The organism is Fibrobacter sp. UWR3 (genome assembly GCF_900143055.1).
Taxonomy (GTDB): Bacteria; Fibrobacterota; Fibrobacteria; order Fibrobacterales; family Fibrobacteraceae; genus Fibrobacter.
The window spans coordinates 57,672-173,014 of record NZ_FRCW01000007.1; the positions used below are offsets into that span (position 1 = coordinate 57,672).

The window sequence follows — 115,343 nt, forward strand, 5'->3', positions numbered from 1 at the left end:
AAAGAAGGCCGAAAGAATCATTATCCAGATTTTTATCGTAAAAAGTCTGATGATAAGGAGAGCATTGTTTTGGATGCCAAGTACAAGAAGTTGTGCATTGGTAAAGAAGATGGTGATATTGATAAAGAAGATGGCGAAATAGATGACAAAGATAATTCTATAGATGGCAAGCCCAAAATCTATCTACGGGGTCGCGATGTAATGCAGATGCTTGCTTATATGCATGCACTGGAAGCGAAAAAAGCTGTTTTGATTTCGCCATATGTGTTTAATGCTGAAAACAAAGAAAAATATGATATTTTAGAAAGGTCTTGGTCTACTGCGGGATATGGCAGTAGTATTTCTGTGATTGGCGTTCCTATTCCAGCTTATGATGAAAAAACTAGATGGGAAGAATTTAAAGAAATGATGCATCAAATCGAAAAGCAATTTATTATAAAGATTCAAGACATATTGAAAAAAACTGGAAATACATAATATTTTTCACGTCATCATTTGTCGCATACAAAATCTATATTGTAGTCATACAAACGCAAGCAAAGGAGTTGTACTATGTCTAGCGATAGAATTTGGTTCTTTTCTGAAGATGTCAATGTCTCGTGTTGCGAATGCGGGAAGGAGACTACTCTCAATCCGGATTTCGACGAGGTTGCGGGCGACTTGCGCCTGAATTTTGTCAAGGTTCGCTCCACGATTCCAGACAGCGGTACCTGCCCGCAGTGCGGCAACGAGATGGAAGTGGTTGTCACGTACTGGCGGCGCGAATTCTACTGCAAGAACAAGGACGGCAAGGAAGTCTGCCGGTATTTCAATCTTTGGCTCAAGGACGATTCGTCTGGGTGTTCCGTCGAGGGGCTGGAATCTCTGTACGAGACCTCTGCCTTGGACCATCCCGACGACCTCGCACTTGATAGCGATAGCGCTCGGGAACTTGTCGACCTGCTCTACAAAACGACCCGCGACGAGGCGTTGCTCGCTGTCGGAGAATCGCTGAAGAACGGGAACTCCGTGGAATCCGTGATTCCCGAACTCAAGCGGATTATCGACTCGCACGATGACGTGCTGAAAGATAAATACCTGTCGCAGTACCCGCTGTAAATAGCGCTAGATTAAGAGAAATCTTTAGCTGACCATATAATCCATGCGTCATCAGTTGTCGCATGGTGTTTGTATATTTATCCACAAAAACGGAGGTTTTTATGAGCGAAGAGAAGATGATGCCTATTGCGGATTTTGTGGAAGAGATGGTCGCGAAGGCGGACTGCACGAAGCGCCAGGATTGCCAGGGCTTTACTGGCTTTCGGGACATTGACAACTTGACAAACGGGATGAAGAAGGGGGGCTTGATCCTGCTGGCGGCGCGCCCCGGCGTTGGGAAATCTACGCTCGCGTCCAATATTGCGGGGAACATGGCGATTGATTGCCATAGGCGTGTCGCGTTCTTCTGCATGGAAATGGGCAATGAGCTTTTTGCGCAGAGCATAGTTTGTTCTCGTGCGCATGTGAAGGGCTCGGCCTTGCGGAACAACAAGATGACCTCCGCCGAGAAGGACCGGATCGCAGCAATCGCCCGAATTGTCAAGGACGCTCCGCTGTTTATCGACGAGCGCCGCGACTGGAATGTTGCGGAACTTGTAGATACGGTGCGCGAGATGAACAAGGAAAAGAAACTCGATCTCGTCATTGTCGACTATCTGCAGCTGGTGATATCGGACAAGGGAGAATCTCGCGAAGAAAAACTGGAGAATGTCGCTCGTGAGCTGAAGGTCCTTGCCAACGAGCTCCGCATCCCCATCATCGTCACCGCGATGCTCAGCCGCCACAACGAGAAGGGTGCCGGCCACCTGAAGCCGGAAGAACTGCGCGAGATCGGCCTTGCCGTGCAGCAGGCGGATTCTGTCTGGATTCTGGACCGGCGCTATATGCGGACGCACCGGGACGAAGACAAACGCCTGGCCGAACTCTATGTGGATAAAAAGATAATCCTTCTAAAATTTTTTTCCGAGTATTTGGAATTCTGCGACATGAACGAGGAAGAAAAGTCGGGATATTTCTATAGAGAGCCGGAAGACAAGAGCGACATGGGCTAAAATGCACACGCTTCCGCAAATCAGGGGTTGCATCGAGTCCGTTCGCAAGGAACTGGTCGTTTTCGAAAGCAAGCGTGCGATGCTGCGCAAGATTCATCTAGAACTAGTTTCATTTTGCTGGTTTGACGGAATGGAGATTGATCATGATGCGGTGCCGACGGACTGTCCGAACCTTGACAACATTGATAACGAAATCAATGCAACAATAATTGCGATCGACCTATATAGCCGAACAGTTGCCGCTATAGAAAGGTTGCGCGACTTAATTTCCGATGATTACGGAAAGATGTTTGCTGACACGGAAGATGAATTTGTATTCTTTGCAAAAAAAGAAAATGACCCTGATGAAAAGAACCGGGAGATACTGAATGGATTCCGGAAAATCAGAAATTTTTTCCCGCCAGTCGGCGGTGAGTGTGCCTTGTGGAAACGCTTTTGTGCCAGTGATAAAGAGATGCTGCACGATCTATTGTCGAAAGCGGATGAAGCGATTGCTCAAGGCAAAGGTCAGAAACTCCGGTGCATCCTGACCGAAATATTTAGCAGGCAGGCATCTGTGCTAAAAAGTCAAATCGTGGAACACCTATGTTTCCTGAAAACTGAACGTAACCGATTGATCCGCGAGTTGCCGAATATGAGCGGACGGGAATCTGCTGAAAAATGCGGCAAACCCTATTGGGTGGAGGTGGGCGGTTCTGAAAATTTGTTTGTAAAAAACAACGCTTTCCCCGTACCGATCCTTTGTGCGAAGGATTTTGTAGCTCAAGAAATAACTGAAATCGACGAAGACATATTTCATTACAAGCGACTTCTCGACGATACGAGCGAATCTCCCTCAATGAGAATTTTCGGATTCAGTTCTGAGGAAGAATTTGAAGGCATCGTGAAGCAATGGGATGTCTCCAACAAGCATTGCGACGAAATAGAGTGGGCAAGGTGGATTATATCGAAAATAGACGATTACATCCATTATGGTTTTTCCAACGAATTGCTCCCGCAGTGGAAAGAGGTCCTTGACAAGGCGGTTGACATCCTTGAAGAAAAGGACGAAAAGGCTCAGGATCTTCAAAAGGGTAAACGCCTGCTCGAATTGCCCGTTTTGGAACTGAGAAAAGTTTGATTTTTTAAACAAATAACACATTTCCCCAAAAAAATTTGACAAACGCTTTACATTTTCTCCTTGTTTTTCGATAATGATTATGCGTATATTAGCATATATGCATAAATAGGCGATAACACAATGCCATCGACAGGAGGTCTTTTATGGCGACAATTCACATCGACGACTCGAAACCTTTCCCGTGTTTCCCGGCGGAGCCGAACAACAAGCGCGAAACCTTTGCGGATTTCTGCAAGCGGCAGGAGACGGGACTCAACATCGTCAGCGACGAGATGGAACAGGAGAAAAGGGAGCAGGCGGAAATGCAGGAGCTCATGAAAAAGAGCTGCGAACGCAAGAAGGCGCTGTTCTACGACAACCTGGACTTGATTCTGCGGCATCGTGACGAAATCCGTGGAACCCCGCGGTACGCGAATATCGATGTGCAATACGCAATCAAGGGTGGCGGGCTTTATGTGGGACACCTGTCCGCTGTAAGGCATTTTAACTTCGCCGGCACCCTCGTCAGCATCGGCCTCAAGCTTTCCTCGCTCCTCGAAATCTGGGACAACGAACAGTTCAAGGTGGAATGCAAGTGCGGCGACACGGCGGTCATCCGCTCGTTTTCGGGTTCGCCCCTTTCGGGAGGATCGATGGCGACTGCGGTTTGCCCCAAGTGCAAGAAGGAAATTCACGTCAAGAACCGTAGCTTTGGCGGTTACTGTGGCCTGATGCATACAGGGCACGACAGGGATATCGAAAAGGTCGTGAAGAGTATTATCGCCAAGTGGACCCTCGCCGAGGTCGCATACGGAAAGAATGCCGCCGAAGGGAAAGACGCGAAATGGCGAAAAGCGGGTCGCGAATTGCATGACGACGGTGAACCCTGCAACCTTGAAACCATGATCAACGAACTGAAGCTGAAGGAATTCCAGCTTGCTTCACGATGATGAAATATAAGGAGGATAAAATGGAACAATGCAAAATCAAACCGTGGAATATCCGCAAATTGCACTTTGCAATCGACCAGTTGCAGGGTGCCGGGAAACGCAGGGACCGGAGGGAGATGCACCACGAGCTGGATGCCATGACGCACCTGCTCTGTGAATCGCACAAGATGACCTTGCCCGACTATGGCCAGGCGGGCGGAGCGCCTGTTTCGGGCAACGGGATGAACATGGCGATGTTTACCGTCAAGAAGGGAAAGTTCCCGCAAGAGATTGAAATGCAGGAGAATTTCTTCCCGTGCAGGCTTGTCGAAGGTGAACACGGCGATTGCCTTGTTTGTATTGTCGCCTCGGCGGAAATCGCCAAGACGTTGGCAGCGAGATTGGAGGTGGATGGCTACATCTTCATGGAACGCGCGGCCGCCCGTTCGCCTGAATTCTCGCAGTATTCCAAGACGACGGATGACACCGGCTATTACTATCTAGTCCAGGTGAATTCGAGCCTTCCGCTTCAGGAACCGTCGGCGGTATTCGATGCCATCGCCCAGATCGATGCGCTTGTGGATGGGCTGGACGAAAAAACGCGGAAAATGCTTTCTGAAGAGAACGTGGATGAATTTTTGGAATTCCGGAAACGTGCGTACTATATGCACAATGGCCTCGGAAAAAACGAAACCTACGAGGCAGCACTTGAGTGGCTCAAGGTACAGCAGTTCGCGTTGGTGGAGTTGCCTGAATCGGAAAAGAAGCTTACCCCGATGTTCAACCTTACCCGTTTTGAACTCTGCATGAACCATCTGGGGTACGCCGTAAAGAAGATTGCGGGGGATTGCCGTTACGTTGTATTCAATACGCCTAATTCGGCGACCTTCGAGCAGAACATGCAAACGGTTGCGGAACGCATGCACGCCGTAAAAATCCAGATGTCGCCGGAAGAAAGTCTGCCTTCGATTGCGGAAAGCCTCCGCGACGAGGTCCTCTGCTACGACAAGGAAAAATACTACAGCGTAGAAGCCCTGAACGAGAAGGAGTATTTCCCTATAAATGCGAGCGCTCCGAAGCGGTTGGGGAGCTTTATGCGGGCCGTGTACTATTGGGGCGCTGCCCTCAGCCCTGTCCTGGACTTGAAATGATTTTTTTGCGGCAATTAAAGAAAAACCGCAAAATATGCAAAAATAATTCCTAGAAGGATGTGAACGGTATTTTGCGCCGGCCTTCTATGACGAAAATGGAATTTTAACCATGAACGTCATTGATTTCTTGATGGAACCGAAGATTTGACTAAAATTGACGAAATTTGCATAAAATCAGCAATTTTACACTTTTTCGGTGGGGAAAGTGCGCTTTTATTGCACTAATTCGGTTGAAAAAGTGCGTCAAAGTGTTGACAATTCGGTCGGAAAAGTGTAGTTTTTGGACATGTTCAAGAGAAAAATCCTTAAAGAATTTGAAAATTGGAAGATCTCGGGGGGCAAAAAGAAGGCCCTGGTTGTCAAGGGAATGCGTCAAATCGGCAAGACATCCAGCGTCCTGGAATTCGCCCGCAGCAACTACGAGAGCGTCGTCTATATCAACTTTAAGGAAAATGAAAATGCGAAGAAGGTCTTCGACAACGACCTGAACGTGAGCAGGATTACCATAGACCTGTCAGCACTCTTTCCCAACGCTCATTTTGTCGAAAACAAGACTGTCATCATCTTCGATGAAATTCAGGAATGTGCAAACGCCCGCGCAAGCATCAAGCCTTTTATGGAAGACGGTCGCTACGATGTCATCTGTACTGGATCCCTGCTTGGTATTAAGGGGTACAACCGTAAAAAGGGAAAAGGCGTCCCGACTGGCTTTGAAAGAATAATTTATATGAAACCCATGGACTTCGAGGAATTTCTGTGGGCAAAGGGCATAGGCGAAAACGTCATCGCATACCTGAAGGACTGCTACGAGAAAAAAGAACCCGTAAGCGAGGCGACGCATAACGCCATGCTCCGCTATTTCAAGGAATACCTTTGCGTGGGTGGCCTCCCTTATGTCGTTTCTCGATTTGTCGAGACGAACGACATGAACGTTGTTTGGCAGGAACAGCAGGACATTCTTGAAGAATATAAGGACGATTTCGGCAAACACCTTGACGAGAATGAAAACGAGGAAATTGACCGCACGCTTCTTGGCCGCATCAATCGCGTCTTTGATTCAATTCCCGCCCAACTCGCGAAGGAAAACAACAAATTCGTTTATTCGCAACTAGAAAAGAAGGGTCGTTCCGAAAATTACCAAACCGCAATCCAATGGCTCTACGACTGCGGCATAATCAACATTTGCCACAACCTGACCAACATCGCAGAACCTCTTGACGGCTACAAAATCGAAAACACCTTTAAAATTTATGTGCAGGATTCCGGCCTGTTTGTCGCCATGCTGGAACGCGGCACCGCGGCCAAGATTCTAAGCGGCGATCTGGGATTCTATAAAGGTGCCATCTACGAGAACATCATCGCAGATTGTTTCTCTAAACAAGGTCGCAAACTATTCTACTTCCGCAAAGAATCCGGGCTAGAAATTGACTTTGTAGAAAATGTCGGCGGCGAACTCGCCATTATTGAAGTCAAGGCAACAACGGGACGCTCCAAGTCGGCAAAGACCGTTCTGAGTAACGACAACTACGCAGCCAAGGTTTGCTACAAGCTTTCCGAAAACAACATAGGTGTTGCGGGCAAGATGGTTACACTGCCATACTACATGGCAATGTTTTTGGAGTGAAAAATCGAAAGAAAATCCTTCGGCATCCTGTCGCAAAGCCAAACCTTGTTATTGCCGATATAGAACTGGATGCCCGCCTTTTGTGCTGCCTCGGTATCTATTTTCAAGATGACCGGATTGCCATCGCGGCGTTTACCAACACGAGTAGCAGTGTCAACATCAGCAGAAAGATGAACATATTGTCGTTGCATCGGCTTTAAGCCATCATGAAGAATCTGCGATAAAGCCTTGTGCGCTGTTCCATGGTATAGAACGGCAGGGGGAATCCCTGGTTCCTTCTTTATAATTTGAGGAACAGAGTGACCATAAAGTGCCCGAATTTTGTCCCCAACAATTTCGTGGCGTTTCTTTTCGGAAGTAGTGATAATTTGTTCTAAGTCTGCTTGCGTGACCTCGCATTCATACGTTCCGGATTCATTCAGGGCATGGAGTAACTGTGCTATCGGAACAAAACCCTGCTCGTCAAGTTCCAACTCGTATTCCCACGGAGCGTGCCGAAGTGCATAGGAAATTTCTTTGGAAAGGTCAACTAGATTCATTTTGCCAGCTCCACTTTTTCGAGTTCGTCAGCCATATACCTCTTTTTCAGCATCTTTCCGTTCTCGTCGGCTAGCATGTAATAATAATATTGGTCGTTATAGTGCCAGAGATACTGCTTGACAACAGCATAGAGATCCTTTTTTATCACCCTTACTTTTTCATTAGGTAAAAAAGATGGTGCCGGGCGCTCTTCTAAAACGCTTTTGAGGGTCGGAAGAATTCTAGAACTATTTCTGTAACACAATACCACAGAATCTTCTTTTTCTTCAATACATTGAAGGGTTTCCCAACCGCGAATAAACCACTGGTCGCGAGCGATGGGGTCAAGTATTCCGCTTCGGTCTTTAATCCAAAACCATTTGTTTAAGTAATCTGTCATTTGGATTTTCCTCCGATATAGTTCTTGTGAAACACGCCTTTAGGCAATCTAGCAAAAATCTCGGCAGCTTTTTCTAAAGATTTAGGATTGGGCTTAAAATGGCCGCTCCTGTCATCAAAAGAATAGATTTTTCCGCCACGAATATCTAGCATTCCTGCACATTGTACCTTGGGGTTCTTGCCTCCTATCAAGGTCGGGTGGGGCGTAGGCGCATCGCTGGAGTTTGTCCCGTTGCCGTTCCTTTTCCCGACAATGATTTTGTCGTTCATATCTATGGCGTATGTGAACAAACCATTGGTGTTTTTGTTGCCTATATAGTTTCCATGAATCAGGTCACGAATATCCTTTGCTGTTGGATTTTTAGGGTACACTCCATTCTGAACAATACCTCTTGAAACGTCGCTCTTGTGCATATCAGGCATTACGCCGTATGAAGGGGCGAACGGTTGAGAACTTCCTCTTGTTCCATGATAGCCCCCTTTATTTCCGCTACCCATATCACCCCCCTTTTTTTCTTGCAATCCAATTTGGATAGTTATGGAATTCCGCATATTTCAAATACGTTCCAAAGACTTTTTCTGGCATGGCTCCATGGACAAGAACAATCTTGGGCGTGAGCGCTCGTAGGCATGCATCAAGTCCGGCTTCAAAATGATATTTGTCTTCTTTTGTCTTTATGCATCCGTAGGTGCTGATGACGATAATACTGTCGTGAGGGATTCCTGCAAATGCAATCGGTTCAGGCAACACGTCTGTCGTGTAAGTGTCGCGGCTGCCCCAGCGAACAAGTGCAAAAACGTCTATGCCTTGAGTTTGCCAATAATGGCTGATTGCATTCTTCTTGTAAACGTTTGCTATTTGCACGGTTAAGGGAGCATCCCTGTAAAGTGAACAATCGGGCGAAATAACCACAGGAAACTTTTTGAGTTCTTTAGCATAGGCTTGGGGATTTCTCAGGACGTCGGCAAACATCGGGTCCATTTCGAAGAATCCGATACCCTCGCTATCCGTCGGAGCCTCGTTTCTGCGGCTAAACGGCGTAATTCCGCCAGGGATAAAGATTCTTTTGGGTTTGTCAATGACAGGAATCTCGAAAATGCCCTCAAAACGGGCGCTTTTTACTAGTTCAGGCTGAAAACCGTCATCAATAGCTGCTTTGGCTCTTTTGTTTTTAGACATATCTGTCTCCTTGTTAATTCTTCAGAGACAAATCTGCCTTTTGAGGTATAAAAATGCTTTTCGCAGCGCGAAAGGAAATTTTGCGAATTTCGCCATTTTTAATGTAAGTCATGCTGAAAAATGGCGTTTTTGGGTTATTTTCTTTTCGCCGTGCGAAAGAAATATTTTTAAGAGCAATTCGTAGACTAGGAATACGCCTAATACATATCCTTACCACTTATTGGTTCGAAATGATTTTGGATTAGAAACCGATTCGCTCTATCTATGTCAAAACGATAATTATTCCGAAGAATGAACATATACATCTGGTGACAAGGATCGTAATCGTCCAAGCAATAGTTCCCCGCCTTCAACAACTGCATTGAAGAAAGATAGGGAATGTCTAAACCTATACAAATAGCAATGATACTTTCCAAAGATGGCTTGTACCGGCAGTACTTATCTGATTTGATTTTCGTAAAAATCGTCGGGCTTAATTCTGTTTTTTCTTGAAAACGACTGGAATTCCATTTTTTTATTTGGAATAATTCTTGTAATCTATCTTTAAAATCCAATTTTTGAGTGCAAGAAAGATTTTTGAGATCAGCACATTCCTTCAACCACAGGTCTTGCAAGGCCTGCTCCTGGTCGGGTTTATGTATTGATTCCTTCTGCTGCATCTTATACTATTTTAGTCAGTTAAATTCCAAAAGGCTGAAAAAAGGCTCATCTTTTTTTGAATTATAAAATCGAATCTTTTAAACAAACATCCTTTAACCTGTCGAGCAATTTGCCCGACAAACTTGATTAAAAACACGATGTCATTTACCCTATGGTCTTATGTTTCGCTCCTTTGGCCCAAGGCCAGTTTATCTCCGCTCTACCTTGAAAGTAGCCCTTTTTCTTCACCATTCAAACTACACGTCTCGCTAATAAATTAGTTGCTTCAGCACCTGTAATAAAAATATTTTTACACTCTATTTCCAAATGCGTTTTGGTCTCATCTTTTCTGACACTGAATAATACAATCCGCTATTTCCGTCTATTTTCATTTTGTCGCAACTTCAGCATGCCTATGCTTTTTTATGAATAAAAAAGGCGTGGTGTCGAATGCACATACACTACTGAGGCTCTGGTAAACCTATCCACAATATGTGCAAACGACCCACGCCCAAATTGAGCGAAGATTCTTTTTCATTGTGGATATTCTTGATTCGCCTAAAGCAAACGACCAGATTTTCAGTAGTGGAATCAGAAATCTCTTCAGTCTATGTCAAAATCAAACTATTTGATGATGTTTAGTGTCCTCCAAAATATGGATTGATCTTAATCTTATTTCAAAAAACCATATGAATACACTTGGGGTTGAATTTTTTCAGATAGCGTTTTGTAAGCTTTTTCAAAGTGCTCAAAGTTAGTTGGAACAGTATTGCCAGATCCATTTTGAGCATTGAGAGCCTTGCATATTTGATACCACCCCACATCGGCACGATTCAATTTGAATTCGTCACGGATTTTGTGGTTGAACTGTTGCTTGAAATATTCTTGCCAAATTTTGCGACCTTCGTCAAGAACAGTTTGGGCTTCAACACTAAACGTTTTTCCTCTCATGTAACGAACCATAAAGTCGCTTTCGAAGCGACTGGACGCTCCAACCTCAGAGGCGGAGAAAGGAATAAAGTGATTGATTATATTCCACTTGCGGTTATTCCATTCAAGATTATTGGCGCTTGCGGTGAGATTTGAACCATTGAAGAGCATATAAATCAAGCAATCGTTCTTGAATTCTTCGGAAAGGTCTGCGTTGGGTTGAAGGAATTGATCTCTATCATTAATCCAAGTATGAGGAATTACTTTTCTTACAGTAAAAACAACAGATACCTGCCATAAATTATTTTCTGTAACATATATTCCATGTCCTCCATTAAACCCCGAAGAGAAAAGTGCTGTTCTAGTGGGAGCCTGTTGCATATCATTGCTGTTGCACCAAAAATACGCAATTGCATTATCACACCATTGTGTCCCGCGCAAATCTTTCGTTGCTGTTCCCGGTGTCACTGCATTTTTTAGAGGAATACACAATTCCTTGTTGGGCTTTAGACGTTTAATCCATTTGGTAAGATAAGTATCAACGGGAATATTATAAAATGACTTACTTCCAACAGCATTAACATTTTTGTCAAGAATCTCACAGCTTATTTCAGAGGGGAACTCTGTCGGCTTATTCATAGTTTTCCAAATCAAAAAGCCTATTGGAAATTCTCCTTTCAAACCCTCAAAGGACTTGCAATGAACAATAAATCCACCTAAATATTTCGCATTCCATTGAATTCTAAATTTTTCCATTGTTTGTGCATTTATGTGTTTCAATGTACTAAACATCGCCAATGTTGCATTAGGAATTTCTTTTGAAATCCTTGCTACGAACTGCGTGTATAATTCATTACTCGCCTTGCCGAATTCATCCATTCCTTTTCTAGCAAATTTTGTATCAGCAACGCCAATCTTACTAGCATCGGTACCCACGCCATTTACCGCATTATCAGAACTTGTCGCCTCTGCATACGGTGGATTTATCAGCACCAACAACTTTTTCTTACCTTCGTTCGCATCGTGGATCACATCGCGTAGGCTCTGCGGAATTTTATCTGTTAGGTTGTAATCAATTTTACCATCATTCGTAATATCATCGTTTAGGTAGTCGTACTGAAAACGTTCTGCTTCCACGCAGATCTTGGCAGATTTCATGATATTCACATCTTCTTCGTCAAGTGTGCTCATAAAAAGATGGCGGTGGTTGCTATGCTTGGCCTCGAGGTTTCCTACTCCACAGCACATATCCCACACATAGTAATTTTTCTGCCAGTTTGCACCAAGCGTTTTTTCAAGCAAGTCGTAAGCCTTGTCAACCACTGGCAGAGGAGTGTAGTATGCTCCCTTGAAAGTTCTCTCTTCAACAGGAATCAAGCTATCGCGACGTTCTAATAAGTACGTTCGGTGTTTTTCTTCTGGCGGCCTATGGTATATCGTCCAAAAGTGGCTATAACCATCTGTAGATCCCAACTCATAAAGTTTTCCGTTTAAACTAAATACAGGATTATTCCCCTTATGCAACAGCTCTGCAGAAAGATGTTGATGGGTGCTAACCGTGCCATCACTCATAATGTCAGCATAAAAGAATTCGGCGTAGTTCTCAGGGGATGCTCCGACAATTTCTTTCCCGACCATCTCAACCCATTTGTCAAACACCTGTTTCAAATTGTCGGGAGTAATCTGCGTGCGAATGATTTCGCCTTTATCAATGGCATTGCGGAAAGTGTCAATAAATTCTTGTTCGTGCGTTTCGATATTGAAGCTCACAAAATGCGTGCCAATGTACTGGCTCACCATATCGAGTGCATCGCGGGTGACATCGCTTGCCGACTTACCCCACATGCTTTTCATTTTTTTATTTTGCAGAAGTGGAAGTGCCACATCGGTTTTCATAATAGCCGCTTTCACGCTATCAACCACACAAAGAAATGGCGGAATATATTCTCCATCATCCAAGGCCTTGTGAATGTAAAAAAGCAACTGCGTAAACATTTCGTAGAGGGACTTCTTGGAGCCAAACTTGGCCTCGAACCAAACCTCGCGCGTCTGGATGTCGATGAGGTTACGTTGCACGCCTTTAAGGTGCAATGCCTTGATGTACTCGGCTTTCACGTCTTCTTCGGACGAGGCTTTCTGCAGTCTTTCGAACAGGCTCATTTTAACTCCTTGTATAAAAGTCCACTCGACTCTTACTCAGGAGCACAAAAACTTTAGCCAAAACAAAAAAAAGGCGTGGAGTCGCAGCGCTTACCGAACCTGCGGGCTACCACACCCTACCATACAATAAGCACAAACGACCCACGCCCAATATGGGCGTGAGCGTTCGTCTTACTCTCGTATGGATTGAAAGTGGTAGTTTCAGGTTCGAGAATAAGAGACGAATCTCAAAAATTCCGGTCGCTCCGCACCATTCGGTGAGAGCTATGTCAATCTCAAAATAGCATATATTTGCGACAAATATATCTGCATCCGCAATTTTTTGAAAAATTTCGCGTTTTTCTCTTGACGACAGTTTGTAATTAGTGTATATTTGTGCAGTAGTTCCTGTTTTTTCTTGCTTGTAAACAGAGGTGTATGATATGAATAAGCGAAATGCAGTCGTGCAAAAGAGCGGTTCGCCCGCACCCGAAAGGACACAATTTTCCCTGATAGACGAAGAGTTGCTGAAATTGCGTGTTTACGCGATTCGCGGGTTTGATATCAAAATTTTTGATATCAAATCGGGACGGAACAAGAAAACTGCCTTACGCCTTTACGGAACAAGGCATCAAGTAGCTTCATCCTATTCAATTTTTTAAGTATTTATTGACAAGTAATAAAAAGTAATATATATTTATTATGTACAATGTTTTAATGTCAAGAAGAGTCTCTAGGGCCGTTTCAACGATGCCAATAGCGCAACAAGAAAAACTTGCTTTGCTTGTTGATGACATTAAGCTGAATGGACCCGTTAGGACAAATTGGCCGAATTACGGGATTCTAGCAGGAACGTCGACTCACCATTGTCACCTTTCCCACAAATGGGTGGCATGTTGGATTGAAACAGAAAAAGGTATAACAGTTGAGGTAACATATGCTGGCAGTCGTGGAAGCGCCCCCTATGCAGAACACTGATGAACCCGTGTCGTTCAGAGTTTCGGGCAAGAACATCCCGAAGCCCGTCATCGCCTTTTTGGACGCTCTTTTTCCTGATTCCGTCCGTATCGATGAAGACGATGATGCGCTTGAGCCGGTGGAAGAATTGGGTTGGTACAAAAAAGCGAAGAAGAGGATGAACCCCGCAAAAGCGTTGAAAATAATGCGGGTAAATGCGGGGCTTACCCAGGCGCAATTGGCCAAAAAGGTTGGTCTCGCAAAACAGAATTACAATTCGCTTGAACGTGGCGCCAGACCCATTTCTATGCTCATGTCAAAGAAATTAGCCGATGCCCTCGGGACATCTTATTTGATGTTTTTCCGCGAAAATAAAAGCAAGTTATAGTCTGTCGTAATCCAGCTAATTTCATTCTCTCGTCGTTACAGGATATACGTGCCTGATTTCTTGCTTGTGCGGAGAGCGCCCTTTATACGTACTTTCGATTCGATATTCATCAAACGAATTGCGTTGGGGCAAACATTCCATTTCGGCGAGTTCAAGTAGCGCTTTAAGCCAAGTGGTTGCGCAAGTGCACGCGATGCCGTTCATTTCCCAGCGGATTAAAGGTGGATGGGCGGCGTCGGGACTTGAACCATTTCCCCAACTTGCATCATGTTTCCAGTATGTGAGTTTGCCGATTTGTTCCGTTAGCGTTTCTGGGATTTCCTCAAATACGATATACCCTTCACCAAATCTGCCGGGATGCCCTGAACAGCAATAACGAGTCCTGCAACCATCCATGCTGTTAAGCCGCATAATGGTATCCGCCAGTGCCGTATCAATGGCTCTGTAACCGTCCTTGTGCAGAAAATCAAGTTCCTGAACGTTTATCGGGGTTTCACTGATATAGCGACGCTTTTCAAAGTTTACGAAAGTTATATCAGACTGTAACATGTTGCGGATTTTCGGGCTCTCCATATCCCTAACGAATGTAATTTCTGTCTTTTTCATATTCGATTCCTGCTGAATATCTAAAAATATCTTTTATATGCGGCAAATATTGTCGTTTGTCGCTCTAGCGTTTTTTTTGGGGGGGGTGGCTTTATGCGTCATTAGTTGTCGCATTCTCAATCTATATTAAGAGTGTTAAAAAAAATGTCGCGGGGTGCTTTACGTTTTTGACTTTCGCGACGATATATAGGTGAGGATTGTATGAAGAAGAATTATTTTAAGGGTGTACTGGGCTCGCTCAAGGCCGGCCGCTATGACAAGAAGATTACACACGACTTCGTGACGCTCAAGAGTTACGAGTACTGGATCCGCATGATGCGCGCCTCCAAGAGCATGCCGGATGCGGATGACTGCATCGCGATTTTCACGAAGGAGGCCGCCTCGCGCGTGCTGAAGGACCTCTCGGAGCATTTCGAGAAGCTCAATGCCGAAGAGGACTGCATTACCGGTGCCGCCAAGAAGCGGTTCGTGAAGGAAGTGAACGGGAGTTACGCCGGAAAGAGGCTCCGCTGCGACGAAAGCAGCGAGGAGACGAGCGTTGCTTACCAGAGGCGCCAAATGGCGGTTGTGCGCTTTAACGATGTAATCGACAGGTCGTGTTCCGTCAAGGAGATTGCCGATTTCGTGCGCAACTACCTGTGCGGCGAGGGCATTTTCGACACCTCCTCGCAGAAGGTGTTTTACGAGAGCGTCGCCCGCGAGCTCGAGAAGGTTCTTGCGGAGAATTGCAGCGTGGACGACGGATATTTCCGCCGCCTGAACATTGTGCAGAACGCGTTCAACCTGAGCGACGCCGAGATGGAAATCGTGCTGTTCTCGTGGATTTTCTTCAACAAGGAGCAGTGCAGTTCGCTCCTGGACATGATTGGTTCACGCAGGTTCCGCGGGGCGGCGCTCCCGGATGTTTTCCCGCAGCTTTATCCGGATGTGGATTTCGAGAACCTGGTCTCGAACAAGGGGACTCTCAAGCAGATGGGTATCCTGGACGAAGACCTCGATATTTCCAAGCGAATCGGGATGTTCCTGGACGGGCATTCGGGCAATGACCTGGACAGCCTCTACTTCAGGGTTTACGAGGGCGGCTGCGTGCCGTACAAGAAACTCTGCCGCAAGGACCCGAAGGTGGAAATGGCTTTCGACATGATCAAGCACGCGAAGGTGGGCGAGGGTCTGAACATTTTCTTCTACGGGGTCGAGGGTACCGGCAAGACTGAACTCGCGAAGGCGATTGCGAAGGAACTCAAGCGCCCGCTGGTGCTCACCAACATCAGCACTGAGGGCGTGCATCGCGACAGCAAGGAAAACTCGGTGGTGCGTAGCCGCATGGGGAGTATCCTGTATGCCGCCACCAAGTACCAGAAGAAGAAGGCGATTCTCCTGGTGGATGAATCCGACGTGATTCTCAACTGCTGCGAGAAGGGAGCGCTGAACTTCTTCCTGGAACAGATCAAGATTCCGGTCATCTGGATTTCGAACAACATTGGCTATATCGAGAATAGCACGCTGCGCAGGTTCGACTATTCCGTGCGATTCGAACGCCCCGATGTCGAAAAGCGCGAACAGGTGTGGCAGTCCGTGGTGAGCGAACAGGGTGCAGGCGCGATTATCTCGGAAGAGGAACTGAAGCGCTTTGCTTCGGAGTTCCAGATTACGGCGGGCGGCATTACGCAGGCGATTGCGGGCACCAAGAAGTTGCTGGAGTCGGGCTGCAAGGTGGACCCGCTGGAGAGCATTCGCACCATCGCGGAGGCGCAGGCGAACCTGCTGAACCTCGACATGGAATACGCGAGCCGCGACAAGGAAAGCCGTGCGCCGCGCTACCTGCTCGATGCCATCAACACCGACGCGGACATGCCGAAAATCCTGAAGGTGATGAGCGCGTTTGACGCGAAATGGAAGGACATGCAGAAGGGCGACCGCGCCGATAGCCTGAACATGCTCCTGTACGGGGCGCCCGGTACCGGCAAGACGGAATTCGCGAAGCATATTGCCCGCACTCTCGACCGCAAGCTAATAATCAAGAAGGCGAGCGACCTGCTGAACTGCTACGTAGGCGAGACCGAGAAGGCAATCCGCAAGATGTTCAAGGAAGCGGAAGAGAAGAAGGCGATTCTATTCCTGGACGAGGCGGACAGCATGATTCGCGACCGCAGCGGAGCCGCCCGCAACTGGGAGGTGACGCAGGTGAACGAGATGCTCACGCAGATGGAGAACTTCAAGGGGATCTTCATCGCGGCGACGAACTTTGAGGGGGAACTCGATACGGCGTCCCGCAGGCGCTTTGCGCTGAAGGTGAAGTTCGGCTACCTGAAGCCCGAAGGCATCGAGGCCCTGTGGAAGGGATTCTTCCCGAAGGTCGAAATGCCCGAGGCGGCGCGTGGCCTGCGCATGCTCACTCCGGGCGACTTCAACGCTGCATACGCATCGCTCCGTTTTTACGACGAGAGCGAACTCACCGCGGAAGCAGTCCTCAATGCGCTCAAGTCGGAGCTTGCCTACAAGGATAGCCGCGAAGGACGCACGATGGGGCTGTAGTTAATCGGTGCAAAAAAAACGACTGTATTTGTCGCAAAAGAGAACTATTTTTCCCTAAATAGTTCTTTTTGTTTATATTTAGGGAGAGTATATCCAGGAGGCATTATGGCGGAGATGACCCGCGGCGAAAGAACTGTGCAGCTTTTTGCGAAGGTGATTTCGAACCCCGACAAGAAATTCACCGTGAGCGACCTGATGGCATCCTTCAACATTCCCGACGAGGAAAGGCGCAACGTGCAGCGCGACATGCGTTTTTTGTCGGAGATGGATGGCGGCCGCTACATCGCCTGCGAAACCGAGGGCCGCACGGCGGTCTACCGTTCTGCGCTCCACAACGCGGAACGCCTGCTGTTCCCGAACTTTGAGAACACCATGCTGCATTTCATATTCCTGAAGCGCATCGCGAATATATACCCTGCGACAAGCGAAATCATCACGCAGCTCCTGGAACGTATCGAGAAAAGCCTGCCTACCCGCGAGCAGAAATCGCTCCGGCAGCTCGGTGACGACCTGAATACGAAAATACTTTTCATGGGGACTCCGCCCGATATCGAGGAGGATGCGAGCGAAAAGATCCGCACCATCTTGCAGGCGATTCACGACCACCGCAAAATTGACGTGGTCTACCGCGATGGCGGCGATTCCGAGAAGCAGTCGACGCGCATCCCGCTGATGGTCATTATTTACGAGGACGAACTCTATGTGGGTTGCCAGTCCGAAAAGCATGCGGGCGACACGTATACGCTCAAGTTCAGGCGCATGAAGAGCGTGAAACTCTCGAAGCAGACGTTTGTCGAAGACCCGAAGATTGTGGACAAGTTGCGCCGGCAGGTGACATCGGGCGCGGCGTTTTTGAGCGGGCAGGAACCGAAACTCCAAGATATCGAAATCGAGTTCGAGAGCCGGGCTCGCCTCTACCTAGAAGAAAACCCGTTCAACCGCTCCATGAAAATCGGCAAGACGAAGGACGGGAAAATCAACGTGAGGCTCAAGGCCGAGGTAAACCAGCTCCTGTTCAACTGGGTCGTGTCTTTCTCGAACGTGGCGCACGTAAAAAAGCCTGCCGCATTGCGCAGCAGACTCAAGGAATTCGCGGAATACCTGACGGAAACCTACGGCTAGGGCAATACAAATATTTTAGCCGAGGAGGTTTGCATGAAAGAAATTATTCCTTTCAATCTTCAGCACTTGAAGCTGGTTGTTCACGAGTGTATCGAAGAAAAGGGCCCGAATTGCGACCTGAACTTTATAAATGTCTCGTACCTTGAGGATCTGAGCGGCGTTTTCTCGTATCCGAACCACAGGTTCAACGGGGATATTTCCAGGTGGAACGTCTCGCACGTGACGAACATGTCGAACTTGTTCTACGGTTCCGACTTTAACGGCGATATAAGCAAGTGGGACGTCTCGAATGTGGAGGACATGTCGGGCATGTTTGCCAGGTCCCGCTTTGAAGGCGATATTGCGTGCTGGGACGTTTCACATGTAGAAAGCATGTCCTCGATGTTTGCCGATTCCGTCTTTAACGGTGACATTTCGCAATGGGATGTGTCCAGTGTTTATAACATGTCGGTAATGTTCAGTGGTTCCAGGTTCAATGGCGATATAAGCAAGTGGAATGTGTCGAAGGTGAAGGACATGTATTCGATGTTCGCCTGTTCGCAGTTCAATGGCGACATCAGCCGCTGGGACGTGTCCGCCGTAACCCTCATGGCGCAGATGTTTGAATGCTCGGAATTCAACGGCGACATTTCGGGCTGGAAGATTGCTAAAGGCGCTGCATTGGACCACATGTTCGCACAATCCATGTTCCGTGGCGACATAAGTGGGTGGGGCCTTTCGGAGGCGAACTCCGTGATAGGAATGTTCGACGGCTCCGTCCTGGATTTGGCGGAGGAACGGCCCGAGTGGTACGAGAAACTTGATGGATCAAGGAGAGCCGCTGAGGTGGCGAATAACACAAAAATGGACCCGGACTTAAAAGAAAAACTTGACAAGTGCTTTTTTGGCGAGTAAAAGGAATAAACATGCCCAAACTTTTCACTAAATCTGCTTTTAACCATGCCGTAGAATGCCCGATGCGCGCATATTATTACCGTAACAGCAAGGATTATGCCTACCATTATGAAGGGCCGGATGGCATTGCCGAAGTCGGTGATCAGTTCGGCGCTCTTGCCTGTATTTACGAGGGCGTCCCTAGCGAGAATATCATTCAAAGGGGAGGGGCAAATCCGATTGAGGCGCAGGCGAAGTCGATTGCGGATACGCTTGAGCTTTTGAAGAAAGAAAATGTAGATATCGGTGAAGCGGCCTTTGCGACAGATAAGTTCCTTGTCTATGTGGACATCCTTCACAAGCGAGGCGACAAACTTAAAATAATTGAAGTCAAGTCCAAGTGCATTGGTGCAGATGAATCGCCATTTGGCAAAAATGGAAATATTCCTTCTGATTATCTTAAGAAAATTTTGGATGTGACCTTCCAGAAATATGTAATTCAGCAATTTATCAAGACTCATAGTGAATTCTCGCATCTCAAAGTGAGTGCCAGTCTGATGCTTGCAAATTCCGATGCTGTGAGCGACGTTGATTCACTAAGCTCCCTTTTGCAAATAAAATTCCTTGAAGGCGGTCATCGCGAAATAGAATGCGCTCCTGATATTCGCGAAAAATTGAAGGGAAAAGCACGTATTAACCGTATTATTGATGTCGATGAAGTCAGCGACAAGATTATCGCGGATGAAATCCCGAACATTGCAAAAAAATATTTTGACGGCTGTTTTGTAAAATTCGTTGAAAAAGTTGCGGATATGTATGTCAACAACCGCAAGGATTATTGCAATTGCCGCTTTAGTGATAAATGCTTCAAGTGCCCGTTCTATGTCAAGTATGAAAAGAGAGATGACGGAACCATAGCAAAATGCAAAGAAGATGAACAAAAGCAGAATGGCCGTGCCGAATGTTTCCAGAACCTGTTTGGGGTTGATATAGCCGGGAAGGCTCTAATTAATGAAACTAAAGGCGGAATCGGAAATGGCGGCTTGCCCACAAGTCTTAAGAATGGCGCTTGGCTTGAAAAAAAGAAATTCCTTCTGTCCGATATTGACGAAAACGAATACGTTCCTGCCGCAAATGCGACGCCCGAGGCCTTCCAAAAACGCACTGAATTATCGGATGATGACCTCCGCTACTTGCATGTGCACAGCACAAAGACGGGGTGTAACGAACCGACATTCCTGAAAGAGGCCGCAAAGAAAATCAAGTGGAAGTATCCGCTCCATTTTATTGATTTCGAAACATACTTGGGTGCTGTTCCGCTATTCAAGGGAAATCATCCCAATGAAGAAATTGCCTACCAGTTCTCGCACCATATCGCTTATGAAGATGGTACTTATAAGCATGCTGGGGAATATATTTCGCTTGAGCCTGGTAAATTCCCGAATTTTGAATTCATTCGTGAATTGAAACGTCAATTGGAAAAAGACGATGGCGATATTTTCCGCTATGCTGATCACGAAAATAACATTCTCAATGCAATTCGATTGCAGCTGATGGATTCGAATGAATCGGACAAAGAGGAACTGATACGGTTTATTGAGGGCATTTCACACCCGCCAAAAAATAGTGAGCACCCTTACGTACCAACGCGTCGGGATATGATAGACCTTAAGGTGCTTACCCAGAAATATTTTTATCATCCGAGCATGGGTTCATCAAATTCTATTAAGCAAGTGATGCCTGCTATTCTGCATAGCGATCCGTTTTTCCGTGAAAAGTACGGCGACGACATGGATCCCTATCACAATTTGCCTTCTCTAGAGGAATTTGCTGCCGGAGTTAACAAGGACGAATTCCCTGCCGACTTTGACGATTCGGATGTCTGGAATGCCGATAAGCAAATCAATAAAGGTGGAATTAGCAAGCTGGACTATGTGCTGCTGCAGGCGGGTCGCTTTAACAAGCTGCACACGGAAGCCATTCGCAGGGCGTCTCTTGAATACTGCAAACTGGACACGCTATCCATGGTCCGCATTTGGGAATATTTTAGGATTTCGACGAAGTAAAGCTGTTTTATTTTTTCGCTTCTTTTCGAAGTTCTTGCAGCCTTTTCTTGATTTTGGCTGCCTTGGGATGATTATTCTCCATAATATTCAAGATACGCAACTTTTTTCCAATGAGATTCTTTTCGATAGACAACAGTTTTTTCGTTGATTCTTCCGATTTTGTTTTATAGCCAGTATAGAAGAATTCAACTACCAATTTATCAATAAAATCATTGGTTTTGTCCTTGTCATATTGATCTTTTGCGATAACGCTGGACAAACTTTTTCGCAAAGTGGAAAGGAATCCATTCTCGACTCTCTTTTTTGTATGCTTGTCATTGACATGCCAGTTGAGCCGTTGTCTGAGGGATGTTCTAGCAATACCGACATATATACAATATAAATCGTCCTCTTTTTCTATATCATCTTTGACATTAGAAAAAGTCTCGCCTAATCCTTTTAGCAAATCATTCAATTCGCTCTTCTTAGCCCACCATTTGTAATATCCGGGTCGAGTTTCAATTTCAAGCAATTTAGGGGACCTACCTTGCTCCGTGGGTCTTAATTCTTTTGCCTTGATTTTCATATCATTTTCCTCCATTACGATACTCTTTTATGGGCTTATCCAAGTAGATTCCCCCACTATAGCATTTATACACACTGCAATTCAAATGTTCGCACAGGTTTTCATAATATTTTTTGCCGCCAAAAATTACAAAGTGCTCTTTTCTTAAATCGAATTTCTTTTTCAACGAATCAAGAACTTTGTCAGCCCATTTTTTTCGTTCTGATGCAGTTTTATTGCCGAGATAGCAATCGTAGTAGCAAATCCCTTTTTTTCTGTCCAATAAATGATGCTTAGCAGAAAGAATTAGCCAATCCTTGCAATGAGATTGTGCATATTCTTTTGATTGTCGAAAAATATTCCCTGCGTACAAATCTTCTGCAGCAAACTTTTTGCCCTTATCTTCAACAGCTTTTTTATTTTTTCTCTTGCTGCAGGCAATAAGTCCTATACTTTTTTTCATATTTAGCACCTCATTGATAAATCCTTGCCTATTGACAAGTGATTGCATTAGTAAAATATATCTTTTCATCCTTCTGTCAATACCTCTCTACTTTTTTATTCAAATATTTTTCACTTCAGTCAGCATTTGTCGCATACGGTGTGTATATTATAACCGTAAAAATGCAACAAGGAGCGACGTTATGCATAGCGATGGAATATTCTTCTGGTCTGAGGATGTGCAGGCCACGTGTTCCGAATGCGGGAAGGAATCAACGTTCAACGTGGATTTCGAGGACGCTTCGGGGGATGAACGCCTGAACTTCTTCAAAATTCGCACTTCGATTGCGGCAGAGGAAACCTGCCCGCATTGCGGGAACATCATTCAGTTCGACATCAGGTACTGGCAGCGGGAATTCTACGGCAAAAAGCCTGACGGCAGGCAGTTCTGCCGCGGCATTACCTTGTGGAAGACGGACTATACCGCGGGGGGATCCACAGACGCTCCGTTCAGGGAGTTTGAGGCGACGGCGGTAGACCACCTGGAAGAACTGCGGTTGAACTTCGCGGATGCCTTTGAACTCATCGACAACTTGCGCAAGGTCACCCAGGACGACGGCTTCGTTTCTGTCAGGAATGCCCTGAAGGAGAAGGAGGCGGTTTACGCGAAGATGCGCAAGGCGACAAAGGCCGATAAGGCCGCTCGCGACCAGTTCGAAATCGAGGCCATTGATTCGGTAATCCCCGAACTCAAGCGGCTCATTGACGCACACGAAGACGTTTTGAAAAAGTGTAGGTGATTATGGAAGACTACTATGTTGCGACAAGCAAAGAAGACCTGATGGAACTTCGGGATTTGCTGAAGAGGCTTATTAGAGAAGAGAAAACGAAGCCGAAATCAAGAAGCCAGGACCTGTTTGGAAGTTTTGATGATAACGAGTTCGAACTTTATGATGTTCAGAGAGACTTGAGAAAATATATTGATACCGTTGTAGCGAAGGACCGTCAACACCTTGAGCAGTTGATTGCGGAGACTATCGAGAAAGAAGGCCCCGAATGCGATCTGAATTTCATAGATGTGTCTAACATAACGGACATGAGTGGACTGTTTATGGATTCCGAATTTAGCGGGGATATCTGCCTATGGGATGTCTCGCATGTAACGAATATGAACAGTATGTTCCGCAATTCCAAGTTCATTAGCGGTATATACAAGTGGGATGTCTCTAATGTGGAAGACATGGGCGAAATGTTTGCGGAATCGCCATTTGATGGCTACATTGGCGCTTGGAAACCAACTAAAGTAAAGAACATGCGGCGGATGTTCTATAAGTCCTCATTTAACGGAGGTGTTTATGGCTGGCATGTTAATAATGTGGAGAATATGGAAGAGATGTTCGCCGAGTCGCGCTTTTTTGGTGACGTCAGCCATTGGGAAGTTTCTGACGAGTGCAACATAAATGGCATTTTTAGCGGCACGCGGCTAGAAGCGGTGTGGAATACGGATTCCGAGCAAAACGAGTTTATCCGGAACCTAGCTGAAAAGGTGAAAAAATGGCTGGACAAGGTCTATCGGGAACGGGCCGAGCGGTTCATACAAGAATGCCCGCTTTTATAAGCGGGCATCTTTGTTGTGTGAGGTGTGCTATGCAACTCGCGTGACGCCGGGGCCGGTTATCGTGCTGTGGCCCTTCTGGCTGGTACTGCGTTCCAGCATGATTTTCTGGCTGATGCTGTTCACCACCGATTCCACGTGGGTGATGATTCCGAGCATCTTTCCTTCGCGCTGCTGGCAGCGGAGGCAGTTCATGACGTCTTCTAGGGTCGCGTCGTCCAGGGTGCCGAAACCCTCGTCCATGAAGAGCGATTCCACGCGCACGTTGCGGCTTGCGAAGTCGGCAATCCCGAGGGCGAGCGAGAGGCTCACCAGGAACTTTTCGCCTCCGGAGAGGTTCGAGATACGGCGGTCGTTGCCGAATTCAGAATCGGCCACCTTGAAACCGAGGTTCCCTTCGGCGACAAGCCTGAAGCGGTCCTTGACAATCGCCAGGTGCTTGTTGGCAAGCTTCAGGAGCGACTTGAAGGTAAGCCCCTGCACGAAGGTGGCGAAGTCGCTGCCGTCCATTACACCGAACCATTCGCCCATCGCCTCCCAGCGAGAAAGTTCCGCCTTCTTCGCGTCGAGATCCTTCTGCAGAATCTGCAACTGGGCGACGTTTTCTGTATAGGCTTTCACGCGGGCGCGTGCCGCACCCGATGAGCCTTGCAGTTCGCCGAGTTCCTTTTCGACGGCGGCCTTCCCATCGGTAAGGGCCTGCAGGGGCGTCTCGTCGGAGCGTTCCGCCTTCAGTTTTTCGAGGGCCTCGGTTGCCGCCTGCTTCTTGCCGGTTGCGGTAGCGATGGCGCCGTCGATACGCTTCTTTTCGTTCTGCAACTTCGTGAATTCGGCTTCTTGCAGCAATGCGGCCTGGAAGGCGGCTTCGTCGGCGAAACCCTTCGCGGCGATTGCGTTCACGAATTTTTCGCTTGCGGTCTTGATATCGCCCGCGGTCTTTTCGAGGGAACCCTTGAGCGCCGTGATTTGCGTATTGAGTTCATTGTGCCTGTTTTCGATATTGCGGAACGCCTTGTCGGCAGCGTCGTACTTGTTGGCGGCTGCGGTCTTGCTGGCAGTCGCTTCCTTCGCGACGGCTTCCACGTCCTTGTCGCCGAACTTCTCGCTGCGGGAACTGCGGAGTTCATCCAGCTTGCGGGAGACATCATTGAGGTTTGCGGTTTCCTTTTCGAGATGGTCCTGTTCATGCTGGACCTTCTTGCCGTACAGTTCCACGTTGTTGCGGGCGATGGCAAGATCATTCGAAAGTTTATCAAACTTGGTCTTGTTTGCGGTGAACTGCTGCAGGCGCAATTTCAGGTCGGCAAGGGTGCTGTCCGCGTTTGCAAGGTCAAATTCAGCCCAGGGCTTCCAGAGTTCCGCCACCTTTTCGCTCGCCTCGTTTTTCTGGCTGTTCAGCGATTCGATGTTTTCGCTTGCCGCATTCCCGGCGGTCAACGCGCGGCTCTTGGCATTTTCGTACTGCCCGAGTTTCGCATCTGCGTCCTGCAACTTCGTGTTCAGTTCGCGAATCTTTTCGGCGGTGCTTGTCACGCTGGATTCATCGGCGACCGTTCCGTTCGAGTGTCCGCAGGCGGGATGTTCCGTAGAGCCGCAGACCGGGCACGCCTTGCCCTCTTCCAGGTGGTTCTGGATGACGTTGGCGAGCGCGAGCACGTCGTTCCGGAAAAGTTCGTTCTGCTGCTCGAGAAGTTCCTGCTTGAGCGCGTTTGCGTCATTGAGACCTTCTTCTGCCTTTTTCAAGTCATCTGCGAACGCCTTTTTCGCCTTCTCTTCGTCGGCGATTTTCTTGTCGAACCCGCGGATGCTTGCGACAAGCGTTTCGCTCTGCGGGATAATTCCTGCAAGTTCCGCGTCCTTCGCGTTCGCTTCCTGGGTCTGTGCGAGGGATTCGACCTGCGGTTCGAGCGACTTGATGGTATCCTGTGCCTTTTTCAGTTCCGCTTCTGCCTCGGAGAGAGACTGTGCGGCGGTGGCCTTGCGGTTTTCGGCTTCGGCCTTCACGCTTGTCGCGTTTTTCAAGTCCTGGTCGAGCTTGCGGATTTCGTTCCAGAGCGCTTCGTTTTCGGCGATAAACTGCTCGGTGGCCGTCTTCTCCTTTTCGGCGATGGCCTTGTTATCGCCCGCGGATTTTAGGTCGCTTGCCACCTGCGGGAGCTGCTTCTGGAAATTTTCGAGTTTCGCCTTGTCGTCTGCCTCGTGCTTGCGGAATCCCTGCAGTTCCGTATGCAGCGTCGCGCATTCGCGGGCCTTCTCGGCATCTGCGAGCCGCTTCTCGTTGCCGGCGAATTCGCTCTTGTCCTTGTTCGCTTTTGCAAGTTCGGTTTCTGCGCTTTCCAGGCTGCGGGTGCTTTCGTTCATCGAGTTGCGCCAGGCGATACGGGCTTCGAGATCCTTCTTCTTGTCCGTGAGGGCCTTTTCCTTGTTCGCGACTTCTGCAAGCAGGGCTTTGTCCTTCTCGATGTCCTCGGCCTTGGGCATGGTGTTGTTCAACGCATCGAATGCCGCCTGCGAAGTCTCCTTTGCCGCTTTCGCCTCGCGCCTGTGGTCACCCACCTTCTTTCCGATGCGGCGGTACTTTTCGGTGCCGTTCAGTTTTTCGAGGATGTCGGCGCGTTCCTTCTCTTCGCTGGTGAGGAACTTGCTGAATTCGCCCTGCGCGAGCATGATGGAACGGCAGAACTGCGAGTAGTCCAGCTGGATGATTTCGGCATTCGCCCTGGCCAGTTCGCTGTTCCTGCCGGTATTGCCCGCAAAGATCGGGTCTTGCGGATTCTCGATGCGCCAGATTTTGCCCTGCGCGTTTTGCAGGTTGCCATCGGCCTTGTCGCGGGCGCGGCGCTGGTTCCATTCCGATACATAGGTGCCCTTGCGGCAGCGGTACGTGACGCGGGCGAAACAGGTGCCCTTGTCCGATGTCATGACGGCGTTACCGTCGTTGCCGTTGTAGATTACTCCCTGGCGCGGGGTGGCGCCGTAGAGGGCGAGCGTGATGGCGTCAAGAATGCTCGTCTTGCCCATGCCCGTCTTTCCGCTGATGACGAAAAGGCTATGGTCCAGTTCGCTGTAGGAGGGGTCGGTAAAGTCGATGCACCACTTGCCGGCGAGACTGTTGATATTTTCGAATTCGACTTTCAGAATCTTCATGTATTAGGCCTCCTCGCTGCCGGTTTCGTTGTTGACTTCTTCGACTACCTGCCTGAAAAGCGGGAGGTAATCATCGAGGGTCTTCTGGATGCATTCGTCCATTTCGGGCGCACCCATCCTGCTCATTACGAGACGCTTGAAAACTTCCTCGTCGGTAAGGACGTCTACCGATTCGAGCGTATCGTCCGAGAAGGCGTCCGCCGCAAGGGTGTCGGCGCGTTTCACCTTCTTGCTCACGACCTCGAACGGGGCGCCTTCCAGCACGGATTCGAGCGCCTCGTTGATGCTCACGCCCGGAGCGTAGTCGTACACGACTTCCACCTTCAGGGGCTTTTCTGCGGGCGCATTTTTCAGCTGGTTCAGCTGCATGACGATATCCGCGACAGAGCCCGATACGCGCAGGAACTTGAAGTATTGCGGGGTCTCGATTTTCTGCACGTTGGGCGCTTCGCCCTTCTGCAGGTCGATTGCCAGGATATGGTGCGGGATGCTTGCCTCGTCAAACCCGAGCACGAACGGCGAGCCCGAGTACCGCACCTTCGGGTTGCGCGCCACCATGGTGGTGTAGTGGATATGCCCGAGGGCCACGTAGTCGAGGCCTTCCGGGAAAACGGAGACGGGGATAGTCCCGAGGTTACCGACGATATCGCGCATGCCGTGTTCCTTCGCGTCCCTGCCCTCGTCGTTTTCGGGGCGGCCTTCCAGCCTGGAGGCGTACAGGTGGCCCGTTGCCACGATGGGGATGTCGCGGCCGGCGCGCAATTTTTCGGCGGCCTCGTAAACGGCGCTGTAGAGCCCGCTGTATGTACTCTGGGCGAAATCCACCGCGTCTTCGGGCTTGAAACGGCGCAGTTCCGTTTCGCGTACATACGGGACTGCGGCGCTGATGCCCACGACGTTCCCGCTGGCATCCGTCAGTTCCTTCACGAGTTCTTCTACGGGGCGTTCCCCGAGGGAACCCACCATCTGGATATTGAGGGCTTCGAGCAGGTCGCGCGGGGCGTCGAGCAGTGCGCCCGAGTCGTGGTTCCCGCCGATGAGGACGATGTTCTTGCAGTTTGTTTCGAGCAGGGAGGCGAGGAACCGGAAATATTGCCTGCGCGCCTCGATGGGCGGGTTGGTGGTATCGAAGATGTCGCCTGCGATTACGAGGCACTGCGCCCCGAGTTCCACGATGCGTTCCCTGAGCCAGGCGAGGAACTGCTCGGTTTCTTTTTGGCGGTCGATGTCGTGCATCGAGTTGCCCAAATGCCAGTCGGCGGTGTGTATGAACTTCATGTTCTTCCTTTCCGGCACGGAGCCGGAGTTCTTTATCGCTTCAAATATAGTATCGCCAGAATGGCATAAAATGTCAAATAGGACTTGAAAAAAAATTTCCCCCGAAAAAGTCCACATTTGACAATCCCCAGTTGTTAGGGTATATTTATAATCAGGCCATGTAAAATAACATGGCGCAAGAAAGGGATTGGTTTATGAAAAAAAGGAATTTTGGAGTATCCGGTGCGGCTCTGGCGATGGCGGCGTTTGTCGCGGGCCTCGCGGGTATCGTTTCTCCCGCACATGCACAAACTAAGGTCGTTGTCGACCCTGGCAAAAAATACCAGGTTTTCGAGGGCTGGGGCACGAGTCTCTGCTGGTGGGCCGTAAAGGCGGGCGCCTGGAGCGAGGCTAACCGCAGCAAGCTTTTGGGTGCGATTGCCGACCCCGATACGGGCTTGGGCTATACGATTTTCCGCTACAATATCGGTGGCGGCGACCAGCCGGGCCATAATCACCTCACGAAGGGCGACGGCGGCGCGAACGTTCCTGGCTACAAGCCTACCGAAAAGGGAAGCTACGACTGGACGGCGGACCCTTACCAGCGCACGATTGCGATTGAACTTTCCAAGCGCGTGAAAAGCCCGATATTCGAGGCGTTCAGCAATTCGCCCCCGTGGTGGATGACCAAGAGCGGCTGCGTCTCGGGCTCTAGCGACGGCAGCGACAACCTCAAGGAAGACTATTTCGACGACTTCGCGGACTACCTCTCCGAAGTGGCGCTGCACTTCAAGAAGGAATGGGGAATCACGTTCCGCACGGTGGAACCGTTCAACGAGCCGAGTGCCGGCTGGTGGAAGGCGAACGGCGGTCAGGAAGGTTGCGGCTTCAAGAACAACCAGACGAAGATGATTGTGGAACTCGGCAAGGCGCTTCAGAAGAAGGGCCTGTTCCCCGAGACTTCGGTGAGTGCTGCCGACGAGACGAACATCGGCGATGCCCTGAACCAGTTCAACAAGTACAGCGGCGAAGCGCTTTCTTACATGTTCCAGGTGAACACGCACAGCTATTCCGGCGGCGATAACCGCGCCAAACTTTTCAATGCGGCGTTCGCGAAAGACAAGAAGGTGTGGCAGTCCGAGACGGGCCCGCTTCACAAGAGCGGCGACGAGAACATTGCGCTCTGGATGGCGGGCGTGATTCTTGCAGACCTGCGCGACATGAAGGCGAGCGCCTGGGTGGATTGGCAGATTGGCGACCCGGCCGAGAACTGGCGTAGCCTCGCGCTGAACCACAGCAAGCAGACTTTCAGCCCGAATGCACGTTACTACATGCACGCCGCATTCAGCCGTTACATTCGTCCGGGTTCGCGCATTATCGATAGCGACAACGGCAACACGCTCGCGGCGCTCTCGCCCGAGGGAGCGCTGGTGCTTATCGTGCGCAATAGCGGTTCTAGCGACGTGAAGTACAGCTTCGACCTGGGCGAGTTCGTGAAGATTGGCACGAGCGCGAAGGTGGTGCGATTTGAATTGCCGGGCAGCCTCACCAAGCAATCCGATATCGTGGTTTCGGGCAAGGCGCTTTCGATGACCGCGAAGTCCAACACGATTACCACGATGGTGATCGAAGGCGCCGAAGGTGGCGCATGCAAGCCGGATTCCATCATCCCGTATTCGAAAATCAACAATAACGAGGGCTGGTCCACCGCGACCGAAATCTCGCTTTCCAAGGGGGACTCGCTCTCGATTGGCCCGCACCCGTGGGAAGGCGGACGCTGGGTGTGGAGTGGCCCGAACAACTTTACCTCCACGAACCGTGAAATCCACATCAGCAAGATGGACGGCACCATGAGCGGCTACTACAAGGCGGTGCACACGAACGCATCGGGCTGCGAAGGCTCCGTGACCTTCAAGGTGGTGGTGGACGATCCGGCTCACCCCTTCGTGGAACCCGATACGAGCGTGAACGACACCAGCGTTACGGACACGTCGTCGCACGATTCCACGACTGCAATCGGATTGCGCGGCCTTGCGGGCGGGGCGCCTGCATGCCCGTTGCTCGGTGCCGGCGCTACGGTGCAGGTCTTTGACGTGCAGGGGCATTTCATTGGCAGTATGCGCGAGGAAAGGGTACGCGCGCTGAATGCGGGCGTGTACCTGCTCCGTGCCGGCAAGTCCGTGCGCAAGATCCGCGTGGAATAGCGGTATATACAGGCAACGGCAACCCCGTTGCCCGCGACAAACACTTGCCTTCCCGCATCTTCTAGTAACTAATAACTAACAACCAATGACTAATGACTAATAACTAATTACTATACTTTAGCGCATGTTTTTGGAGAACACTGCGCAAAGGGTTGTATTTGGGCTGATTGCGATTCTGCTTGCCGTCACTACGGGCAAGGACTGGCTCGACTTCTACGGTTGCGGCGCAGTGAACCAGTGCCTTGTCGATGCGGGCTCGCTCCAGCTGCTCACCAAGTTCTCGATGTCGTTCCTCCTTACGGTGATGGCGTTCCTCGTTTCGCGCGACTCGTTTTCCAAGCTCGATGCAAAGACGCTCCGCATGGCCTTTATCTTCTCGCTTCTCGCCGATTTCAGTTTCAGCATGGTCAAGTTCTTTGCACCGGACGAGCGCGCTCTCAGTAACATCCTCGGGATTGCGTTCTTCATCATGTTCCAGGTGGTGCTTATTCACAGGCATACGCGCAAGTCGGAAACAGATACAAAGCCCGGTAAGGTACACAAGTTCCTGCTGATTCCGGTGGCGGCCTTTACGGGAGCGCTTTTTGGTGGCAAAATCGTTGAGCCTACGCTCGACAACATTACGCTCGTGATTGTCGTCGTGTACGGCATCTTTGTCATCACGTCGCTAATCGTGGGTTTCCTTGCCCCGCGCAACGGTTACTTCCCGGCGGTAAACGCGCAGCTCATCCGCTGGGGCATGGTCACGTTCTTCTTCGGGGATGTCCTCGTGGGCCTCGCGCTGATTACGGGCGAAGACCACAGCGCCCTGCAGGCGGTTGCGGAAATTGCGAACAACTTTGTATGGTGGGTGTACGTTCCGGCCCAGCTCATGCTGATTCTGGGTACAAAAAAAGGCATCCGCCACGGTGGAACACTCGAAACTACTATTTCTGAAAGATAGCAGTGCCTTGGTGCTTCGTTTTTCACGTCGATGCGCGCCTAAACTAGACCACAAGAGCCACGAGCTGTTTATATCTTGTTAGATCGGGCGTTAATCCGTGCGATGCCTATGTTTTTAATATACCTTAATTTAGGGGCAGATGCAATAGGCTAATAGCCATATTTTGCATTTTGTTTGTCATGAAATTGTAAAAAGACTAATAACTGCTGACTTCCTGCCCTTCTTCGAGGAGTGCGGACATTTCCTTCATGGCGTTGTTCAGTTCGTCGCGTTCGACCTTTATCTCGTGGAGCATCTTGCGGTGCGCGAACAGCTGCTCGCACATTTCGAGAGCGAGCAGTGCCATGCGCTTGCCGGTTTCGAGGTTGTAACGCTCGTAACTGCTATACCGTTCGTCGATATAGTCAACGATTTCCTTGATATCCCCGTCGGGAAGGTCGGTCTTTATCGTCAGCCGTTCGCTTCCGACGTTTACGGTTACGGACCTGTGTGTATTGACTTCTACCATTATTTCATTCCTACGCCGAATGGATCGTCATCCATCAGCCATTTTAGCCGAAAAAACCGGGTTGCGAGCCTCCTGCGCTCGCGAAAAGGTCCGGTTCCTTCTCATTTGCGGGGTGTACTTCTATAATATCTTCTTCATCTTCTGCGGGAACGATATGCGATTCGGGCTCCGCAACCTGTTCGGGTTCTGCGACCGGTTCAGGTTCGGGCTGAGCAACTTCTTCTGCCGCGGGTTCCGCGACCTGCTCGGGGGCGGCCGGTTCGGGCTGTGCGGCGGGCTGCTCGTTGAATGCCACGTCCACGGGAATCTCGGTGCCGAGTTCGTTCTCGATGGTCGATACCATCTGCTTGAAGCGTTCCTGTGCCTCGCGGATTTCTTCGCCCTGCGCCTGGATGGTCTCGTTCAGGCTCGCCTTCTCGGTGTTGAGCACGTCAATCGCGTTGTCCTTCTCGGCGATGGCGTTGTCCCGTTCGGCAATCAGGTTGTCCTTCTCCGCGATGATGCGGTTCAGTTCCTCGATTTTCTGGTTCAGGATGCTCTCGTTCGCCTTGGATGCCATGCAGTCGTTCTGGAGGGCGTTCAGCTTCTCGTCCCTCTCGTTGATGCCGGCGTCGAGCCATGAAATCTTCTCGTTCGCGTTCTGCAGGTTGCCGTTCGTCTGGTCGAGCATGTTCTGCAGGTCGGTAATCTTGGCGTTCGCGCTGTCGAGTTCGCCACGGAGCCCGTCAATCTCGCCCTGTTTCTGGTTTATCGCCTCGTCCTGGGCGGCGGCCTGGTTGGCGCGGGCCTGGAGTGCTGCCTTGCAGTCGTTTATTTCGTTGTTGAGGCTCTCGAGGACCAGGTTCCTGTCCTGCATTTCGGCCTCTTTGGTTGCCAGGGTCTGCTTCAGGGTGGCGTTTTCTTGCCGCAGGTTGCGTACGGTTGTGAGGACGCCATCGACCTTTTGCGAGAGGAGATTGATGTTCTCTAGGTTCATTTATTGCTCCGTGATCAGGGGGTGTGAATCACCCATAAAAAGATATATAAAAAAATAAGCGGTAAAGTACGAAAAAAATCATAAAAATTATGGTAATGCGAGAAATGTCGGGGCGGAATAAATTTTACCTTGTAGGTCAGTGATTCCCGTTAGCGAACATATCGAGCGCAGGCTTGCCGAACTCCCCGCGTTGCCGGGCGTCTACATCATGCGTAACGCCCAGGGGAAGATTATCTACATCGGCAAGGCGAAGGTGCTCAAGAACCGCGTGAGGAGCTACTTCGACGGGAGCGAGCATAACGGCCACCGGGCCGCGACGCTCATGCTGCCCTATATACGCGACATCGAGTGGATTATTACCGAGAGCGAGTCCGAGGCGCTAATCCTGGAGGCGAACCTCATCCGCAAGCACACGCCCAAGTACAACGTGCTGCTGAAGGACGACAAGCATTTTCCCTACCTCGCGTTCTCGGTGAACGAGCCGTTCCCGAGGCTGTTCCTTTCCCGCGCGGTGCGCAAGGACGGCTGCCAGTACTACGGGCCCTACATGAATTCCCGCATGATAGGCCAGCTGCAGGACATTGCCGCCCGCCTGTTCAAGATTCGCGAGTGCAAGTTGAAGCTCCCGCTGGCAAAGCCCGCGAGGCCCTGCCTCAACTACCACATAGGGCGGTGTGGCGCCCCGTGCGCGGGGCTCGTGACGCAGGAGGAATACCACCAGGCGGTTCTCCAGACGCAGATGCTGTTGAACGGGAAACGCGACGACCTGATTGCCCAGTGGGAACGGGAAATGCAGGAGGCGAGCGACCGGCTGGATTTCGAGGCCGCGATGAAGAAGCGCGACGCCATCCAGGCCCTGAAGGCTACGGGCGTGCACCAGAAGACCGACGTGACGGATGCGCGCCTGTGCATGGACGTGCTGAGCCTCCGCCGGAACGGCACGATGGCGGCCGCAGTGATTTTCGAGTACAGGAACGGCGTGCTCTGCGGGCGCCGCCACTACCGCCTGGAATGCAAGCTGGAAGAGGACGAGACCGAGATTTTCCGGCAGATGCTATTGCAGTGGTACATGGACGTGGAGTTTATCCCGGGCGAAATCGCGACCGACGTTCCCCTCGGGGTGGGCGACGAGGGCGGCATTGCCGGAGACTCGCCGGATACGGAACCGCTCGCGCAGGCCCTTGCCGAGAAGGCGGGCCACAAGGTGGCAATCACGAACCCGCAACGTGGCGAGAAACTCGGGTTCCTGAAACTTGCGGGCGCGAACGCCGACATGATTCTGGTGGAGATGCGCGCCGAGGTGCAGAAGTACAGCGAAATCGACCAGAGCGTCTTTGAACTGCAGAAGGTGCTGGGCCTCAAGAAGACCCCCTTCCGTATCGAGTGCGTGGACATTTCGCACCTCTCGGGCACGAACACGGTGGCAAGTCTCGTCGCCTTCAAGAACGGCAAGCCCGACAAGAGCAACTACCGCAAGTTTATCATCAAGACGGTAACGGGTGTGGACGACTTCGCGAGCATGCGCGAGGTGATGACGCGACGCATCCGCAGGCTCGAAGACGAAGGTACGCCCATGCCCGACCTGTGGGTATGCGACGGCGGTAAGGGCCAGGTGGATGCCACCATGCAGATTCTGAAGGAACTCGGGCACGACAAGGACTTGCCGCTCATCGGGCTTGCGAAGCGCCTCGAAGAAATCGTGTTTCCCGACGACCGGAAGAGCATCGTGCTGCATCGCACGAGCCCCGCGTTGAAACTCCTGCAGAATGCCCGCGACGAGGCGCACCGCTTCGCCATCACGTACCAGCGGAGCAAGCGCAAGAAGGATTTGGAAGTGGAATGGCTCAAGATGCCCGGCGTGGGGCATGAGACCCGCGTGAAAATCCTTTCCCGCTACAAGAGTGCGGAGGCGTTCATGGCCGCGCCGCTCGAGGATATCGTTGACCTGCTGGGGAAGGTGCGCGGGAACAGCGTCCGCGAGCAGGTCGCAGAGTACTGTGCCAAGTTTATTGGACAACCGCTCGGCTCTGACGCAAATGAGGAACCGCCCGCGGACATGTAGACCCTCGGCGCAGTTTTTTCCCGGAACAATTTGCATGCAAAAAAAGGTCCGCTAAAAGCGGACCCTTAAACTGTCATCCCCGGCTTGACCGGGGATCTCCCTTACAGGTTTAGTTCTGCACGCAGCGCACGTTGTAGGCGCGTTCGTTACCGTCGCTTTTTTGTAGCTCGTGAAGGTCGCTATCGTTGTAGTTCTTGACGCGGAAGGAGTTGTTCTCACCCTCGGCCTGGATCCAGATGTAGCCCTGTTCGTTTTCCAGGCCGTACTCCGTAACTTTGCCGTCGGCAACCTTGAATCTTCCGCCCACGCTCCACCACTCGTGCGGAACTTCGCTATCGAGTGCGGTTACTTCGGCGACTGTCGGGAGGCGCCAGCCTTCGGGACAGGCTCGCTGGGCTGCGGCGTAGGTGTAGTAGCGCCCGTACTTGGCGCAGTAGTCTTCGCCACCCTCGGTAGAGCAGAAACTGTTGGCTGTTTCGAAGTTCAGGTTTTCCGCCATCCAGAGCTTGCCCGCGGCGTTCTGCAGCTTGTAGCTCTTGCCGTTGCGGTTATCCTTCAGCGTGTTCCCTTCCACGACCGGAGGGGGTGCCGCGGACGAGGAGGATTCGGTAATCACGATCTTGCCTTCGCTGGACTGGGGAGCAGCCGAGGAGGAGGACGCGTACTTGGCCTCGCAGCCTTCGGTCCAGCAGAACACTCCGCTACTGATATAGGTGCTGCCCTCGACGGTGCCGGAATCGGTAATCACCACCTGCTGGTGGACTACGGACGTATCCTGGGAATCGCCTTCCTTGCTTGCGCTCGATTTAGTCGAGGAAGCGCTGCTCGGTGCAGTGCCGGAGGAACTGTTGTCGACTGCCTTGTCGGAGGAGGACTCCGTTTCGTTATCGGCGACTGGCTGTAACGGACTGGTGCTCCCGTCGTCGGAACAGCCAGCAACTAAACAAAACACACCCAAAACGCCCATTTTTAAAATGATTCGTTTCATGCTCCAAATATACTTTACAATTCGGGGAGTTAACAGAAAAAAGTTTTTTACTATATTTTCTATCACTATGAGCAATGTTGAAATTTTCGACACCACGTTCGCCATGACCATCCTGGTCATCATGGCGGTTTGCATCCCGTCCATACTGCTCCTTGCCAACTGGTTCCTGCACCCGGGCAAGGTGAAGAACGTCCTCATCAAGGGTTCCGCCTACGAGTGCGGCCTTGCCCACGTTTCGGGCACGGCGAACGAGCGCTACCCCGTCAAATACTACATGGTAGCCATGCTTTTCCTCGTTTTTGACCTGGAAGTGGCGTTCCTCTACCCGTGGACGGTGCAGTTCCTCGCGGGCGGCTGGGAACTCCTGTTCGTGCTCCTCGGCTTCCTGTTCATCCTCGAAGCGGGCTACATCTACCTGTACAAGAAGGGCGTGCTCGACTGGACGAGCATCAAGGACTAAGGCCTTTCAAGCTATTCTATCTCAAAATAAAAAGCGCGGATTCCACCGGGAGTCCGCGTTTTTCTGTATACAGAAAGGCTCAAAATTCCCTTTTTACACCGTGATTTAAATCACCGGAAAATGCCGCGAGTAGTTCTAGAAAGCTTCTCTAAAGTAGAACGTCATGCCGAGGCTCTTGAAGTCCACCCACGAGAACTCGGCGCGGGCGTACAGGCGTTCGCTCTTGTTGAGCGCGAACTTGCCGCCGAACCCGACGGAACGGTGCCACTCGTTGCGCAGCAGCTGGCTGAAGTACGGCCCGACCTTGCCGCCTTCGAAGAAGATGTCGCCGGCGAGTCGCCAGAACAATGTCTTGCGGAGTTCCACCTGCATCATGAGCGCCTGGTTGTCGCGGAAGTACTTTGTCTCCACGCCGCGGAAACGCTTGATGCCGTCGGGGCCCGCCATGTACTCGAAGGGCACGTCGCCGTCGGAGCGCTGCCACATGAGGCCAACCGCCATGGAGGTGTTCCAGATGGTCTCGCCGTAGGTGCGCAGGTCTAGCTCCTGGTACGTGAAGCTGAAGTCGCCGAGAGCGTCGTTGTAGAACCGGTGTTCCCACTGCAGGTACATGCCGTGGCGCGCCCAGTTGGGGTTGTCGCGCGTGTCTACCGTGAGGTGGTACCCGAGGGCGGTGCGCCAGCCGTTCGGGTTTGCGGGGAGCGCGATTTCGCCATCGTATTCCCTGAACTCCATCGTGCTGTGGTTGATGTCGAGCACCATGCCGTAGCGGAAGAACTGGAGCGCAGGGGGGAGCCCGAGGTTCGATTCCACGAGGGCCATGAAGAAGAACGTCTCGCGGTCAAAGCTGATGTAGTCGTCCATGTCGACATCGTTGCCGATGCCGAAGAAATGCCCCACCCAGTTCTGGTACCGGAAGTCGAGCCAGCCCGAGATGCGGTCGTGCGCGAGGTAAAAATAGGGCGTGGCCGCGAACTGGAACTGTTTGCGGGTAGAACCGTAGGCGGCGATGTCTATCTCCTGCGAGTTGCCGCCCTTGAACGACGAGGGGATGAAGAAGTTCACCATCGCGCCGTACTGCAGTTCCGTCTCCTCGGTGTACCCGAGTACGGGCACGGCACTCCACCATTGGAAATGCGAGGTGTCCGCAGTGGCGGTGTCGGCCTGCACTGCCACGGAATCCGCAGGTGCCGCGCTATCCGTAGCGGAGAATGCGGGTAGGGCGAGCAGGAGGCCCGCGGCGGCTATGGTCTTGGCAAGTCGTCTCACATATTATAATGTAGTAATTAAGACCTTGTTTTCAAGGTTACTGCATAGTTATTTTGATGGTGTTGATGCTGGTCCAAGAACATTAGCATATAAAGTGGGAACATTAGAACATTTCCCGTGTTACCGATATTATAGTTCCCGAACTTGATGGCCGTATGCTTTATTAATTACTAAAGTATGTTTTTAATTGTCGGCTTAACCGCCGGCGGCTTTTTTGCATTTTAATATGGGAACGTCAGAATCGTTAAAGTACCTGATTTTTATATCATTCCATCTAGGGATATTAAGCCTTATCCCATAAAATTTGTTGTAACTACTAACTAATTTTTCTGACCAGGTTTCTGCTAGATAATTTGTTTCGTGGTATTTGTATATTGTTTGTTCTAGAGCGGATAAAAAGTCTTCTAGACATTCGAAGACAGGATATTCTGCTTTTTCAGAATACCATGTTGCGGGACGAATGTTGACAATGGTCTTATTTTTATATTGAACCTTAAGAGGAAATTTACTACTTGTACAACTGATTTCCCAAACCTTTTTAAGCCAAAAATCTTCAATGGTGACGACGCCGTTTTCCATTTTATATTTGATAAGAAGATATTGTGATTGTAACTTGTATGGCTTTTCAATGATGAGGTTTATAAAACTTCTAAAGGCAGCAATATCAAAATTAGGTGATCCCGTAAAAGATTTAATTTCGAGCCAATCTTCGGAAAGATTATTTGGATTAAGCCAAAAGTCAGGGGATTCCTGCTTTAGATTATGAATGTTGGGAATGCCTTTGCTGTCTAGCCATTTGGCTATCCATTCCTCCAAGATATTGCCAATAATATTATTTTGATCAACAGTTATGTTGAAATCTTTTAATGAGAACTGGACTGAACCGGATGCGCCATTGAATCCGAAGTCATTTTTCAATTGGTCAAATATTTCGTTTGCTTTGCTCATTGTATTACCTAATGCTTGAAATAAGGCGCTTGCAAACTGCTTTGATAACGGGAACAACAACAGTGTTGCCTAGTAGATCGAAACCGTTTTTTTCATTAATATCAAACTTGAAATTTTCTGGATAACCGAACAATCGTAGACCTTCGCGTAATGTAAATTTACGAAGTCCCCCGTCATCTACAACGTAAAGTTTTTGCATGTCCATGGCTACTAAGGTTGGGGCTATATCATTTGGATCTAGTATTTTGTTGATTTCAAAACTTAATTTGCCGGCAACAATATTGTAACCTTTAGGTAGACTAGTATCATACTCTCTATAGGATACTCCGTTCTCTACAATTTTCTTTTTAGGATGCTCGTAAACAATATACCCTTTTTTTACAAGGCCGTTTAAAAGAGATGTTAGTTTTTTGCTAGGGTAAAAACTAGCAATCATTTCCTCTGTCAAAGGCATTCCGTCCATCCAGTCAATGTTGTATATTTCTGCCCATTTCTTTTTCCTTCGTTCGGTTAGGATTTTGTCAAGAAGTTTTCTTTCCTCTTTGGTTGTTTTTCCCTTTATTTCTAAATCCCAACTATGGATGTTTGATTTTCCTCCTCTCTTGTCTTTTATAGATTTTCCATACAGTTCGTCTATACGGAATTTTGATAAAAGCAGGCGAATAAACTTACTATCTTCGGTGGGTTTCCCTTTTTCTAGAATATCTGATAATTTTTTCCTTTCTAAAGGAAAATCATCTAAAGAAATTTTCTTTGAGAATGTGCCAGTAATATAAATTCGCTTGCGTTCCTGTGGAACTCCGAAATTTTTAGAGTTTATTACTTTATATGAAACCTTGTATCCAATGTCCTCTAAATGCGATAAAATTACTTGAAGAGTGCGGCCTTTATCGTGATTGACTAAGCCCTCAACATTTTCAAGAATGAAGCCTTTTGGTTTTTTTGTTTTCAAAATCCGTTCTACGTCAAAAAAGAGCGTGCCTCGTGTGTCAGCAAAGCCTTCTCTTTTTCCGGCAGCCGAGAAAGCTTGGCAAGGAAAACCAGCACATAAAATGTCAAAATCGGGGATGTCTTTGGCGTCAACTTTGGTAATGTCACCAATGATTTTTTCATTAGGATGATTTTGTTTTAGTATTGAAATTGCGTGTGGCTTGATTTCTGAGGTAAAAACGCATTCTGACACAAAGCCACATTCATGGATGGCTGATTCTAATCCAGCTCGAATGCCACCGATGCCGGCAAATAAATCAATGAATTTGATTACATTGGTGTTTTTGCTGCTCTTTTTTTTAGTCATTTCTGCTCCGCATCAAGAGTGAACGAGCCACTCTCGTTGGAGCTTTAACCGCGACTTTTCAAAAGAACAACATACATGCACAATATCTAGCGCATATGGAATGTGCTAGACATACTACGCCCACATGATAAAGTGGGTGTTGCGAGTTGTTGTCTTATTCTATGTACCTGAAATTGTCGAGATTTCTAGCTAAGAACAAGAGTAAAACTCTAATTTGAGTTAACTCTTGTTCAGCATCATTCCAGTCTGTTTGAAAACAAAAAGGCGTGGAGTTGAATGCGCTTATCAGCTAGAGGCTCTCGACTGCCCGATACAAATATACACAAACAACTCACGCCCCATAAAGGCCGTAAAGTTAAAAGACAAATGAAATTTGCCTTCAACAAAAACGATACGGCAAAGAGATTTGCCGCAGACGTGAGCGTTCGTCCTATCCTCTATATCTGGAAATTGTCGAGATTTCTAGCTGAGAATAAGAGAAAACCCTATTTTGGAGAAAAATATACATAAATATTGGGGAGAATTGAAGACAATTTTCTTTTTTCCTGTTCCCCCGTTTACATTTTGTAAATGGAACGCGCCCCGCGCTAAGCGAGGTTTCGCTTTTTTTAATATATATTATGATGGGTTTGGTTCAGGGTGTTTGGTAAAGGAGCAAGAATGAAAGGTATCATTTATGCGGCCCTTACCTTTGGGCTGTGCACTGCGGTTGCTGCACAGGCGCCGCTCAATTACGATGTCGAGAACCGGGGCAAGGACCTGGGAGCTACGGCAGGCCAGTTAAAATCCAACAAGAAACTTCCCAACCCGTTCGAATTCCACGACGGCACGAAGGTCACCAAGTTCGATGACTGGAGCAAGCGCCGTAACGAGATCAAGGCGGATATCGAGAAGTACGAGATTGGCGACAAGCCGATTCCTTCCGACGTGAGCGCCACCTACAGCGGTGGCACCCTCACGGTCACTGTCAAGGAAGGCGGCAAGACGATGACGATTACGTCGAAGTTCAGCATTCCCTCCGGCAACGGGCCGCACCCGATTATCATCGGCATGAACAGTGGCACGGGTTCGCTTTCCTCTAGCCTGTTCAGCGGCTTTGTACAGGTGCCCTTCAGCCACGACCAGGTGGCGAAATATTCCATGAACGGCCAGAAGGACACGAACGTGGGCTTCTACAAGTTCTACGGCAACAAGAACCAGAACGGCGACTATTCCGCATGGTCTTGGGGTGTAAGCCGCCTGATTGACGGCCTTGCGCAGATTGCCGACCAGTACCACCTCGACATGAGCAAGATTGCTGTCACAGGCTGCTCCTATGCAGGCAAGATGGCGCTCTTCGCAGGCGCCTTCGACGAACGCGTGACGCTTACCATCGCCCAGGAATCGGGTGGCGGCGGCATCAACTCGTGGCGCACTTCCGCAGACTTCGCGAGCCGCGGCACGAACATCGAGAAGATTGACAATACGAACTACAGCTGGTTCATGCAGAGCCTGAAGAGTCAGGACCCGTACAAGCTCCCGCACGACCACCACGAACTCATCGCCATGATTGCCCCGCGCGCGGTGATCGCGCTCGGCAACCCCGGTTACGAATGGCTGGGTGACGAGTCGGGCTACAAGTCCATGATGGCGGCGACCGAGGTGTGGAAGGCCATGGGTATCGAGGACCGTATCGGCTTCGACTTTACCGGCGGTCACGAGCATTGCCAGGCGGCATCGAGCCAGACCAAGTCCGTGACTGCGTTCGTGGACAAGTTCCTCCGCAACAAGGATGCCAATACCGATATCCACGTGAAGCCCACGAACGGCAAGGGATTCAAGATTGACAACTATGGCGATTGGATTGACTGGGAAACGCCGAATCTCCCGTATGAGGAAGCGTCGATCCCGGATACTTCTGTTGCTGGGCCCGATACCTCCGTGACCGATACGTCGATTACGTCCTGTGGTGACGGGCGCATCGCTCTGCCGAAAATCGGCATGCACGTGACGGCGGGCCGCATCGAGGTGAATGGCGCTCCGGCCGGAGCAATCGTAAAACTCTATGATGTGCGCGGTAACGTGGTGGCGACGCTGGGTGCGACCGGCGGCGACCTCCCGAAGGCAAAGGGGAGGCTCCTCGCCATTGTCGAAAGTGCTGCAGGCGTGCGTCTCATGACAAAGGCTATCGTTAATACCGGATTCTAGAAATATGAACAAAGTAATCCTGACTGCGCAGGCGATGTTTTTCGTGGTGTGGCTCCTTGCCACGGCATGCCTTGCGCAAGACCCGAACCTCCATATTTACCTGGCCTACGGGCAATCCAACATGTCGGGGCAGGCGACTGTTACCGACAAGGACCGCGTGCAGGACCCGCGATTCCTCGTGTTGCGCGCGGCGAACCATTCGAACCAGAAGGTGGGCGAGTTCTACCCGGCGGCACCCCCGATGGGTCATAGCCAGTCCAAGGTGGGCATCGCCGATATCTTCGGGCGCACCATGGTGGCTAACCTCCCGGACAGCATCAAGGTAGCGGTGGCGAATATTGCGATTGGCGGGCAGAGCATAGACCTGTTCGACAAGGACCGCAACAAGGCCTACGTGCAAAACGCGAAGAACAAGGGTGATACCTGGTGGATCCAGTACCTGGACGAATACGGCGGAGACCTCTACAAGCGAATTGTCGAGATGGGCAAGATCGCGAAGCAGAAGGGCGTCATCAAGGGATTCTTGTTCCACCAGGGCGAAGCGGACTACCAGATGAACGACTGGCCCAAGCGCGTGAAGAAGGTGTACGACGACCTGATTGCCGAACTGGAGCTCGACCCGGAAAAGACGCCGATACTCATTGGCGAACTTGCGCCCACGGGCGATTTGGGTTGGCGTAACGATGCCGTGAAGCAGGCGGCGGACCTTATCCCGAACGGCCACCTAATTTCGGCGCAGGGCTGCCCCGCGTTGAAGGAGGCGAGCTACACGCTGCACTTTACGCGCGAGGGCTACGAGACGTTCGGCAAGCGCTACGCCGAGACGATGCTCGAGATTCTCAAGTCGCAGGAACCGCCTCCGGATACGAGTTCTGCCGACACCACGGTTGCCGATACTTCTGCGCAGGATACGACGACGAACGATTCCATACCGGATTTTATGCGCAGCGTAAAAACTCCTTCGGGCATTGCGATGCATGTTACTGGCAAACTCCTCGCGGTTGCCGGCGCGCCTGCCGGTGCGCGGGTCAGGCTGTTCGATATGCAGGGCAACTTGCTCGGCGTGCTTGGTGCGCAGGGCGGCGCCATGCCGCAAATTCGTGCGGGCCGCGTCCTCGCTGTCGTCGAAAGTGCTTCGGGTATGCGCCTTATGACCAGGGCGTTCAACGTCACCGGATTCTAGGCGGTGCGATAGATTACGGCCAGACTTATTCCTTGATAGGTGCCGTGCAGGAAAGCGCGGCATCTTTTTTAATGACAGTGCGGTAATTTTTTTAATTTTGTGTTGATGCCCATCCTTTCCGCACAGAATATTACCCTCCGCTTTGGCGGCCCGCCGCTTTTAGATAACGTCTCGTTCGATATCGAGGCGGGCGACCGCATTTGCCTGGTGGGCCGTAACGGCGAGGGCAAGAGCACACTGCTCAAGATATTGACGGGCGAGATGGAGTACAACTCCGGCGATATCGTGAAGAAGTCGGGCCTGCGGGTTTCGCGCATGGTGCAGGAAATCCCCGCCCACATGGAAGGCACGGTGCGCGACGTGGTGATGGGCGGCGCATCTTTAGCCGGCGCATCTCTAGCTCGCGCGTTAAATGGCGCTTCATTAAACGGCGCGGCTGCAAACGAGGTTGAATTAAACGGTGCCGACTCCGAGATTCGCAACGCGCATGCGGAAGCGATTCTCGGGAAGACGGGCATCGCGCCCGATGCTCAGTTCGATAGCTTGTCCGGAGGGCAGAAGCGCCGCGTGCTTTTTGCCCGCGCGGTCGCGAGCGACCCGGACCTGTTGCTGCTCGACGAACCCACGAACCACCTGGACATTCCCGCCATCCAGTGGCTGGAAGGCATCGTGACCCGCCTCGAGTGCGCGGTACTTTTCGTGAGTCACGACCGCGCGTTTGTACGGCGCACGGCTACCCGCATTTTCGAACTCGACCGCGGGCGTGTACGCGGCTGGGACTTCCCGTACGACAAGTTCGTGCAGTTCAGGGACCAGGCGCTTGCGGAGGAGGAGAAGGCGAACGCGCTTTTCGATAAGCGGCTCGCCGAAGAGGAAGTCTGGATACGCAAGGGAATCCAGGCGCGCCGCACCCGCAACGAGGGCCGCGTGCGCGCACTCATCCGCATGCGCGAGGAGCGCGCCGCCCGCCGCACCCGCACGGGCAACGTGAACATGCAGATTACCGAGGCCGAACGCTCGGGCCGCATGGTGGCGCGCCTCACCGACGTGAGTTTCGCCTACGAGGGCGCCCCCCTCATATCGCACTTTACGACCGAGGTTTCCCGTGGCGACCGCATAGGCATCGTGGGCCCGAACGGTTCCGGCAAGACGACCCTCCTCAAGCTTATCCTGGGCGAAATCGCTCCCGATTCGGGCGAGGTGCGGCTCGGGTCCAACCTGCAGGTGGCATACTTCGACCAGATGCGGGCCCGCCTCCGCGAAGACAAGAGCCTCGTGGAAAACATCGGGGACGGTCAGGCGTATATCACGATGAACGGCGTGCGGCGCCACGTGCTGAGTTACCTGCAGGATTTCCTCTTTTCGGCCGAACGCGCCCGCGGCCCCATCAGTGCCCTGAGTGGCGGCGAGCGCGCCCGCCTGATGCTCGCCTGCCTGTTCAGCCACCCGAGCAACGTGCTGGTGCTCGACGAGCCCACCAACGACCTCGACATGGAAACGCTCGACCTGCTGGCCGACCTCCTCGCCGAATACAACGGCACCGTCATCGCCGTGAGCCATGACCGTGCCTTCCTGGACTCGTTCGCTACGGGCATCTTTGCCATAGAAGAGGACGGAAACGTGTTCGAGGCGACCGGCGGGTACACGGATTACGAGAATAACCGCAAGATTCGCGAAAAAGAAGCGGCCAATGCAGCAAGAATTGCTGAAGAAAGGGCGAATTCTCAAAGGTCTGGCGCCTCCGCGAACCTGCAATCCGCTCAAAATGCTCAAATTTCGCAAAATCCGGCAAAAAAGAAGAAACGTTCCTACAACGAGGAGCGCGAATATGCCGCACTTCCCGATAAAATCGAGAAACTGGAAGCCGAAATTGCCGGTTTTCAGGCGGAACTTGCCAAGCCGGAAGTCTATACCGACGCGAAACGCATCGTGGAACTACAAAAAGAGATTGCGGACCGTGAATCCGAGCTTGAAAAGGCCTACGAACGCTACGAAGAGCTGGACCTGCTCGGCGGGTAGCACATTATTGACGATATGTCTATAAAAATCGCTGCAAAAGCGGGGTTTCGCTGTTGCAAAAACGGAGGGGATTGTTTATTTTTATATTACATATATTACTCATAGCCTTTTTAGAGAGGAGGAGTTATGAATATGAAACTTTCTATGCTTGCTTTGGCTGCGTTGACCGGGATGTCGATGGCTGGCGTCACGACCGTGATGAGTTTTGTCGACGGCAAGTACACGAAGGGCGAAATCCCGCCGGCTGGCTGGTACCCCTACAAGAGCCCGGAAAAGAGCACGGCGGTGGATATCGATACCTCTACGACCAGTACATCCAAGAGGATTACGGCAATCGTGAGCAAGACCGTGGAATCCTCTGCGGGCGTAAGTGTTGCCTGGAAGGCGAAGGATGCCGCCATAGACCTGAGCGCCTACAAGGGCGTGTGCCTCACCTACAAGTCGACATTCGATTTCCGCATGGACTTCAAGCAGTCCTCCGTCAAGGACTATAACTACAACGGCGTCATAGTGCCTGCGCAATCGAGTCTCGATACGCTCTTTATCGCCTTTGCGGATGCCAAGCAGGAGGACTGGGGCGACGAAACGACGGTTGTCGCGCTTGATTTGACAAAGCAAACGGGCCTGCAGTTCGGTTACAAGACCGCACTGGCCAAGATGACAGGCAACGGCAACACGAATATTATCGATATTGCGGCAATCACGCTCGGCAGTTCGTGTTCGAATCACGCCCCGACCCTCAAGACGGGCGTCGAGGCGGACGATGTGGCTGAACTCTTGGAAGGCGATACGCTCAAGGTCGCCTTCAAGGATATTTTCGAGGATGCAGATGAAGACAATCTGAACATCGTGTTGACTGCTGGCGAGGGCCTCGTTGACCTCACGGGTAAAAAGAGTTACTCCCTGAGTGATGTCGCCATGCTCGGTAGCGTGCCGAACCCGGCAGAAGGTGCCACGGCAAAGGTTACTTTCGTCGCGAGCGATGCTGCCGCTTCCGTTACGTACAGCATTACCGCTACCCTGGTTGACCGCGCTAACGCTCCCGTTGCCGTTGCCGATACCTTCGAAGCAGTCGAGGATTCAGAACTGAAGGCTTCGGTGGGACTTCTGGATAACGACTATGATGCCGATGATGATGGATTCAAGTTGTATAAATATACCCAACCGGAAAATGGTAAAGTGACGGTATCTTCGCTTATAACGGGCGTGTTCACTTACACTCCCAATGCTGATTTCCACGGAATAGATACGTTTACCTACACCATTACCGATGACGGCGGTGCAGAAAGTGAACCTGCTACGGTCACCATCAAGGTGAAGAATGTCGATGACCCGGCAACTGTCACCATAGTTGATTCGACTATCTACATTGGCGATATCGTGGATGAGGCGGCAGCCAACTTTGCAAAGGGCATTGCCGTGGTTGAGGATTTCCCCACTTTCGATTTGATTATTCCGGGGGCAAATATTGTGTTCTCCGATCCGGATGTGCAAGGTTCGGATTTCCCCGTCAATGCAAGGAGCTTGAAGGGTGTTGTTGACCTTCGATACAAGAAGTATGGTGCCAACCACGTGATAACGGTTACTGCGGTGCCCGATGCCAACGGCGACGACGTAATCCAGCTGTTTGCGGTTGACGGCAAGGATACCGTGAGCTTTAATATCCCCGTGACGGTCACGGAAGTGCCTGACCTTCCGAAGGCGTTTGCCGATACCTTCGACGTGGTGCAGGATTCCCTGAACTTTGTCCCGGCGGCAAAGGGCCTGCTCGTTAACGACGTGAACCCCGACGGCAAGTCTGCACTGAAGGCGATTCTTGCGACCCAGGCGGAACACGGTACGGTTACCGTCGATACTACGGGCGCGTTCACCTACGAGGCGGGCGACTATGAGGGCGAGGATTCCTTTACCTACGTTATCAGGAATGCCGAGGGCCAGGAATCCGAGGCGGCGACTGTCGTGCTGAATGTCACGTACAAGAACAAGGCCCCGGTCATTGTCGCTGCGGATACGGTAGGCTCTGCGCTCCTCGCCCTGAAGGAAGATTTCGCGACGGGCATCACGTTCAAGGCGACCGAAGTCAAGACCTGGTTTGAGGACCCGGATGGCCCGACCGCCAAGATGACCTACGCGGTGAGCAGTCCCGACAGCATCGTGTCCGTGACCATGAATGCCTCGTTTGCCATGACGGTCCATTCCGTGAAGGATGCCTGCGGAGAATCGTTTATCGACGTGATTGCGACGGATTCCCTCAAGGCTTCGACTACGTTCAAGCTCCCGGTCAAGGTGTCCTGCATCAACGACAAGCCGATGCGCATCGGCGGTGCGACCGATACCGTTCCCGTGCCTGCAGCAGGCTGGCGCAAGGCGTTCGGCGTGTTCGAACTGTTCGAGGATCCGGACGATTCCGTGCTCGTGATGTCCGTTACCTCTGTTGACAGGTTCCTGAATGCGACGGTCGAGGGCGACAGCCTGATCATTACGCTCAAGGACGAGACGCAGTACCTGCAGAACCACGTGCAGTACATCGTGAAGGTGATGGCGACCGACGAAGGCGGCGCTGCATCTATCGCGAAGTCGCTCGTGTTCATGTTCGACCCCAACGCGGGTATCGCGCAGGTGGCCGCTCCGGCGAAGATGGGCTGGCAGAACGCTATCCTTGCGAATCGCGGTTTGGCCATGATGTTCGACATGCAGGGCCGCGTGATGTGGAAGGCCAAACTCCCGGTGAGCGAAGCGCAGGTGCGTAACGCCGCCGCTCAGGTGCAGGGCCGCAAGATCCTGATGGTCAACAAGCAGACCTGGACGATTAAGTAACCTGCATTTGTCATCCCCGCGCAGGCGGGGATCTTTTATAAATGTGAAAAGCCCCGCGAATGTGCGGGGCCTTTTCAGACCGTTCGCGCCAGAATCAGCAAAACAAGTGCGGGGTTGGCGCTCACTCTCGCAACCGCCTCAGCTTAACGCATGGGGCTTGTTGCTCACGGTTACTGCTATTTAACGAGCGCTTCAGTATCCAGCGCGATGAGGAGTTCCTCGTTCGTCGCAACGACCATCGCGGTCGGGGTGCCGTCCTTGCTAATGATGTGGCCGGATTCCTTGCCGTTCTTTTCGTTGCGGGCTTCGTCGATCTGGTAGCCGAGAATCTTGAGGTTGTCCATCGCCATCTTGCGGACAAGCTTGCTGTTCTCGCCGATACCGCCGGTGAATACCAGCGCGTCGATGCGGGGGAGAGCCATGGCGATGCCGCCGATTTCGCGGGTGAGCCTGTAGGCGAACGTTTCGAGGGCAATCTGTGCGCCCACATGGCCTTCGCTTGCGGCCTGCGTCAGGGTGCGCATGTCGTTAGAGAGTCCGGAGAGGCCGAGCAGGCCCGATTCCTTGTTCACGAGCTTGTCAAGACGGTCGATATCGTAGCCGTATTTTTTGCTGATGAAGAAGAGGATGGCCGGGTCAAGGCTACCGGAACGGGTACCCATGATGAGGCCTTCCAGCGGGGTGAAGCCCATGGTGGTGTCAACGCACTGGCCGTTCAAAATGGCGGAGCAGCTGGAACCGTTACCGAGGTGAGCGGTAATGAAGCAGCAGTCTTCCGGTTTTTTGCCCAAGATCTTGGCGGCTTCGCCGGTCACGAAGCGATGGCTTGTACCGTGTGCACCGTAGCGGCGAATCTTGTCTTCTTCGTAGAACTTGTAGGGGATGCCGTAGAGGTAGGCCTTGCGCGGCATGGTCTGGTGGAAGGCGGTGTCGAACACGGCGACCTGCGGGAGGCCCGGGAAGAACTTGGTGGCGCATTCCATGCCGGTGGCGTGTGCGGGTTCGTGCAGCGGGGCGAACAGCGTGATGCTGCGGATGTAGTCGATGACTTCCTGCGTCACTTTCTCGCTCTTGACGTACTTGCCGCCGTGCACCACGCGGTGGCCGATGGCTTCAATCGTGTCGGTGAGCTTCTGTTCGGCGAGGAACTTCTGTACCTCGGCGACGGCTTCGGCGTGGGTCGGGCAGTCGAAATTGAAGTCGATGTTGCCTTCGGGGCCCTTTGCCTTCACGTGGCCGTTCACGCCGATATTTTCGACGAGGCCGCTGGCGATGGACTGTTTGGTCTGGGTGTCGATAACGGCGAACTTGACCGAGGAGCTGCCGCAATTAAGAACGAGTACGCGCATTGTAGTTTCCTTTTTAGACGATAGACGATAGACGATAGACGATAGATTGAGCGCCAAATTTAATCTTTCGTCTGTAGCCGTGAAACGGCGTTCTTTCGTCTAAATAATAGGAATTTTGCCGGCGGTTTGCGAGAGGAATAATGTACATTTACCTCGATGCTCAAGAAAATCGCAGATTTTGACAACCGCGTTTCGGTGTACTGGACCAACAGGCATTTTTCGCCGAAGGCCGACCGTTGGCTCAAGTTTTATGTGCGCCTGGGTGACGGCTATATATGGGCGCTGTTCGTGCTGTTCATTATCTGGCGTGTCGGGTTCGACAACTTTTTGCCCATCCTGTGGCAGGCCCTGATGGCGCTCGCCATGAGCCTCGTGATTTACGAGGTGGTGAAACTCAATACCAAGCGTCCGCGCCCGTTTGCCGCGAACCCGCAAATCAAGGCGGAAGTCCCGCCGCTCGACAAGTACAGCTTCCCTTCGGGCCATACGATGAACAACCTCGCCGTTGCGAGCGCCGTGACCTTCATTGTGCCGCAGTACGGCTGGGTGATGCTCCTGTTGCCGCTCACTTGGGGGCTTTTGCGCGTGTACTTTGGCGTGCACTGGTTGACGGATATCGTTTGTGGTTTCTTGCTCGGCATATTGAGCTTTGTGCTGGGGCACCTGCTGTGGATTGCGATATTCTAGGAGACGGCGATGCGGGATTTTGTACAAGCTAACGATTTCTTTGCGGGTCTCAAGTCAACGGAGCGCGTGTACCTGCTGGTAAGGCATGCCGAAAGGCCGCACATCACAGCTGCCGATGCCGATTACGGGGCGCACGTGGGCCTGACTGCTGCGGGGCGCGAGCGTGCCGTTGCACTCGGCAAGATGTTCCCGCCGGAGGGCGATGCGGTGTACTACTCCAGTCCGGTAGGCAGGTGCATGGATACCGCGAAGTGCATCGCGGAAGGTCGCGCTCTTGCGGGTTGCTGCGGCGAATCGCAGGTTGCGGGCTCGCCGGATACGGGATGCGCGCCCGGCACATCCCTGCCCGAAATCACTCCGCTGGCGGTTCTCGGGCACCTCTACGTGAAGGACTATCCCTCGTACCTTGACGTGCTCAACGAACGCTTTTACCAGAACATCTGCAGCTGGATTGATAGCGACGACCACCCTGCATTCTACCCGCTGCACGAGCGCGCCGAGGAAGTGCGCAAGTTCATGCTCGAGAAGGGGACTGCGCGTTTCAATATCTTCGCGACGCACGATGCCTGGGTGGTGCCGACGCTCGTGCACTTCTGCAAGATGCACTTTACGCCGCAGCGCTGGATGAACTACCTCACCGGAATCGCTTTTGTTGTGAACAGCGACGGGTTCGAGCGCGTAGTGCCCGTGACCGGCATGGAGAGCGGCTGGCTGGAATTCTAGAAGGCACGCCTTTGCGAAAATACGGACTACTGGGAAAAAAGACAGTAAAAAACGAAAAAATTCTAAATTTGCGGTGACACTTTTGACCTCCCCGGGTGTTACAAAGGCATGGAAAGGAAAAGTCCCGCAGACCGCATGGCATTTTCGAAACTGTACGAGGCGTACGCCCCGATGGTTTACCGCCGTGCCATGATGCTCCTGCGCGATGTAACCGAGGCCGAGGACATGGTGCAGAACGTGTTTCTGCGCGTGTTCGAACGCTGGGACAGCCTGGATGTATCGCAGCCGTCGAGCCTCTTGTGGAATACGGCGACGAGGCTCTGCCTGAACCGTATCCGCGACAAGAAACGCCGCGGGCTCGATTGCGACACGAGCGAACTCCTGCTCTCGATTGCCTGCGCCGATGACGACGAAGGCGAAAAGGAAGCGAGGGGCATTCTCGCGAAACTGTTCTCGCGCGAGCCGGAATCCAGCCGCACGATTGCCGTGTTGCATTTTGTGGATGGCATGACGCTCGAAGAGACTGCCCGCGAGGTGGGGCTCTCGGTAAGCGGGGTGCGCAAGCGCTTGCGTGGCCTGCAGGCCAAGGTAAAGAATCTGGAGGTAAAGTGATGATCCCCGATTGGAAACTGGAACGATACCTTACGGGCGACTTGCCCGAGGGCGAGATGCGCGAGATTCGCGAACTCGAGAAGACGGACGAGATTTTCGCCGGTCGCGTGAAGATGATGCGCGAGGATAACGCGGCGATTCTGAAGAAGTTGCCTTTCGAGAGGCTTTCCGAGAAGATGGATGCCCGCGAGTTCGGCTCGGGTTTAAACGGCGCAGGTCGCGGAGCCGGCATGAACGGCGCAGGCAATGGCGTGAATTTCAGGCTCGTGAAGTTCGCTGCCGCTGCGGCCCTCGTGCTTGCGGTGGTATCGGTGGCGCTCTTTAGCCAGCGCGAAATCGGCCCGGATGCCGGCACGCAGGTTGCTGGCGGTGCGCAGGTGATGGACGTCGCGATGGTCGACGCCTCGAATATTTCGGCCGGTGCCGGCGACACCCGCATCAAGGGTCTGGATGCCCGCATGGAAGTGTGGAAGAAGACGGGCGACAGCGCGGTGCAGATGCCGAACCTGGGCGAGGCCCGCGAGGGCGACGAGATTCAGTTGCGCTATGCCGTGCCGGAAAAGTGCTTCGGTATGCTTTTTAGCATGGACGGCAACGGCACGCTCACGATGCACATGGCCGACGGTTCCAGTGCGGTTGCGCTCGAACCGGGCAAGATGACGACGCTTCCGTTTGCATACAAGCTGGACAACGCGCCGAAATTCGAGAAGTTCTTCTTGCTCACGTCGCGTGCGGCGTTCGAACTGGATGCGAACAACATCGACGCATTGCTCAAGGACAAGGACGTGCACAACGTGAGCATCACGCTGCGCAAGGTAGGGGGAGTGAACTAATGAGGAATATTATCGAGAAGCTGGACGCGTCGATTACGCTCCAGGTGATTTCACTGATTGCATTGCTTGTTTTTGCGGCGGTTACCAACACGAATGCGGCTATGACTGGCGCGGGATTAAACAGCGCAGTTGCAAATGCGGCTATAAACGGCGCAGTTGTAAATACTGGTATAAATGGTGCCACGGCTATTGCGGGCATAAACGGCGCCGCGCAGGGTGACAACGCGCGCATCAACCGCTATGTGGTGGCGGTAAGCGCGAACTATGGCGGGCAGGGCCGGCCGGTGCTGCGCTATGCGGAAAGTGATGCGAAGTCTTTCGCGAAGGTGCTTGGCGAAATGGGCGGCGTGCAGCCGGGTAACGTAATTCTGGTGAAGGAGCCAGGCATAGCCGGGCTCCAGAAGCAATTGGATGCCCTCGACAGCAAGATTGCGCAGGGCAAGAATGCCGCGGGCCGCAACGAGGTGCTGTTTTACTACAGCGGGCACGCCGACGAGAAGGGACTCCGCCTCGGAAATGAAGTTTATGCCTGGAAGGAACTGCGCAAGCGCATAGACGCGATGAAGGCCGACGTGAAGATTGCAGTTATCGATGCCTGCGGCTCGGGTGCTATCACACGCCTGAAGGGCGGTGTGGCGGTGCCCGCGTTCATGGTGGACCAGAGCAGCGACATGAAGGGTTACGCGTTCATTACCAGCAGCACGCAGGATGAATCTAGCCAAGAAAGCGACAAGCTCAGGGGATCGTTCTTCACGCATTCGCTGGTGAGCGGGCTCCGCGGTGCCGGTGACCTGAGCGGTGACGGAAAGGTTACTTTGTCCGAAGCGTACCAGTTTGCCTTTAACGAAACTCTCCAGCGCACCGAGAAGACGATGGGCGGCGCCCAGCACCCGAGCCGCGACATGAACCTCGCGGGAACGGGCGACGTGGTGATGACTGATTTGCGCAGCACAAGCGCTGGCCTCGAACTCGACGAGGACGTGGATGGCCGCCTGTTCATCCGCGATGCGAACGGCGAGCTGGTTGCGGAACTCTACAAGAAGGCGGGACGCGCGATGAGCCTCGGGTTCCCTGCCGGCAAGTACACCGTGCGCCTGGAACGCCCTGCGGAATTCAGCGAGGCGGCGGTGACGCTCCAGAACAACCGCCGCGAAAAGCTTTCGCACAGGCAGTTTGCCGCCGTGAGTGCCGAGCAGACGACGCTCCGTGGCGAAATCGGCGGATTGCGTGACTGCACTGCGGGTGATTCTATCGCGTGCTCGCTCGACTCTCTCGATCACAATGGCAAATACCGCGTGACCTTCCACGCGGTGGATAGCGACAAGGACCCGCGCAAGGGAATCCAGATTGGCGTCTTTGTCGCAGAGGCCGATGACTACATGCTCGGAACGCAGCTGAGCATTATCGCGAACGTCGCGAAAAAGGAGATGCACGGCCTGCAGGTGACCGACATCTACAACGGCGCGAATGCGCATTTCGAAGGCGCGCAGATTAGCGGCATGATCAACTACGCGCAGTCCTTTGACGGGGCGCAGATTGCATCGACGCTGAATATCGCGGGCAAGAATTCTTCGGGTGCGCAGGTTTCGGGTACGGCGAACTTCATTGCCGACTCGCTCAATGGCGCCCAGGTTTCTCCGGCGTTGAACTATGCGGGCCAGGCCGACGTGCAGGTGACTGCCGCCTTGAACATTGCGGGCGAGGCGGGTGTACAGGTTGATGCTGCCATGAATATCGCTGGGAAATCCGACGTGCAGGTGACCGCCGCCATGAACATTGCGGGCACTGTCGAAGGCGCGCAGGTGAGTACCATGAACATCGCGGGCAGGGCGAACGGAAGGCAGGTCGGTATAATCAACATCTGCGGTACTTGCGAATCCACCCCGATAGGGCTCATCAACATCGTGGGTAATGGCGTGTGGAGCGTGACCTCTTCCGTGAACGAGATGGGTGCGCTCGGGCTTTCACTCCACTTGGGCACGGCCTACCTGTTTACCGCCATCGAAGGCACCCGCGAATTCGAGAAGGGTTCGAACTTCAAGCATTTCAGCGACATGTACGAAACGGGTCTCGGTCTCGGTACGCAGTTCGGCAAGTACGGCAACCACTTTGAACTCGAGTACATGTTCCTCAATGCACGCGAAGGTTTCGGCATGGACACGGACGAGGATGATATCAACTTCCATCACCGCCTGCGCCTGGGCTTCGTGCACAAGCTGTTCCCGGGCTTCGGCATGACTGTCGGCGGCACGCTCAATATAGTGAGCGAAGGGAATGCAGATAAAGTAATTGTCAAGCCCCGCAGTGAATACCACGACGATTTCAGCGTCAATGGGCACAAGGCCCGCTGGTGGCCCGGCTTCTACGCTGGCCTCACCGTGGGAAGGTTCTAAAAATAAAGTCTAATCCGCGCAAAGCCTGCCGAGCTCATCCTTCTTTTCGAGGATGGTATCGAGCAGGCTTTTGTAATCCATGTCGGTATTGCTGCGGAGCAATTCGGTAATTTCTACGACCGGCGTGTAGAGCGGCGTGAGCGAGAGGTTGCCGAGGACACCCTTCAGCGCATGGGCCGCCTCGAAGGCGGCTTTCAGGTCTTTCGCGGCAATGGAATCCTTGAGCTTGTCGAAGTTGCTCTCGCCGGGAATGGTCGCTACGAGTTTCAGGTACAGTGCCTCGTTCCCGAAGCAGCGTGCAAGCCCCTCGGCGGTATTTGCCCCAAAAGTGTTCAGTTTTTCGATGGTAATCATGCGCCCCTCCGGCGTTCAAGTTCCTTTTCGATGAAGGGTACAAAGTCCTTCGGCGGGACCGGCTTCGAGAAGAAGTATCCCTGGATAATCTGGCAGCCCATTCCCTTGAGGGTATCGAGCTGCGACTGCGTTTCTACGCCTTCCGCTACAGCAGGAATCTTGAGGAATTTTGCAATGCCCGCTACCAGTTCCACGAGCTTCAGGTTGCGTTCGTCCTTTTCCATGTTGCGCACGAACGACATGTCGATTTTCAGGATGTCGATGGGCAGCGTGGTAATCATGTTCAACGAGGAGTATCCGGAACCGAAATCGTCCATCTCGATGCGGAATCCCTTCTTGCGCAGGTTCTCGATGACCTCGATAAGGCGCTCCATGTTCTCGCAGTAGGCGCTCTCGGTCACTTCGAGCATGTATTCTTCCGGAGAAAGGCCGTTTTCTTCGAGGAGCCGCATGAGTTTCGTTTCCAGTTCCGGGTCCATGATGTCAATGCGGGACACGTTCACGGAAACGGGCACCGTCACGCCGAATTTGTCCTTCCATTTGCGGATCTGTTTTGCGACTTCGTTCCAGACAAAGTTGTCTACTTTTTGTATAAGGCCGTTCCCTTCGAACAGCGGAATAAAGTCGCCCGGGCTTATGAATCCGAGTGTCGGGTGTATCCAGCGGATAAGGGCTTCGGCGCTGGTGAGTCGCGGAATGTCACCTTCGATGTTAAACTTGGGCTGGTAATAGACAATCAGGTTCTTGTTGTCCATGGCGCTCTGCAAGTCGCGGATGAGAGTTTCCTCGAACATGTAGCGGGAATGCATCTCGTTGTTGTAGCGGGTAAACGCCTGCGTCAAGTCACCGCGGTTCTTGTCGCAGGCGGCCTTCGCGCGGTCGAACCAGGCCTCAATCTCCACGTTGCGGTCCACGTTTTCCCAGAGGCCAAAGCGCACGCGGATGTGGTTTACCTCGAAGAATTCGGTAAGGATTCCCTGGACGATGTTGCGGATGTTGTCGTAGCTTTCTTGGTGCGTCGCGAAGATATAGAACGTGTCCGCGTCTGCACGGCAGGCGATGGCGTTCATGGGGGCGAGTTCATTCTTGAGCGCGCTACCGATTTCTGCAAGCAGGCGGTCGCCAAAGTCCCTTCCGCAGAACTCGTTCACCAGGTGGAACTGTTCGATGTCAAATACTATTGCGTCGCGCGGGATGTCCCTGCTCCACAGTTCTATCTGGCGGATGTATTCAAAGAAGTAGTCCTTGGTGTAGAGACCCGAAACATGGTCGCGCTCCGTCTGGCGGATAATGTCCTGGTCTTCGAAGAGTTCGATGATTCTTTCGCAGCGGGCGAGCACTACCTCGGGCATGTCGAAGGGTTTGGCGATAAAGTCGGCGGCGCCCAGCTTGAGGCTGCGGACTTCGGATTCCTTTTCGGAGGTCATCACGATGACCGGAATGCGCTTGAGTGTTTCGGTGGTTTCTCTTTTTTTCAGGAATTCAAACCCGTCCATCACGGGCATGAGCAGGTCCAGCAGGATAAGCGAGAACCGCTTGTCTTGCCTGGAGAGGGCTGCGAGGGCTTCCTTGGCGTTGTCGGCATATTCGACGTCGTAGTTCACGGAAAGGATATTGCCCAAAATTTCGCGATTTACCACCTCGTCGTCTACGATTAGGACGTGTCTCTTGACGGTAGTGATCTGGCGTAGTTTTTTCATTGGAGAAAACTCCTTTTATCCGTGAATAAATATATGTAAAAAGAAATAAAAAGGTATCGGATTGTGCGACAAAGCATTTTTTTTAGATATCTTTAAAACAGAATTACTAGAATACGAGGTCCCCATGTTTGGTCGACACCTTCCCCTGAGCGAACAGGCTTTGCAAGTTATCGAGCAGATCGGCGAAGACATGCCGGGCGGCTTTTTCATTTACAAGGCAACTGGCAACGAGGAACTGCTGTACGCGAACAAGGCGACTGCGGCCATCAGGGCCATGACGACCTATGCAAGGAGAATCCCCATCGTGGCGATGACCGCGAACGCCTTTGCAGACGACATCCGCAAGGCGAAGGAAGTCGGCATGAACGACCATATCTCCAAGCCGATAGATTTCAAGGAACTTGCGAAAATTTTGTAGAAGTGGATAAGGGTGTAGCGTTATGTTGTCTGAAAAACACAAAAGATTGTCCGTTTTGAGTGCGTGGGCGCTCTCCTTCGGTTGTGCCGTAGGCTGGGGTGCATTCGTGATGCCCGCGACAACGCTCCTGCCGATTGCGGGCCCCCTGGGAACAGTTATCGCCCTTGTGCTTGGCGCCGTGCTGATGGGTGTTGTCGCCTACAATTTCCACATCATGATGAACCGCATTCCCGGCACGGGGAGCGTATTCTCCTTTACCAAGCAGCTTTTCGGCTACGACCATTCCTTCCTTTGCACCTGGGCCACGGCCCTTGCGTACCTGGCGGTATTGTGGGCCAATATGTCGGCCTTTGTGCTGTTTATCCGTTTCTTGTTCGGACCCGTATTGCAAAGGGGCTTCAGTTATACCATCATGGGCTACGAGGTCTGGGCAGGCGAGCTGTTTACCACGCTTGCAATTATACTTCTGTTCGGGTTCATCAGTTGCAGGAACACCAACGTGCTGCGCCTGGTGAATACGGTGCTTGCCCTCATATTCTTTGGCGGTGTGGTCAGCCTGTTTGCAATTATTGCCTGCAAGGGCGGGATTGATTTCTCGGATATGGGCCCGGCCTTTGCGACGGCGGGAGTCGCGAAGGACCATTCCCCCCTGATGCAGATCGTGAACGTGCTGGTGCTTGCCCCCTGGGCATTTGTAGGCTTTGGCGTGGTGAGCTTTGCCTCTTCCACCTATGACTTCAAGCCGAAATACGGTTTTGCGATTATGATGGCCGCCCTTGTTGCCGGTGCCATCGTCTATTCCCTCACCGCGCTGCTTTCGGTCTCGGTGACCCCCGCGAATTTTGGCGACTGGGAAGCTTATTTTACCAACCTGAAGAACCTCAAGGGCATTGAATCAGTCCCGGTATTCCACGCCGTTTTCAGGACCCTCGGCAACGGCGGCCTTATTGTGCTCGCCATAACCATCACGGCGGCCATTTCCACGAGCCTTCTTGGGCTTTACCGAACAATCGGGCGCATGTTCATGAGCCTTGCCAACGATTCCGTGATGCCGTCCTGGTTCGGGCATATCAACCGTCACGGCGCCACCAATTACGGCATTATCTACGTGATGCTCCTTTCCTGCATTATTCCGTTCTTCGGGAGAACGGCCATCGGCTGGATTGTGGACATCACCTCCATCAGTGCATCTATCATTTATCTGTATGTTTCTGCGGGAATAGTGAAAATTGCCCGCAGTGAAACCGGCAGGCGAAAGACGGTGCTGAACTTTACCGGAATCCTGGGTGTCGTAATATCCGCCTTCTTCTTTTTCTTCCCGCTTACGCCGACGCTTTGGAACATGAACACAATTGCCACGGAATCCTTCATGATTCTGATGGCGTGGAGCATTGTGGGGTTCGTCGTTTACAGGGCCGTGTTCATGCGCGACCAGGAGAACCGTTTCGGCAAGTCGGCCATCATGTGGGTGACCATGCTGTTCATATTGCTGTTCTCGGCGGTGATGTGGGAACGCCAGGTCACCAACGACGAGGCCGAGAAAGTCATTGTGCATATCAGCGAGTTCCATACGGATCTGCATAAAAAGATGCATATTCCCATGACCGAAGCCCAGATAGTCCAGGAAAAGGACTTCATGGAAGAGCAGATGGACCTTGTCCGTGATTCCCAGCTGAAGAACAACCTGGTAGAAACTCTCTTCATCGTCCTGTGTATTTTTATCGTGGTGAACATCAACCGCACGCAGCAGCAACGTGAACAGAAACTGGACCACGAAAAGCATATCGCCGAGGAATCCAACAAGGCAAAGACCATTTTCCTTTCGAACATGAGCCACGACCTGCGCACGCCCATGAATGCCATTATCGGCTACACCAACCTGGCGCGCAAACCGGAGGCGACCCCCGAGCAAATCCAGAAATACCTGACCAAGATTGACTCCTCTAACATGTACCTGATGGCCCTCATCAACGACATGCTCGAAATGAGCCGCATCGAAATCGGGAAGATGGAACTGGAAGAGCGGCCCACCGACCTGCGGAAAATGATGGACGAAATCCGCGACATGTTCGAGGCGCAGATGGTGGGCAAGAACATCGCCTTTGCCGTGAAATACGACGGCCTCAGGAACCCGGTGGTGCTCTGCGACAGGAACCGCATGAACCGCGTGATTCTGAACCTGGTCAGCAACGCATTCAAGTTTACTTCGGAAGGCGGGCACGTTTCCGTGACTCTCGCCGAAAAGGAATGCATCGAAGAGGGCAAGGCCGCGTTCGAAATCCGCGTGAAGGATGACGGTATCGGCATTTCGCCCGAGTTTGCAGACCGCGTGTTCGATGCCTTCGAACGGGAACGCGTCTCGACCATCAGCGGCGTGCAGGGTACGGGCCTCGGGCTTGCCATTGCAAAGAACGTGGTGTCGCTGATGGGCGGGACAATCAAGTTTGAATCGACAGTCGGCAAGGGGACGGATTTCTTCGTGAACGTGGAACTGAAGATGGCGAGCGGCACGGAGGTTCCCCAAAGTGGCAAGCGCAATATCTCCATCGCGGCCAAGGCGGATTTCACGAATATGCGCCTATTGCTGGTGGAAGACATGGAAGTGAACCGTGAGTTGGCAAAGATCATTCTGGAAAGTCTCGGGTTCAAGGTCGAGATGGCGGTAAACGGCAAACAGGCGGTCGAGATGGTGGAGAATAACCCTGCCGGCTACTACAACGGGATTGTTATGGATATCCAGATGCCCGTGATGGACGGCTGCGAGGCGAGTCGCCAGATTCGAGCGCTCTCCGACAAGAAGAAGGCGGAAGTTCCCATTATCGCCATGACTGCGAACGCCTTTGGCGATGACCTCAAGAAGTCGAAAGAAGCCGGCATGAACGCTCACCTGGCAAAGCCCATCGATGTCGGCATGCTCACGGAAACGCTTGCGCAGTGGGTACGGTAAAGTTTTAACAGGACAATGTTATGGAAACGAAAAAAAGAATCGGGATTGTAAGTATCGCCACTATCGTGGCCCCCATCATCGTTATCATCCTTGTGCTGGGGACAATCTTCACGGGTCGCCACGCGAGCGGGGATACGGAAAAGGCCGTGCGCAACGTGACGCTCCTCTTTATGAACGAACTCGCGAACCGCCGCGAACAGGTGGTGGCGTCGAAATTGAACGGCTACATCAACGACCTGGATGTGGCGGTGGGCCTGCTTTCAAAAGAAGACCTCGCAAGTACCGCAAGTTTGCAGAGCTACCAGCTCCGCATGAAGCAACTGTACGGTCTAGAAAAGTTCGCCTTCGTGGACACTGCGGGTCTCATCTACACATCCCGCGGTACGCGCACCGACATTGATCTCTATAATTTCGATTACAGGACCCTGGCAAAATCCGAAATTTCATTAAAGAAAAACAGTGAAGAAAAGAAGACTGTTGTCATTGCCGTGCCTGTGGACCGTCTTGCCTTTAATGGTCGGGTTTTGGTCGTGTGCTTCATGGAAATCGACATGAACCGCATGCTGGAAGGTATTTCGCTGGAATCCGACCGGCAGGGAATTACATTTTGCAACATCTACTCGAAGGCAGGCAATTCGCTTACGAACCTGGTGCTAGGTGGGCTTGCGAGCGGCGACAATCTGCTTGCCGCCATGGAAAAAGCCGGATTCGAAAAAGGCTTCTCCATGGAAAAGATGCGCTCCGACTTCGCGAACCACGAGGCGGGCGTCGTTTCCTTCGAGTATAACGGCATCCGTGAAACCATGTACTATGTTCCCATCCATTCTACGGACTGGATGCTGACCTACCTTATCCGCGAAAGCGTCATCTCCGAGCAAATCGGTTCCATTTCGGAAGACATTTTGGAACGCAGCCTTCTGCTATCCGGAATTATCGCGCTAGTGCTCTTGACCGTGTTCCTGTTCCTCTTCATGCAAATCAGGCGTACCTCTCAACTCAAGTTAGAAAAAGAGGTGGCCGATGCCGAAAGCCGCATCAAGCAGGAAAAACTGGAAGAACAGCTTGCGCTCCAGCAGAAGTTAGTTGAAGAAGAACGCAAGAGGAACGAACAGCGTAACATGATTACCGCGCTTGCGTCAGATTACCGCAGCGTATACTACCTGAACCTGGATACCGGAATGGCGATATGCTACCGCAAGGACGGCTCCGTTCCCGCGCCCTTCAAGGAAGGGGACGAAATCGGCTACCTGGAAAATTTTTCAACCTATGCCGAAAAGTTCGTCGCTCCGGAATTCCGCGAAAAGTTCCTCGCCTTTATACAGCCCGAAAACGTGCGCGCGGGTGTCGCGAAGAACAAGATCTATACCTTGCGCTACCTGGCAAACCATGGCGGCAAGGAAAGCTACGAAATGCTGCGCATGGCGGGCGTGCACAATGCCGGCGACGCCCCGGATGCACCGCTCCGCATTGTAGGTTTCGGATTTTCCGATATCGACGAGGAAATGCGTGATTCCCTTGCCAAGAACCAGGCGCTTTCCGATGCGCTCAAGACGGCAGAAGAGGCGAGCAAGGCGAAGACCATATTCCTCTCCAACATGAGCCACGAAATCCGCACGCCCATGAATGCGATTATCGGCCTCGACAGCCTTGCGCTGCACGAACCCGAGATTTCGTCGAAGACGCGCGGCTACCTGGAAAAGATCGGCTCCTCCGCAGAACACCTGCTGAGCCTCATCAACGAGATTTTGGACATGAGCCGCATTGAGAGTGGCCGCACGAAGATCAATAGCGAAGAATTCTCGTTCCCCAAGCTTTTGGAGCAGGTGAACACCATCATCGACGACCAGAGCCGCACCAAGGGCCTGAACTATTCGTGCCATGTGGCGGGCAGTCTGGACGACTACTACGTCGGCGACGTCACAAAGATTCGCCAGATTCTCATCAACATCCTGGGCAATGCGGTCAAGTTCACCCCGAAGGGCGGAAACATCGACCTCAACGTGGAAAAGATTGCTGCGTTCGACAACAAGTCCACGCTCGTCTTCAAGATTAGCGATACCGGTATCGGCATCAGCAAGGAATTCTTGCCCAAGATTTTCGACACGTTCACCCAAGAAAACGCCACCACGGATTTCAAGTACGGCAGCAGTGGCCTCGGCATGGCGATTACCAAGGGTATCGTCGACATGATGAACGGCAAGATCGATGTGGAAAGCGAAAAGGGCAAGGGGACCACGTTCTGCGTGACGCTCACCCTCAACGACAGCATGCGCAAGCAGGCGACCGACGACGAAATCGAAATCCACCCGAGCGAAATGAGCGTGCTGGTGGTGGACGACGACGAGATTGCCCTGGGGCACGCGAAACTCGTGCTCGGCAAGGCGGGAATCCTCACCGACACGGTGCTTACGGGCAAGGAAGCGGTGGAGATGGCGAAACTCCGCCACGCGAGACGCGAGCCCTACAACCTGATTGTGGTTGACTGGCAGATGCCCGAGATGAACGGCATCGAGACGGCGCGCGAAATCCGCAAGGTGACCGGCGACGAGTCCGCCATTATCATATTGACGGCCTACAACTGGGACGACATCCTGGACGAGGCCCTGGCAGCCGGCGTGGACTGCTTCATTTCTAAGCCCTTGTTCTCGGGAATCCTGCTGGACGAATTCAAGAACGCCCTCCGGCGCAAGAAGGAACACACCTCGCTTGCGAAGAACAAGGCGGAACTTGCCGGAAAGCGGGTTCTCCTTGCCGAAGACATGGATGTCAACGCGCAGATCATGATGGAAGTGCTGAAGATGCGGGACTTGCAGGTGGAACTGGCCGTAAACGGTCGCAAGGCCCTGGAAATGTTCCGCGACCATCCCGAAGGCTACTACGATGCAGTCCTTATGGATGTGCGCATGCCCGAAATGGACGGCCTGGAAGCGACAGCCGCCATCCGCAAGCTGGAACGCTCCGACGCCAAGAAGGTTCCCATTATCGCGCTCACGGCAAACGCCTTTGACGAAGACGTGCAGCGGAGCCTGCAGGTGGGCATGAATGCGCACCTTTCCAAACCCATCAATCCGGACCACCTTTACCAAACTCTTGAAGAAATGATCTGGACGGCAGAAAATAGGAAGTAATGGGTCATGTTTATTCCCGGAAATACAATAAGAAACGCCTGTGATAAGGCTCACAGGCCACGCTATGCCTAATGAGAACTTTAAAGTGACACTTTTCGTGCCTTCGGGTGTTTAAATGGCAAATGGGCTTTTCCATTTGCTATTTTTGCATGAAACGCGGGAACTTTTTTGAAATTTTGTATTAGTATCATCGCCTTGTTGCTCACGACCGCCGCTTTCGCGCAGTCTGTTCCCGGCTCTTCAACCGCTGACACCGCGCAGGTCGCGGGAATCGTCTTCAACGGCGTGGTGCGCGACGCTTCCTTCGCCGCGGGCGAAAAGCTGAACGTGGAAATTCTCGAATCGGGCGAGGCCATCCAGACCGTCGTGGGCGAGCCCTTCCGCGCAATCCTCCCGGAAGATACGCTCTGGAACGTGTGCGTTACCAATTCCGATACCGCGGGTGCCGAGAAGGAAAAGTGCTACGAACTTGTCTACACCGGGGCCGAACGCAGTTTCTCGCAGGCGCTCGGCGACGGGTTTGCGGAGGATGCCGGTGCTCAGGTGGACTCTCTTGCCCCTACGGGGCTGCGGAGTGACGATGCGGGTGATTCCGCGGGCGCGACCCCGGGCGATTCTACAGGTGTCATCCTGAGCGGAGCGCAAGCGGAGTCGAAGGATCCAGACCCGAATTCCACCCCTGCAGACAGCGCATCGCATGACAGCGCCGCTGCTCCCGAAAAGGACGTCGATGTCGATGCGCTCCTTGCCGCAGGCGATAAGGAAAAGAAGACCGAACTCAAGAAGGTCGTGGTGCAGTTGCGCAAGCGCCCCAAGCGCAAGCCGGGCGAATCGGTGGTTTCCGCGAAGTCCATCAAGCGCATGCCGGGCCTCGCCGAGGCCGATGTCATCAAGAGTATCCAGGCGCTCCCGGGCGTAGTCGCGAGTTCCGATTTCAGTTCCAAGATTTACGTGCGCGGCGGTGCTGCCGACCAGAACCTGTTCCTGTTCGACAACGCGGTCGTGTATTCCCCGGTGCATTTCTTCGGGCTGTTCAGCACGTTCCTTGTGGAAGGCATCGATGACGTGCAGTTCTACAAGAGCGGGTTCCCGGCGCAGTACGGCAACCGCCTGAGTTCTGTGCTCAAGATGGACGGGCGCGCGGGCGGCCAGGATACTGTGGAGGAATGGTTCAGCAAGTCGAGTGTCAAGATAAGCACGTTTGCGGCGCAGCTCCATACCGAAGGCCACAAGGGCCCCGCACGCTGGGTGCTCGCGGGCCGCACCACCTACATCGGGTACATGCTCGACCTGTTCAATGCCATCGGGCTTCTGGACCTCGCGCTGGATTACGAGTTTACGGACTTACAGGGTACGCTTATGTACAACATAACAGACGATACCCGCCTCAAGTTCAGTTTTTACGTGGGCAAGGACGAACTGAGTTTCGACCCGCTGTATATGGACTGGGGGAATGTCGCCATCCCGATTAACGTAATGCACCGCATCAATGGTGACTGGGACTACAATGCCACCCTCGCATATAGCCAGTTCTACCAGACCATGAAAATCAGCGACCTCATGTCTATCGAGATGTTCCTCTACACCTTCACGGGCAAGCAGTGGGTAAACTACCGCGGTATCGATAACCACGTGCTTACCGCGGGCTACGAACTGGAATACGATTACGAGCATTACCGCGAGCAGATGTCGAATGCGAGCATTGTCGACATTCAGGAACCCTTCCACCACGTGGCCTACGTGCAGGATGCCTGGAAAATTTCTCCGGATTACCTGCTGCAATTCGGTATGCGTTTCAACTACCAGACCGGTGCAGAACATTTTGGCGTGGAACCGCGCGCATCGCTCACGGTAAACCTCGACGATACCAAGACGCTCGAGCTGTATGGCGGTTACTACCTGCAGTACCTGAACTCCATTATCTATACCGACCAGGAAACCCTCAACGAATTCTACTACCCGGCGACTACGACTACGAAGGGCAAGCATATTGACCCCGCATCGTCGTGGCTGTTCGCGGTGGAATACAGCCAGCGCGAGATTCTCGAGGACTATGATGCGACCGTGGGCGTTTACTACAAGACGCAGAATAACTTGAACACCTTCATGGTGGAGGTTGACAGCAGCGACGAATCGCAGTCGAAAGAGATGGTGATGGCGGATTACTTCGGGACGGCGGATGGTTACTCGTTTGGGTACGAACTTTCGCTGCGCAAGAATAAGGGCTGGTGGTTCGGAGGCATAAACTGGAGCCAGAGCATAAGCGTAATGCGCGCAAACGACGGAACCAAGGCGTATTTCCCGAGTTGGCACCAGCCGTACGCACTCAAGCTGGATTTGGGAATCAACTGGAAAGGCGACGAGGATGCGCTCTGGAAGCACGAGAAGAAGGGCCGCTATTTCCGCTCGTCATTAGCGCTCAAGTATTCCTCGGGAATGCCTATCAGCGAGTACAAGGGTTATTATTACCGCAAGGAAATCGGGAGCCAGGAATATTCAGACAAGATAACGGTGCTGCCCGGGAGCCGCAATGCGGGCCGCCAGACGGACTACTTCCGCATCGACGTGAAGGCCATTGACATCGGTCGCGAAGGCAAGTGGAACTTCAGCTGGACCATCATCAATCTGACCGACCACGACAACATGTTCTTCAGTTTCTACGATACGAGCAAGAACCCACCCGAAAAGACATCCATTTCGCAGTTCCCCTTCTTGCCCATCATGCTGAACTACGAATATTACTTCTAGTCGGACGAATCCTTGATGCAACGGACAGTGTACCTGTAGTTTTTGCCAGTGTAGTCTAGGAGGGTATTGTTGTTGGCAAATGATAAGTACTCAATGTAAGAATTGCTATTGCTGGCTTCAGTAGAACTCCAAAAAGCAGCTTCAGTATGGGCGCAGCGATCTCCTTTGTTAGTCATGTAACCGGCAGGCTCCGCAGTAAAGCCATAAGCATCTGTCCCGTTACTATTGTTCGTCCACTCGGACGTGGACTTGAGTTTTTTACCGGCCTCCGACGCACCGCCGACAGCACCAATCAGAACATTCCATTCGTTATTATTTGGCAGGTGCCAACCTTCTGGGCAAACCCCGCGCACAGGGGATTTCGGCGAACACTCCACTCCGTAGCCACATCCCTTGCCGTCCGTACTCCATGTGCCAGCACTGTCCATGGCGGCACTCCACAAGTAAAATCGTCCAAATTTTGCGCAAGACGTTTCATTATCGTCATAGCAGAAACTACTTGAGTCTAGTTCATCTGTAGGCTGCAAATGGGCATAGTTCAGGTTCTGCGCCATCCACACCTGGCCACCGATTTTCACGGTTTTATAAACTTTGCCATCGCGTTCATCCACCAACTCGCCATATTCGCAATTGTCTTCGGTTTTAGTCTTGCACTCCGTTGCCCAAGCTTCCGAACTGGGTTCTTCGCTGCTGGATGACGGAGTAACTTCGTCATCATCCTTTAGGCAACGGACACTATACTCGTCGTACTTCGCGGAGAAGCCTAGACGCGCAATGTCGCTGTCGTAGTCAAAGGCCGCGCAGTACGCATTGCGCCAATCGTCTTGGTCGGAAGTCCAAAAGTGCGCGTCCTCGCCCCTGTCGTTGAAATTTCTAGTATAGTACCCGTAGCCGGCAGGGAACACTGAGAAACCGAACGCATCTATGCCATTGCCATCTCTCGTCCAGCCGGATGTTGATTTGAGAACCTTGCCCGTAGTCGATGAATCACCGACTGCAGCGAATAGGGTGCTCCACTCCTTTCTTGTCGGCAAGTGCCAACCTTCAGGGCAAACTCCGTGAACAGGAGGCGCCGGCGAGCAGTTTTTTTGATATCCGCAACCTATGCCGTTCGTACCCCATTTGCCCACACTGTCCATGGCTGAACTCCATATATATAGGCGACCGTACTCGGAGCATCTGTAGAGGCTATCTTCGCCATAGCAATAGCTATGCCTAGTTTGGTAATTGAGATTTTCCGCCATCCACCATTGGTCACCAATCTTCACCGTCTTGTAAACTTGACCGTCGCGCTCGTCGACCAACTCGCCATATTCGCAATTGTCTTCGGTTTCTGACTTACAACCAATTTTTGAACTAGAAGACTGTTCCGAACTTGATGACTCCACCGAACTACTCGACTTTGCACTGCTGCTGGATACCGGAGGAACCTTGTCTTCATCCATGATGCAGCGGACAGAGTACCCGAGTTCCATATCATGCGTAGTATATGCCGCTCCATTACTTGAATAAGTGAAATAAAAGCAGGGGGCGTAACCAGCCAAGGAAACAGGTACAGAAAAAGCCCAAAACCGTGCTTCGGTCCCCATTTCGTAACCCACATGTCTTCCGTGTGTAGGGCGATAGCCGCTCGCCAAAATCGAAAAACCAGTTGAATTGGTTCTGGTGATACCTTTATAAGTTGTCCATGAGCCTGTTGCCTTAAGAGCTTTTCCTGCACCACCTTGGCCGCCAACTTCTGGTGAATAAATCAGCGTTTCCCATTCTTCGGTCGTAGGCAAGTGCCAGTCGGTAGGGCAAGCACCTCGTATATGGCTAGGATAAGGGCAACCCTCTCTACCATATGTACATCCGCCTTCTCCTTTGCCCAATGCTGCGGACCACATATATAGGCGACCATGAACATCGCAACTAGATTTACTATCTCCATAGCAAAAACTGTTTTCTACTTCGAAGTTCAGGTTCTCCGCCATCCACACTTGGTCACCAATTCTCACGGTCTTGTAAACTTTACCGTCGCGCTCGTCGACGAATTCACCATAATCAATATCAGGGTTCAAATACTCCCATGCGCTTCTCCTACTCGAAGAACTGCCGCTTGATTTTACACTGCTGCTACTCGACTTTACGCTAGAACTGGATGGATTCCCTCCGCTTTGTTCCGAGGATGACTGCACAACAGATGAAGATGTTTCAGTCGAAGAGTCATCGCCCGGGCGCGAGGTGAAACTGCTTTCGTCGTCACCACAGGCAACGAGGAAAAGAAGCAGGCTAGTAATTGCTATGGATCCTATCGCGCTTCGCGCTCCAGGATGACACTTCCTAAACACGCACATCATCAGTTCTCCTTTCCCCAATACATCCAAACCTAAAATCCATCAACTCAAGTGAAGTGTCAGGGTCTTGCACAAGGGAAAAACATATCGAAATCGCGCTGTATTTGCTCCCCGGTGGATCTGTAGAAATTATCCCCAAGGTAGTAGTCACAGATGGTTTCTCTCATTCGCGTAAATTCTTTGAGACTATGCTTACCACGCTGAGCCTCAATCGTAAGGTCGATTAGTTCCAGTGCCCTAAAAATAGCCCTTTCAACTTGGTTCTGGTTTCCTTTAGCCTTCCAACGGTTCGCACGCGAAATCTCGCTGCCGATATTCAGCATCTGCATCGACAATGGCATTTTTGCCCATCGTCCCGCTGCAAGTTCCTTATGTTGAGCATTCTCTACTTGCATAAGGAATAGATTATATTCTTGATTTTTTCTTGGGTGGCAGGGTTTTCGACGCCACGGCTACGATTACCCTGATTAGGACGAATATTAATCAACGAATCAAATTCAAGGAAGTCTTCCCCTTCCATTTCTGGATAAAGGTTGAAGCCCCAAAGATCTCCTTGTTTGGACCCTTCTTGCAAAAGAAGGGTTTCCAAGTCGGCATGCATTTCCGCGTCCAAAGCAATTTTTCTTTTGGAAATATCAACAACGCCCTTGACCATATCGCCAAAGTAATGTGTCTGCAGTTCCAACAGAATTTTCTTGTCAAACGGTTCAGAATAGATTACCATACAACACAATTATAACAATAAAAGATTTGGTTCGTCGGTAAAAGACTTTAGAACATCACCCTGTAGCGGATAAGTTTCTCGTGACGGCGACCCTTCAAGTCGCGGTAGCCCTTGCCCAGCGCACGCACGTTACCCGCACGGAGGGTACGTTCGTCGCGGGTATCAATGCGGCGGATTGCATCCGTCGAATCCTTCACGCCTTCGTCGAACTTGATGTTGCCGAGGAGCGTTTCGCCGCCTAGGCCTTCCGCCGTCAGGTAGAAGTCCTGCACTCCCTTGAGTTCCGGCATGTTGGAGCAGCGCACGTCAATCCACTTGCTCGCATCGCCTGCCGAGGGGAGTTCGCATTTTGAAATCACGTCGCCCTTCTTGCTTTCCTTACGCAGCGAAAGCGTACCGCCGGCTCCGTTCTTCACCTGCACAAGTACGCCTGGGCCCACGATGGAATCAGTAATCACGTTCTCGAAAATCGCATAGCCGCCGTCCTTGATGGCGAACTCGTCATCAGCCGTCAAACGCACGCGGATGCCGTTGTCAAAGCCGTTCGCCGGAATCGTATCGCGGATAATGCGCAAGAAGTCGAGGCGGTCAAGTTCCGCATAGTGCTTGCCCTTCGTAATCTCGATGAAGTTCGAACCGCGCTTGAGTTTCGTGGGAATGTACACCACCGACTTCTCGGGGAATGCGCTCCACGCGCCCGTCAGCGGCAGTTGCACTTCCTGGTTCTTGCCGTTGATGCTCACGAAGTGCGAACTTCCGTTCGCGCCGTCTTCGGTCCAGTTGTTATCGTAGCGGTAGCGAATCAGGTAGTCGCCCGCCTGCGGGATAATCATCGGCAGGCGAATCTTGCTGTCTTCGTAGTTGATGTAGGCGCAGAACTCGCCGTTCGATGCATCGGAGCTACTCGAAATATCCACGTGCGTCAAGGCGCCATGTTCCGCCTCGGCGCTCAGGTAACGCCCGAGGAAGGGCTGCCCCAGTTCCGGCCAGCCGTCGTCGGTATAAACGATGTCGCGAACTTGTATGTAAGAATTTCCGCCGTCGTTCTTGTCGTAGTAATGGTTCACGAAACGCTGGCGGTTCACGTCCTGGAACGCCTCGCCGCCCGCAGGCCCGTAGTAGCGCCCGTAACGGCTCAACAGAATCGTGCCGCCGCCATTCAGGAGAGCCTTGCCGCTGCGGTCCACGTATCCGCCGTCGATGCGGTTGGAGCGCCCGACCGTCGTCTTGTAGGAATTGTTCTCGAGGTCGGCACCCTTCTTGCAGCAGTTGTCCCACGCCGTAAACAGGTAGTAGTAGCCGTCGTGCTCGATGAGGCTTGCGCCCTCGATGCCCGAACCGCCGCGGTTTGCGATGTTCTGCATCTTTGCACCGTCTTTCACCTTGCCTGTTTCTTCGTCCAGTTCAAGAATGTGGATGCCCGTGCCCCACGAACCGAACGCCATCCAGACCTTGCCATCGTTGTCCTTGAGCACCGCCGCGTCAATCGCGTTGTAGGCATCGCTCTTGACCGTGTGAATCACCTCGCCCATGTCCGTCCAGCCGTAGCCGGGTTTTGTCGGGTCGATTTCCTTGCTCGCCATGAACCCCATGCCCGACGAACGGATGCCCATCTCGGAGCCGCAATAGTACATGCGGTATTCCCCGCCGATGTAATGAATGTCCGGCGCCCAGATGTCAATCATGTTCGGCGCATACTTGTAAAGCCACTTCGAAAATTCCGGCATGGCGGGCTCGCCGTTCTTCCAGTTCAGCGCATCCTCGGAAAACTGCATGAGCATGTGGTTGTCCGTCGTGGCAAGCGCATAGCCGTCCTCGTAACGGATGATGTCCGGGTCATGCCCCGCCCAGCGCGTCTCCTTCGCGTACCAGTCGGCCGCAAAAGCCGAATAAGCCAAAGTAAGCATTGCCGCAGTCGTTACGACAGACGCCTTGCCAATCCCGAATTTCATTTTTCCTCGCTTTACCCATACACCACTCACTAAATTTATACTCCCCTAAGCCTTTCGTCAACCATCCAACAATCCAATACCATTGATTTTTTCGCAATAAGAAACAGCGTTTTTCAGCATCCAACCGCTTGCGAACCCGCATAAATAAAGGTATATTCAGAAGGCAGTCTTATAAGGGCTCTTTATGAGTCGAGGTAAAACTTACAACTCGTTCGATTCTCGTGAGGTGGCCGAAGCTTTTGCAAATGAAATTTTGAAAGATATAGAGGAATGGAAATAAATGAAGAAGAAAAAAATCATAATAAGACTTTTGATAGCTTTGTTGTGTGCGATTATTTTTGCGTTGTTGGTTCCTTACGTTTACGGAGAAAGATTTACGCATTGTCGCTGGGGAATGGCTTTTTTATTTTGGATGTTTTGTTCTGCTATTGCAATATCTCCTGAAATCACGATAATTCCCATGAATTTAATAGAGAAAAAGAAACGGGAACAAACATTTGATGAAATTCTTTCTGGTAAAGAGGAGCCTAAAGAGGAGGAAGACTTTGATTCACTAATTTCCAAGAAGAAATGAGATTTGTTATCTTATAGGGGCTCTTTATGAGCCGAGGTAAAACATCCGAAGGCTATATTGCTCTAAATACACCAAGCCATGTAAAACGGAACCTTCATTACCCCGCCTTCAACCGAAAAATGTATCGGGTGAATTATGAAACACCCGAACATAAGAAAAACGATAAGTCGTTTTTTTTAATAAGCCCTTAGAACATCACCCTGTAGCGAATCTGCTTGTCGAAGCTACGGCCCTTGAGGTCGCGGTAGGCCTTGCGGGCGGGCACCTGCAAATCGTGGCGGACTGCGCGCGGGGCAATCGCGGTCGTTCCGCTGCTGGAACTAGACTGCGGTTCAGCGGTCCCTGAGCTGGTCGAAGGGTCGCTGGAGCTGGAAACCGGGTCGCCACACGGTGCTTGGTTGCAGACAACCTGCATCGGCTCAAAGATGAGATTCCCGAGAATCGCCTCGCCGGAAATTCCCGATGCCGTCAGGTACAGGTCCTTGATGCCGCGCAGGCCCATATCGCCCGAGCATTTCGCCGCAGACCAGCCGCCATCCATGAGAGATCTATTTGACAGGTCACATGTGAAGACCGCAGTCCCGTCCTTCTTGCCGTCGCGAATCACGATCTTACCCGACGAAGCATTTTTCACCTGAAGGAAAACATTGCCGATATCCTTGAGCGAATCCAGCACCACGTTCTCGAAAATCGCGTAACCGCCGTCCTTGATGGCGAACTCGTCGTCCTTCGTGAGACGCACGCGGATGCCGTTGTCAAAGCCGTTCGCCGGAATCGTATCGCGGATAATGCGCAAGAAGTCAATGCGGTCGAGTTCCGCGAAATTACCGTTAGGCGAAGGCTCGATTTCGATGAAGTTGCCACCGCGCTTGAGTTTCGCGGGCACCATCACGACGGAGTTTTCGGGGAAAGTGCCCCAGGAACCTGTGGGCGGGAGCGTCACCGTCTGCGACTTGCCATTCACCGTCACCTTGTGCGTCGCGGCCGCATCGCCACCGTTCGCGTAGCGGTAACGCAGCAGGTAATCACCCGCCTGCATAATGTTCATCGGCAGGCGAATCTTGGAGCCCTCGGTATTCACGTACGCGAGGTATTCCCCGTTCGAGGCCGTATTGCTGCGGGTAATCGCGAGGTCGCCCGAAACAGCGCGGGTTAGCACGCCATGCTCGACTTCGGCGCTCAAATAACGCCCGAGGAAGGGCTGTCCCATCTCAACCCAGTTATCCTCGGTGAAGACAATATCACGTATATGAATGTGATTGTACTTGTCTCCGTTCAAGTCGTAGTAGTGGTGCACAAATCGCACGCGGTTCAGGTCTTGGAAGGCCTCGCCGCCGCCCGGCCCCACGTAGCGTCCGTAGCGTTCCAACAGAATCGTGCCGCCGCCGTTCGCCATGGTGTAACCGGCGCGGTCCTTGTACGGGCCAGTTACTTTGTCTGCACGGCCGTAAGCCGTCTTGTACGTTGTCTGCTCGATGTTTGCGCCCTGCTGGCAGCACTTGTCCCATGCGGTGAACAGGAAATACTGCCCGCCATGCTCAATCAGGCTCGGGCCTTCTTCGGCGCCGCCGCTCGCGCTGCTGGTACGGCGCGCAATGTTGTAGACCGTCTTGTCGTCGCTCGCCTGGTAGCCTGTCGTTGCATCTAACTTAATCAGCTGAATGCCCAACCCGAACGAACCGAAAGCCATCCAGTAATTGCCCTCGGTGTCACGCACAACGTCGGCATCGATGGCATTGTACTTGTCGCTAGTCGTCGTGTGGAAAACGTGGCCGTGGTCGGTCCAGCCGTAGCCCGATGTGCCCGGCATAATGGACTTTGTGGACTGGTAGCCGATTGCCGAAGAACGCTTGCCAAAGACGGACACGCAGTAATACACGCGGTACTCGCCGTTCATGTAGAAAACGTCGGGAGCCCAGATGCCTTCGGTGCCCGGAGCGTAAGTGTAGGCCCACTGCGGAATGGCGCTCACGGTCGACTTGTGGTCGCGCCAGGTGTATGCGTCTTCGGATGTCCAGAGCTGCAGATTGTTGTTGGTGCTCATGAGGGCGTAGCCGTCCTCGAACCGTACCATGCTCGGGTCGTGACCGGGTTGCAAATTATCCTTCGCATACCAGTCGGCAGCGGAGGAAACCGACACTCCAAACGCAAGCCCAAGGCCAACACGCCCGAACATAGCACGCACGCCGAAGCGTGATCCCATACCAAACATAAACTGCTCCCTTTCCGAGGTTTACACGCAGTAATATATATTAATTGAGAACCGTAGTCAACATATTTTTGCTTTAAAAGTCTACATAATTGTGCAGAAATACACTGTTGAACAATATGTCAGCGTTGTTTATGTAATAAAAAGTCTACGTTTGACTTGTTTTTTATATTTTAGCCATGTTCATATTCCTGTTTATCCTTCTCGCGGGCCTCGCCCTTATATACATAAACGTGAGTGCTGTCGCCCCGGGCAAGAAGGGCAAGCTGGTTGCGCTCGGGGTGCTTGTCGCGATTTTTGCAGGCATGTCGTTCCGCGATACGCTCGCGGGTAGTGCCGTGGTGGCGTTTACTTCGGTATGGCTGTGCCAGGCGTTGCTCGTTTATATCCCGTGGGGCATTTTCAGGGTGGTGCGGAGAATCGTGAGGCGCGCCCCGATGGAGGCGGGCATGCTTATGCGCGTGAGCCGCGGGCTGCTCGCATTTACCGTCGCGCTTACCGCGGGCCTGTTCCTTTACGGCGTTCCGCACAATAGTGAGTACAAACTAATAGAAGCCCGCGTGGAACTGCCCGCGCGCTACTTTGCGGAGCCCCAGGCAGGCGATGCATCTGATGCAAATGACAGTACCCAGGTCGGCGATGCGCCTGACACCCTCGCGAAACCAGAAGCTGTCGCGGTTGTGGAACCTCGCGCCTTCACTGCCGTATTTTTCAGCGACATTCACGTGGACCCGCTGTTTGACCGCGCAAAGCTTGAACGCATGATAACCCACGTGGATTCCATTGCGCCCGACTACCTGCTTTTCGGCGGCGACCTTGCCGACGTGCCGACGCCGAAGCTGGACGAGTGGGGTTATGATAGTTTGTTCAAAACGCTGACCTCGAAGGCGAAAATCGCCGCCGTCGCCATCAACGGGAATCACGAGGGAATGCAGGAACGCCCCGGTTCCGATCCCGATTCATGGATGCGCAAGGTCGGGTTCGTGATGCTCGACGATTCTAGCGCCTGCATCGGGCCTGCGTGCTTTACGGGCCGTACCGATTTCCAGGTGGCGCGCCACCGCGACATCGACCGCCTGCCGCTTGCGACTATCGCCCCGCGCGATACCACGCGCCCGTGGATCCTGCTGGATCACCAGCCGAAGGGAATCGAGCCGGAATATTCCGGACGCCTGCCCGACTACGCGCTCTCGGGACACACGCACAACGGGCAGTTCTTCCCCGGGAACATCGTCATCAATTTCGTGTGGAGGCTCGCATTCGGCGAGGGCGTGCTTGATGGCGTACGCTGGCTCGTAAGCGCCGGCGTGGATTGCTGGGGGCCGCCCGTGCGCGTAGGCACCGACGCCGACATGTGGGTCTTGCACTTTGTGGCCGGCGGGCGATAAACGATAAACTATAAACGACAAACCGCACACAGTAACTGCACACAGTAAACTGCGCGCGGTTCGCCTGCGGCAAGATTCGCTACCACAGCATCGCTTTCGTCACGTCGCTCGCCTCGTTCTTGCCGCCGTGGGCGCTGTCGCTGCCCGAAGACGCTTCTGTCCCGAGGAACCTTTCCTGTGCATCGTTGATGAACCGGATTTTTCCGTGGTTGTTGCCCTTCTTGATGATTTCCATATTGAAGAACTTCGCCACCCTCATGCCGTCCTTGCTCTGGACGCCTTCCTGCCGCGCCGCCATTTCGAGCTCGCGTTTTTTCGCGTCGTACTCGTTGAAGGTACGGACCGCATCCGCGTTGGCCGCGAGGATATCCTCGATAAATGACTTTGTCCGTACCCTTGGCGACTTGTCCGTAGTGGGCACGTTCGGTAGGGCGAGCGTCAGTATGCGCACCAGCTGGCACATGTATTCGTTCGGGTACATCTCGCTTTCGGGCGGGAGTACGAGCGGCAGGTAACGGACTCCCTTGACGTTCTTTGAATTCAGGTTCTGCCTGAGCGCATCCGATTTTGTAGACGCCTGGTGCAGCTGTTCCCTTGCATCGCGCAGTTCCTCTTCCGCCTTCTCGCGCTTTTCGTCCGCCTCCACGGCGAGGCTTTCCCAGGTGTTGCGCTCGTCCAGACAGTTGTCGTACTTTCGCTTGAGCGAATCGTATTTCGCGTGCTCGTCCTTGTACTGGTCGCGTTCCGCCGTGACGCGCTCAAGGTCGTTCATCAGCTTCTCGACAAGGCACGACATGTCCATGCGGGCCTGCCGCGCCTGCAGCCATTCCTCGCGCATCTCGTTTATGGTATTTAGCTTCTCGACACGTTCGCGCTCGACAAGTTCGTTCTCGTAGCTTTCGCGTGCCGCGAGCAGGTCGTCCCATGTGAAGTTGAACTTGAGCGAGAGATTCGCCTTGAGAATCTTGAGGAATATGTCCTGCACCAGCGTCTCGGGATTCTCGGCCCAGTCCACCACGTCGAAACGGTTGAATATGGTAATGGGCTGGCCCGTGTAGCAGATGCCGATCTCGCCACCCTGTGGTATTCGTTTGTCTGTAAATTCCTGTGCGAGGCGGTCCCTCAGCATGGGGTTCTGCTCTGCGAATACGTGCGCGACGCCGAACAGGCTTTCGGCCACCTTGCTCGGCATGAGCGCGTGAGTCTTTGCCGAACAGCTCAGGTACACGATGGGCAGCACGTTGCGTAGCCCGCCGGTCAGCGCGTTTTTCGCACGGTCAATCTCGCTCGGCTCCAGGATATGCGCCTGCCGCTTTATCTCGTCGATGGCGCCGTCGCCATCCTGGAAGTTCGTGAGCAGGAGCTCTATGACGCGCGGGCGTGCAATTCGCGGCGGCCGCTTGTCGCGCCCGAGGTCGCAGTCCAGCGAGACGAAGCAGAACGCGTGCTCCTCCGTCCTCTTGATGGCAATCTGCGTTTTCCAGATGCGGCCGGACACGGCGTCCTTGGTGGTGAACGTGAATCCGATGTAGTCGCAGAGTTTCCACGAGAAGGAGTTGTATTCCAGCTTGTCGCCCGCAAACTCAAACTTGCCGGATGGTTTCTCGTCGAAGTCGATTTGCCGGGGTAACTTCCGGAATAGGTGCTCGTAGTACCGTTTGCCACGCTCGTCCTTGCTGCTGCCGAGCCAGGCGTATATGCATTCGCGGTACAGCTCGTCCCACGGCATGTCACTACGCAGGTTAAAAGAAGTTCTGATTAACTGCATAAAAGTCCCCTAGAAATTTTTTTTGGAAAGATAGTTGAAGGAAGGGAGGGTGTCAATGGACTCCCCGGGCAACAGGACCGCTGCGCTAGTAGTCCTTGCCGATTCCAGTCTGGCGGAGCCTGGCCCGGGGAGCAAAACATTACTTGTAGCCAAGCAATTTCTTCTTGTGCTCAATAAGTTTCGCCTGCTCCTTGATATGGACCAACGCCGGGATTGGACGCAAGGTAATCTTCAGTTCTTCCTTTTCCAGTTCTTCAATCTTGCCCGCATCCTTTGCCGCCATGCCTTTGATGATGTCGACGATGTCGTCAATTTGTTCAACACCGATGGCTATACCTCCCGTGACATTCGCAATCCAGGAGAAAAATTCGGGATTGCCAAGTCGGGAGACACGACGACTGAAATTGCCGATTTCTACTTCGTAGAGCGTAGATTGGCGGCGGTAATCGCAGCCTGCCGAGCAGTATACTGTGTTTATGGTGACCTGCTTTTTGAAAAGCGACTCGGTGATTTTGAAATAGTCGTGCTGGTAAGGGCATTCGCTAACTTCGTGCGGCCGGGCATCGCCGAAAAGGACAACGGAATGCGTGTTGATTTCACTCCAGTTCATTTCGAGTGCGTCGTGAAGTGCGTCTTCCACTGCTTCGTCTTCATCACCGCCGTATCCATCGGGCGTACCCAAGATAAACGACTGCAACTGCTCGACATTGACCGTTAACGGCTGGACTTTCGTGATGTAGGGGTCTCCGCTCCCGTGATCCAGGTAAAAGATGATGCCTATGCGCAGGTTGGGGATGAGTTGGAAAAGCGTCGTGCATATTTCGGTAAACTTACGTTTCAATATTGCGTGGTAGGCGGACATAGATCCCGTTAAATCGCCCATCAGCACCAGGTCGAGCCCCTTGTGCGCTTGCTGTTCCTTCTGCATTTTCTGCTTTATGGAGTCTCCCTTGAGGACGTTTCCCAAAGCCCCCTGCTTTTGCACGGAGGCAATGTTGAATGTCTTGATAGGCTTGTCGTCTTTCTTAACGACAAGGCTTCCGCTAGGCTTCTTGAGGGCCGGCAGGTGGAGTTTTGTTTCTACTTTTTCCATGGTTATTTCTCCCGTGTTTTGTGTGAATCTCTTGATGCGACGTAGGTACTGTCGTAAGTCGCTCTCTTTTCCGCGTTGGACAGTATATCCCACGCCTCGTTCAGTTGCTTGAACCGTTCGGTGTATTCCTCGCGATTATCTTCGGTCGCCTTGTCCGGATGGAACATCTTGGCCATCTTCCTGTACTGCCTCTTGAGTTGCTTGATGTCAAACTCCGTGTAGTCTGTGGCTTCATCATACTCGTCGTCGTAAAGGACCTTGTACAGGTCGATCCATCCGTCCGATGTATCCGAGGCTTCTTCACCTGGGGCTTCCGATGCGCTTGCGTAATTATTCAAGATGGTGATGATGTCTTCGTAACCCTTGCAATAACTCAAGCCTTCGACTATGTTCCTGTAGCTTTCCGCAAAAAAGAATGATTTCAGGTACTTGTCGGCTTCGAGAACGCAGTTCTCTATTTTCCCGAGCCACACGGAAAAATCGAGGCCTGAAGATTCGGCATGCTCCTTGATGGCGGCGTATTGGCTTTTGAGTTCTTCGTAGGCAAGATTGATTTCGTCAATAGGCACAGAGAACCCTTTGAATGTTCCGCTTGCATATTTCTCGTCAAGTTCTTTGAATTTCTGTATCGATTCCTCAAGAGCCTTGATGCTGACGCGGATGGTTTCCTTGACTACAATCTTCGCCTTTTTCCCATCTTCGCTGTCATCATACTTGATGTTGTCGAAGGTTTCGGATACGGCTTCCATATCGGCCAATTTTCGGTCGTATTCCTTGATTTTCTCGTTAAGGTTGTTCTCTATCTCGGAGCGGTCCTTTTCCCAGCGCTCCTTCTCGGCTTCGAACGCTTCTCGTTTTTCGCGTTCTCGAGATTCAAACGTTCTTTCCTTTTCCTCCACTTCGGCCAATCGCGACGCGATGGAAGATTCCCTTTCGGAACATTCCTTTTCGCGGGTTTCGAGATTCGCTATTTTAGCCTTGTATTCATCTTTGAGCGCGTCGGCTGTTTTCTGCTTTTCTTCGTAGGTTTCCTTTTCCTGATTGCACTCCTTTTCTGCTTTCTCGGCCTTTGCGACCCTGTCCTTCATGGCGGAGCGCTCGTCTTTGATGTTTTGGCGCTCGGCGTCAAGGTCGGCATCCTTGATGGCAACGCGCTGTTCATCCTTGCGGACATTTTCGCTCCTGATGTGTATTGATATTTCTTCCTTGCGGATGGCCTCCTTGCGATCCTTCAGGTCATCTTCCCAATCTGCCAGGCGGTTCTGCTGCTGTTGCAGTTCCACTTGCAGCGAGCGGTTTTCGTCAACGGTCTTTTGGAAGTCGGCGACCTGGTTGTTGAATACGTCAATGCCTTGCCTAATTCCGTTGCTATTGAGGATGGATTGGTTCAGCACATCGATCGCCTGAGTGTTTATGGCCGCAGACTTGGTTAGGTTTCGCTCCGTGCGCTTAATCCGCTTGGCCTGCTCACGTTCCCGCAGGGCCTGCTCTTTTTTTCGCTTTCCGAAATTGAATATCGAAAACATCATAGTGTTCCTTTTTGGTGGTAAAAGTGATGCTCATAATATACTCTTGATATGCGAATTCTTTGTTCGTACGAACTGTATGTTCGTAAAATGAAAATTCAATGAAAAAGTTGTTTCCTTCGTGAAAAATTTTGGTTATATTTAAAACCAAGAAAAAAGGAATCTACTATGACTGAAGCCGACATCTTACAAAAACTTGACGATGCTTTTAATGCTCTCTCCCAAGAGCGAAAGACCATCGTCGTACCACTTGTGGAGATGATAAAAAAAGCGGGGCTTGACAAAAAGCAAGCCTCAAATTATGAGCGGATTCTCAGTTCTTCCGGAAATTTTAAACTGGATCACAAGAAGGAAGGCGTTCTTGTGAATCATAAAAAATTTAAACCTATGGAGAAACCCATGACCACCTCCCAAGATACGGCAATTAATAATATGAACCTCCATGACAGAATCAAGGCGTTGCGAGATGCACTTTCTGAAGGTCTTTACGAAAAGGATGAAGCGGTTCGCCTTGCTTTACTTACTGCAATTTCTGGCGAAAGTATCTTTTTCTTAGGAAAACCCGGTTATGCAAAAAGTATGATTGCCTGCCGCATTAAGGAAGCATTCAAGGCTGATGATGGCAGCGATGCAAAATGGTTCGAATATCTGATGAACCAGTTCTCAACACCGGAGGACATTTTTGGCCCTATTTCACTAAAAGCCCTAAATGCGGAAGGTGAAAGCGAAGAGGAAGAGTACAAGCGAATAACAAAAAATATGTTGCCTGAGGCAGACATCGCCTTTTTGGATGAGATTTGGAAAGCGAGTGCAGCGATTCAGAATACCTTGTTGAATATTATAAATGAACGTAAGTTTAGCAACGGCGGTGAAAGAAAAAAAGTTCCGCTTAAAGCGCTTTTCACAGCGTCAAACGAACTTCCCAAAAAGAATGAAGGCCACGAAGCATTATTTGACCGCTTTATTTTACGCTTAATTGTTAATCCGATCCAAAACGAAGACAATTTTTTTGAAATGGTTGATGAGTCAACATCGCACGAATTTAAAATGCCTGATGGTGTAAAACCTATTTCTGTCGGAGAATGGAATGCTTGGAAAGAAAAAATAGATGAAGTTTCGCTTTCTGATGCCGCAAAATCTGTTATTCGCGCGGTTCGAAACGAATTGGTTCTTCGTAATGAAGCAATGAGCGAAGATGAAAAGAAAAATGACGAGTTGTTTGAAGTAAGTGACCGTCGTTGGAAAAAGATTGTTCATATTTTGAAGACGTCTGCGTTCCTTAATGATCGTACCGAAATTGACTTGATGGACTGTCAGCTTATTGAGTACTGTATTTGGAGTACTGAGAAACAACAGAAACTCGCTCGCGAAATTGTCGAAAAATGCATTCAGCAAAATGGCTTGGATTGTGATACCGCCATAGACGAAATTAAAGAGCAAATTGAAGAATTTGAAAAGAAGGTCAATGAGCAATGGTTTTATATGGAGGGTGATAAGCCGCTGACTTACAAAATGCGAGATGGGAAGCTAGCATATAAAATTACCCAGCCTAAAGAGATTAAGAGCTATGATAGCATTACCCCTGCGTATCTTTGTAAAGAATACGAGCATTCTTCTTATGATCGTCACGGAGCATATTATGATAAAAATGGTGATTTTATGGGCGATTATGATTATTACTTCAAAGATAACAGCTTCGTATTATATGGTAAGCATGTGAATTGGATTGATGGATATACGGACATTAGTTATTCTACAGAAATCGCCACAAAGACCGGTGGATTAATGAAAAAAAATTTTTCTGATATAGCCCACGAAACTCTTCAAGAAAGATTCACTAAAGCGGCTTACATGCCGATTGTATCACAGATAGAATCTGAAATAACAAAACTGAATGACCAAAAAAATAGCAGTGCTATTCCATTCAAATCAAATTTATTTGCCAATCAAGAGTATAATACAATTATCACCACAAAAATAGACGATGCAATTCGTGAACTTCAAGATGCACAGATTTCTCTTGATAAGCAGCGTAATCGCTATTTAAATACAAAGCTCAGTAGTAAATTTACCGTGGGTGATGTAATCCTCAAAAATGGAGTCGTTTTCTCCGCTACAGAAGTTGCTGCATTAACAACGGAACAGAAGAAAGATGTAATTGCTGTTGTTTGCATTACAGGCGAAAAAACATACGCAATTGGAATTGATCAGTATATGGAGAGTTGGGAGGATATTCCAGAAATTGCATCTAACTACGCAAGCAACAACGATCTTCCAAATGAATATTCTTCTAATTGGATAGTCCCAAATAAAGATTTGCTACATATGATTTGGCAAAATAGGGAAACGATTAACAAGTCTTTGGAACAACTTGAGTCTGCATGCACATTAGACGAAGAAGAATATTGGTCTTCAAGCACAAATGGTAATTCTGCGGCATTTTATCAAATGTTTGACGAAGATGGGCAAATAGACCATACTACAAAAGACCATGAATACTCTGTTTGCGTAATTCGCGAATGGGAAAAAGAATAAGTACAAACTATGACCTTGCTTGATAACGAAATAGAAATCCTTCGCCAGAAATTTCCTGACGGCACGCCGAATGTTCATTCTCTTTCGGATGAACAAAAGGCGTGGCTGCATATGAAGATACAGTCTATTGCAGAAGGAATTGTTCCCTCTCCAGTGATAAGTCAACTTGAAAAAATCGGAAATCGTCTAACGCATGCAACGGAAGATATTCCTGATGATGAAATGCAGAAAATTGTGTCGTTTATTTTTGCAAATATGAATGAGATTGAGAACATACCGAAAAGAGGATGAAAATGACAAAAAAGGATTTTCGTTCTAATTGTCGTAAGGCTCTTAATGTACTTGAAACTATACGAAAAAAATTCCCGTTAGGAATTTCGGATGTCTCAGAAATTTCAGATGAATCACGAGCCTTGATACAGGTTAAAATTCAACAATTCCGTGAATGCGTAAAAGGAGAAGGGCGACTCTTGTCCAAATATTCTTGGTGGAATCCGATGAGACTATCAAGAAATAAAACAGCCCACACAAAAAAAGACCTTTCTGATAAAGAATTCTCAGGATTATGCGACACCCTTTTTCAAAATATTCAAAAGATATCAGATGATTTATGTAAAATCATAGGTATTCATCGTCATCATTCTAAGAAAAAACGCAAATTCGAAAACTTTGCTCCAAGTAGCGCTTTTGGTACAGAAGCGGATAGAAAACAGCTTATTGACGCAATGGAGGATTTGGCATCACCTGTTGAGCCCACCGATATTAAGATTGAATTTCCCCAGAATGATTATGCAAAGCTTGCTGAAAAGACATTCTCAGATATTCTTGACCATGATGACATAAAGGATTACATCCAATCTCATGAAGGGGTCTCTGAAAATATCCAGACCGATATTCTTGAATGGCTGCAGCTAACAAAGGAAACACTTGACAAGGAAGACCCCTTCCTAGATGAATCTATTTTTATCGAACAACACAAGAAATGGTCTGCTATAGATGTAGCTACAGATTTAACGAATGAGAATTCAAAAATTCAATACCACTATAGACGATTGCCTTCTGTAAGCGAATCGAAACGGGGGGCAATCGCCCCAAGCAATCTTAATTTCAATTTCTATAAGAACCAATTTGCAGAACAGAAAAAAGAGCCAAAAAAGGATGACAAAGATAAAGCACCTATCCAATGGAAATCTTTGGAGCAACTGGAAGTTCTTCGCAGAAATTTCATCGGCGACATGGAAGAATGCTTTATTGACCGCAAAAATAAATGGGAACAAGAACGTATTGATGAAATGCGAAAGACGTTCCTAGAAGAGCTGTATAAAAAAATACAGAATTTCAAGCGTCTTGAAAAACTCCTTTCCCCATTCATCAAGAATTTTGGGCGGCTTTGGGATTTGTCCGAAGGATTTTTTGAAACTAGTGGCTTTGAAATTCTGGAACAATTCGCAAAACTCCTTGAACAAGATCAATCGTTGCAAGAACTTGCAGAAATCTTGGGTAAGCAGAATCGCGCACAATCCATTTTTGAAAAGGAACTTCGCGATAAAGTTGTCATAAAGACAGAATGGCATCCCCAAAATGCCTATCGTGGAGAGATTAAAGGCATTTGTTTTTCGAACGATATATCATCGATCTTGCCAAGTGAATTGGCATTAATGAAAAATCCGGCAACAAAGAAACTCTTCCAGCTGCGATTCGCCCAAAAGCAGCTGTTGTCTTTCGAATACCAAAGAAATGTCGAAAGGACAAGAAAAGAATCTACACAGGAAGAGGTTTCCATTGAAAAGAAGGAACCCAAAGGTCCTATTATTATCTGTGTAGACACAAGTGGTTCTATGCATGGAACACCGGAAAACATTGCAAAAACCGTGACATTCGCCTTATCCAAAATCGCACTCGAAGAAGAACGAAAATGCTACCTGATTTCATTCTCTACAGGAATAGAAACTCTAGATATGAGAGATTTCAAAAAAGGCGATAGTTTGCAGAAACTCGTTCGTTTTCTACAGATGTCTTTTAATGGCGGCACAGATGCGAGCCCGGCATTGCAGCATGCAATAAAAATGCTTCAATCCAACGATTATAAGAATGCAGATGTCCTTATGATATCGGATTTTGTAATGGCAAATCTTCCGCGCAATTTAATTGATGCTATAGAAGTAGAAAAAGAAAAGAATACCGATTTTTACAGCCTTGTAATTGGGACAAGCGGCAATCAAGGCACAATAGATTGTTTCAATCACAACTGGTCGTATAATACAAACGATATCCATGCATCACGACATTTAGTTGAACAGTTGCATTCCATAAAAATGCGTCCCACAAGTCAAGGATTATCCGACAATGCCGACAAATAAAAACGCATTCTTACGAATAAAGATTCTCGATGGACTACTTTCAGAGAGCGTAGTTCGCCGTTACACAATGAACGATTTGACAAGATTGTGCAATGAACAGCTTGAGATATCTGGCGAACGCCAAGTAGGACGTCGCTGTCTCGAAAAAGATATAGAATTTATACAACAACAGTTTGGATTAATAGAAAGAGAACGTTCTGGTAAAAGCACAATCTTACGATATACTAATCAAACTGATAGTATCTTTAACCAAAGTATTTCTACATCGGAAAGAAAACTTCTTCAAGCAGTTTCTCAAACTTTCGGAAAAATGGATGGTGTAGAAGACTTTGAAGTATTAAATCAGTTAAAAAGCTCTGCAAACGACCAGGAACAGCCAATCATTATTTTTGAAAAAAATGAAGATTTGAACGGTCGCGACTTATTGCCAAAGCTTTTTAGACTGATTGAACGCAAAACCACCATAGAATTGAAATATCATCGCATCAAAGACACTCAAAAACGGAACAAAAAACAAATATTCCCTCACGTTCTAAAGCAATGTAAAGGCAGATGGTTTCTGTTTGGTACTACTATTGATACAAAAGAGGTCATGTGCTATTCTATGGACCAAATAGAGGATATAAAGCCTTTACCAATAAAATACAAACCATATGATGGAAGATGGGATGAATATTTTGAAAGTGTAATTGGTGTTACAAAAAAAGCTGATGATACTCCACAGGATATTGTTTTCTGGGCCTCGCAGGATGAGTGTGCCTATTTGGCCGGTAAACCGGTCCATTCATCCATGACACCCCTAAAAAAGAACGATGCAGAACTTCGGAGAAGATATCGTCTTCCCGATGATGGAAAACTATTCCGCATTAATTGCATCGTCAATTTTGAGTTGAAAAGAGAAATGGCTTCAAAATTTGGGGAGAGAATTGTTCTTGAACCACCTTCTCTGCGAAAAGAAATAATTAATGATGTCAAGACAATGCTGAATCGATACAGAATGATTACTTCAAAGAGATCTAAGTTTGTTTAAATGGATCTATTCGTCACCAAATTATAAGGAGTTTTTCAATGAGTACAAGCTTACCGAAATTGCAAATCCTGCTAAATGATATGCTCGTTAATGCAAGAGCAAAAAGGACCCAACAGAATCTAAATATGTCTTTTGGCGAGAAAGATTACATAACGCTTTTAGATGTAAAAGCGCGTTTTTCAGAAATATGGAATGATCGCAATTTGTTCATGACTATTGATGAACTTAATAAGGAAAATGTGGGCGATTTCCTCATGAAAAACGCAATATTCTACTTCTTTATGCGAACAATACAGATTAAAGATTCTGAGTTCTTTAAATTGGAATCAAACCAGCTGAAAGAGTTGATATTTAAAACTATTGTATATATACATTCCAACGCACTAATGGATGAAAGCCTTAAACGAGAGCGCGAGTATTTTGATAACGAAATAAGCGAAGGAAATAAGCCCGAAATTGAAGCTTTTTATCAACTACTAGAAGCAAAAATGCCAAAAGAAGAATATTATGATTATGCACTAGGTTTTTATGTTGCTTCCGCTTCAAAATACATGGAAAAAAAGAACCCGTATTGGTATTTAAACTTCAAATCAATAATTGACTATGTAGGCAACGCACGAAATCCTGAGAAATTCTCTGGATTAGTCAACGAAATCATTGTCAAGTACTTTTATATATTTTGCGACTTGCAAACTATTGACAAAAAGTTCATGCATACAGAACTAAACTTAATCGAAAGAAGAATTTCTAATCAAGACTATACGCATAAAGTTTTGCTTGCTTGGAACATACAAGATATATACAATATGGTTTGCATTGATTGTCTTGTTCGTGATGACGTTAAGCAGAATATTTTTGAAGAGTTAATGGCCAAGGTGTTTTACAACGAATATTCCATCTCCTACTCCTTGCAGAGTAATAGAACTGCAGTTAAAGAAGCAAATGAATTTTGGAAAAGTAACTTGTTCAAAGACAAAATATTAAAAAATGACATTATCGGTTTCAGCAGAGACGATTACTATACTACTCCCTATCAGCTATTTAATGCAGTTTTTTATGTATTCAAAGAGGATTTCAATCAGAATCCTGGAATTATCGCATGTCTTTACTTGTTATCAACAGAAATGGATGCCGACTCATTCTTTAGTTTCTTTTCATTAGAAAAGGAAGATGAAAAAGATGGTAAACTGACTAATCATTATCTAAGGAAGATTGATGATACCCTTAAACAGGAAAGTATAATTAATCATAATTTAGAAATTAGGGGAGAACGAGGAAAAAATTATCGAAGATATCATGATATTTTCTCTGGTTACAAAGATGCAATAAAGAAGGGAAAAACGGAAGAATGCTTAAAATTGCAACAAGAAAAACAGGATTTAGAATTAGGCGTTAATCGGAACTTTGATTTAAAAAGAGATTTGCTACAACGCTTCCTTTGGTTTACCATAGTTTTCAAATGCGGTCTCTTTTATGATAACGACGAAGATGTTTATAAAATAAATTCTGATCGCGATAAAATGCTTATTCCTTTTTGCAATGGAATGATAGGTAATGAATACGCGAACATTAAGTATGTAAATGTGAATTTTAACTCTATTTTGAAAAAGATTGGTGTGGAAAATGAAATAGATTTGTTTATAGATAAAGTAAAAGATTATAGGAGCATTGTACTTTTAGTATACAATCTTTCCCGCGCCGAATTTAATAGTAGGGAATTTCTTATCAATGAGATTAACTCAATCAGGGAAATACAAAAAGAAAAACTACATGTTGACTTAAAAGATGTTCCTAGGGGAGAAAAATTTCAAGCCAAGGCCGAGGAGATAAAAGAATATAACAAGGTTTCAAAAAGAAATCTTGAGAAACTAAAAAAGATTGACTGTGGATTTAAGTTGAATTCCTTCTCGCAAAGCTTTTATCCTTTTTCTGCAAGTTCTTTCCATTCAAAAGAAATTTGGTTAAAAGGTAATAAGCAAGGTCTGTTTTCATTTGGTTTTGAACATCGTGTTGACTGTAAATTGATTTGGGAAACAGATAATGAGTATTCCGATGGTGAATTGAATTGGCGTGTTATTAATGAAAGAGGGTTGACAACTAGATACTTATATCGAGATAGAAATTCCTATACGCATCATTCAGAGCATTCAAGTGTAAACGCTCTTATGGAGCCCAAAAACTGGGCGAACTTGTTAAGGGCTTTATCTTATTATTATCTGTTGTTAAGATGTCGTTTCTGGAGTGAGAGAATCTGTCTTCGCGAAGGTTATAATATCCAAGAAGATGATACTTTTTTCCAAAACCTGTTCCTTCAATCAGAGGTTGAGGATATTTATAATATTCTCGTTTCATTGGTGCAAGAATGTGCGGGCGTTATTATATCAAAACCACCGGTTATATTTGACGCTGAGAAATATAATAAGACTCAAGGTAAAGACGCCTCAACAGTTGACGACTTGTTATCCTACATACAAGAACACGGCTCGAAGAAAAGTGAGATTTCTTATTCTGAAATTCCAGAAAGGCTTGACCCAAACTATGAATTATTTGAAATGCGTCTTGAGCGATTACTGAAAATTATGTTCATGGTAAATGATTTTGATCCTGTTGATCAGAAGCACTCTGTCAAGTTTATGGATTTTTATAGCCAATACAATACGGAAATATCCATCTATCTCATTTATATGGCGTTTGCTATGAATTACTGTGACGATGTGAAGGCTGACTCACTTTAAAATAGCCCTATTCCACATTAGACTACGTAAACAGTGGTTTACATTCGTGCGGTTTTGTACCTTGTTTAACGGGGTGGATGTCTGCCCCCACAACAAGGAGGCCATCATGAAACGCGCAAACGTTATCCTGTTCATTGCCTTCGTTCTTCTCGTGACGACATCTTTTGCCGCAAGGACGGTCAAGTCCAAACAGGGCGACATAGATCTTGCCTTCGAGCGGGGCGGGAGCACCATAGTATGCACAGCAGGGTTCTACGATGAACTCACCGTCGTCAAGGAGGCAGATACGGATGTCCTCGTGCGCGGGAGTTGCGGTCAGGGTTGGGTTGACAAGGCTAAGGTCGAACTGGTGGCAAAGCCCGCGGGCGACAAGAACCTCAGCTTCAACGAGTACAACATCGAAGGCTGGATTGATAATCTTTCGCTGATCGACGTCTTCTCGGACAACGTAGAAGATTTCGACGGGGTGAAGATTGACCGGGACTTCAAGGAGTACCTGACTCAGACGCTGGACCGTGAACAGATGGAGATGAGCCGCGGGGAAAACTGACCCGAGGGCGCGTCCCGAAAAATACCAAGGCCGGGTTCCATAAACGGGGTCCGGCCTTTCCCGTATAAAAATTTTCGCGAGGGGGTGACACTTTTGCCCGGGTCGGGTGTTTCAATAATGTAAATTTATAGGGTCCGATGAAGAGTTTCCTTAAAAAGAGTTTCGTGTCGCCGGCTGTCTTGTCGGGCTTGCTCGTGGCCATTACTGCCTGCGACTTTCACGGACCGTGGGAATATTACCCCGAGGAGCGCGAGGTCTACACGGGAATCTACACCTACGGGCACATTTCCGACTTCACTAATCCGGAAATCTGTTTCTCGAAGGTCTACGAGCTTGACGAGGCTGCGGCAGAAAACTTCGCGTTCTACGACAGTGCCTACGTGACTCTGCAGGGCAAGTTCAAGATGGGCGAGAACGAGTACGATACCACGGTTGTCCTGCAGACGTGGGGCAAGCCGAACTGTTTCAAGGCGAACGAGCGCGGAATCCTGGGCGAATCCTACACGATGGACGCTTACTTTGTATGGGACAGTGCCGGCAGTATGGTAAAGTCTAGGTACACTGCGGTGGCATCTATCCCCAAGCCGGTCAAGGTGACGGGCCTGAACGTCCCAAAGCAGGACGGCAGTTACGAATTCATGGAATACACCGAGGGTTCCACGGTCTCCGTGGATTTTCTGGAATTCCCGATGGACATGGAGTTCGTGAAGTGCGCGCTGGATTTTGACAAGTCGATTGGCGGCGTGCTTTCGGTGCTGAACTACGACATGGAAACCGAGGAATCGGTGAACACCACCATCAACCAGATGCTTGAGGGCTTGACCGAAGCCGACGACTCGACGGGTTACCGGGGCATCGCGATGCACGACCCGTTTGAACGCCGACAGAACCTGGGTTACTCGGAGAACCGCTGGATAGGCGGTTTCAACAACCTGGATACGCTGTACCTAATGAACATGATGCTTCCCATCGGCAGGATTTCCGTGGATATGTACACGACAGACCGCGCGTACGTGGATTACGAGCGCAAGGTCAAGGAATCGGTTAGCGATTCGCGCGTGGTGCCGGAATCAAACATCGAGAACGGCATGGGAGTATTTTTCGGGATGTCGAGAACGTCGCTCGAACTCAATGTGCGTGGCGAGGGCGTGACCATGGAATATATCGGTTTCCATAACTGTGACTACATCGGGAACGGTGACGAGGAAAGCTGGGAAACGCGTGCCTGCAGGCTGTTCCAGGATATCGCCTGTTCCGGGATGCCGACGGATGACTACCAGTACGACCTGGTCAGGGGCAATGCGCACGCATACGAGTACTACCGTGAAGGGACTATTACCGGATGGCCCAAGACGTGCTACCCCTCGAACGTGAAGGCTGCCATGATGCTCGATACCACTAGGTGGTCGATATTCCTGCCCGATACCATCAGCGACGCAGACAAGTCGGAAGCGTATGCCGACGGTCTCAAGCGCTACTGCGTTGCAAGCAACTTCAAGAGCAACCACATCGCGGACTGCAGTGAGCTCGAGGAACTGTGCCTGAAAAACACCGAGAAGAACTACTGCAAGGAATACCTTTGGGAATGGTGCGCCGACCGCGACTGGGATATGCTGGAATACGAGCAGTGCCGTAGCGCGTTCGTGAGCCGCTACTACCTGGAAGAGCAGAAGTCGAGCATATTGAAGCGCGAGGTGGAAGAGATTTGCAACTACGCATTCCCGAAGGTTTCCGAAGACGAAGATGTAGACGCAGAATTCCGCACCCCGATTTGTGCGAACTGGTGCAAATACCGTGACGGAAAAAGTCCCCTGCGCGTTATATGCGAGTAAATGCTTTCAAATTAATATTCGTGGTGACACATTTGACGGGTTCGGGTGTTTTAATTATGTAATTTTGATACCTAACCATTGCGGAAAGTTATGAAACGTTTAAGATTATTGCCTTTCGTGCTGTTGGTGCTGCTTGTTTCGGGCCCGGCCCTTGCCGACCGCGCTTCCGAAATTCAGGACCTGAAGCTTGAAAAGGAAAAACTGAATTCCGAAATCCAGAAACTGAACCGCCAGATTTCGGCGACGGATTCGATGCTCAAGGCGGACGATTCCCGCTACAAGACTCTGCAGCAGCGCTACAAGGCCGACACGGAACGCCGCCGTGCCGAAATCGATAGCCTGAACGCGAAGATAAAGGCGGTCGCGGGTGAACTCCAGGCGGAGCGGAACAAACAGGCCCGCGCGAAGAACCGTACAGACAACGTTGCAGCAAAGCGCAAGGCGCTGCGTACCGAACTTGCGGGTATCAGCAAGAAGCTCGAATCGCAGGTGGCGCAGACGGTCCCGTGGGAACTTGAAAGCAGGCTCGACCGCGTAAAATCCCTGACCCGCGATATCGAGAGCGGGAACGCAAGCGAGGAGGAAGGCTTTTCGCGCCTCAAGTCGCTCATTGCCGAAGAGACCAAGTTCGGCGACGAGGTGGCCATAATAAACAGCCCGCTCACCCGCAAGAACGGCGAACTCATCAACGCCTCTATTCTGCGCATCGGGAACCAGTGGATGGTCTACAGCGATGACAACGGCACTGTTTTCGGTGCGCTGGTGCGCAAGGTCGTGGACGGGAAGGTCGTTTACGAATGGAACGAGGAATTGAACCTGGAAGAACGCGCGGCGGTGAAGCTCGCGCTCGACGTGAAGCAGGCGAAGAAACCGCCCCAGATCGTGAAGTTGCCCGTAAGCCTCTCTATCGTGGGAGGTGAAAGATGAGATTAGACGAAAGACGAATGACGAAAGACGAAAGAACTGTAAGGTTGGTGAGCCTGCCGAACCAACTTAACTGTGGACGCGTTGTTAGCACCGCTCTAATTACATTGTTTCTTGCCTCATCTGCATTTGCATGGCCGTGGTCTTCGGGCGAAAAGAAGTCTACCGCCGAGGACCAGGCACGCATCAAGGATTCCCTGCAGATGGAAGAAATGCGCAGCTTGCAGCGCGAGGTAGAAACGCTTACCCGCATTCGCCTGCAGAAGGCGGACTCGCTCGAGAAACTCGAGGCGGAACACTGGCGCAAGCGCTATGCCGAGTCGCAACTGACCGAGGAGCACCAGGCGGCATCGCGTGAACTTGACGGCCGCTATTCCAAACTCTCGACGGATCTTGGCCGCGTGAACGAGGAGGTCATGGCGAGCAGGAGCATGACGGGCGATGCCGAGGAGAAGGCGCAGGCCGATGAATCGGCATACGATGCGCTCAACACGCAGGTGAAGCTCTCGATTGACAAGACTCTTGGCGACGTGATGGGCGATTACCCGGTGGGCATGAACGGGCGCCTGATTCGCCTGAAGCAGGCCTCCGAGGATGCCGAGAAGAAGGTGCCGAATACGGTCGGCGCGGTGCAGAATTTTATGAACGACCTGCTGCTGCGTCATGAACTGACCTACACGCAATTCTACGGGCGCGAGACTTCGCAGGTGGGCAACCGCCCCGACGTGAACGTGAACCGCTTGCGCCTGGGTACGGTCTTTTTGGGCGAGGTCGCGCAGGATAACGGCGAGGTGCAGGCGCTGCTCCGCTCGGGTGCATTGCAGGGCAAGATATTCGAATGGAACGCGTCGCTCCCTCCGGAGATGGCCGCGAATATAAAGCAGGCCGTATCGCAGGCCTCGGGGGCTTCCACGGTTGTCTCTATCCCGCTGGATGTATTGCAGAACAAGGCGGTCAAGAACGCGATTACCGACACGAAGGAACTTACCTGGCGCGAGGAATTCCAGGCTTTCTTCAGGAAGGGCGGTATCGTGATGTATCCGCTCATGCTGGTGGCGATTTTCGCGCTGCTGCTTTGCCTGGAACGCTTCCTGGTGCTCAGCTACCGCGGGCATCTGAGCCGCAGGTTTAACCGCAAGCTCGACGCCCTCGTGAAGGAGAACCGCTACGAGGATGCGGCTGGCCTCTGCCTCAAGAAGGAAACGAGCCTCTCGATGGTGCTCTTTGCGGTGCTGAACCGCGCCCGCGATGCGCGTGAAGATGCGGAACGTGCCCTGCAGGAGGCATTGCTCCGCGAGCAGCCGAAACTGGAACGCCGCATGGGGCTCCTTGCCGCGATGGGCTCGATTGCCCCGCTGCTCGGCCTGCTCGGCACGGTGACGGGTATCATCACGCTGTTCACGGTGATTACCGAGGTGGGCACGAACGACGCGCGCGTGCTTGCGGGTGGCATTTCGGAGGCTCTCGTGACTACGGAAACGGGCCTCGTGATTGCAATCCCCGTGATGATTCTGCACGGGCTGTTGAGCGAAAAAATCGAGAAGGTCACGAGCGAGATGTACGTGCAGAGCACCGCACTCCTGAACCGCATTTTCGGCGCTTCGACGAGCTCAGCGACCGATTCAAGATCAGAAAAGAATGAGGACCAATAAGTTCCCTGAGCTTGCCGAAGGGAACAATCAGGAAAACAACTATGAGTAGCTACATGTACATATTGAAATGTTCTGACGGATCTTACTACACAGGTAGCACAAGAGAATTGGAAAAGCGCGTTATGGAACATAATATGGGTCTAGGGGCTAATTATACTCGTAAGCATCGTCCTGTAGAACTTGTTTACTTTGAAGAATTTCAAAGAGTTGATGACGCCTATGCAAGAGAAAAACAAATTCAAGGCTGGTCTCATTCAAAGAAAGAGGCTTTAATTCAAGGTCAGTTCGGCAAGCTCACCGACCTTTCTAAATCCAGCGCAAATAAACGCGAGTCTGCCTAGAATGACAAATACCCACTACATACTCATCGAGTCGCTCGAGAATACGTACCATGCCGGCGGTGTGGTAATGCTCCCGATTCTTTTGGCGGGTGTCGTGGGTTTCTACTACCTGTTTTCGAGCTGGTTCCGCATCGGGAGCGACTTTTTCCGCACCGACATCCACAAGGTCATCAAGCGCATGCGCGTGGACCTGAACGGCGGAATCGAGGAAGACGAGAAGAATGCGGAACCGCCCAGCGTGAAGAAGGCCCTCCGCAGGCTGCGCAAGCGAGGCGGGCTCCTCTCGCGGGAACTCTGCTATGCGATTGACGTCGCGAGCACCAATCCCGAGGGCTTCCGCGACTACATGCAGGTGCGTATGATGAAGACGGTGCGCTACATGGAGCAGGGCAACCACATCGTATCCGTGATGGCATCTGCGGCGCCGTTGCTGGGCCTGCTCGGCACGGTGACGGGAATGGTTTCTACCTTCGAGGTGATTACGTTGTACGGGAACCAGAACCCGGTGCTCATGGCCGACGGTATCTCGGAGGCGCTTATATCTACGCAGAGCGGGCTCCTGGTGGCGTTCCCGCTCACACTCCTGAAACAGCGCCTGGACGAGCGCGTAGAAATGCTGCGCCAGAAGATGGAACTCGGCGCGACCGTTATAGAGAATTATTTTGTAGAGAGGAAGTGCCCGTGATTCGTCATTGCGAGGCTTCGCAAGAAGCCGTGGCAATCTAGGAATGAAGGATTTATTATGGAATTCAACTTGCCGAGAAGAAAGCAGAAGGATATGGGCATCGAGATGGGCCCGCTGATGGACATCGTGTTCATCCTCCTCATCTTTTTCGTGGTGACGTCCTCGTTTACCCGCGAGACGGGCGTGAACGTGACGAAGCCTCAGGCGCAGTCTGCAAGCCAGCTCGAGAAGGAAAACCTCCTGATTGCGATTACGCGCGAAGGGACAATCCACATGAACGAGCGACAGGTGGACCTTGCGAGCCTGCAGGATATCTTGAAGCAGTCGCTTGCGAAGGCGCCCGACCGCGAGGCTGTTGTGATTGCGGATAAGGGTGCCGAGACGGGCGTGCTCGTGCAGGTAATCGACATGTGCAACTTGGCCGGAGTGAAGAAGGTCTCCATCGCGGCGCAGGCGGAGTAATTGATGATTGATAGTTGATAATTGATGATGGATGATGGATAGTTGGTGATTGATGATGTGGAGTGTGAGATTTGGAATGTTTTGGAGTGTCATCCTGAGCGACCCCTGTAAAGGGGGAGTCGAAGGATCTAGATGTGAAGCGGTAATTAGAGTTTAATAGATAAAATATCAGAATAGATAGAATAATGGTATTGAAGTTTTTTAAAAAGTTGCTGAAGCGTTTTGCTATCCTCATCGCGGCAATCCTCGCGAGCTGTGCGCTCGTGTTCTCCGTGACGATGGCGAACCTATTCTTGACGGGCAAGGTGTTTCACGAAAAGAAATACAACAAGACAGAAATTGCCGTGAAGAAGGTCGAGGAAGTCGAGAAGAAGGTCGAGAAGAAAAAGCCCGCGCGCAAGCCCGACCGCCAGAAATCCAATTCGCGTTCCCCGAAGGCGGGGCCGCGTTTCGCGATGAATCTCGGGACGGCATCGGGTAACGCCGGCGCCGCCGTGAGCGAGGACATGGTGGCCGATTTCCGCGGCGGGACGCTTTCGACCGAAAAGGGCGACGTGGACAAGAAGCCCGAAAGCAGGGCGTACCCGAACTTCCAGGTGCCCCCGCAGATCCGTGACCGCGAAATCGATGCGATGCTGCGGCTCAGTTTCTGTGTGGACGTGAACGGCAAGGCGTACGATATCAAGGTGCTGGAGGAATCGCCCGCGGGTTCCGGGCTCGCCGCCGCCGGCCGCGAGGCGCTATCGCGCATGACGTTCGCGCCAGCCGAAAAGGCGGGCAAGGCGGTACCCTTCTGCGGCATGGAACAGCCTTTCGAGGTAAAGTTCAGGGACTGATGCGATGTGTAGTGTGTAATGTGAAGTGCGAAGTGTGGAATGGAAAGTAATGTATGGTGTCATCCTGAGCGGAGTCACGAAGTGATGTAGTCGAAGGATTCAATGAAATTTATGAATTTGTTTAAATTGATAAATATTTTTTATGAATTGAGACGAGGCTTGCGTGGGCATCTCGCTGCCTATAATTCTCGTAGTCTCGTTGCCCGCGGTTCCTTGCTAGTCGCCTTACTCTTCGCAATACCTGCTTTCGCGGCGCAATCCGCATACGACCTGATGGAGCGCGCGAACGCCCTCTACCGCGATGGCAAATTCAAGCAGGCCATCATGCTCTACCGCAAGGCGGAATCCCGCGGCGCGGACCCCGTCGCCACCAGTTTCAACATCGCGAACAGCTACTACCAGCAAAACGACCTGCCGAACGCCGCCGCCACGTACCGCAAGGCCGTCGACTTCTCGAACGGGGCTTTTTCCCCGGCGCTTTTCAACATGGCGAGCGTGTACTTTAGGCTCAAGCAGTACCCCGAATGCGTGGCGGCGTACCACCGGGCGTTGAAACTGGAGCCCGAAAACGTTTCGGGCTGGCTTTACCTCGGCGAAGCCTACGGTAAAACCGGCGACGCGGTCGGCGCGCTGCGTGCCATCGAGAAGGCCTACCAGCTCGACAAGGAAGACATAAGCATCGTCTACCAGCTTTCAGAGGCGAACATCGCGCTGAACGATTTCGAGCGCGCCGTAGCCGTTATCCGCGAGGGCTACGCCGCGCACCCCGACGAAGTGGACTTTCTCGTGTATCTCGGCGACGTGTACCGCCTGAACAAGCAGTTCGAGGAAAGTGCCGCTGCTTACCGCGAAGCGCTGGGCGTCCGCCCCGATGATACCGCTACCATGTACAAACTAGCAGACGTCCTCGCCGAAGACAACAAGCCGTTTATCGCGATGGACGTGCTCAACAACCTGGTACAAATCAAGCCGGATTTCAGCGATGCGGCCATATTCCTCGGGAATCTCGCTTACGACGCGAAGTTCCTTGACCGCGCCGAATCCGCATATGAACTTGCGGCAAAGCAGGGCAACGCGGAATCCGTTTTCGGGTTCAAGAACATGGCCTACGATGCCCACGCCGAAAAGCGCGATGGAGAGGCGCTCCGCCTGCTGAAAGTTGCGCAGAAGTACTTCCTCGACGATATCACCGTGCAGGCCGACATCCTGGAATTCGAGAAGAACTAAAAAGTCCGGCGAGTGAGCCGGACAAATTTTAATCCTTCACGCAGCGGACTGGGTTATAGCACTCTTCGTCGTTATAGTCCCATACTTCCGCTTCATTTTCTGATCCCCTTATTACAATGTAGTATTGGGTCGAGGATGCATAATATACCCATAGACGTCCATATTCACCCAAAGAATGGAATCCATCATCGCTGCAATAGCTTCCAGTGCCCACAAAGGAGAGCCCGTATGTATCAGTCCCGGGTGTAATTCCTGTTTTCCATCCCTTTGCCGACATCAACGGGAGTGCGTGTCCGCTAGCAAGATTTACAAGGTCTTGCGCCTCCTTATTTGTCGGGATATGCCACCCGTCAGGGCAGATTCCCTGGATGTGGCCGGTACCCAGGTCGCATGAAGATTTATAGGCACAACTGGAGGAATTCATCGCCGCGCTGCGGCTATAAAAGTGACCGTATAGTTCGCAGAAACGGTCGTCGTCGTTGAAACAGGTAGATACTCCAATTTCGTTGCTGGCGTAGTTCAGGTTCTCCGCCATCCATGTTGCACTACCGACTTTTACGGTCTTGTATGTCTTATTGTCGCGCGGGTCCGTCATGGTGCCATATTCGATGTCCGGGTTGAACTGCTCGCCGGCGGTTTCCAGGAGAGGCTCGGCGTCTTCTTGCTTGGCTCTAGAAGAACTGCTCACGGAACTACTCGAAACGCTGCTCGACGAAACCGGGCCATCCTTTATGCAGCGGACGGGGAAATATACTTCCTTACTCGAATAACTGGAAATAGATACGTCATTATACTTAACAAGTAAGTAGTATTGATTAGAATAGCCGTTGTAATAAGTCCATGTGTATGAGAATCCGCCCCTGGAGTCGTAGTTTCCGGCCTCCCAGGATCCAGTCGCAACAAAGGAGAGTCCATAGTCATTCGTTCCCACTGCGCTTGCCCCCCAGCCGTAGTGTGACCTTATTTTGTCCTCATCACTTTCTACATAGTTTACCAAATTTTTGGCTTCACTGTATGTCAAGACGTGCCAGCCGTCGGGGCATATTCCCTGAATGGGACCGTCACCCAAACTGCATGAACGACCGAAAGCGCAACTGGAGGAATTCATCGCTGCGTCACGGCTGTACAGGCGGCCCATGAGTTCGCATTCGCTCTCCTTTTCGTGGTAGCACGTGTTGTGCCCTTCCAGGAGCGGGACAATGCTCGAGTCGGAGAAGTTCAGGTTCTCCGCCATCCAGGTCTGCCCATTGAATTCTATGGTCTTGTATGTCTTGCCGTCGCGCGGGTCGGTCATTGTGCCGTAGGTCAGGCTTGGGTTGAACAGGTCTTCCTTGGAACTTATGGAGAAACTGCTGGAAGGGTTCTCGCTGGACCATACGCTGGTGTAGTAACTGCTCGATGACCTGTAGCTGCTGCTCGACGAACTGTAGGAACTGCTACTCGACCTTGCCGAAGAACTGGAGTAGCTGCTCGAGGAGACTGGGTTTGCCTTCCCTTTAACGCAACGCACTGAGCTATAATATTCTGAATCCTTATAACTCATTACCTCTACGATAGCGTTTGAGCCTCCGAGTAGCAGGTAATGCTGATATGTGTCCGGCGCGTAGGCCCATGTCACTTCGTACCTGTTGATGTCCTCGAAACCGTCGTCGGAATCCCAGTTCCCCGCTCCCAGGAAGGAGAGCCCGTAAGTATCTGTTCCGTCGTTATAACTCCAGGTTGATCCCATTGATTTATAACGCGGTGCATAGTCGCCTACGAAATCCACGAGGTCTTCCATTTCCTCCACGGTCGGGATATGCCATCCGTCTGGGCAGATTCCCTGGATGGGGCCTTCACCCAGGTCGCAGCTCGACAGATATTCGCACCGTGAATCGTCCATCGCGGCATCGCGGCTGTACAGGCGACCAAACTGCGCGCAAAGCGAATCTCTGTTATTGTAGCAGGGTGCCTTTCCCACGTTATTGCCGGAGTAGTTCAGGTTCTCCGCCATCCAGAGCTGGCCATTCACGACGACAGTCCTGTATGTCTTGCCGTCACGCGGGTCTGTCATGGGGCCATAGTCGATATCCGGATTGAACACTTCCTCATAGGAATAGCTGCTCGACGAGCGGTAAGAACTGCTCGAACTTTCCGCCCGATGGAACTTGCGGCCCTCAGCGGTGAGCGTGTCAGTATCGCCGACCCAGATGTACACCGAGTCGCGGGAGTCGAACTCGCAGTAATAGCTGTCCTTGTCGCGCCCCACGATTGCCTCGCGGCCCTCACGAACGTCGTTGCAGGGGTACTCCGCAAATTCCTTGGTCGACGTGAACGCGTAGTCATACCCGCGGTTCCTCGAAACCGGGGCAAAGTCGTCATCGCCGCAGGCAGTAAAAAAAGCCGTTGCCGCAGTCAGGGCACACAGGCCAGGTAGGTATCTAAGCACAGAATGTTTCATTCATCCTCCTTTAACATCCCGCATAAAATATACCTAAAATGTCGGGTTCTCCGGTTATGCCTTGCCGTTTTTCCTATATTCATTACGTACAAATACCGGAGTTTTTTATGGAAATCAAATGGCTTAATCCCGATGCAAAGTTTGACCGCCTCGTCCTTGCAGGCGACATTGGCGGCACCAACACGAACCTTGGCCTCGTAGGCTACAAAGACGGCAAGTTCACTCTGATTCTCGAAACCGTCTGCCCCTCCAAGGATATCGACGGTCTTGACGCCCCTATCCGCGAGACGCTCAAGCTTGCTGCGGAAAGCCGTGCTGACCTTAAGCCGAGCTACGTGTGCATCAGTGCCGCGGGTCCGGTGGCTGCCAACAAGTGCGTCATGACGAACCTCCCGTGGAGCGTGGATGGCGACGCCCTCACCGCGGCGACCGGCATCCCGACCCTTGTCATCAACGACTTCATGGCCATCAGCTACGGTATCCCGACCTTGGACGTGGACGACCCCAAACAGATTTTCAAGCTCTCCCATACTGACGGCAGCCAGCCCGCCCCGCAGAAGGCGACCAAGGCGGTCATCGGCCCGGGTACCGGCATGGGTGTCGGCTTCCTCGCGTTCGATGGCGAGAAGTACATCCCCGCTTCTTCGGAAGGCGGACATTCCACCTTCGCACCGTTCGACAAGGATTCGCAGGAATTCCACGACTACATGGAAAAGAAGATTGGCACCGTGCCCGGCGTGGAACCGCTCGTATCCGGCATGGGGCTCCGCAACATGTACGAATGGTGGAAGGAGACCCGCGGCGTTCCCGATAACGATGCCTTCAAGAAGATTGAGGAAACCGAACCCAACGATCGCCCGAAGTACATCAGCCGCGCGAGCGACACCGACCCGGTGGCTGCCGAGATGATGCGCCTGTTCGTGAAGATGCTCGCCCGCTTTGCAAGCGATGCCTCCACGCTGTTCTTGCCCCTGGGTGGCCTCTACCTGGCCGGCGGTACGGTGCAGAAGGACCTGCGCTGGCTCGAGCGCGACAACCTGTTCATGAAGTATTTCGAGAAGAACTACAACCCGAACATCCGTCCGTTATTGAACAAGATTCCGGTGTACATCATCAAGGATTATAGCATTAGTTTGTACGGAGCCGCAAATGCGAGCCTGAACCTGCAGAAGTAATCTGCTTTGGTTAGCCGTAGATAAAGCCAAGCGTAATGGCCACTGCGACCAGCAGCACGATTTGCTTGAGAATATGTACTTCTTGTGAACTCATGGCCATAAAATACAATTATAGGGTGGCAAAAAAACACCCTGTAAGAAGCAAATAATTTTACAGGGGTAAACGCGTGATTTAGATTACGCAAAATGGGTGCTTATAACACCTTTTTGGCGAAATTGAACGAAAAATGAAGATTTTTTTACGTTAGGAGCTCTTCGGGGACGCATTCCGCCATGGCCTCGTAGGCCCTCGCGCTCGGGTGCAGGTGGTCTCCGGAGTCGAAACCGCTACTGAATGCCTTCGGGTTCTCGTGCCCGCGGACGGCCTTGTCGAAGTCCACGCAGCCGTCGAATTCCGGTGCAGTTCTGAGCCACTGGTTGAACGCCATGCGGATGATGTCGCGGTTCTCGTTGTAGGTGCGCCAGCCGTAAATGGGCAGGAGGGTACCGCTATAGACTTTCAGCCCGAGTTTGCGCGCGTGCATAATGTAGAGCGAGCGCACCCCGTTGATGAGGTCGTCTGCCGTGGGCATGTCGCTCCACGGGCGGAACCTGTTCACCTCGACTCCGACAGGGTGGATGATGTCGTTTATACCGTGTTGCACTATGACTGCGCGGGCACCTGCGACGTTCATCTCGATGGGGAAGCGCGTGGCGCCCTTCAGGCCGTATGCCGCATACGTGATGCAGCTGTATTCCCGCAAGATGCGTGTGCCGCTTACCGCGCGCCGGATAATCGCCACGTTGTTGAACCCCTCGCGGGCACAGCGCAGCGTGAGGTAGTCGGGCCAGTCCTGAGCGGTGATCGAATCGCCGAAGCATACGAGCGCGAAGTTCTTCTCTTCGGTGAGGATGTCGACCGTATTGAGGAAGTAAATCCAGTTCGTCTTGCGCGTGAGATTGTCGGGGAGTTCGGCAGACTTCGCGAAGTTGCCGTAGCTGTACTTGCCGCCCGAAAGCGGGCCCGTGATAGCCGTGCCCGCGTTCATCTGCGTGAAGCCCGCGAAGTACAGGCTCACGTCGAGAGTCTCGCCCGCGGTCACGTCGAATGCGATTTCGTCGCTCAGGGTTTCTTCGCCCGCAGGAATGGTGCCGGAGGTGCGCCCTCCGAACGTGATGGCGACCGGCGCATATTCGGACTGCGCTGCGTCAAGATGCGCGGCACATGTTTCGCTGGCAGTGGACTGCGCGCCGTTTATAAACTGCGTCGAGGTTGCCGGGGAATGCGCGGCCTTTGCAACATACGCCTCGCTAATCGTCACGGGTTCCGTGCCGGTGAGGTTCGAGAAATGGAACCGCAACTTGTTGCCCGAAAAGCACGCACGTATCGGGTAACGCAGTGTCAGGTCCTTCGCGTAGGTCGCTTCCTTGCGGTCGGTAATGGAGGTCGCGTTGCCCCAGCAGGCAACCCATTTCGAATACATCTCTGGCATGTACCAAAGATAGATATTTCGGGAGGAAAAATGTATCTTTAACGTATGGCCGATTCTCTTGACGAAAAGCACATTGAAACTCGCACGAACCTTGCTGCGACTCCTGCCGCACAAGACGCTGCCCAAGATGCCGCGGACCGTGCTGCCCGAACTTCGGCAGACCCCGCTGCCGAGGCTCGCAAGGCCCGCATCAAGAAGATGCGCGGGTGGCTTTCTCCGCGTGATACCGTAGCCGACGATTTTGGCCCCGAAGATGCCGCCCTCTATTACGGCGAAGGGCATTCCGGCTGGAACCGGTAGGTTAGTATCCCAAAGCCTTGGCGCGGTCGCGGATATTTTCTTTATACAGAGCCTTGCTCTTTTCGCTCATAAAAGACTTATCCAGCATTTCTTCCATGACGGGTACGGCGTCAATCGTCTGCTTTAGGAACCTGCGGGCGCGACTTTCGACAACCCCGATTCTCCTGGCGAATTCCATAAAATCCGGAGTGCCGTAAAAGCCGTTCGCTTCGTAAAAGGGCGTCTTGAAATCGTCCTCGTCCTTGAACAAATCCAACGCCGTACGGGATTGCTCGTTAGGAATATGGAGCGACGTATTCAGCAAGTCGTACGCAGGAGTCAAATCGTACACGTCAAGATTCTCAACGCTATTTTGCAGAGAAAAATTCTTGGCATGCGCATCGCCATTGCAGACAAGATAATTGAACAGGACTGTCCTGAAGAAGACTTCCACGGCGACATCGGCCGCGCTCACGTTCTCGCGGATCAACTCGGCAATGCGCTCGTACGAGCCCTTGTACTTGTAGTCTTCGCCATCCCTTTCGGGTACAAGCCCCGCAATCTGGGCAAAGTCGCTCTGGCTCAGGCGGAAACCCGCATACTCGCCGCTGTCTACCACGTCGAAACGCTTGGTCACAAACACGGCGTCGCCGTTCTCGAAATAAAGCAGGGCCGATAGCGCGGTCGGGATTTTGAAAATCGTACGCGCCATCAGCATGGTTACATGTTCGTTGGCCGGAGCATCCTGGTAGTTCTCGTAATGCGAAGGCAGGATGGGCTTGAGGATGTGTGTCCCGCCCCTGTCGGCACTCGTCAGTTTCTTGTTGTCGACCCGCGCCGAAAACTTGGTCTGCACACCGGAAATCGAAATCCTCTTCACCGAACCGTCGGGGGCGAAGGCCAGCTGCGGAGCGTTATAATCCAGATGCGCATTAAAATTCGAAACGCCGAACAGCGCCTTCGAGCAGGCGTTGCAGAAATCCCGTTCGGTCTCCTTCAGGCAGCAGTGGCAACGGCCCATCAGCGCCCCCTCTCGCGCACGGTGACTGCGCCGATCGTCTCGTAGTTGGCAAGTTTCAAGAGCATCGTGAACTTGTCGGAATGCGGGATGCCGAGGCGCTTGCAAAAGAACGCCTTGTTCGCGCCCTCCGGCAGCAAGCCCTGAAAATACGGGAACAAAAAGGGCGAACTGAAGAAGCGCTTCTTCTTGGGCATGTCCAGGGCGATGGACGGATTCTTTGACGCGATGTATTGCGGGGTATAGAGGAACGCGAAGCGCCTCCCGTTTTGCAGAAGGTACCCCGCCAGAATGTCGTTGTAGTACACGCAGGCGCTACGGACTTTCGCTACGCTATTCATGCCTTACCCGCTCGCTCAAGGTGACTACGAAACCGAGAGGCCTAACCATCTTGTTCAGCACGTTTATGGACGGGTTCGCCTTTCCCTGCTCGACAGAGTTGATGGTTCTGGGAGAAATGCCGGACATTTCGGCCAGGTCCTGCTGGGACAGCCCCTTTTTCTTCCGCCTTTCCGCGATCTGTTTGCCGATTTCTTCCATTTAATGAGCCTCGATACCGCAATATATTGCAGTTTTTAGGTTAAAATATATAATTGCCGGCCTTTTGTCAATAGAAAACCGCAATATATTGCAGGATTTTCATTGAAGCGGATTTTTGTATATTTAAAACAGCCGGTCAGGTGGCCGGCCCCGTATTATTAGATCGTCTATCCGCGTTTGTCGCGGAGACGGTCTTTTTTTTATGCGGTAAAAATGGAAATGCCCAAAAAAGGAGTACAGATGAAGGAATTCGATATGGTCGGAATGCGCACGATAGGCAATGTGGAACTGCTGCAGAAACCGCATGCGCGCATCGGTGTTTTCGCGTCGCGGCAGCTGGATAGCGTGGGGAGCATTATCAAGGAGCAGTGGTCGGTAGCGAAGGGGAGGCAACGCAAGTGCATTGTCGGCACGTTCCATTCGCGCTCGGAATGCGAGATACTTTACCTTGTTCTGAAATATGGCGGCTCTGCCGTGTGGTTCATGGGCTGCAAGCTGCCGGATACCCTGCCCGATTTCTGCAAGAAGGCCGTGAAGAGCGGGCGCCTGCTGATGGTGTCGTGCTTCAACCGCGAACGGCACAACCTCGCGACCGCCAGGTACTGCATGCACATGGTCGATCTCGCATCGAGCTACCTCGTGTTCTGGGCGCTGGAAGGCAGCCGGATGCTCGGGCCCATTCACGCCCGCGCCGTCGCCCGCGGCAAGTGGGTGGAATGCTTTTGAGGGAAACTAGGCGGGAAAATGTGTAACATCCCATGAAAATTGGGCAGGAAAATGTGTTTTTTGCCTGATGTTTGTAGCGGTTTGCTATATATTTAGCATAAAGTCCTATGAGTAAATTTGCTTGTAACGAAAACGGATTGAGCAAAAAGAATCGGCTCCTCTTTGCCCTTGCGGTTGTGGTGTCGCTTTGCTTTGGCTACGGTTACTGCTGGGAACAGGACCTGATGCTTAACGTCAACGTGCGCGATGACTATCTTGTTGTCGGTGCCCTTGGCTGGTTTCCTATCCCGAATGTGTATTATAAGGTTCTTGATTATCCGTACGCACATCGCTATGCGGCAATCGAGAAGGATTTCGAAGAGGATCCGGGGCGTCTCCTTTGGGCGGTCTATTATCCGTTCCCCCGTTATATGTATTCGGCACTGGTCGCGACGCCGGATAGCGTCTATGTTGATGGCAAAGGCGATTTTCTCAGCATGGAGGGGGAGGGCGACTTGGGCATGATTCCGCCGAAGGATTTGAAATTGCCTGCCGAAGGGGATTCGCTTGCTACGCTTTCTCCGAATTCTATGCGAAGGATATGGCGGGGAGATGCCGCTATCGCTCCGCTTTCTGCGTTTGATGTTATTGTCAGCACATTGATTCGTGTTCGCGAGGCGTATGCTGACAGGTGGGACGCTGACAGGATTACTTTATGCATCGATGGCAGTTTCTTTAGGCGGAATAGGTTCCATGAATTGACCCCCTTGATAATTGCGTTGAAGGAAATAGGATTCAAGTACGTCTGGGTCAATGTTTATGAGCTGGATGAAGATTTTCGCCTTCGCTCGATAAAAATGGCCTATCGGGAAATTTACCGGTTGACCGGTCTCAAACCTTCAATGTCCCTTCCTCGCGGTTTTAGGGTGGCCTCCAGCTCGAGGGCGATATTTAAGAAATTGGTCGGGATGGAAAAGTCTAAAGAATTCAAAAAGAATATTGACAAGCTGCTTGAGGAAGCAGCTGGTTCGTCAAAAGCCGAAAGTACTAGGCCATCCGGCAAAGTCTTGATTCCGTCATGGGCCGATGATATCAAGGTGCGTGGCTCCCGTTCCGCCAAAGATGTCCTGGAAATCATGCACCAGCGAGAGCCAGGATTGCGTCATGTTTACAATAAGTTCTTGAAGAAGAAACCCGGATTCGAAGGCCGCGTTGTCCTGAGACTGGAAATTGCTCCGAGCGGTGAAGTTCTCCATACAGCCGTCGCATATTCCTCGACCGGTTACAAGGAGTTCGATAATGCGGTCAGTGACTATGTCGGTGGGATACCGTTTGGAGAGGTGGAGTCCGGAAGCACGAAGGTGACGATCCCGCTCACGTTTTATCAGCGGTGATTCGGGGTGAAATGATTTCCGATTTAGCCAAGTTCAGGCGCTCTAGGATGAAGGGCTAATGCGCATATCAGGGCGTTGTCCAAACCATTTTTTTTGCTATTTTTTTAGACAATAGAGTTTTAACTTATAGAAAGAAAAAAGTTCTGACAAAAAAAGATGAATAAGACCAACCCTAGGTAGCAAAGGAGCCGGGAATCACTTATGCAATTGAATTTGAAGTTTCACAAGTTTTTTCCAGAATTAATTATATCGGCTTTCTTTTTTTCTGCCTGCGGTGATAACGGGAGCGACTCTCAATCCGAAGAGCCTATAATACCTCAAATAGATATACAAACAAATATTGGAACGTTTACTGATGAACGAGACTCTCAAGTTTATGAAACAGTACAAATTGGAACGCAAACTTGGATGGCTGAAAACCTTAAATTTTTCGTCAATGATGTAAATAGTGATATTCTTTTTAAGTGTTACAATGATGAAGAGGTCAATTGCGAGAAATACGGATTCCTATATACTAGGCCTGCCTTATCTATCTTTCAATTGTGCCCAAATGGATGGCATTTACCTTCATTAGACGAATGGAAAATGCTCATAAATCTAGTAGGCGGTGAGCAATTTGCTGGAGCCAACTTAAAATCTAAAGAAGGCTGGAGTAACGAAGCGGATGGGTTAGACATTGCTGGATTTTCAGTTTTGCCTGCAGGAATCTTTAATCCCCATAGGGGATATTTGGCTATAAACGAGCAATCCACTTTTTGGGCTGACGACGAACAAGACGGACTTTATTGCGCAATTAGATTTTATACAAATAATTCAACATACATGTCTTGCCATCATGAGGGTCATTTTGGCTATTCTGTTCGTTGCATAAAGAATTTTGATTAAGTTAGGCTCAATAGTATAGATTACTAAAAGTAGAATAATGCCAAAAATCCCCCGGCGAGTGCCGAGGGATTTTTGCTAAAAGGAGACCCCCGCTCGGAGGCAGGGATGACATGTAAGGCGCGGGGGCGCGACTCTCGCGATTAGTACCTGTAATGATCCGCCTTGTACGGGCCTTCCACAGGCACGCCGATGTAGTCGGCCTGGGCCTTGGTGAGGGTCGTCAGGTGGACACCGAGCTTTTCGAGGTGGAGACGTGCGACCTTTTCGTCGAGGATCTTCGGGAGCGTATAGACGACGCCGCTTTCGTACTTGATGCCGGCGACAGTCTGCTTGCCCTGGGCATTGAGCCAGAGGTCGATCTGAGCGATGGTCTGGTTCGTGAAGCTTGCACTCATCACGAAGCTCGGGTGGCCGGTAGCGCAGCCGAGGTTGAGCAAGCGGCCTTCGGCGAGCACGAGGATGCTGTGGCCGTCGGGGAAAATCCATTCGTCGTACTGCGGCTTGATTTCGTTACGCTTGATGCCCGGAACCTTCTTGAGGCCGGCCATGTCGATTTCGTTGTCGAAGTGGCCGATGTTACCGACGATGGCGCGGTGCTTCATCTTGCCCATCTGCGCGGCGCTGATGATGCCGGTGTTGCCGGTGGTGGTCACGAAGATGTCGGCCATGCTCACGACTTCGTCGAGGGTCTTGACTTCGTAGCCTTCCATGGCGGCCTGGAGTGCGCAAATCGGGTCGATTTCGGTGATGATCACACGGGCGCCCTGACCGCGGAGGGACTGGGCGCAGCCCTTACCCACGTCGCCGTAGCCGCACACGACTGCAATCTTGCCTGCCATCATCACGTCGGTCGCGCGGTTGATGCCGTCGATGAGGGAGTGGCGGCAGCCGTAGAGGTTGTCGAACTTGGACTTGGTCACGGAATCGTTCACGTTGATTGCCGGGAACTTGAGGCGGCCGGCCTGGGCCATCTGGTAAAGGCGATGCACGCCGGTGGTGGTTTCTTCGGAAACGCCGCGGAGAGTTTCGCGGGCGCGGGTCCACTGCTTCGGGTCCTTCTCGAAAATCTTACGGCAGGTGGCGAGGAACACGCCCCATTCTTCGCTGTCGGTAGCGGGGTTGAATTCGGGCACCTTGCCGGCGTCTTCGAATTCGGCGCCGCAGGTCACGAGCATGGTGGCGTCGCCGCCGTCATCCACGATGAGGTCAGCAGTCTTGCCGTCCGGCCACACGAGGGCGCGGGCGGTGTTTTCCCAGTATTCTTCGAGGGTTTCGCCCTTCCAGGCGAACACGGGCACGCCCTGCGGGTTTTCCACAGTGCCCTTCTTGCCCACCACCACGGCGGCGGCAGCGTTGTCCTGCGTGCTGAAGATGTTGCAGCTGACCCAGCGCACGTCGGCACCGAGGTCCACCAGCGTTTCAATCAAGATGGCGGTCTGCACCGTCATGTGGAGGCTACCCATAATACGGGCGCCAGCGAGCGGCTTCTTGCCTGCATATTCCTTGCGCAGCGCCATCAGGCCCGGCATTTCGGTTTCGGCGAGGTCGAGTTCCTTGCGGCCTTCCACAGCAAGGTTGATATCCTTAATTTTGTATTCCATAATGTTTCCTTTTGGCGCGGGTTTTGCAACCATCTTATAGTGGTTGTCGGTCGCACATCCTTATTTATGCATAAATATAGTTTTATGCATATTTTACGTCAACGAGAACCGTGCGGAAAGTGTATACGTGCAGGCATTTTTGGGAAAATGGCGGTGAAATTGAAATTTTTTTGATGTTTTCACCGCCACTTTGCTATGTTGTGTGTAAAGAAACATGGCGATGGAGGTTACTTTGTAACTTTTGGGCGGTGAAAATCGTTATTTTTATTGCGTTTCACCGCCGGGCGGCGAGAAAATACTTCTCAAATAGCGACTTTTTATACATATAAAGTAATTTCTGGCGGTGAAATTGGAAACTTTTTGTCGTTTTCACCGCCATTTTTCAATTTGCCGCATTAATCCGCATCAACCAGCGTCAACTATTCCGTAAACAATATTCCCCGGATGCGTAGCGTCTTGCTGCTTTTCGACTCTTCTTCCGCATGCAGGTATTTTATCCCGAACGTGGCCCCGTCGGTCTTGATTTGCCTTGTGGAGTCCTGCTTGAGCGTCTGCCTGTCGACGGTAAAGCTGTAGACGGTCCTGGTTGCGCTTTCGCCTGCCGGGCCTGCGGTGCTGTCGGCGCATGCGTCACTCTCGTCGCTGTTGCAACTGCAGCCGCTGTCTTCTTTCAGCGAAATCCGGAAGGTGAGCGTGTCGCCCGCGAATTCGAACTCATCGTTGTTGAAGTAATGGTCTATGGCGACGGCGCCCTTCGTGCCGCGGGGTACCTGGAGCACCGCCTTGTCGGGGTACTCTATGCTGACCTCGAACTGATCGAACGGCTCTGCATCCGTGCTGTCCGAATCCTCGCAACATTCGTCTTCGGCGAGGTCGTTGGTGAATGCGTAGTCGTATCCTGTGATGGGGAGATATCCGGTGAATTCCGGGTTGTGTGCTTCGGCAAGCTCGAGCATTCGCGAAACAAGTAGCTTCGAGTTCTCGTCATCTTTTTTCCGCAGGTCGATAACGAATTTCCGGGCGTCATCCTTGCTGAGCGGGAACTCCGTGTAGCCCGCTTCGGCAAGGGCTTCCCTGATGCTCCCCATCCAGACGCGCTGCGAAATGCTGTATGCGCTCAGCGGGGTATCGGTGATGACGAAGAAGAGCGCGCAGAATATGACGGCGATGTAGCGTGACTTGCACTTGATTTTGTCGATGAGGAAGACCGCGATGATGACGTAGAAGTAGATGTTGATGGTCGCGGCGTAGATGCGTTCTGCCGAGATGCCGTAGTCGCTGATTCTGCGGATAAGGCCGACGGACATCATGGCCACGAGCGGGATGCACGCTGCGGGGAAAACCTTGAGGAGTTTTTTCTCGAACGTGTTGCCGGGAGCAAGGCGCGTGGGGTACAGGATGGTGACGAGCGCGAGCATGTACAGCATGAATCCCGAGACGAAATACGATACCATTCCCTGCGGCATATCCCACAGCACGATGAACTTGACGATGTAGGCGTAAAAGAGGAGTATGGCGAGCGAAAGTACCGGCACGAAGAGGAACCGGATAGTGCTCGTGGCGAACTTGTTCAGCGCGGGTGTTTCGCTGTGGCATTCCTCGATGGCGGGGATGCCGCTGAAGTAGAGTATGGGGAAGACGGCACTTGCGCAGAAGTAGAAGATGTAGAAATAAACCTTCTCGTCGAATTCATGTTCGAAAAGTGCGCCAAAACAGAAGACGAGCGCTTCTACGGATGCGAGCAGGAGTGCTGTGACGAGCGCGGCGACAACTAGCGCCTTGAGGTTCTTGAATAGGAAAATCCAGAATGCGTTTTCGTCTTTGTTTTTCCAGAACGGGGCGATAAATATGCCGAGCGTGGCGGTCACGTACACAAGCGCGGTACTTGCAATAAAGTAATATGTCAGCGTGGAGTAATGTGCCAGCAATGAAAACTGCATCGCAACGCTGGAGGTGATACCGAAGGCAAGTATAATTGAAAGCGCGAGCCATGCTGCGCCCGAGATTGCCTGCGGCAACTTGCTTTCGTTTTTCAGGGATTCCTGCACGAGCGATGTCGTGAGGGAAATGAGCATCGCTGCGACAGGGTAGATACCGAGCCACGCGAGGAATCTCATTCCGGCGAGTCTTTCAAAGATTTCTGTATGTTCCGTGTTGTAAACAAGCGCGAAGAATGTGAAGAAGGCGAGTGCCGATGCGATGGGGAACCGCCTGAACGCGCTCGAAATCTGGCTCGGGTATTTTTTGAAAGCGTCAAGTACCATATGTTAAATATAATACTGTCGTGACTTTGTCATCCCCGCGGAGGCGGGGATCTTCCTTGCAGTTATGAATTTACGGGGGCTAACCGTTCGTCATCCCCGCGGAGGCGGGGATCTTCCTTGCAGTTATGAATTTACGGGGGCTAACCGTTCGTCATCCCCGCGGAGGCGGGGATCTTCCCTTCATATCAGGAATCTTTGTACTACTTCTTCACGCAGCGCACCGCGAGGAAGGTCTGGTCGGTGAATGCCGTCGGGTCCGTATCGGGGTAGGTATTCCGGTAGGTTTGCGGATTGGTGTAGTATCCCCAGAATTCAACTTCGTAGTACCCTACCTTGGCGATAAGTCGTTCTCCTTTTTCGTTGGACTCGTTCATCCATAAGAGGGCGGTGTACCCTTGCCAGGGTGAATAGGGCTGGTCGGTGTCAATGATTCTTCCGCTCAGTATAAAACTCAGTCCGTAGGTGTCGGGCGCTGAATAACTGCTCCCTGTACCGCCCAGTTGCGAAATGTTGTGCGGGGTTTCCGGTTGCCTTGTCCCGAGCGTGAGTATGTCGCTGGAATCGGGGAGGTTCCACCCTTCGGGGCATACCTTGGCCGCGACGTTCACGCTGTAGTACCTTCCGATATTCTTGCAACTGTCATCGAGGCAGCGTGTTTCCTTCGCGAGTTCGCTTTCGGTAAATCCGGCGTACTTCATGTTCTCCGCAATCCATGTACGGCCCTTGTATTCTATCGTGTGATAGACGTAGTTGTCGCGCGGGTCCTTGAAACTTCCGTAATCAATTTCGGGGTTAAAGTAGTATTCCGCCGGATAGTCGGTATGCCATTCGTACGTGGGGCGCCATGTCTTGTTGAAGCAGATGTATTCGGTGAAGTTTGTCCAGACTTTTTCGTTGACGATTTTGATGCGTTGGTTGTCGGTATCGCAGGGCCTGTTGTAGAACTCGCTCCATCTCCCGTCCTGGCAAACGTAGTACATGTTCGGATCGTTTTCGCTCTGTTGCGTCTGCCCGTCGGTAGTGCATTCCGTCTTTGACATTTCGATGTCGTTCTGGTTCGCGTAATCCCAGCCTTCGTCCATGCAGGGGGCGTCAGCATTGTAGAAGTCGTAACTCCTGCAGAAGTGTTCCTTGCGGCACACATAGGTTTTGGCCGGGTTATTCGGGCTTGTGTACAGTTTACCGTGCTTGTCGCAGGGCACGTCGAAGGTTTCTGCATCGATGGTTTCTGCTTCGTACCAGCCCGAGTCGAGACTGCATACAAATGATTTGCTGATGGGCTTGCCCCCGTATAAGATGTACTTGCCTTCCCTGTTGCAGGGTTGATTGTACGTGTAGACCTCTTTGTCGGTGGGGATGTCCCAGCCGGTTTTGCGGCATATAAAGCGGATATTCCCGATGCCGATGGAATCAGTCATGTATTCCCCAATGCGGATGGAATCCTTCAGGTCGGTAGTGCAATAGGGAATGTCAAAGCACTTACGTGCAACGTTGTTCACGATGAACTTGGGTACGGGGCGCGAAAAGCCTCCAGCACATCCCTTGGGTGTGTATGCCGTATTGTCGTAGAGGATGTAGTTGGGGAATGCACTTGCCGAATATATGGTGGAAACGTCGTTTTTCCGGAATTGAAACAGGTCGCTAAAGTTGCAGTAGTATTTTTTCTCGAGGGTGCCGGTCCTTGCGAATGTTTCTGCCACTTCCTTGAAGAACTCGGATTTCGTGGTCCCTCCGAAAATGTAGTCAAGCGCATAGTCGATGAACTTTGTATCGACGCCCGGGTGCTCGCGGAGTATGCTGTCTACGCCGATGACGCCGAGCAGTTCCCACTTGGCGGTGGTATCTGCCGCATCTTTGGACAATCCGCCTTGGGTCAGTACTTCGATGCGGCCCGCAAGGACGCTGTCGAGCGTGATGAGGTTCAGCGTGGTGCTTGTCGTGGCGGTGTCTATGCCGCCTATGCCACCGCAGCCGATTCCGCCTATACCGCCGTATTCGCCGCCAATTAATATGTCGCGTGTGTTGGTGTCGATGATGGCGTAGATGTGCTGTTCAATGGTTTCTGGGTTGTTCGGAGTTTTGCTCGCGGAACTCGAGGATTCCGGTTCGCCCGGCTCGGGTTCGCCGACGACTTCGCTTGAGGAACTTTCGCCCTGCGCGATGACCGTGTTCTCGTCTTCGGTGGTGCCCGTCACCTTCTCCGAACAGGAGCAGGCGAAAAACGCAATGAAGCATGCGGGTAGAATTAGCTTAATCTTGCTCATTGCTTGTCTCCTTTTTTACAACCCTATTATTTACTTTGTCCGAAAGCGGGAAAAGCTGCAGGTTCACGCGATACACCTGGTTGATGTTCTCGCATTCGCGCGCGATGTCGATAATTTTTTTGCGGCAGTCGTTTATCGTTTCTACGATTCGGGCGTAGGCGGCCTCGTCGATTCCCATGGTGACGCCCGTAATGTTGCGCTCCTCGGGGCTATCCGTGTCGATGGATTGCATGGCGAGGCCCGCCATTTCGCGGTTCATGGACCGGATGGCGAGCGGGATGGCCTCTTTCGAGCCCTTCACGGATTTTTCCGTCTGCTCGTAGGTTCCCTTGCCCGTCTTTACGAGAAACCCCGCCTTCACCAGGAACTGGAGCGCATCCTGCACGTCGAGTGCCGATGTCTTGTTCCTGATGCTCGCTGCGATTTCGCCCGGTGCCGCTCCTGGCATTATCGGGGCGAGTTCGCGCACGATGGGGCAGGCGGGCGTTTCGTAGTAGTGGAAGGCTTCGGCATCGACGATGCGTATCTTGTTGAGCCTGGCCTCCTGTTCGAGTTCGCGAAGTGCCGCCTCCTTCTCCGCGGCACTTTTCGCGTTCCCGAATTTTACGAGCAGCCCGAAATAGGTGTAGTCGAACCCCTCTAACCCCATGGCTCGCGCAACCTTCGCTATTCCGGGCTTGCTCAGGCGCGTCCCCCCGTCGCAAACCAGCTTGAGGTATGTCGGTGAGACAAAACCGGCGAGGCTTGCGAATTCGCGCCATGTGAAATAAGAAACCCTCTTGCGCTCCTCGTAGAAGTCGCGCATGTAGGTACGGTAGTCACTGTACTCGGTTATTGGCTTCATGTGAGTAAAAATAATACAAATTAGGCGAAAAAGCAACAAAAAAACGCAATTTTTATAAAAATAATTTGTGTTTTGAAAAATATGATACAAGATGCAACGTATATGATACGCGGGTGTATTATATGCGGGCCGGGGGCGTGTTGCGGGGTTGCGCTCGGGTCGCGTTGCGGGTTGCGATTAAAAAAATGTATCTTTACTGCATGGCGATGGTAACAGAAGTTTTCACTCCGGCAATGTTCCGGGCAATGGCCGCGAAGGGCTACACGCAAGAGGATTTGTGCTTGCGTGTCGGCTGGTCGCGCCGCAAGATTGTGGACAACTTCACGATGGAACTTGCCGCGGCCATCGAGTTTCTGCTCGACACTCCTGCGAAGGAACTGTGGAATTTCCGGAAGGGCGAATTGCGTGCTTTGCAGGCGGGCCGCAGGGAATTCAACCGCATGCTGTGCTCGCGCGAGGTTATCGCGTGGGCGCGCCGCTTCCCGGTGCGTGAACTGGAATCGCGCGGGCTTATTGCGAGCGCCGCCGGCATGGGCACCGCTGGCATGGGTGCTATCGGCCACAACGAGGCCTCTGCGACTGCTGCGACCACTGCGTGCAATTCGCATGCGCAGCGTTACGAATCGGGGCTCGTTCCCCGCGAGGTAATGAAGTTCATGGGCGTCGCGAGTATTGCCGGCTGGCAGAAGGCCTACGCGATTGCGCAAGATACGCTCAACCCGCACGCCTATTCCGCATGGCTGCGCGTCGGGGAACTCCAGGTGAGCCGCCCTCCCGCAGATTTCGAGATCGACCGCGGGTGCATCGCGCGTAACCTTGCCTTCTTGCGGAACAATGCGGTGCCTTACAGGGCCGGACTGCGGCGCGTATTTGTGGAAACTCTCCGCAAGTGCGATGTCGCCGTATTGCAGGTGCCCGCGTTCCTTGCGGCGCCAGCCCCGCGGGCGGCGTGCTTCTGGAAGGGTGCGCGCCCGGTACTGCAACTGCCCACGGGTACGGCAAGCGATGGCGACTTCATGGAATCCGCATACGGCGCGATGGGGCATATCCTGTATAACCGCAAGAGGCTCTCGTGTCTCGTGACTGCGGATAAAGTAATTTCGAGCGATCCCGCGCGGGGTGTTGCCGCAATGCGCATCGCAGAGAACCTACTGCTCACCGAAGCCGAGGAATGCGAGATTATTTGCTGCGGGCGATTCGAGGAACCGCGCTGCATCGAGTATTTTTCACGTGCGTTCCACGTGCGCCCGGGTATCATCGTCACGCGCCTGCAGGCCCAGCGGAAAATCCCCGCGATAAGCCCGCTGAACGCATTTAAAATAGCGGTTTAGCACCCGCTGGCATCCCCGCTTTAGGTGGGGATTTCCCTTTTATACAGACCAAATGGCTACGTTTTGCCGATTTAGTCTGCTTTTAGAGATGGGTTTCCCGCCCTTAAATGTGAAAAAAACGAATTTCGGCAGACTAAATGGCTTTGAATCCTTGCTTTGGTCTGCTCGCCAGCCGTAAAACCATCCAAATTGTTGCATACAAACTAAAAATCGGCAGACTAAATGGCTTTGAAACCTTGCTTTGGTCTGCCCGCCAACCGTAAAACCATCCAAATTGTTGCCTACAAACTAAAAATCGGCAGACTAAATGGCTTTGAAACCTTGCTTTGGTCTGCCCGCCAGCCGTAAAACCATCCAAATTGTTGCCTACAAACTAAAAATCGGCAGAC

At 51.5% G+C, this 115,343-nt stretch carries 92 protein-coding genes (1 of these 92 only partly in view); 55 read left to right on the forward strand and 37 right to left on the reverse strand.

Annotation, left to right across the window (positions count from 1 at the left end; genetic code table 11):
- From BUA44_RS10225 to BUA44_RS10255, 7 genes are all read left to right on the forward strand, one after another.
- Positions 1-477 carry the final stretch of an McrC family protein gene (locus BUA44_RS10225; RefSeq protein WP_072811639.1) on the forward strand. The gene continues 1,026 nt to the left of window position 1, outside the view, so only the last 477 of its 1,503 coding nucleotides appear in the window; its start codon lies beyond the left edge, outside the window; its stop codon occupies positions 475-477.
- 75 nt (positions 478-552) lie between these two features.
- Complete coding sequence (locus BUA44_RS10230) at positions 553-1,098, forward strand: hypothetical protein (protein WP_072811641.1); 546 nt, start codon at positions 553-555, stop codon at positions 1,096-1,098.
- Positions 1,099-1,199: 101 nt separating this feature from the next.
- Positions 1,200-2,090 (forward strand): DnaB-like helicase C-terminal domain-containing protein, encoded by an 891-nt coding sequence (locus BUA44_RS10235; RefSeq protein WP_072811643.1) that lies wholly within the window; start codon positions 1,200-1,202, stop codon positions 2,088-2,090.
- Position 2,091: 1 nt separating this feature from the next.
- Positions 2,092-3,210 carry a hypothetical protein gene (locus BUA44_RS10240; protein WP_072811646.1) on the forward strand — a complete coding sequence of 373 codons (1,119 nt, stop codon included), beginning with the start codon at positions 2,092-2,094 and terminating at the stop codon, positions 3,208-3,210.
- Between the two features lie 143 nt (positions 3,211-3,353).
- Positions 3,354-4,139: a hypothetical protein gene (locus BUA44_RS10245; RefSeq protein WP_072811649.1), complete on the forward strand. Its 786-nt coding sequence runs from the start codon at positions 3,354-3,356 to the stop codon at positions 4,137-4,139.
- Positions 4,140-4,159: 20 nt separating this feature from the next.
- Positions 4,160-5,269, forward strand: a complete 1,110-nt coding sequence (locus tag BUA44_RS10250) for a hypothetical protein (RefSeq protein WP_141398309.1) — start codon at positions 4,160-4,162, stop codon at positions 5,267-5,269.
- 286 nt (positions 5,270-5,555) lie between these two features.
- The gene (locus BUA44_RS10255; RefSeq protein ID WP_072811861.1) at positions 5,556-6,893 is read left to right on the forward strand and encodes an ATP-binding protein; all 1,338 of its coding nucleotides are present in this window, start codon (positions 5,556-5,558) and stop codon (positions 6,891-6,893) included.
- Here BUA44_RS10255 and BUA44_RS10260 read toward each other — a convergent pair.
- The 6 genes from BUA44_RS10260 to BUA44_RS10285 form a co-directional block, all read right to left on the reverse strand.
- Positions 6,869-7,432, reverse strand: coding sequence for an RNA 2'-phosphotransferase (locus BUA44_RS10260; RefSeq protein WP_072811653.1), 564 nt, complete (start codon positions 7,430-7,432; stop codon positions 6,869-6,871). The genes BUA44_RS10255 and BUA44_RS10260 overlap by 25 nt on opposite strands.
- Entirely contained in the window at positions 7,429-7,812 is a 384-nt protein-coding gene (locus tag BUA44_RS10265) for a hypothetical protein (RefSeq protein WP_072811655.1), read from the reverse strand. The genes BUA44_RS10260 and BUA44_RS10265 overlap by 4 nt, the downstream gene beginning before the upstream one ends.
- On the reverse strand, positions 7,809-8,309 hold the full coding sequence (locus BUA44_RS10270) for a hypothetical protein (RefSeq protein WP_141398310.1): 501 nt from the start codon (positions 8,307-8,309) through the stop codon (positions 7,809-7,811). Before BUA44_RS10270 ends, BUA44_RS10265 begins: the two co-directional genes overlap by 4 nt.
- Before the next feature lies 1 nt (position 8,310).
- Positions 8,311-8,991, reverse strand: coding sequence for a DUF4417 domain-containing protein (locus BUA44_RS10275; RefSeq protein WP_072811660.1), 681 nt, complete (start codon positions 8,989-8,991; stop codon positions 8,311-8,313).
- A 197-nt stretch (positions 8,992-9,188) separates the two neighbouring features.
- Entirely contained in the window at positions 9,189-9,650 is a 462-nt protein-coding gene (locus BUA44_RS10280; protein ID WP_072811662.1) for a hypothetical protein, read from the reverse strand.
- A 652-nt stretch (positions 9,651-10,302) separates the two neighbouring features.
- The gene (locus tag BUA44_RS10285) at positions 10,303-12,720 is read right to left on the reverse strand and encodes a hypothetical protein (RefSeq protein WP_072811665.1); all 2,418 of its coding nucleotides are present in this window, start codon (positions 12,718-12,720) and stop codon (positions 10,303-10,305) included.
- Between the two features lie 422 nt (positions 12,721-13,142).
- On the opposite strand from BUA44_RS10285, the gene BUA44_RS15710 reads away from it, so the two are divergent.
- Positions 13,143-13,361 carry a hypothetical protein gene (locus tag BUA44_RS15710; RefSeq protein ID WP_097035998.1) on the forward strand — a complete coding sequence of 73 codons (219 nt, stop codon included), beginning with the start codon at positions 13,143-13,145 and terminating at the stop codon, positions 13,359-13,361.
- A gap of 302 nt (positions 13,362-13,663) precedes the next feature.
- The gene (locus BUA44_RS15820; protein WP_072811669.1) at positions 13,664-14,044 is read left to right on the forward strand and encodes a helix-turn-helix transcriptional regulator; all 381 of its coding nucleotides are present in this window, start codon (positions 13,664-13,666) and stop codon (positions 14,042-14,044) included.
- Between the two features lie 21 nt (positions 14,045-14,065).
- Here BUA44_RS15820 and BUA44_RS10300 read toward each other — a convergent pair whose 3' ends face one another.
- The gene (locus BUA44_RS10300) at positions 14,066-14,650 is read right to left on the reverse strand and encodes a hypothetical protein (RefSeq protein ID WP_072811671.1); all 585 of its coding nucleotides are present in this window, start codon (positions 14,648-14,650) and stop codon (positions 14,066-14,068) included.
- Between the two features lie 201 nt (positions 14,651-14,851).
- Here BUA44_RS10300 and BUA44_RS10305 point away from each other — a divergent pair, with 201 nt between their 5' ends.
- The 4 genes from BUA44_RS10305 (at position 14,852) to BUA44_RS10320 (ending at position 21,246) form a co-directional block, all read left to right on the forward strand.
- Positions 14,852-17,185 carry an AAA family ATPase gene (locus BUA44_RS10305; protein ID WP_072811672.1) on the forward strand — a complete coding sequence of 778 codons (2,334 nt, stop codon included), beginning with the start codon at positions 14,852-14,854 and terminating at the stop codon, positions 17,183-17,185.
- Between the two features lie 105 nt (positions 17,186-17,290).
- Positions 17,291-18,307: a helix-turn-helix transcriptional regulator gene (locus BUA44_RS10310; RefSeq protein ID WP_072811674.1), complete on the forward strand. Its 1,017-nt coding sequence runs from the start codon at positions 17,291-17,293 to the stop codon at positions 18,305-18,307.
- A gap of 33 nt (positions 18,308-18,340) precedes the next feature.
- The gene (locus tag BUA44_RS10315) at positions 18,341-19,201 is read left to right on the forward strand and encodes a BspA family leucine-rich repeat surface protein (RefSeq protein WP_083579583.1); all 861 of its coding nucleotides are present in this window, start codon (positions 18,341-18,343) and stop codon (positions 19,199-19,201) included.
- An 11-nt stretch (positions 19,202-19,212) separates the two neighbouring features.
- Positions 19,213-21,246 carry a DUF2779 domain-containing protein gene (locus BUA44_RS10320; protein ID WP_072811679.1) on the forward strand — a complete coding sequence of 678 codons (2,034 nt, stop codon included), beginning with the start codon at positions 19,213-19,215 and terminating at the stop codon, positions 21,244-21,246.
- A gap of 7 nt (positions 21,247-21,253) precedes the next feature.
- Here the strand turns inward: BUA44_RS10320 and BUA44_RS10325 are convergent, their stop codons facing one another.
- Both BUA44_RS10325 and BUA44_RS10330 read right to left on the reverse strand, forming a co-directional pair.
- Entirely contained in the window at positions 21,254-21,811 is a 558-nt protein-coding gene (locus BUA44_RS10325; protein WP_072811865.1) for a GIY-YIG nuclease family protein, read from the reverse strand.
- Position 21,812: 1 nt separating this feature from the next.
- A complete protein-coding gene (locus BUA44_RS10330; protein WP_217990582.1) occupies positions 21,813-22,301 on the reverse strand; it encodes a DUF6884 domain-containing protein in 489 nt (162 codons plus the stop codon).
- Between the two features lie 133 nt (positions 22,302-22,434).
- On the opposite strand from BUA44_RS10330, the gene BUA44_RS10335 reads away from it, so the two are divergent.
- Positions 22,435-23,031, forward strand: a complete 597-nt coding sequence (locus BUA44_RS10335) for a hypothetical protein (protein ID WP_072811681.1) — start codon at positions 22,435-22,437, stop codon at positions 23,029-23,031.
- A gap of 2 nt (positions 23,032-23,033) precedes the next feature.
- The gene (locus tag BUA44_RS10340) at positions 23,034-23,849 is read left to right on the forward strand and encodes a BspA family leucine-rich repeat surface protein (RefSeq protein ID WP_072811683.1); all 816 of its coding nucleotides are present in this window, start codon (positions 23,034-23,036) and stop codon (positions 23,847-23,849) included.
- A 27-nt stretch (positions 23,850-23,876) separates the two neighbouring features.
- Here BUA44_RS10340 and BUA44_RS10345 read toward each other — a convergent pair whose 3' ends face one another.
- Together BUA44_RS10345 and sbcD are read right to left on the reverse strand one after the other, a co-directional pair.
- Positions 23,877-26,993 carry an SbcC/MukB-like Walker B domain-containing protein gene (locus BUA44_RS10345; protein ID WP_072811685.1) on the reverse strand — a complete coding sequence of 1,039 codons (3,117 nt, stop codon included), beginning with the start codon at positions 26,991-26,993 and terminating at the stop codon, positions 23,877-23,879.
- A 3-nt stretch (positions 26,994-26,996) separates the two neighbouring features.
- The gene (gene sbcD, locus BUA44_RS10350; protein WP_072811868.1) at positions 26,997-28,271 is read right to left on the reverse strand and encodes an exonuclease subunit SbcD; all 1,275 of its coding nucleotides are present in this window, start codon (positions 28,269-28,271) and stop codon (positions 26,997-26,999) included.
- Between the two features lie 194 nt (positions 28,272-28,465).
- Here sbcD and BUA44_RS10355 point away from each other — a divergent pair, with 194 nt between their 5' ends.
- Entirely contained in the window at positions 28,466-30,454 is a 1,989-nt protein-coding gene (locus tag BUA44_RS10355) for a glycoside hydrolase family 30 protein (RefSeq protein ID WP_255370525.1), read from the forward strand.
- 124 nt (positions 30,455-30,578) lie between these two features.
- Positions 30,579-31,397 (forward strand): hypothetical protein, encoded by an 819-nt coding sequence (locus BUA44_RS10360; RefSeq protein ID WP_072811687.1) that lies wholly within the window; start codon positions 30,579-30,581, stop codon positions 31,395-31,397.
- 196 nt (positions 31,398-31,593) lie between these two features.
- Here the strand turns inward: BUA44_RS10360 and zapA are convergent, their stop codons facing one another.
- The gene (zapA, locus tag BUA44_RS10365; protein ID WP_072811689.1) at positions 31,594-31,905 is read right to left on the reverse strand and encodes a cell division protein ZapA; all 312 of its coding nucleotides are present in this window, start codon (positions 31,903-31,905) and stop codon (positions 31,594-31,596) included.
- 43 nt (positions 31,906-31,948) lie between these two features.
- Positions 31,949-32,881, reverse strand: coding sequence for a hypothetical protein (locus BUA44_RS10370; RefSeq protein WP_072811691.1), 933 nt, complete (start codon positions 32,879-32,881; stop codon positions 31,949-31,951).
- A 139-nt stretch (positions 32,882-33,020) separates the two neighbouring features.
- Here BUA44_RS10370 and uvrC point away from each other — a divergent pair, with 139 nt between their 5' ends.
- The gene (gene uvrC, locus BUA44_RS10375; protein ID WP_072811692.1) at positions 33,021-34,943 is read left to right on the forward strand and encodes an excinuclease ABC subunit UvrC; all 1,923 of its coding nucleotides are present in this window, start codon (positions 33,021-33,023) and stop codon (positions 34,941-34,943) included.
- Between the two features lie 109 nt (positions 34,944-35,052).
- Here uvrC and BUA44_RS10380 read toward each other — a convergent pair whose 3' ends face one another.
- On the reverse strand, positions 35,053-35,931 hold the full coding sequence (locus tag BUA44_RS10380; protein WP_176495137.1) for an FISUMP domain-containing protein: 879 nt from the start codon (positions 35,929-35,931) through the stop codon (positions 35,053-35,055).
- 67 nt (positions 35,932-35,998) lie between these two features.
- Here BUA44_RS10380 and BUA44_RS10385 point away from each other — a divergent pair, with 67 nt between their 5' ends.
- Positions 35,999-36,391, forward strand: a complete 393-nt coding sequence (locus tag BUA44_RS10385; protein WP_072811696.1) for an NADH-quinone oxidoreductase subunit A — start codon at positions 35,999-36,001, stop codon at positions 36,389-36,391.
- A gap of 135 nt (positions 36,392-36,526) precedes the next feature.
- Here the strand turns inward: BUA44_RS10385 and BUA44_RS10390 are convergent, their stop codons facing one another.
- From BUA44_RS10390 to dcm, 3 genes are all read right to left on the reverse strand, one after another.
- Entirely contained in the window at positions 36,527-37,660 is a 1,134-nt protein-coding gene (locus BUA44_RS10390; RefSeq protein WP_097036297.1) for a BamA/TamA family outer membrane protein, read from the reverse strand.
- Between the two features lie 195 nt (positions 37,661-37,855).
- Positions 37,856-38,608, reverse strand: a complete 753-nt coding sequence (locus BUA44_RS10395; RefSeq protein ID WP_072811698.1) for an NgoBV family restriction endonuclease — start codon at positions 38,606-38,608, stop codon at positions 37,856-37,858.
- A gap of 4 nt (positions 38,609-38,612) precedes the next feature.
- Positions 38,613-39,905: a DNA (cytosine-5-)-methyltransferase gene (gene dcm / locus BUA44_RS10400; RefSeq protein ID WP_072811700.1), complete on the reverse strand. Its 1,293-nt coding sequence runs from the start codon at positions 39,903-39,905 to the stop codon at positions 38,613-38,615.
- Between the two features lie 660 nt (positions 39,906-40,565).
- Here dcm and BUA44_RS10405 point away from each other — a divergent pair.
- The 4 genes from BUA44_RS10405 to BUA44_RS10420 all read left to right on the forward strand — a co-directional run bounded on the left by BUA44_RS10405 (position 40,566) and on the right by BUA44_RS10420 (position 48,111).
- Positions 40,566-42,092, forward strand: coding sequence for a glucuronyl esterase domain-containing protein (locus BUA44_RS10405; RefSeq protein WP_072811702.1), 1,527 nt, complete (start codon positions 40,566-40,568; stop codon positions 42,090-42,092).
- Positions 42,093-42,096: 4 nt separating this feature from the next.
- Positions 42,097-43,275: a sialate O-acetylesterase gene (locus tag BUA44_RS10410; RefSeq protein WP_255370526.1), complete on the forward strand. Its 1,179-nt coding sequence runs from the start codon at positions 42,097-42,099 to the stop codon at positions 43,273-43,275.
- Positions 43,276-43,380: 105 nt separating this feature from the next.
- Positions 43,381-45,294: an ATP-binding cassette domain-containing protein gene (locus BUA44_RS10415; RefSeq protein ID WP_072811705.1), complete on the forward strand. Its 1,914-nt coding sequence runs from the start codon at positions 43,381-43,383 to the stop codon at positions 45,292-45,294.
- 126 nt (positions 45,295-45,420) lie between these two features.
- Positions 45,421-48,111 carry a tandem-95 repeat protein gene (locus BUA44_RS10420; protein ID WP_083579587.1) on the forward strand — a complete coding sequence of 897 codons (2,691 nt, stop codon included), beginning with the start codon at positions 45,421-45,423 and terminating at the stop codon, positions 48,109-48,111.
- A gap of 176 nt (positions 48,112-48,287) precedes the next feature.
- Here BUA44_RS10420 and BUA44_RS10425 read toward each other — a convergent pair whose 3' ends face one another.
- Positions 48,288-49,460 carry an acetate/propionate family kinase gene (locus tag BUA44_RS10425; RefSeq protein WP_072811709.1) on the reverse strand — a complete coding sequence of 391 codons (1,173 nt, stop codon included), beginning with the start codon at positions 49,458-49,460 and terminating at the stop codon, positions 48,288-48,290.
- Between the two features lie 156 nt (positions 49,461-49,616).
- Between BUA44_RS10425 and BUA44_RS10430 the strand changes: the two genes are divergently transcribed.
- The 5 genes from BUA44_RS10430 to BUA44_RS10450 all read left to right on the forward strand — a co-directional run bounded on the left by BUA44_RS10430 (position 49,617) and on the right by BUA44_RS10450 (position 54,708).
- Positions 49,617-50,147 (forward strand): phosphatase PAP2 family protein, encoded by a 531-nt coding sequence (locus BUA44_RS10430; RefSeq protein ID WP_072811711.1) that lies wholly within the window; start codon positions 49,617-49,619, stop codon positions 50,145-50,147.
- A gap of 9 nt (positions 50,148-50,156) precedes the next feature.
- Positions 50,157-50,870, forward strand: a complete 714-nt coding sequence (locus BUA44_RS10435; RefSeq protein ID WP_072811713.1) for a histidine phosphatase family protein — start codon at positions 50,157-50,159, stop codon at positions 50,868-50,870.
- A gap of 108 nt (positions 50,871-50,978) precedes the next feature.
- Positions 50,979-51,482, forward strand: coding sequence for an RNA polymerase sigma factor (locus tag BUA44_RS10440; RefSeq protein ID WP_072811715.1), 504 nt, complete (start codon positions 50,979-50,981; stop codon positions 51,480-51,482).
- Complete coding sequence (locus BUA44_RS10445) at positions 51,479-52,315, forward strand: hypothetical protein (RefSeq protein WP_143151951.1); 837 nt, start codon at positions 51,479-51,481, stop codon at positions 52,313-52,315. The genes BUA44_RS10440 and BUA44_RS10445 overlap by 4 nt, the downstream gene beginning before the upstream one ends.
- The gene (locus BUA44_RS10450; RefSeq protein WP_072811720.1) at positions 52,315-54,708 is read left to right on the forward strand and encodes a caspase family protein; all 2,394 of its coding nucleotides are present in this window, start codon (positions 52,315-52,317) and stop codon (positions 54,706-54,708) included. Before BUA44_RS10445 ends, BUA44_RS10450 begins: the two co-directional genes overlap by 1 nt.
- A 9-nt stretch (positions 54,709-54,717) precedes the next feature.
- Here the strand turns inward: BUA44_RS10450 and BUA44_RS10455 are convergent, their stop codons facing one another.
- A complete protein-coding gene (locus tag BUA44_RS10455) occupies positions 54,718-55,062 on the reverse strand; it encodes an Hpt domain-containing protein (protein ID WP_072811722.1) in 345 nt (114 codons plus the stop codon).
- Positions 55,059-56,762, reverse strand: coding sequence for a putative bifunctional diguanylate cyclase/phosphodiesterase (locus BUA44_RS10460; RefSeq protein WP_072811724.1), 1,704 nt, complete (start codon positions 56,760-56,762; stop codon positions 55,059-55,061). The genes BUA44_RS10455 and BUA44_RS10460 overlap by 4 nt, the downstream gene beginning before the upstream one ends.
- 124 nt (positions 56,763-56,886) lie before the next feature.
- On the opposite strand from BUA44_RS10460, the gene BUA44_RS10465 reads away from it, so the two are divergent.
- The 4 genes from BUA44_RS10465 to BUA44_RS10480 all read left to right on the forward strand — a co-directional run bounded on the left by BUA44_RS10465 (position 56,887) and on the right by BUA44_RS10480 (position 66,003).
- Complete coding sequence (locus BUA44_RS10465) at positions 56,887-57,180, forward strand: response regulator (protein ID WP_072811726.1); 294 nt, start codon at positions 56,887-56,889, stop codon at positions 57,178-57,180.
- Positions 57,181-57,226: 46 nt separating this feature from the next.
- Positions 57,227-60,127, forward strand: coding sequence for an amino acid permease (locus BUA44_RS10470; protein WP_072811728.1), 2,901 nt, complete (start codon positions 57,227-57,229; stop codon positions 60,125-60,127).
- Between the two features lie 20 nt (positions 60,128-60,147).
- A complete protein-coding gene (locus BUA44_RS10475) occupies positions 60,148-63,255 on the forward strand; it encodes a response regulator (protein ID WP_072811730.1) in 3,108 nt (1,035 codons plus the stop codon).
- A gap of 168 nt (positions 63,256-63,423) precedes the next feature.
- A complete protein-coding gene (locus tag BUA44_RS10480) occupies positions 63,424-66,003 on the forward strand; it encodes a TonB-dependent receptor plug domain-containing protein (RefSeq protein ID WP_255370527.1) in 2,580 nt (859 codons plus the stop codon).
- Here the strand turns inward: BUA44_RS10480 and BUA44_RS15975 are convergent.
- The 4 genes from BUA44_RS15975 to BUA44_RS10500 are packed head-to-tail and all read right to left on the reverse strand — an operon-like array spanning position 66,000 to position 71,015.
- Entirely contained in the window at positions 66,000-68,342 is a 2,343-nt protein-coding gene (locus BUA44_RS15975; RefSeq protein ID WP_083579589.1) for a fibrobacter succinogenes major paralogous domain-containing protein, read from the reverse strand. The genes BUA44_RS10480 and BUA44_RS15975 overlap by 4 nt on opposite strands.
- 56 nt (positions 68,343-68,398) lie before the next feature.
- Positions 68,399-68,734 carry a hypothetical protein gene (locus BUA44_RS10490; RefSeq protein WP_072811732.1) on the reverse strand — a complete coding sequence of 112 codons (336 nt, stop codon included), beginning with the start codon at positions 68,732-68,734 and terminating at the stop codon, positions 68,399-68,401.
- Positions 68,725-69,063, reverse strand: coding sequence for a DUF5674 family protein (locus tag BUA44_RS10495; protein ID WP_072811734.1), 339 nt, complete (start codon positions 69,061-69,063; stop codon positions 68,725-68,727). Before BUA44_RS10495 ends, BUA44_RS10490 begins: the two co-directional genes overlap by 10 nt.
- Positions 69,064-69,110: 47 nt before the next feature.
- Positions 69,111-71,015 carry a family 43 glycosylhydrolase gene (locus BUA44_RS10500; RefSeq protein ID WP_255370528.1) on the reverse strand — a complete coding sequence of 635 codons (1,905 nt, stop codon included), beginning with the start codon at positions 71,013-71,015 and terminating at the stop codon, positions 69,111-69,113.
- A 280-nt stretch (positions 71,016-71,295) separates the two neighbouring features.
- Between BUA44_RS10500 and BUA44_RS10505 the strand changes: the two genes are divergently transcribed.
- Positions 71,296-71,589 (forward strand): hypothetical protein, encoded by a 294-nt coding sequence (locus BUA44_RS10505; protein ID WP_072811737.1) that lies wholly within the window; start codon positions 71,296-71,298, stop codon positions 71,587-71,589.
- A gap of 187 nt (positions 71,590-71,776) precedes the next feature.
- Here the strand turns inward: BUA44_RS10505 and BUA44_RS10510 are convergent, their stop codons facing one another.
- Positions 71,777-73,792 (reverse strand): family 43 glycosylhydrolase, encoded by a 2,016-nt coding sequence (locus BUA44_RS10510; protein ID WP_083579590.1) that lies wholly within the window; start codon positions 73,790-73,792, stop codon positions 71,777-71,779.
- Between the two features lie 185 nt (positions 73,793-73,977).
- Here BUA44_RS10510 and BUA44_RS10515 point away from each other — a divergent pair, with 185 nt between their 5' ends.
- Positions 73,978-75,186 carry a metallophosphoesterase gene (locus BUA44_RS10515; protein ID WP_072811739.1) on the forward strand — a complete coding sequence of 403 codons (1,209 nt, stop codon included), beginning with the start codon at positions 73,978-73,980 and terminating at the stop codon, positions 75,184-75,186.
- Positions 75,187-75,265: 79 nt separating this feature from the next.
- Here BUA44_RS10515 and BUA44_RS10520 read toward each other — a convergent pair whose 3' ends face one another.
- The 3 genes from BUA44_RS10520 to BUA44_RS10530 form a co-directional block, all read right to left on the reverse strand.
- A complete protein-coding gene (locus BUA44_RS10520) occupies positions 75,266-76,954 on the reverse strand; it encodes a PspA/IM30 family protein (protein WP_143151952.1) in 1,689 nt (562 codons plus the stop codon).
- 139 nt (positions 76,955-77,093) lie between these two features.
- Positions 77,094-78,047 (reverse strand): vWA domain-containing protein, encoded by a 954-nt coding sequence (locus BUA44_RS10525; protein WP_072811743.1) that lies wholly within the window; start codon positions 78,045-78,047, stop codon positions 77,094-77,096.
- A 2-nt stretch (positions 78,048-78,049) separates the two neighbouring features.
- Complete coding sequence (locus tag BUA44_RS10530) at positions 78,050-79,576, reverse strand: J domain-containing protein (RefSeq protein ID WP_072811745.1); 1,527 nt, start codon at positions 79,574-79,576, stop codon at positions 78,050-78,052.
- Between the two features lie 165 nt (positions 79,577-79,741).
- Between BUA44_RS10530 and BUA44_RS10535 the strand changes: the two genes are divergently transcribed.
- The 14 genes from BUA44_RS10535 (at position 79,742) to BUA44_RS10600 (ending at position 96,742) form a co-directional block, all read left to right on the forward strand.
- Positions 79,742-82,108, forward strand: a complete 2,367-nt coding sequence (locus tag BUA44_RS10535) for an AAA family ATPase (RefSeq protein WP_072811747.1) — start codon at positions 79,742-79,744, stop codon at positions 82,106-82,108.
- Between the two features lie 9 nt (positions 82,109-82,117).
- Positions 82,118-82,399 (forward strand): hypothetical protein, encoded by a 282-nt coding sequence (locus BUA44_RS10540; RefSeq protein ID WP_072811749.1) that lies wholly within the window; start codon positions 82,118-82,120, stop codon positions 82,397-82,399.
- A 2-nt stretch (positions 82,400-82,401) separates the two neighbouring features.
- Positions 82,402-84,468: a VWA domain-containing protein gene (locus tag BUA44_RS10545; protein ID WP_072811873.1), complete on the forward strand. Its 2,067-nt coding sequence runs from the start codon at positions 82,402-82,404 to the stop codon at positions 84,466-84,468.
- Positions 84,455-85,498: a helix-turn-helix transcriptional regulator gene (locus BUA44_RS10550; protein WP_072811752.1), complete on the forward strand. Its 1,044-nt coding sequence runs from the start codon at positions 84,455-84,457 to the stop codon at positions 85,496-85,498. The genes BUA44_RS10545 and BUA44_RS10550 overlap by 14 nt, the downstream gene beginning before the upstream one ends.
- A gap of 38 nt (positions 85,499-85,536) precedes the next feature.
- Complete coding sequence (locus BUA44_RS10555) at positions 85,537-88,233, forward strand: hypothetical protein (RefSeq protein ID WP_143151953.1); 2,697 nt, start codon at positions 85,537-85,539, stop codon at positions 88,231-88,233.
- A 106-nt stretch (positions 88,234-88,339) separates the two neighbouring features.
- Positions 88,340-88,783 (forward strand): hypothetical protein, encoded by a 444-nt coding sequence (locus tag BUA44_RS10560; RefSeq protein ID WP_072811875.1) that lies wholly within the window; start codon positions 88,340-88,342, stop codon positions 88,781-88,783.
- Positions 88,784-88,920: 137 nt separating this feature from the next.
- Positions 88,921-90,615 carry a hypothetical protein gene (locus BUA44_RS10565; protein ID WP_072811755.1) on the forward strand — a complete coding sequence of 565 codons (1,695 nt, stop codon included), beginning with the start codon at positions 88,921-88,923 and terminating at the stop codon, positions 90,613-90,615.
- A 90-nt stretch (positions 90,616-90,705) separates the two neighbouring features.
- Positions 90,706-91,542, forward strand: a complete 837-nt coding sequence (locus BUA44_RS10570; protein WP_072811757.1) for a DUF3450 family protein — start codon at positions 90,706-90,708, stop codon at positions 91,540-91,542.
- Complete coding sequence (locus BUA44_RS10575) at positions 91,539-93,191, forward strand: MotA/TolQ/ExbB proton channel family protein (RefSeq protein WP_255370529.1); 1,653 nt, start codon at positions 91,539-91,541, stop codon at positions 93,189-93,191. Before BUA44_RS10570 ends, BUA44_RS10575 begins: the two co-directional genes overlap by 4 nt.
- 41 nt (positions 93,192-93,232) lie before the next feature.
- On the forward strand, positions 93,233-93,532 hold the full coding sequence (locus tag BUA44_RS10580; RefSeq protein WP_072811761.1) for a GIY-YIG nuclease family protein: 300 nt from the start codon (positions 93,233-93,235) through the stop codon (positions 93,530-93,532).
- A gap of 1 nt (position 93,533) precedes the next feature.
- Complete coding sequence (locus tag BUA44_RS10585; RefSeq protein ID WP_072811763.1) at positions 93,534-94,217, forward strand: MotA/TolQ/ExbB proton channel family protein; 684 nt, start codon at positions 93,534-93,536, stop codon at positions 94,215-94,217.
- A gap of 57 nt (positions 94,218-94,274) precedes the next feature.
- Complete coding sequence (locus BUA44_RS10590; protein WP_072811765.1) at positions 94,275-94,679, forward strand: ExbD/TolR family protein; 405 nt, start codon at positions 94,275-94,277, stop codon at positions 94,677-94,679.
- A gap of 185 nt (positions 94,680-94,864) precedes the next feature.
- On the forward strand, positions 94,865-95,515 hold the full coding sequence (locus BUA44_RS10595) for an energy transducer TonB (RefSeq protein WP_255370530.1): 651 nt from the start codon (positions 94,865-94,867) through the stop codon (positions 95,513-95,515).
- 147 nt (positions 95,516-95,662) lie between these two features.
- On the forward strand, positions 95,663-96,742 hold the full coding sequence (locus BUA44_RS10600) for a tetratricopeptide repeat protein (protein ID WP_255370531.1): 1,080 nt from the start codon (positions 95,663-95,665) through the stop codon (positions 96,740-96,742).
- Between the two features lie 28 nt (positions 96,743-96,770).
- Here BUA44_RS10600 and BUA44_RS10605 read toward each other — a convergent pair whose 3' ends face one another.
- The gene (locus tag BUA44_RS10605) at positions 96,771-99,182 is read right to left on the reverse strand and encodes an FISUMP domain-containing protein (protein WP_072811768.1); all 2,412 of its coding nucleotides are present in this window, start codon (positions 99,180-99,182) and stop codon (positions 96,771-96,773) included.
- 107 nt (positions 99,183-99,289) lie between these two features.
- Between BUA44_RS10605 and BUA44_RS10610 the strand changes: the two genes are divergently transcribed.
- Positions 99,290-100,357, forward strand: coding sequence for a glucokinase (locus tag BUA44_RS10610; RefSeq protein ID WP_072811770.1), 1,068 nt, complete (start codon positions 99,290-99,292; stop codon positions 100,355-100,357).
- A gap of 239 nt (positions 100,358-100,596) precedes the next feature.
- Here the strand turns inward: BUA44_RS10610 and BUA44_RS10615 are convergent, their stop codons facing one another.
- Complete coding sequence (locus BUA44_RS10615) at positions 100,597-101,829, reverse strand: SGNH/GDSL hydrolase family protein (protein ID WP_072811772.1); 1,233 nt, start codon at positions 101,827-101,829, stop codon at positions 100,597-100,599.
- 45 nt (positions 101,830-101,874) lie between these two features.
- On the opposite strand from BUA44_RS10615, the gene BUA44_RS10620 reads away from it, so the two are divergent.
- On the forward strand, positions 101,875-102,129 hold the full coding sequence (locus BUA44_RS10620; RefSeq protein ID WP_072811774.1) for a hypothetical protein: 255 nt from the start codon (positions 101,875-101,877) through the stop codon (positions 102,127-102,129).
- A gap of 1 nt (position 102,130) precedes the next feature.
- Here the strand turns inward: BUA44_RS10620 and BUA44_RS10625 are convergent, their stop codons facing one another.
- The 3 genes from BUA44_RS10625 to BUA44_RS10635 are packed head-to-tail and all read right to left on the reverse strand — an operon-like array spanning position 102,131 to position 103,666.
- Complete coding sequence (locus BUA44_RS10625) at positions 102,131-103,129, reverse strand: HipA domain-containing protein (RefSeq protein ID WP_072811776.1); 999 nt, start codon at positions 103,127-103,129, stop codon at positions 102,131-102,133.
- Positions 103,129-103,467: a HipA N-terminal domain-containing protein gene (locus BUA44_RS10630; protein ID WP_072811778.1), complete on the reverse strand. Its 339-nt coding sequence runs from the start codon at positions 103,465-103,467 to the stop codon at positions 103,129-103,131. The genes BUA44_RS10625 and BUA44_RS10630 overlap by 1 nt, the downstream gene beginning before the upstream one ends.
- On the reverse strand, positions 103,460-103,666 hold the full coding sequence (locus tag BUA44_RS10635; protein ID WP_072811780.1) for a helix-turn-helix domain-containing protein: 207 nt from the start codon (positions 103,664-103,666) through the stop codon (positions 103,460-103,462). Before BUA44_RS10635 ends, BUA44_RS10630 begins: the two co-directional genes overlap by 8 nt.
- A gap of 240 nt (positions 103,667-103,906) precedes the next feature.
- Here BUA44_RS10635 and BUA44_RS10640 point away from each other — a divergent pair, with 240 nt between their 5' ends.
- The 3 genes from BUA44_RS10640 to BUA44_RS10650 all read left to right on the forward strand — a co-directional run bounded on the left by BUA44_RS10640 (position 103,907) and on the right by BUA44_RS10650 (position 106,650).
- Entirely contained in the window at positions 103,907-104,392 is a 486-nt protein-coding gene (locus BUA44_RS10640; protein WP_072811782.1) for a hypothetical protein, read from the forward strand.
- Between the two features lie 107 nt (positions 104,393-104,499).
- A complete protein-coding gene (locus BUA44_RS10645) occupies positions 104,500-105,765 on the forward strand; it encodes a TonB family protein (RefSeq protein WP_255370532.1) in 1,266 nt (421 codons plus the stop codon).
- A gap of 201 nt (positions 105,766-105,966) precedes the next feature.
- Positions 105,967-106,650 carry an FISUMP domain-containing protein gene (locus BUA44_RS10650; protein ID WP_072811786.1) on the forward strand — a complete coding sequence of 228 codons (684 nt, stop codon included), beginning with the start codon at positions 105,967-105,969 and terminating at the stop codon, positions 106,648-106,650.
- 140 nt (positions 106,651-106,790) lie between these two features.
- Here BUA44_RS10650 and ahcY read toward each other — a convergent pair whose 3' ends face one another.
- From ahcY to BUA44_RS10670, 4 genes are all read right to left on the reverse strand, one after another.
- On the reverse strand, positions 106,791-108,251 hold the full coding sequence (ahcY, locus tag BUA44_RS10655; RefSeq protein WP_072811788.1) for an adenosylhomocysteinase: 1,461 nt from the start codon (positions 108,249-108,251) through the stop codon (positions 106,791-106,793).
- Positions 108,252-108,670: 419 nt separating this feature from the next.
- Positions 108,671-110,515 carry a DUF4153 domain-containing protein gene (locus tag BUA44_RS10660; protein WP_072811790.1) on the reverse strand — a complete coding sequence of 615 codons (1,845 nt, stop codon included), beginning with the start codon at positions 110,513-110,515 and terminating at the stop codon, positions 108,671-108,673.
- A 200-nt stretch (positions 110,516-110,715) separates the two neighbouring features.
- Complete coding sequence (locus tag BUA44_RS10665) at positions 110,716-112,779, reverse strand: FISUMP domain-containing protein (RefSeq protein ID WP_072811792.1); 2,064 nt, start codon at positions 112,777-112,779, stop codon at positions 110,716-110,718.
- Complete coding sequence (locus BUA44_RS10670; RefSeq protein ID WP_072811881.1) at positions 112,766-113,623, reverse strand: TIGR02147 family protein; 858 nt, start codon at positions 113,621-113,623, stop codon at positions 112,766-112,768. Before BUA44_RS10670 ends, BUA44_RS10665 begins: the two co-directional genes overlap by 14 nt.
- Before the next feature lie 206 nt (positions 113,624-113,829).
- Between BUA44_RS10670 and BUA44_RS10675 the strand changes: the two genes are divergently transcribed.
- Positions 113,830-114,954 carry a hypothetical protein gene (locus tag BUA44_RS10675; protein ID WP_143151954.1) on the forward strand — a complete coding sequence of 375 codons (1,125 nt, stop codon included), beginning with the start codon at positions 113,830-113,832 and terminating at the stop codon, positions 114,952-114,954.
- Positions 114,955-115,176: 222 nt separating this feature from the next.
- Complete coding sequence (locus tag BUA44_RS15980) at positions 115,177-115,302, forward strand: hypothetical protein (RefSeq protein WP_255370533.1); 126 nt, start codon at positions 115,177-115,179, stop codon at positions 115,300-115,302.
- Positions 115,303-115,343 lie beyond the last annotated feature (41 nt).

Coding starts and splice junctions, on each gene's coding strand:
- BUA44_RS10620 (WP_072811774.1), top strand. CDS start 101,875: ATGGCCGATTCTCTTGACGAAAAGCACATTGAAACTCGCACGAACCTT.
- BUA44_RS10425 (WP_072811709.1), bottom strand. CDS start 49,460: ATGCGCGTACTCGTTCTTAATTGCGGCAGCTCCTCGGTCAAGTTCGCC.
- BUA44_RS15975 (WP_083579589.1), bottom strand. CDS start 68,342: ATGATGTGCGTGTTTAGGAAGTGTCATCCTGGAGCGCGAAGCGCGATA.
- BUA44_RS10280 (WP_072811662.1), bottom strand. CDS start 9,650: ATGCAGCAGAAGGAATCAATACATAAACCCGACCAGGAGCAGGCCTTG.
- BUA44_RS10675 (WP_143151954.1), top strand. CDS start 113,830: ATGGTAACAGAAGTTTTCACTCCGGCAATGTTCCGGGCAATGGCCGCG.
- BUA44_RS10315 (WP_083579583.1), top strand. CDS start 18,341: ATGAAAGAAATTATTCCTTTCAATCTTCAGCACTTGAAGCTGGTTGTT.
- BUA44_RS10235 (WP_072811643.1), top strand. CDS start 1,200: ATGAGCGAAGAGAAGATGATGCCTATTGCGGATTTTGTGGAAGAGATG.
- BUA44_RS10490 (WP_072811732.1), bottom strand. CDS start 68,734: ATGCAAGTAGAGAATGCTCAACATAAGGAACTTGCAGCGGGACGATGG.
- BUA44_RS10460 (WP_072811724.1), bottom strand. CDS start 56,762: ATGAAAAAACTACGCCAGATCACTACCGTCAAGAGACACGTCCTAATC.
- BUA44_RS10395 (WP_072811698.1), bottom strand. CDS start 38,608: ATGAGCAAAGCAAACGAAATATTTGACCAATTGAAAAATGACTTCGGA.
- BUA44_RS10555 (WP_143151953.1), top strand. CDS start 85,537: ATGAGTACAAGCTTACCGAAATTGCAAATCCTGCTAAATGATATGCTC.
- BUA44_RS10560 (WP_072811875.1), top strand. CDS start 88,340: ATGAAACGCGCAAACGTTATCCTGTTCATTGCCTTCGTTCTTCTCGTG.
- BUA44_RS10435 (WP_072811713.1), top strand. CDS start 50,157: ATGCGGGATTTTGTACAAGCTAACGATTTCTTTGCGGGTCTCAAGTCA.
- BUA44_RS10580 (WP_072811761.1), top strand. CDS start 93,233: ATGAGTAGCTACATGTACATATTGAAATGTTCTGACGGATCTTACTAC.
- BUA44_RS10275 (WP_072811660.1), bottom strand. CDS start 8,991: ATGTCTAAAAACAAAAGAGCCAAAGCAGCTATTGATGACGGTTTTCAG.
- BUA44_RS10320 (WP_072811679.1), top strand. CDS start 19,213: ATGCCCAAACTTTTCACTAAATCTGCTTTTAACCATGCCGTAGAATGC.
- BUA44_RS10545 (WP_072811873.1), top strand. CDS start 82,402: ATGACAAAAAAGGATTTTCGTTCTAATTGTCGTAAGGCTCTTAATGTA.
- zapA (WP_072811689.1), bottom strand. CDS start 31,905: ATGGTAGAAGTCAATACACACAGGTCCGTAACCGTAAACGTCGGAAGC.
- BUA44_RS10305 (WP_072811672.1), top strand. CDS start 14,852: ATGAAGAAGAATTATTTTAAGGGTGTACTGGGCTCGCTCAAGGCCGGC.
- BUA44_RS10650 (WP_072811786.1), top strand. CDS start 105,967: ATGCAATTGAATTTGAAGTTTCACAAGTTTTTTCCAGAATTAATTATA.
- BUA44_RS10410 (WP_255370526.1), top strand. CDS start 42,097: ATGAACAAAGTAATCCTGACTGCGCAGGCGATGTTTTTCGTGGTGTGG.
- BUA44_RS10285 (WP_072811665.1), bottom strand. CDS start 12,720: ATGAGCCTGTTCGAAAGACTGCAGAAAGCCTCGTCCGAAGAAGACGTG.
- BUA44_RS10230 (WP_072811641.1), top strand. CDS start 553: ATGTCTAGCGATAGAATTTGGTTCTTTTCTGAAGATGTCAATGTCTCG.
- BUA44_RS10265 (WP_072811655.1), bottom strand. CDS start 7,812: ATGACAGATTACTTAAACAAATGGTTTTGGATTAAAGACCGAAGCGGA.
- BUA44_RS10360 (WP_072811687.1), top strand. CDS start 30,579: ATGTTTTTGGAGAACACTGCGCAAAGGGTTGTATTTGGGCTGATTGCG.
- BUA44_RS10550 (WP_072811752.1), top strand. CDS start 84,455: ATGCCGACAAATAAAAACGCATTCTTACGAATAAAGATTCTCGATGGA.
- BUA44_RS10520 (WP_143151952.1), bottom strand. CDS start 76,954: ATGCAGTTAATCAGAACTTCTTTTAACCTGCGTAGTGACATGCCGTGG.
- dcm (WP_072811700.1), bottom strand. CDS start 39,905: ATGACTAAAAAAAAGAGCAGCAAAAACACCAATGTAATCAAATTCATT.
- BUA44_RS10530 (WP_072811745.1), bottom strand. CDS start 79,576: ATGATGTTTTCGATATTCAATTTCGGAAAGCGAAAAAAAGAGCAGGCC.
- BUA44_RS10345 (WP_072811685.1), bottom strand. CDS start 26,993: ATGAAGATTCTGAAAGTCGAATTCGAAAATATCAACAGTCTCGCCGGC.
- BUA44_RS10610 (WP_072811770.1), top strand. CDS start 99,290: ATGGAAATCAAATGGCTTAATCCCGATGCAAAGTTTGACCGCCTCGTC.
- BUA44_RS10325 (WP_072811865.1), bottom strand. CDS start 21,811: ATGAAAATCAAGGCAAAAGAATTAAGACCCACGGAGCAAGGTAGGTCC.
- BUA44_RS10575 (WP_255370529.1), top strand. CDS start 91,539: ATGAGATTAGACGAAAGACGAATGACGAAAGACGAAAGAACTGTAAGG.
- BUA44_RS10430 (WP_072811711.1), top strand. CDS start 49,617: ATGCTCAAGAAAATCGCAGATTTTGACAACCGCGTTTCGGTGTACTGG.
- BUA44_RS10335 (WP_072811681.1), top strand. CDS start 22,435: ATGCATAGCGATGGAATATTCTTCTGGTCTGAGGATGTGCAGGCCACG.
- BUA44_RS10615 (WP_072811772.1), bottom strand. CDS start 101,829: ATGCCAGAGATGTATTCGAAATGGGTTGCCTGCTGGGGCAACGCGACC.
- BUA44_RS10660 (WP_072811790.1), bottom strand. CDS start 110,515: ATGGTACTTGACGCTTTCAAAAAATACCCGAGCCAGATTTCGAGCGCG.
- BUA44_RS10330 (WP_217990582.1), bottom strand. CDS start 22,301: ATGCAATCACTTGTCAATAGGCAAGGATTTATCAATGAGGTGCTAAAT.
- BUA44_RS10535 (WP_072811747.1), top strand. CDS start 79,742: ATGACTGAAGCCGACATCTTACAAAAACTTGACGATGCTTTTAATGCT.
- BUA44_RS10380 (WP_176495137.1), bottom strand. CDS start 35,931: ATGAAACGAATCATTTTAAAAATGGGCGTTTTGGGTGTGTTTTGTTTA.
- BUA44_RS10565 (WP_072811755.1), top strand. CDS start 88,921: ATGAAGAGTTTCCTTAAAAAGAGTTTCGTGTCGCCGGCTGTCTTGTCG.
- BUA44_RS10255 (WP_072811861.1), top strand. CDS start 5,556: ATGTTCAAGAGAAAAATCCTTAAAGAATTTGAAAATTGGAAGATCTCG.
- BUA44_RS10245 (WP_072811649.1), top strand. CDS start 3,354: ATGGCGACAATTCACATCGACGACTCGAAACCTTTCCCGTGTTTCCCG.
- BUA44_RS10595 (WP_255370530.1), top strand. CDS start 94,865: ATGGTATTGAAGTTTTTTAAAAAGTTGCTGAAGCGTTTTGCTATCCTC.
- BUA44_RS10635 (WP_072811780.1), bottom strand. CDS start 103,666: ATGGAAGAAATCGGCAAACAGATCGCGGAAAGGCGGAAGAAAAAGGGG.
- BUA44_RS10670 (WP_072811881.1), bottom strand. CDS start 113,623: ATGAAGCCAATAACCGAGTACAGTGACTACCGTACCTACATGCGCGAC.
- BUA44_RS10270 (WP_141398310.1), bottom strand. CDS start 8,309: ATGGGTAGCGGAAATAAAGGGGGCTATCATGGAACAAGAGGAAGTTCT.
- BUA44_RS10340 (WP_072811683.1), top strand. CDS start 23,034: ATGGAAGACTACTATGTTGCGACAAGCAAAGAAGACCTGATGGAACTT.
- BUA44_RS10260 (WP_072811653.1), bottom strand. CDS start 7,432: ATGAATCTAGTTGACCTTTCCAAAGAAATTTCCTATGCACTTCGGCAC.
- BUA44_RS10570 (WP_072811757.1), top strand. CDS start 90,706: ATGAAACGTTTAAGATTATTGCCTTTCGTGCTGTTGGTGCTGCTTGTT.
- BUA44_RS10625 (WP_072811776.1), bottom strand. CDS start 103,129: ATGGGCCGTTGCCACTGCTGCCTGAAGGAGACCGAACGGGATTTCTGC.
- BUA44_RS15710 (WP_097035998.1), top strand. CDS start 13,143: ATGAATAAGCGAAATGCAGTCGTGCAAAAGAGCGGTTCGCCCGCACCC.
- BUA44_RS10495 (WP_072811734.1), bottom strand. CDS start 69,063: ATGGTAATCTATTCTGAACCGTTTGACAAGAAAATTCTGTTGGAACTG.
- BUA44_RS15980 (WP_255370533.1), top strand. CDS start 115,177: ATGGCTTTGAAACCTTGCTTTGGTCTGCCCGCCAACCGTAAAACCATC.
- BUA44_RS10630 (WP_072811778.1), bottom strand. CDS start 103,467: ATGAATAGCGTAGCGAAAGTCCGTAGCGCCTGCGTGTACTACAACGAC.
- BUA44_RS10605 (WP_072811768.1), bottom strand. CDS start 99,182: ATGAAACATTCTGTGCTTAGATACCTACCTGGCCTGTGTGCCCTGACT.
- BUA44_RS10540 (WP_072811749.1), top strand. CDS start 82,118: ATGACCTTGCTTGATAACGAAATAGAAATCCTTCGCCAGAAATTTCCT.
- BUA44_RS10500 (WP_255370528.1), bottom strand. CDS start 71,015: ATGAAATTCGGGATTGGCAAGGCGTCTGTCGTAACGACTGCGGCAATG.
- BUA44_RS10645 (WP_255370532.1), top strand. CDS start 104,500: ATGAGTAAATTTGCTTGTAACGAAAACGGATTGAGCAAAAAGAATCGG.
- BUA44_RS10300 (WP_072811671.1), bottom strand. CDS start 14,650: ATGAAAAAGACAGAAATTACATTCGTTAGGGATATGGAGAGCCCGAAA.
- BUA44_RS10240 (WP_072811646.1), top strand. CDS start 2,092: ATGCACACGCTTCCGCAAATCAGGGGTTGCATCGAGTCCGTTCGCAAG.
- BUA44_RS10475 (WP_072811730.1), top strand. CDS start 60,148: ATGGAAACGAAAAAAAGAATCGGGATTGTAAGTATCGCCACTATCGTG.
- BUA44_RS15820 (WP_072811669.1), top strand. CDS start 13,664: ATGCAGAACACTGATGAACCCGTGTCGTTCAGAGTTTCGGGCAAGAAC.
- BUA44_RS10515 (WP_072811739.1), top strand. CDS start 73,978: ATGTTCATATTCCTGTTTATCCTTCTCGCGGGCCTCGCCCTTATATAC.
- BUA44_RS10665 (WP_072811792.1), bottom strand. CDS start 112,779: ATGAGCAAGATTAAGCTAATTCTACCCGCATGCTTCATTGCGTTTTTC.
- BUA44_RS10420 (WP_083579587.1), top strand. CDS start 45,421: ATGAATATGAAACTTTCTATGCTTGCTTTGGCTGCGTTGACCGGGATG.
- BUA44_RS10310 (WP_072811674.1), top strand. CDS start 17,291: ATGGCGGAGATGACCCGCGGCGAAAGAACTGTGCAGCTTTTTGCGAAG.
- ahcY (WP_072811788.1), bottom strand. CDS start 108,251: ATGGAATACAAAATTAAGGATATCAACCTTGCTGTGGAAGGCCGCAAG.
- BUA44_RS10640 (WP_072811782.1), top strand. CDS start 103,907: ATGAAGGAATTCGATATGGTCGGAATGCGCACGATAGGCAATGTGGAA.
- sbcD (WP_072811868.1), bottom strand. CDS start 28,271: ATGAAGTTCATACACACCGCCGACTGGCATTTGGGCAACTCGATGCAC.
- BUA44_RS10405 (WP_072811702.1), top strand. CDS start 40,566: ATGAAAGGTATCATTTATGCGGCCCTTACCTTTGGGCTGTGCACTGCG.
- BUA44_RS10510 (WP_083579590.1), bottom strand. CDS start 73,792: ATGGGATCACGCTTCGGCGTGCGTGCTATGTTCGGGCGTGTTGGCCTT.
- BUA44_RS10505 (WP_072811737.1), top strand. CDS start 71,296: ATGAAGAAGAAAAAAATCATAATAAGACTTTTGATAGCTTTGTTGTGT.
- BUA44_RS10585 (WP_072811763.1), top strand. CDS start 93,534: ATGACAAATACCCACTACATACTCATCGAGTCGCTCGAGAATACGTAC.
- BUA44_RS10440 (WP_072811715.1), top strand. CDS start 50,979: ATGGAAAGGAAAAGTCCCGCAGACCGCATGGCATTTTCGAAACTGTAC.
- BUA44_RS10450 (WP_072811720.1), top strand. CDS start 52,315: ATGAGGAATATTATCGAGAAGCTGGACGCGTCGATTACGCTCCAGGTG.
- BUA44_RS10355 (WP_255370525.1), top strand. CDS start 28,466: ATGAAAAAAAGGAATTTTGGAGTATCCGGTGCGGCTCTGGCGATGGCG.
- BUA44_RS10590 (WP_072811765.1), top strand. CDS start 94,275: ATGGAATTCAACTTGCCGAGAAGAAAGCAGAAGGATATGGGCATCGAG.
- BUA44_RS10455 (WP_072811722.1), bottom strand. CDS start 55,062: ATGATTACCATCGAAAAACTGAACACTTTTGGGGCAAATACCGCCGAG.
- BUA44_RS10525 (WP_072811743.1), bottom strand. CDS start 78,047: ATGGAAAAAGTAGAAACAAAACTCCACCTGCCGGCCCTCAAGAAGCCT.
- BUA44_RS10415 (WP_072811705.1), top strand. CDS start 43,381: ATGCCCATCCTTTCCGCACAGAATATTACCCTCCGCTTTGGCGGCCCG.
- BUA44_RS10385 (WP_072811696.1), top strand. CDS start 35,999: ATGAGCAATGTTGAAATTTTCGACACCACGTTCGCCATGACCATCCTG.
- BUA44_RS10250 (WP_141398309.1), top strand. CDS start 4,160: ATGGAACAATGCAAAATCAAACCGTGGAATATCCGCAAATTGCACTTT.
- BUA44_RS10370 (WP_072811691.1), bottom strand. CDS start 32,881: ATGAACCTAGAGAACATCAATCTCCTCTCGCAAAAGGTCGATGGCGTC.
- BUA44_RS10465 (WP_072811726.1), top strand. CDS start 56,887: ATGTTTGGTCGACACCTTCCCCTGAGCGAACAGGCTTTGCAAGTTATC.